We start from the raw sequence: 90,458 nt of genomic DNA, 5'->3' as shown, positions 1-90,458 counted from the left end.
TAACCCCCGGGCAGGAGGGGTAAGAAAGAAGGGAGCAGAAGATCAAATCTCCTCAGCCCAGGTGCCGGAGGGGCTCCCCTTCGTGCCCGGGTCCCCCCCCTTCCGTCTCCCGGCCCGGTGTGTCAGCCCGGTGTCACTTCCGGCCCCGCTCGGGGCCGGTCAGACCCGCGCGGCGCAGGGCGTCGGCCATGGCGCTGTTCGCGGGCGCCGGGGCCTGCCGGGAGCCGCCCCCGGCGCCACCGCCGCCGCCCGCACCGCCGCCGCCCGCACCGCCGCCGCCCGCACCGCCGCGGCCCTGCCGCTGCTGGCCGCGCTGCTGCTGGCCGCGCTGCTGGGGCGGCCGCCCGCCCCGCTGGGACCGGCCGCCGCCGCCCTCGGCGTCCGGCGCGGCCGCCTCGTCGTCCAGCCGGAGCGTCAGCGAGATCCGCTTGCGCGGGATGTCGATGTCCAGGACCTTGACCCTGACGATGTCGCCGGGCTTCACGACGTCCCGCGGGTCCTTCACGAAGGTCTTCGACAGCGCGGAGACGTGTGCCAGGCCGTCCTGGTGGACGCCGATGTCGATGAACGCCCCGAAGGCCGCGACGTTCGTGACAACCCCCTCCAGGACCATCCCGGAGGACAGGTCGGAGATCTTCTCCACGCCCTCCTTGAAGGTGGCCGTCTTGAAGGCGGGACGCGGGTCGCGACCCGGCTTCTCCAGCTCCCGGAGGATGTCCGTGACGGTCGGCAGACCGAAGCTCTCGTCGACGAAGTCGGCCGGCTTCAGCGAGCGCAGCACGCCCGTGTTGCCGATCAGCGACGCGACCTCGCTGCCCGCCGTCTTCACCATCCGCCGCACCACGGGGTACGCCTCGGGGTGGACGCTGGAGGCGTCCAGCGGGTCGCTGCCGCCCCGGATCCGCAGGAAGCCCGCGCACTGCTCGTACGCCTTCGGACCGAGCCGCGCCACGCCCTTGAGGGCCGTGCGGGAGGTGAAGGGGCCGTTGGCGTCGCGGTGCGCGACGATGTTCTCCGCGAGGCCGGAGGTGATGCCGGAGACCCGCGCAAGGAGCGGTGCGGAGGCGGTGTTCACGTCCACGCCCACGCCGTTCACACAGTCCTCGACCACCGCGTCGAGCGAGCGCGACAGCTTCACCTCGGACAGGTCGTGCTGGTACTGACCGACGCCGATCGACTTCGGGTCGATCTTCACCAGCTCGGCGAGCGGGTCCTGGAGCCGGCGCGCGATGGAGACGGCGCCGCGCAGCGACACGTCCATGTCGGGCAGCTCCTGCGAGGCGAACGCGGACGCGGAGTACACCGACGCGCCCGCCTCCGACACCATCACCTTCGTGAGCTTCAGCTCCGGGTGCTTCGTGATCAGCTCACCGGCGAGCTTGTCCGTCTCGCGGGAGGCCGTGCCGTTGCCGATCGCGACCAGCTCGACGGCGTGCTCCTTGGCGAGCCGGGCGAGCTTGGCGATGGCCTCGTCCCACCGGTTGGCCGGGACGTGCGGGTGGATGACGTCCGTGGCGACGACCTTGCCGGTCGCGTCGACGACGGCGACCTTCACGCCCGTGCGGAAGCCGGGGTCCAGGCCCAGCGTCGCGCGCGTGCCCGCCGGGGCCGCCAGCAGCAGGTCCCGCAGGTTCGCGGCGAAGACGTTCACCGCCTCGTCCTCGGCGGCGGTGCGCAGCCTCAGGCGCATGTCGATGCCGAGGTGCACGAGGATGCGGGTGCGCCAGGCCCAGCGGGCGGTGTCCGTGAGCCACTTGTCGCCGGGACGGCCGCGGTCGGCGATCCCGAAGCGGTGGGCGACGATCCCCTCGTACGAGGACGGTCCCTCGGTGGGCTCCTCCGGCTCCAGGACGAGGTCGAGGACGTCCTCCTTCTCGCCGCGCAGCATGGCGAGGATCCGGTGCGAGGGCAGCGCCTTGAAGGGCTCGGCGAAGTCGAAGTAGTCGGCGAACTTGGCGCCCGCCTCCTCCTTGCCCTCGCGCACCTTGGCGGCGAGCCGTCCGCGCACCCACATGCGCTCGCGCAGCTCGCCGATCAGGTCGGCGTCCTCGGAGAACCGCTCGGTGAGGATCGCCCGGGCGCCGTCCAGGGCGGCCTGCGGGTCGGCGACGCCCTTGTCGGCGTCGACGAAGGCCGCCGCCGCGGCGAGCGGTTCCACGGACGGGTCGCCGAGCAGGCCCTCGGCCAGCGGCTCCAGACCCGCCTCGCGCGCGATCTGCGCCTTGGTGCGCCGCTTGGGCTTGAACGGCAGATAGATGTCCTCGAGACGCGCCTTGGTCTCGGCGGCCCTGATCTGCGCCTCCAGCTCGGCGCTGAGCTTGCCCTGCTCGCGTACCGAGTCGAGGATCGCCGACCGCCGGTCCTCCAGCTCCCGCAGATAGCGCAGCCGCTCCTCGAGGGTGCGCAGTTGCGCATCGTCGAGCATCTCGGTCGCTTCCTTGCGGTAGCGGGCGATGAAGGGCACCGTCGAACCGCCGTCGAGCAAGTCGACGGCCGCCTTGACCTGCCGCTCCCGTACGCCGAGTTCTTCGGCGATCCTGCCTTCGATGGACCCTACGAGGGGTGTCGTCACGATCCCGTACCGCCTTCTCCACTGAGGTTGCGCGGCAATTGTGGCAGGTGACGCCGACATCGGGGGCTCAGGGCGGTACTCGGGGGGACCGCGCGCCGCGCACGGGCCCGGTCCACGCCCGGCCCATCCGCTCCGGCCGGGCCCCTCAGCCCTTGCCGATCATTCCCTCCGGGAACGCGCCGGCGGCGAAGGCGGTCATCAGCAGGCCCTTCGCGATCTCGGTGAGCCGTTCGACCCCGGCGGCGCCCAGGTGCTCGTAGGGAGCCCGGTCGAGGCGGTCCGTCCTGGTCTCGATGTCCCGGCGCAGTTCCGTACCGGCCGGCGTCAGCTCGCCCTCCGCGTCGATCAGCCCGCGCCCGCGCAGCCGCTCCGACGCCGCCTCCCAGTCCCGCCGGGACCAGCCGCGGGTGCCGAGGACCCAGCGGGGTGCCATGCCCTTGCCGGTCGCGGTGTGGCTCACCAGGGCCTCCACCGGGTCGAGCTCGGCGTCGAGCAGCACCGCGAGGTGACCGTCGCCCCGGTACTCGCGCAGCAGGGTGGCCGCGTGCCACAGCGCCAGGTGCGGCGCCTCGGGGACGGGCAGGTCGGCGTGAGCGGCGTACAGCGGGCGGAAGGCGGGGGTGCAGGCCTCGGCCGCGCGCAGGGCGAGCTTCGCCGCCTCGGCCACCTCCCCGGACGCGAGGACGTCCTCGCCGAGCAGCCGCCTGAGCGTGGCGTCCACGGCACGCAGGCGCGCCGCGAGCACCGTCTCCGGAGAGGCGGCCCGCCACACCGCGGGCACGTGTCCGGCGACGAGTTCGTGCCGGAAGTTGAAGAACGTCGCCGTCACCGTGCCCGCGCCGACCGCGCCCATCGCGGCGGCCCGCACCGCGAAGTACGCGCCGCGCTCGTCCTCGATGCCGACCGCGGCCAGCTCACGGCCCAGATCGGGCGAGAAGTAGTGCGTCGAGTGCAGCGGGTTGAGGACGTTGTGGCAGCGCCGGCCGGCGCGCTCCGGCAGTGAAGGGGTCATACCCCGCACATTACCGACTGGTTGGTATGCCGTGAACTCCCGGACGTCCGATGGCAGGAAAGGTGGGATGCCCGTCATTGCGGCCATCCGCCCACCGGTCGAGAATCGACCCATGCGAACGGTCCTGATCGTCCTGTTCGACGGTGTGCAGAGCCTCGACGTCACCGGCCCCCTGGAGGTGTTCGCGGGCGCCGAGACCTACCGCGGCGGCTCGTACGCCATCCGCACGGCCTCGCCGGACGGCGCCCCGGTCCGTACCTCCAGCGGTCTCGTCCTGGTCCCGGACCAGGCGCTGGCCGACGTGCCGGACCCGCACACGCTGCTGGTGCCCGGCGGCAGCGGCACCCGGCGTCCGGATCCCTGCCTGATCGACTGGCTGCGCGCCCACGGGCCGCGCGCCCAGCGCCTGGTCTCGGTGTGCACCGGCGCCGGCCTGCTCGCGGCGGCCGGCCTGCTCGACGGCCGCCGCGTGACCACCCACTGGGCCCACTGCGACCGGCTCGCCCGCGACCACCCGGCGGTCACGGTCGATCCCGACCCCATCTACGTGCGCGACGGCAACGTCGCCACGTCGGCGGGCGTCACCTCCGGCATCGACCTGGCCCTCGCCCTCGTGGAGGACGACCTGGGCCGGGACGCCGCCCTCACCATCGCCCGCCATCTCGTCGTCTTCCTCCGCAGGCCCGGCAACCAGGCCCAGTTCAGCGCCCAGCTCGCCGCCCAGACCGCGCGACGCGAACCGCTGCGCGAGGTCCAGCACTGGATCTCCGAGCATCCGGGCGACGACCTGAGCGTCGAGTCGCTCGCGGTCCGTGCCCGTCTCTCGCCCCGGCACTTCGCGCGGGCCTTCCGGTCGGAGACGGGCACGACGCCCGGACGGTACGTCGAGCGCGTACGCCTCGAACACGCCCGCCGCCTCCTGGAGGACACCGCGGACGGCATCGAGCAGGTCTCCCGGGCGTCCGGCTACGGCACGCCCGAGGCCATGCGCCGCGCCTTCCTGAAATTCCTCGGCGCGGCCCCCGCGGAGTACCGCCGCCGCTTCCACCCGGCCCCCACGCCCTGACACCCCGGAGGAATCCCGTGCAGATCGCCATCGTCCTCTACGACCGCTTCACCGCCCTGGACGCCGTGGGCCCCTACGAGACGCTCGGCCGGCTGCCCGACGCGGACACCGTGTTCGTCGCGGAACGCACCGGCCCGGTCCGCTCCGACACCGGCCGGCTCGCGCTGACCGCGGACAAGAGCCTCGTGGAGGTGCCGCACCCCGGCATCGTGGTCGTACCGGGAGGGCCGGGCCAGAGCGACCAGATGGACAACCCGGTCCTGCTCGACTGGCTGCGCGCCGCCGACGCCACCAGCCTCTGGACGACCTCGGTGTGCACCGGGTCCCTGCTGCTCGCGGCGGCGGGGCTCCTGGAGGGACGCCGGGCCACCTCCCACTGGCTGGCGCTCGACCAGCTCGAGCGCTTCGGCGCGACGCCCACGGGGGAGCGGGTCGTGTTCGACGGCACGTACGTGACCTCGGCCGGCGTCTCCTCCGGCATCGACATGGGCCTGACCCTGCTCGGCCGGATCGCCGGGGACGAACACGCCCAGGCCGTCCAGCTCCTGACCGAGTACGACCCGCAGCCGCCCTACGACGCCGGGTCCCCGGAGAAGGCGCCCGCGCACCTCGTCGAGGAGTTCCGCGGCAAGAGCCGTTTCCTCCTGACGTAGGGCTCTCGGCTCTCGCCTTCAGGTACCGCGCCCCGCGCCCAGTGCCCCGTGTGCCGCGCGGGCGGACCCCCGAACCCTCAGGGTGCCCAGGTGAACCGCGGCTGCCTGCGTTCGAGGAAGGCGGCGACCCCCTCCGCGGTGTCGCCGCCGGCGCGTGCCTGCCGCGTCCAGTGCTCGTCCCGGTCGGTGCGCCCGTTCACGAACTCCTTCGCCGCCGCCTGCGTCAGCAGCGAGCGCGCGGCCAGGACCCGGGTGAACTCCGCGACCCGCTTGTCGAGTTCGCCCTCGGGCAGCACCTCGTCCACGAGGCCGGTGCGCAGCGCGCGCTCGGTGTCGATCAACTCGCCCGAGAAGAGCAGGTACTTGGCGGCGGACGGCCCCACCAGTGCCGCGAGCCTGCGGGTGGAGGAGGCCGGATAGACGATGCCGAGCTTCGCCGGTGTCACCCCGAACAGCGAGCCCTCCTGAGCGAAGCGCAGATCGCAGGCGGCCGCGAGCTGGGAGCCGCCGCCCACGCAGTAGCCGCGGATCGCGGCCAGCGTCGGCTTGGGGAACGCGGCCAGGGCCTCCTCGGCGAGCACGGCGAGGCCCTGGGCCTCGTCCGACGACTCCCGCAGCGTCGAGATGTCCGCTCCGGCGCAGAACGTGCCGCCCTCGCCGGTGAGCACGAGCGCGTGCACGTCGGCGCGCGCGCCCAGCGTCTCCAGCAGCGGCGGCAGCGCTCGCCACATGGGTGTCGTCATGGCGTTCCGCTTGGCGGGGTGATGGATGACGACGGTGGCGACCCCGTCGCCGACGTGGTGCAACAGTTGCGGCTCCATACGGCGGATGCTATCCGGAGCGTCCGGCCGGACTTCGATCATGGTTCCGGACGCTGGAGCGGGCGGTGGAGCGGCCCGGAACGAACCGGGTCAGCCGGGGGTCAAACCCGTACAACCCGAAGAGTCTCGGAAGTCGACACGAAAGTGACAAGCCCTGTCGTAGAGATGGCTTTGTCTGACATTTGCGGTCAGAAATCGGCGATAATTGCTGACTTCTGTTCAGTCAACCGGTACGGACCGGCGCATTACCAACACTCGACGTGTGGTGACAATCGAGCGCAAGGGTGGCGACCGGACGATGGAGAACCTCGGGCGCGGGTCCGACCCGAGCCCCGAAGGCGGAGTCGCGACTCCCGACGTCAGATCGCCCGGACCGCTGCCGTACGAGGGGGTGTGGCGGTTCACCGCCGCCGCCGTCGACGCCTCGGTGCCGCAGGCGCGGCACGCCGTCCGGGATCTGCTGGTCCGCCAGGGGGTTCCGGTCTCGGACGATGTCGTTCAGGGACTGCTGTTGATCGTCTCCGAACTGGTCACGAACGCCGTCAAGCACGCGGCACTTCTGTCGCCGATGCTCGCGGTGGAGGTCGCCGTCGGTGCCGACTGGGTGCGGGTGTCCGTCGAGGACGACCACCCCTACCGTCCGACCGCCCTGGAAGCCGACTACGGCCAGACCGGAGGCCGGGGGCTGCTCCTGGTGCGCGAGGTGACCCGGGAGTTCGGCGGCGGGTGCGACGTCGAGTACACCGCGGGCGGCGGCAAGGTGATCTGGGCCGCCCTGCCGCTGGGATCCGTCTGACCGTCCCCGCCCGCCGCGCGGCGACGGGAACGGTCGGACAGACCCTGGCCGCGAGCGTCTGTGCGTCCGAGCGTCCGGCGGAGCGGCTACCAGCCCGCGGACGGACCCGTCAGCTCCCGCATCGCCGGACGGGCCGCGTCCAGCACCGTCATGAACCACGCCGAGAAGGGCTCCTTCGCGTGCCGCTCCGCCAGCTCGGCGGCGGTCACGAAGTCCGTCGAGCCGACCTCCTCCGGGTCGGGCCGCGGCGCCGACTGCACCATCCCGACGAACAGGTGGTTGTACTCCTGCTCCACCAGGCCCGAGTCCGGGTCCGGGTGGTTGTAACGGACCGTGCCCGCCTCGGCGAGCAGCGTCGGCGACACGCCGAGCTCCTCGTAGGTCCGCCGGGCCGCCGCCGCGAAGGGTGCCTCGCCCGGGTAGGGGTGGCCGCAGCAGGTGTTCGACCAGACGCCGGGGGAGTGGTACTTGCCGAGCGCGCGCTGCTGGAGCAGCAGCCGGCCCTGCTCGTCGAAGAGGAACACCGAGAACGCCCGGTGGAGCTGTCCCGGGGGCTGATGGGCCGCGAGCTTCTCCGCCGTACCGATCGTGTTGCCGTCCTCGTCGACCAGTTCCAGCAAGATCGCTTCAGCGGTGCCGTTCGACGAACTGTGCGTCGCGGTGGCAGGTGTGATCGGCATACCCATCCTTCGCATCGGTTTTCCAGGGCCAAGTCTGCCGTACGAATCCGGCACTCCCGGCACTTCGCGACTCTCCGCATGTCCCGCCCCGGGGTCCCCGGGGCGGGACACGCGGCCCACGTGGGTCAGACGCCGAACGCGGCCGGATACCTGATCGTGCCCGGTGCCACCGGCACGGAATCGTCGAGGACGAGGGCCATCAGGTGTTCGGACGGCACGTCGAAACCCGGCCGGATGCCGTGGCCGGCGGCGGGCCCGAAGCCGAACCTCGGGTAGTACCCGGGATGCCCGAGCACGAGGACGAGCCGCTCGCCCCGTGCCCGTGCCGCCTCCAGCACCGCCCGTACGACGGCGCTCCCGGCGCCCCGGCGGTGCAGGTCGGGACGGACGGCGACCGGCGCCAGGGCGGCCGCCGGGACCTCGTCGACGTGACAGCGGGTGATCAGGGCGTACGCCGCGATCGTGCCGTCCGGGGCCTCGGCGACGTACGACAGGCCGGGCAGCCACGCTCCGGGATCGGCGCGCAGCGCGTCCACCAGATCGGCCTCCTCCGCCCGGCCGAAGGCGGCGGCGGTCACGGCGTGCACCTCGGCGGCGTCCGCGGAGGTCTCCCGGCGGGTACGCCAGACGGTGCCGCCGCGGGCTGCGGGGCCGGTCGGGGGAACGGTCAGGGGATCGGCCGACGGCTCAGTCGGGGGAGTCGACGGTTCAGTCAGGGGATCGGTCATGGGGAACCCTTGGATGAGGGGCCCGGCCGACGCGTCGCTGGACGGCGGGTCAGCCCCGGGCCCGGAGGACGGGGACGACGAGGTCGCTGCGCGTGGCAGCGCCGGACACGGCCGTCATCAACCCACCTCCTGGGATCCCGGTCACGCTAGCAGCGCCCGCCCGGTGCCGCCTCCGGATTTCCCGGCGCGATCTCCCGGTGCCGGATCCGCCCGTCCGGGGGCGCGGGCGAGCGGCGCGACCGTCAGTGGCAGAGCTTCGCCTCGTGCTCCGCGTGTCCGCTCGGTTCGAGCTGGAACGTGCAGTGCTCGACGTCGAAGTGGACGCCCAGACAGCCCTGGAGCTCGTGCAGCATCTTCTCGTGGCCGATCGCGTTCAGGACGTCGGAGCTGACGACCACGTGCGCGGAGAGCACCGGCATCCCGGAGGTGATGGTCCAGGCGTGCAGGTCGTGGATGTCCTCGACCCCGTCCAGGGCCAGGATGTGGGATCGCACCTCCGCCATGTCGACCCCCTTGGGCGCCGCCTCCAGGAGCACGTCGAGCGTCTCCTGGAGCAGCTTCCAGGTGCGCGGGACGATCATCAGCGCGATGGCGATCGAGGCGATGGGGTCCGCCGCCTGCCAGCCGGTGGTCATGATCACGACGGCGGCGACGATGACGGCCACCGAGCCCAGCGCGTCCGCCGCGACCTCCAGGAAGGCGCCCCGCACGTTCAGGCTGTCCTTCTGTCCGCGCATCAGCAGCGTCAGCGAGACCGTGTTGGCGATCAGGCCGAACACGCCGAACGCGATCGTCAGTCCGCCGTGGGTGTCCGCGGGGGTGATGAAGCGCTGGATCGCCTCGACGAGCACGTAACCGCCGACGACGAGCAGCAGCAGGCAGTTGGCGAGCGCGGCGAGGATCTCGGCCCGCGCGTAGCCGAAGGTGCGCTTCTCGCTCGGCGGGCGGGCCGCGAAGTGGATCGCGAGCAGGGCCATGCCGAGCCCCAGCGCGTCCGTCGCCATGTGCGCCGCGTCCGCGACGAGCGCGAGCGAATCGGCGAGCAGACCGCCGAAGATCTCGACGACCATGACGGTGAGCGTGATCGCCAGCGCGACGCGCAGCCTCCCCCGGTACGCGGCCGTCGCCGTGCCGGTCGGGGGAGCGCCGTGCGCGTGCCCGTGGTCGTGCCCAGCCCCCATGAAGCCGCCTCCTGTTTTCCGCTCGGTCCTTCCGCACGGATTCCCGGACGGATTCCCGCTCGGACTTCCGCCCGGTCGTGCCAGTCAACTACGGGCGGGGGGTATCGGGCAACGCGGCACTGAACACCGTTGTCATATGCTCTGACCTGCGGAAATGATCAGCAGGTCAGAGCATCGGAGTGATCATGCGCCGGTGGTCCCGGGGTGGTGCAGCAGCCAGCCCCGCCAGGCCGACTCCACCATCTCGCGGACCCCTCGGCGCGCGCTCCAGTCCAGCTCGGCGGCGGCCAGAGCGGCCGAGGCGACCGCGCGGGGGGCGTCGCCGGGGCGGCGCGGCTCCACGAGGGGCTCCAGCGGGTTCCCGGTGACCTCGGCGATGAGCGTGACGAGCTCCCGTACGGAGACACCCTCGCCCCGGCCGATGTTCACCGTCAGATCGCCGCTCGCCCCGCCCGTCAGCCGCCGGGCCGCGGCGAGGTGCGCCTCGGCCAGGTCGGCGACGTGGATGTAGTCGCGTACGCAGGTGCCGTCCGGCGTCGGGTAGTCGTCGCCGAAGATCCGCGGGGCCTCGCCGCGGGTGAGGCGGTCGAACACCATCGGCACGATGTTGAAGATCCCGGTGTCGGCGAGCTCCGGCGAGGCCGCGCCCGCCACGTTGAAGTAGCGCAGGCACACCGTGGCGATGCCGTGCGCCCGGCCCGCCGCCCGCACCAGCCACTCCCCGGCGAGCTTGGTCTCGCCGTAGGGGCTCATCGGCGCGCAGGGGGTGCCCTCCGTGATGAGGTCCACATCGGGGTTGCCGTAGACGGCGGCCGACGAGGAGAACACGAACCGCTCGACGCCCGCCCCGGCCGCCGCCTCCAGCAGCGTCGCGAGGCCGCCCACGTTCTCCTGGTAGTAGCGCGTCGGCTGGGCCACGGACTCGCCGACCTGCTTGCGGGCGGCCAGGTGCACCACACCCGTGATCCGGTGCTCCGTCAGGACCCGCTTGAGCAGATCACCGTCCAGCGACGACCCCTGGACGAGGGGGATGCTCTCCGGAAGCCGGTTCGGGATCCCCGACGACAGGTCGTCGAGGGCGACGACGCGCTCCCCGGCCTCCGCCATCGCCCGCGCCACGTGTGCCCCGATGTATCCGGCTCCGCCTGTGATCAGCCATGTCATGGACGACCACCCTATGCGGGTCCCGCGCCCGGTCCGCTCCGCCCGGCTTCGAGGGACGCGGGGGTGCCGTACGGCATGCCGGGAATGTTCCGGTCCGCGCCGCCGAGCTTGTGACCCCGGCCCGGGATCACCGATGATGATCTCGCCGCCCGCGGGACAAAATCGGTTGATCGGGCCGTGAACGGGCGGTGAACGCCCGCTTCCCTTCATCCGATAGCCTCTGCCGACATGCCGCCGGGGCCGCCGCCGTGGACCGGGGCCCATCCCATCACGCACACGCCGGACGCCAGGTCGCGCCGGCACCCAGGGAGTGAGTTCGCTGCCGACCGCCATCCTCACCGGCCAGCCGGTCCCCGGATCGTCGCTCGAAGGCGATCTGCGGTCCCTCGGCTTCGACGTGCGTCCCGCGTCCGACGCGGCCGAGACCGAGACCCTGCTCGCCGCCGTGCCGGCGACCGAGCGGGTCGCCGTCGTGGACGCCCGCTTCGTCGGGCACGTGCACGCCCTGCGTCTCGGGCTGACCGACCCCCGCTTCGCGGCCTCCGCCATCCCCGGCGCCGTGTCCGTGCAGCCCGAGGCCCGGCGGGCCCTGACCCGCGCCGTGACCCGCGAGACCGTGGCGGCCGGCAACGGCGCCGCGGCCCCGGACGACCTCGTCGGGCGCCTCGGCGAGGCACTCGAGGCCGACGAGCTCTCCGTGTACCGCCCGGAGCTCGGCACCCTCGTCGCCGCGGTCCCCGCCGATCCGCAGGAGCGCAACGGCGTCCGGCAGGCGGTCCTGGCCGTCGACGACGAGGCCGTACGGCTGCGCAGTGCCGTCAAGGCCCGCGACGGCTTCTTCACCACGTACTGCATCAGCCCGTACTCGCGTTACATCGCCCGCTGGTGCGCCCGCCGCGGCCTGACCCCGAACCAGGTCACCACCGCGTCGCTGATCACCGCGCTGATCGCCGCTGGCTGCGCCGCCACCGGCACCCGCGTCGGCTTCGTGGCCGCCGGTCTGCTGCTGCTGTTCTCCTTCGTCCTCGACTGCACGGACGGACAGCTCGCCCGCTACTCCCTGCAGTACTCGACCCTCGGCGCCTGGCTGGACGCGACCTTCGACCGCGCCAAGGAGTACGCCTACTACGCGGGACTCGCGCTCGGCGCGGCCCGCGGCGGCGACGACGTGTGGGCGCTCGCGCTCGGCGCGATGATCCTCCAGACCTGCCGGCACGTCGTGGACTTCTCCTTCAACGAGGCGAACCACGACGCCACCGCCAACACCAGCCCCACCGCCGCCCTCTCGGACAAGCTCGACAGCGTCGGCTGGACGGTCTGGGTGCGCCGGATGATAGTCCTGCCCATCGGCGAACGATGGGCCATGATCGCCGTCCTGACGGCGCTGACGACCCCCCGCATCACCTTCTACGCGCTCCTCGCCGGCTGCGCCTTCGCGGCCACCTACACCACGGCGGGCCGGGTCCTGCGCTCGCTCACCCGCAAGGCGAGCCGCACGGACCGCGCCGCCCGGGCTCTGGTGGACCTCACCGACTCCGGCGCGCTCGCCGAGTACCTGACCCGTCACGCGGGCCGGCTCCCGCGCATCCCCCCGGCCGTCGTCGCCCTCTTCGCCGGAGCGGTCGTCGTGACATGCGCCGCACTGGCCCCGTACGGGAGCTGGCTCCCCGTCCTGGGTGCCGTCGTGTACGTGCTGCTGTCGCCCGCCGCCCTGCTCAGGCCCCTCAAGGGCGCCCTGGACTGGCTGGTCCCGCCGTTCTACCGAGCGGCCGAATACCTCACCGTTCTGGCACTGGCGGTCGACGCCGACGTGAACGGAGCGCTTCCGGCGGCTTTCGGCCTGGTGGCCGCGGTCGCCTACCATCACTACGACACGGTGTACCGCATTCGCGGAAACGCCGGAGCCCCCCCGCACTGGCTGGTGCGGGCGATCGGCGGGCACGAAGGCAGGACGCTGCTGGTCACCGTCCTGGCCGCGCTGCTCACCGCCGCACAGTTCAAGGTCGCGCTCACGGCACTCGCCGTGGCCGTGGCGCTGCTGGTGCTCGTCGAGAGCATCCGCTTCTGGGTGTCCTCCGGGGCGCCCGCCGTACACGATGAAGGAGAACCCGCATGATCGGCCTCGTGCTGGCGGCCGGCGCCGGACGGCGTCTGCGCCCCTACACCGACAGCCTCCCGAAGGCTCTCGTGCCGGTTGGCCCCGCGGGCATAGAGGACTCCATCACGGTCCTGGACCTGACCCTCGGCAACTTCGCCGAGATCGGCCTGACCGAGGTCGGCATCATCGTCGGCTACCGCAAGGAAGCCGTCTACGACCGCAAGGCCGCCCTCGAGGAGAAGTACGGCCTCAAGATCGCCCTCATCGACAACGACAAGGCCGAGGAGTGGAACAACGCCTACTCCCTGTGGTGCGGACGTGACGCCCTCAAGGACGGCGTGATCCTCGCCAACGGCGACACCGTGCACCCGGTCTCCGTCGAGCGCACGCTGCTCGCCGCCCGCGGCGACGGCAAGAAGATCATCCTCGCCCTCGACACGGTGAAGAAGCTCGCCGACGAGGAGATGAAGGTCGTCGTGGACCCCGACAAGGGCGTCCAGAAGATCACCAAGCTGATGGAGCCGTCCGAGGCCACCGGCGAGTACATCGGGGTCACCCTCATCGAGGGCGCCGCCGCCGCGGAACTCGCCGACGCCCTGAAGACGGTGTGGGAGACCGACCCGCAGCAGTTCTACGAGCACGGCTACCAGGAGCTCGTCAACCGCGGCTTCCGGATCGACGTCGCGCCGATCGGCGAGGTCAAGTGGGTCGAGATCGACAACCACGACGACCTCGCCAAGGGACGTGAGATCGCGTGCCAGTACTGACGAGGCTCATCCCCTCGCCGGTCGTCGTCGACATCCGTCCCGGTGCCCTGGACGACCTGGCGAGCGTGCTCAGCGACGAGCGCATCTCGCACTCGGGCAAGCTGGCCATCGCGGTCAGCAACGGCTCGGGCGCCCGGCTGCGCGACCGCATCGCCCCGGCCCTGCCCGGCGCCACCTGGTACGAGGTCGGCGGCGGCACCCTCGACGACGCCATCCGGCTGGCCGGCGACATGCGGGCCGGCCACTACGACGCGGTCGTGGGCCTGGGCGGCGGCAAGATCATCGACTGTGCCAAGTTCGCCGCGGCGCGGGTCGGGCTGCCGCTCGTCGCCGTGCCCACGAACCTGGCGCACGACGGACTGTGCTCGCCGGTCGCCACCCTCGACAACGACGCGGGCCGCGGCTCCTACGGTGTGCCGAACCCGATCGCCGTGGTCATCGACCTCGACGTGATCCGTGAGGCGCCGGTCCGGTTCGTCCGGGCGGGCATCGGGGACGCCGTCTCCAACATCAACGCGATCGCGGACTGGGAGCTGTCCAACCGCGTCACGGGCGAGAAGATCGACGGACTGGCCGCCGCCATGGCGCGCCAGGCGGGCGAGGCCGTGCTCAGGCACCCCGGGGGTGTCGGCGACAACGGCTTCCTCCAGGTACTGGCCGAGGCGCTCGTCCTCACCGGCATCGCGATGTCGATCTCGGGCGACTCCCGGCCGGCCTCCGGCTCCTGCCACGAGATCAACCACGCCTTCGACCTCCTCTTCCCCAGGAGGGCGGCCAGCCACGGCGAGCAGTGCGGCCTGGGCGCGGCCTTCGCGATGTACCTGCGCGGCGCCCACGAGGACGCGGCGTTCATGGCCGAGGTGCTGCGCCGGCACGGACTGCCGGTGCTGCCCGAGGAGATCGGCTTCACCGTGGACGAGTTCGTCGAGGTCGTGGAGTTCGCTCCGCAGACCCGGCCCGGCCGCTACACGATCCTCGAACATCTCGACCTGAAAACCCACCAGATCAAGGACATCTACTCCGACTATGCCAAGGCCATCGGTAGCTGAACTCCGCCCCGTCGTTCATCCCCCCGGGGTGAAGGACCGGCGCAGCGGTGAGCACTGGGCGGGACGCCTGTACATGCGAGAGGTCTCGCTGCGCTGCGACCGGTACCTGGTGGACACCAGGATCACGCCCAACCAGCTCACGTACCTGATGACCCTCTGCGGCGTGCTCGCGGCCCCGGCCCTGCTGGTGCCGGGGATCGCGGGCGCGGTGCTGGGCGTGGTGATGGTCCAGCTCTATCTGCTGCTCGACTGCGTCGACGGCGAGATCGCGCGCTGGAAGAAGCAGTACTCGCTCGGCGGGGTCTACCTCGACCGCGTCGGCGCCTATCTCACGGACGCGGCCGTCCTCGTCGGCCTCGGCCTGCGTGCCGCCGACCTGTGGGGGACCGGACGCGTCGACTGGCTGTGGGCCTTCCTCGGCACCCTGGCCGCCCTCGGCGCGATCCTGATCAAGGCGGAGACCGACCTCGTCGGCGTCGCCCGGCACCAGGGCGGGCTGCCGCCGGTCAAGGAGTCCGCCGCCGAGCCCCGCTCCTCGGGCGTGGCGCTGGCCCGCAGGGCCGCCGCGGCGCTCAAGTTCCACCGGCTGATCCTCGGCATCGAGGCGACCCTGCTGATCCTGGTCCTCGCGATCGCGGACCAGATCAGGGGCGACCTGTTCTTCACCCGCCTCGGCACCGCCGTGCTCGCCGGCATCGCGCTCCTGCAGACCGTGCTGCACCTGGTGTCCATCCTCGCGTCGAGCAGGCTCAAGTGAGTACCGCGACGAAGGTCGGCGCGGTGATCATCACCATGGGCAACCGCCCCGACGAGCTCAGGGCGCTGCTCGACTCCGTCGCCAAGCAGGACGGCGACCGCGTCGAGGTGGTCGTGGTCGGCAACGGCTCACCCGTCCCGGACGTCCCCGCGGGAGTGCGGACGGTCGAGCTGCCCGAGAACCTCGGCATCCCCGGCGGCCGCAACGTGGGCATCGAGGCCTTCGGCCCCGGCGGCACCGACGTGGACGTCCTGCTCTTCCTGGACGACGACGGCCTGCTGGCCCGGCACGACACGGCCGAGCTGTGCCGCCGGGCCTTCGCCGCCGACCCCGAGCTCGGGATCATCAGCTTCCGCATCGCCGACCCCGACACCGGTGAGACCCAGCGCCGCCACGTGCCGCGGCTGCGCGCCGCCGACCCGATGCGCTCCTCGCGCGTCACCACGTTCCTCGGCGGCGCCAACGCGGTCCGGACGAAGGTCCTCGCCGAGGTCGGCGGACTCCCGGACGCCTTCTTCTACGCCCACGAGGAGACCGACCTGGCCTGGCGGGCCCTCGACGCCGGCTGGATGATCGACTACCGCTCCGACATGGTGCTCTTCCACCCGACGACCGCCCCCTCGCGGCACGCCGTGTACCACCGGATGGTGGCACGCAACCGCGTCTGGCTGGCGCGCCGAAACCTTCCCGCACCACTCGTCCCGGTCTACCTCGGCGTCTGGATGCTCCTGACGCTGCTGCGCCGCCCCTCGCGGGCCGCTCTGCGGGCCTGGTTCGGCGGATTCCGGGAAGGCTGGAGGAGTCCCTGCGGACCGAGGCGTCCCATGAGGTGGCGCACGGTGTGGCGGCTGACCCGACTGGGCCGGCCTCCGGTCATCTGACAAGCTCGACCCTGAGAGCACCCGGGCCCTACCCGGTTCCCCGGCACATGCCCACGCCCGAACCGGCTGTGCGCATCTTGAAGACGAAAGTTCCCCTTGTGAGTGAGACCACGCATGACGGCGGAGTCGCGGTGAGCGACCGGCCGTCGCCCGACGACGGGCTTTCCGCGGCCGAGCTGGCCGCCAAGTACGGCCTCGCGGTCAGCGGTGCCCGGCCCGGGCTGGCCCAGTACGTCCGCCAGCTCTGGGGCCGGCGGCACTTCATCCTCGCGTTCTCGCAGGCGAAGCTCACCGCCCAGTACAGCCAGGCCAAGCTGGGCCAGCTCTGGCAGGTGGCGACGCCGCTGCTCAACGCGGCCGTCTATTACTTCATCTTCGGCCTGATCCTCAAGGCCGACCGCGGGATGTCGCACGACGTGTACATCCCGTTCCTGGTGACCGGCGTCTTCGTCTTCACCTTCACCCAGAGCTCGATCATGGCCGGTGTCCGGGCGATCTCGGGCAACCTCGGACTGGTGCGCGCGCTGCACTTCCCGCGCGCCTCGCTGCCCGTGTCGTTCGCCCTCCAGCAGCTCCAGCAACTGCTCTTCTCGATGATCGTGCTGTTCGTCGTGGCGATCGGCTTCGGCAGCTACCCGGGCCTGTCCTGGCTGCTGATCGTCCCGGTGCTGTTCCTCCAGTTCCTCTTCAACACCGGCCTCGCCCTGATCGTGGCGCGGATGGGCGCCAAGACGCCCGACCTCGCCCAGCTCATGCCGTTCCTCCTGCGCACCTGGATGTACGCGTCCGGTGTCATGTTCTCCATCAGCACCATGCTCGCCGGCCGCCCCGAGTGGATCGCCCGGGTGCTCCAGGCGAACCCGGCCGCCGTCTACATGGACCTGATGCGCTTCGCGCTCATCGACGGCTACGGCGCCTCCAACCTGCCCCCGCACGTATGGGCCATCGCCGTCTTCTGGGCCGTGGCGACGGCCGTCGGCGGTTTCGTCTACTTCTGGAAGGCTGAAGAGAGGTACGGCCGTGGCTGAGCTCGACAAGAGGTCGCACATTCCGACCGTCATCGCGGACGAGCTGCACATCGTCTACCGCGTGAACGGCGCCAAGACGGGCAAGGGCAGCGCCACCGCCGCCCTCAGCCGCATCCTCAAGCGCGGCGAGGAACGCGGTGTGCGCAAGGTGCACGCCGTCAAGGGTGTCTCCTTCACCGCCTACCGCGGCGAGGCCATCGGCCTGATCGGCTCGAACGGCTCCGGCAAGTCCACCCTGCTGCGGGCCATCGCCGGCCTGCTGCCCGCCGAGAAGGGCAAGGTCTACACCGACGGCCAGCCCTCGCTGCTCGGCGTGAACGCGGCCCTCATGAACGACCTGACCGGCGAGCGGAACGTCATCCTGGGCGGTCTCGCCATGGGCATGTCCCGCGAGCAGATCAAGGAGCGCTACGAGGAGATCGTCGACTTCTCCGGGATCAACGAGAAGGGCGACTTCATCACCCTGCCGATGCGGACGTACTCCTCCGGTATGGCGGCGCGGCTGCGCTTCTCCATCGCGGCGGCCAAGGACCACGACGTCCTGATGATCGACGAGGCCCTCGCGACCGGAGACCGCTCCTTCCAGAAGCGCTCCGAGGCCCGCATCCGCGAGCTGCGCAAGAGCGCCGGCACGGTGTTTCTGGTCAGTCACAACAACAAGTCGATCCGCGACACCTGCGACCGCGTGCTGTGGCTGGAGCGGGGCGAGCTGCGCATGGACGGGGCGACCGAGGACGTGCTCAAGGAGTACGAGAAGTTCACGGGCAAGTAGCCCGATTCGCCCAGGGCCCCGCCGGAACTCTCCGGCGGGGCCCTGCGTCTGCAAGGGAAACGCCAACTCCCGTCGGCATGAGGAATCTTGACGCCAATCGGTGTGTTGTTGTGATGTGCAGGACACCCCGGCGGAGTGTGCCGCGTTGTACAACGTAAGCTGTACCGGTGCTGAAACGCGTCAAGTAGGGCGATAATACGCGACACCCGGCACCGTCACGCCGAGCGGATCTCCGGGCGGCGTGTCCGAAATGGGCAGTGTTGGGTCGGCAGTGTAGAACGGGAGATGTGACGGCAATGGCTACGGTGACTCTCCAGCTCCGCGATGCGTGTGCCGTCCTCGCGTCGGGCGGCGAGCGGTGACCCAAGCCGGGACGGCCCGCACCGGCGATCCGGAGCGCGGCACCCTCGACAAAGCCGCGGACGAGAACTTCCCCGTGGCCCCGTTCTTCCTGCCCAGGGCCTGGCGCGACGACCTCATGGCCGTGTACGGCTTCGCCCGTCTCGTGGACGACATCGGCGACGGCGATCTCGCCCCCGGCGGCGCCGACGCCCGCCTCCTCGGCGTGCCGGCCGGGGACGCCGAGGACCGCCTGGTCATGCTCGACGCCCTCGAAGCCGATCTTCACCGTGTGTTCGACTCGGCCCCGCGTCACCCGCTGATGCGCCGGCTGCTGCCCACGGTCCGCCGCGCGGGTCTGACCCCCGAGCCGTTCCTCGGCCTGATCGCCGCCAACCGCCAGGACCAGCTCGTCAAGCGGTACGAGACCTACGACGATCTGCTCGCCTACTGCGAGCTGTCCGCGAACCCCGTCGGCCGCCTGGTCCTCTCCGTCACCGGAACCTCCACGCCCGAGCGCGTCCGCCGCTCCGACGCGGTGTGCACGGGGCTCCAGATCGTCGAGCACCTCCAGGACGTGACCGAGGACCTCGGCCGCGACCGCGTCTACCTGCCCGCCGAGGACATGAAGCGCTTCCACGTCGTCGAATCCGATCTCGCGGCCCCCACAGCAGGCGCATCGGTGCGAGCACTGGTTGCATACGAAGCAGAACGCGCCTTGAACCTCCTGAATGAAGGCACCCCCCTCGTGGGTAGCGTCCACGGCAGGCTGAAACTGCTGCTCGCGGGGTTCGTCGCGGGGGGGAAGGCGGCGGTCCGTGCGATCGCCGCCGCCGAATACGACGTACTTCCCGGCCCGCCCAAGCCCGGCAAGCTCCAGTTGCTGCGCGAGGTGGGAGTGACTCTGCGAGGAGAGGGGTGATCCGGACCGTGGAGTCGGACCAGCACGTGTCCGCACCGGTACTCGCCGCGTACAGCTACTGCGAGGCGGTGACCGGTCAGCAGGCGCGTAATTTCGCGTACGGCATCAGGCTTCTGCCGACGTCCAAGCGCCGTGCCATGTCGGCGCTCTACGCGTTCTCGCGGCGCGTGGACGACATCGGCGACGGCACGCTGGCGCCGGACGTGAAGGCGGCGCGCCTGGAGGAGACCCGGGCGCTGCTCGCCCGTGTGCGCGCGGGCGCCGTCGACGAGGACGACACCGACCCGGTCGCGGTCGCCCTCAGTCACACCGCCGCGTACTTCCCGGTCCCCCTCGGGGGCCTGGACGAGCTCATCGACGGCGTGCTCATGGACGTACGCGGGGAGACGTACGAGACCTGGGACGACCTGAAGGTCTACTGCCGCTGCGTCGCCGGGGCCATCGGGCGGCTCTCGCTCGGTGTCTTCGGCACCGAACCCGGGGCGCGTGGCGCCGAGCGCGCGCCGGAGTACGCCGACACGCTCGGGCTCGCGCTCCAGCTCACCAACATCCTGCGGGACGTCCGCGAGGACGCCGAAGGCGGGCGCACCTACCTGCCCGCCGACGACCTGGCCAAGTTCGGCTGCTCGGCCGGGTTCGACGGGCCGACCCCACCGCAGGGCTCCGACTTCGCTGGCCTCGTGCACTTCGAGGTGCGGCGGGCGCGTGCCCTGTTCGCCGAGGGCTACCGGCTGCTGCCCATGCTGGACCGGCGCAGCGGCGCCTGCGTCGCGGCCATGGCGGGCATCTACCGGCGGCTCCTCGACCGCATCGAGCGCGAGCCGGAGGCCGTGCTGCGCGGCCGGGTCTCGCTGCCGGGACGGGAGAAGGCGTACGTCGCCGTGCGCGGCCTCTCCGGCCTCGACGCCCGGCACGTCTCCCGCCGCACGGTCCGGAGGCGCGTCTGATGGACACCAGGGGTCTGGGCGGACACGCCCCGGGCGACACGGCCGGTGCCAAGCGGCAGGCAACCCTCCGGAGCCGGGCGGCGTCCCTGACTGCGACGGCCCGCCGTGGAGCGTTCGACGACCACGGCCCGGCCGCGGGGGAGGGTGAACGATGAGCGAGGTCGAGTCCACGGACGACTCCGGCCGGTCCACCGCCGTGGTGATCGGCGGCGGGCTCGCCGGCATCACCGCCGCGCTCGCGCTGGCCGACGCCGGGCTCCGGGTGACGCTGCTGGAGGGCCGGCCGCGCCTCGGCGGTCTCGCGTTCTCCTTCCAGCGCGGCGAACTCACCGTGGACAACGGACAGCACGTCTTCCTGCGCTGCTGCACCGCCTACCGCTGGTTCCTCGACCGCGTCGACGCGACCGCGCTCGCGCCCCTGCAGGATCGTCTCGACGTGCCCGTTCTCGACCTGGAGGCACCCGAGGGACGACGGCTCGGCAGGATCGGCCGCTCCGCGCTGCCCGTACCGCTCCACCTGGCGCGCAGCCTCGCGACCTACCAGCACCTCTCGCTCGCCGAACGCGCCAAGGTCGGCCGGGCCGCGCTCGCGCTCAAGGGCCTGGATCTCACCGATCCGGCACTCGACGAGCAGAACTTCGGCGACTGGCTCGCCGGGCATGGTCAGTCTCGACGTGCCGTCGAAGCACTGTGGGACCTCGTGGGGGTCGCCACCCTCAACGCGGTGGCCCAGGACTCCTCGCTGGGGCTCGCCGCGATGGTGTTCAAGACGGGTCTGCTGTCCGACCCGGGCGCGGCCGACATCGGCTGGGCTCGCGTCCCGCTGGGCGAACTGCACGACACCCTGGCCCGCAAGGCTCTCGACTCCGCGGGCGTACGTACCGAGATCCGTACACGCGTCACCTCCGTCTCCCCTTACGAGAACGGCCGCTGGAGCGTTCAGGTTCCCGGCGAGCGCATCGACGCCGACGCCGTCGTGCTCGCCGTACCCCAGCGCGAGGCGTACGACCTGCTGCCCGAGGGGGCGCTCGACGCCCCCGAGCGGCTTCTGGACATCGGCACCGCGCCGATCCTCAACATCCACGTCGTCTACGACCGCGAGGTCCTCACCGCGCCGTTCTTCGCGGCCCTCGGCTCCCCGGTGCAGTGGGTCTTCGACCGCACCGAGGCATCGGGGCTCCGGGAGGGCCAGTACCTCGCGCTGTCGCAGTCGGCCGCGCAGGACGAGATCGACGAGCCCGTCGCCGTGCTCCGGGAGCGGTACCTGCCGGAGCTGGAGCGGCTGCTGCCCGGTGCGCGCGGCGCCGGGATCAAGGACTTCTTCGTGACCCGGGAGCGCACAGCGACGTTCGCTCCCGCACCGGGCGTCGGGCGGCTGCGGCCCGGTGTCCGGACCAAGGCCCCCGGCCTGTACCTGGCCGGAGCGTGGACCGCCACGGGGTGGCCCGCGACCATGGAGAGTGCGGTTCGCAGTGGAGTCGGCGCGGCGGACGCCGCGCTGGGCGCCCTGGGCCGGCCCCGCGACCACCTCCTCGGACTCTTCGAGGAGGCGGCATGACGCTCGACCGGAGCATGGCAGGTCCCCGCACCCCCGGTTCCGTAACAAGAGGAGAGATTGTGCCCACTGTGCCCCCGGCCGAAACGGCTGCCGACGCGGTGGACGTGACCGCGCTCCTGGAGCGCGGCCGGACCCTGGCCACACCGGTGCTCAAGGCGGCCGTCGACCGTCTCGCGCCTCCCATGGACACCGTCGCCGCCTACCACTTCGGCTGGATCGACGCGGCGGGCAACCCCGCGGACGGCGACGGCGGCAAGGCGGTGCGCCCCGCGCTCGCCGTGCTCTCCGCGCAGGCCGCCGGCGCGGACCCCGAGGTGGGCGTCCCGGGCGCGGTCGCCGTCGAGCTGGTGCACAACTTCTCGCTGCTGCACGACGACCTGATGGACGGCGACGAACAGCGCCGCCACCGCGACACCGTCTGGAAGGTGCACGGCCCCGCCCAGGCGATCCTGGTCGGCGACGCCCTGTTCGCGCTGGCCAACGAGGTCCTGCTGGAGCTCGGCACCGTCGAGGCGGGCCGGGCCACCCGACGCCTGACCACCGCCACCCGGGCCCTGATCGACGGCCAGGCCCAGGACATCTCCTACGAGCACCGCGACCGCGTCAGCGTCGAGGAGTGCCTGGAGATGGAGGGCAACAAGACCGGCGCCCTGCTCGCCTGCGCCTGTTCCATCGGCGCGGTCCTCGGCGGCGCCGACGACCTCACCGCCGACACGCTGGAGCGTTACGGCTACCACCTCGGCCTGGCCTTCCAGGCCGTCGACGACCTCCTCGGCATCTGGGGCGACCCGGAGGCCACCGGAAAGCAGACCTGGAGCGATCTGCGCCAGCGCAAGAAGTCCCTGCCGGTCGTGGCCGCGCTCGCCGCGGGCGGACCCGCCTCCGAGCGGCTCGGCGAGCTGCTCGCCGAGGACGCCAAGGCGAGCGACTTCGAGAACTTCTCCGAGGAGGAGTTCGCGGCGCGCGCCGCGCTCATCGAGGAGGCGGGCGGTCGCGAGTGGACCGCCGACGAGGCGCGCCGTCAGCACGCGATCGCCATCGAGGCGCTGGACGCCGTACCGATGCCCGAGCAGGTCCGCGCCCAGCTCGTGGCGCTGGCCGACTTCGTCGTCGTGCGGAAGAGATGATCGTTATCGGTCGAATAAACCTCGCGTAGTCGCCGGCCGGTGCCTTCCCCAAGCTTCGAACCTCGTTCGAGCGGAGGGATATCCATCCGAACGAACGCACCGGCCGACGGCGGACCCACAGCAGAGACACACCACTGCACGAAGGGGAAGCCATGACAGCGACGACCGACGGAAGCACCGGGGCCCTGCCGCCCCGCGCTGCCTCGGCCAGCGAACGCCAGGAACAGACGACTCCCGAGGCGGCCGGGACAGTCGAGACCCGAGACGCCGCCACGCGCGCCATGGAGCGTGCCACGGACTACCTGCTCGCGCGGCAGGACGCCGAGGGCTGGTGGAAGGGCGACCTCGAGACGAACGTCACCATGGACGCCGAGGACCTCCTGCTCCGCCAGTTCCTGGGCATCCGTGACGAGGCGACCACCCAGGGCGCGGCGCTGTTCATCCGCGGTGAGCAGCGCGAGGACGGCACCTGGGCCTCGTTCTACGGCGGTCCGGGCGAGCTCTCCACCACCATCGAGGCGTACGTCGCCCTGCGGCTGGCCGGGGACGCCCCGGAGGCCGCGCACATGGCGAAGGCCGCCGCGTGGATCCGCGAGCGGGGCGGCATCGCCGCGGCCCGGGTGTTCACCCGGATCTGGCTCGCCCTCTTCGGCTGGTGGAAGTGGGACGACCTCCCCGAACTCCCGCCGGAACTTATCTACTTCCCCAAGTGGATGCCGCTGAACATCTACGACTTCGGGTGCTGGGCGCGGCAGACCATCGTGCCGCTGACCGTCGTCTCGGCGAAGCGTCCGGTGCGGCCCGCGCCGTTCCCCCTCGACGAGCTGCACACCGACGCCGACCGCCCCAACCCGGCCAGGCCCCTTGCCCCGGTGACCAGTTGGGACGGCGTCTTCCAGCGCCTGGACAAGGCGCTGCACCAGTACCGCAGGGTCGCCCCGCGCGCGCTGCGCAGGGCGGCGATGAACACGGCCGGCCGCTGGATCATCGAGCGTCAGGAGAACGACGGCTGCTGGGGAGGCATCCAGCCGCCCGCCGTCTACTCGGTGATCGCGCTGCATCTGCTCGGCTACGACCTCCAACACCCGGTGATGCGCGAGGGGCTGGCCTCGCTAAACCGTTTCGCCGTGTGGCGTGAGGACGGTGCCCGGATGATCGAGGCCTGTCAGTCGCCGGTGTGGGACACCTGCCTCGCCACGATCGCGCTGGCCGACGCCGGAGTGCCCGCCGACCATCCGCAGCTCGTCAAGGCCGTGGACTGGATGCTCGGCGAGGAGATCGTCAGGCCCGGTGACTGGTCGGTGAAGCGGCCCCAACTGCCTCCGGGCGGCTGGGCGTTCGAGTTCCACAACGACAACTACCCGGACATCGACGACACGGCGGAGGTCGTCCTCGCCCTGCGCCGCGTCCGGCACCACGACCCGGACCGCGTCGAGAACGCCATCGGACGCGGGGTCCGCTGGAATCTCGGCATGCAGTCCAAGGACGGCGGCTGGGGCGCGTTCGACGTCGACAACACCAGCGCCTTCCCCAACCGGCTGCCGTTCTGCGACTTCGGGGAGGTCATCGACCCGCCCTCCGCGGACGTGACGGCACACGTGGTGGAGATGCTGGCCGTCGAAGGACTCACCCGCGACCCGCGCACCCGACGCGGCATCCAGTGGCTGCTCTCCCACCAGGAGCCGAACGGCTCCTGGTTCGGGCGCTGGGGCGTCAACTACATCTACGGAACGGGGTCCGTGGTCCCGGCGCTCGTGGCGGCGGGGCTGCCCGGCTCGCACCCGGCGATCCGCCGGGCCGTGGCCTGGCTGGAGTCCGTGCAGAACGACGACGGCGGCTGGGGCGAGGACCTGCGCTCCTACGACGACGACGCCGGATGGAGCGGACGCGGCGCCTCGACCGCCTCGCAGACCGGCTGGGCGCTGCTCGCCCTGCTCGCCGCGGGGGAGGGCGAGTCCAAGGCCGCCGAGCGCGGGGTGGTCTGGCTCGCCGAGACACAGCTTCCCGACGGCACCTGGGACGAGCCGTATTTCACGGGGACCGGCTTCCCGTGGGACTTCTCGATCAACTACCACCTCTACCGCCACGTCTTCCCCCTCACCGCGCTCGGCCGCTACGTCAACGGGGAGCCCTTCTCCGCCGCCGAGGGGGGCTGATGGTCACGACGTCCGCCCCGGCCCCGCTGCTGATCGCCTGCGCGCTCGGCATCGAGCACCTGGCCCTGCGCAGCGGCGACCGGAGCGGCGCCGGCGGGCCGGTCACCGTGCTGCGCACCGGCATGGGGCCCCGGGCCGCCGACCGGTCGGTCACCCGGGTGCTGGCCGACCCGGCGCTGACCGGGGCGGCCGTGCTCGCGACCGGCTTCTGCGCGGGGCTCGCCCCGGGCATGCACCCCGGCGACATGGTCGTCGCCGAGGAGACCCGGGACCCGGACGGCACCACGCCGTGCGTGGGCACGGATCTGCTGGTCAAGGAACTGGCCCGCGCCGTGCCGGGCCGCACCGTCCACACCGGGCCGCTCACCGGCTCGGATCACGTGGTCCGGGGTCACGAGCGGGCCGATCTGCTCGCGACCGGCGCCATCGCCGTCGACATGGAGTCGGCGGCCACCCTGCTCGGCGCGGTCCGCTCGGGAATCCGTCCCGTTGCGGCCGTCCGGGTGGTCGTGGATGCTCCAGAGCATGAACTCGTCCGAATCGGCACGTTCCGCGGTGGAATATCAGCCTTCCGCGTTCTTCGTACCGTGCTTCCCGCTTTTTTCGAATGGCACCGTTCTTTGTCGCTCCCTCGGAGGTGAGCCGTATGGCCATGCCGCTTCGGCAGTCCATGAAGGTCGCTGCATACCTGTTTGAACAGAAGCTCCGGAAGCGGGACAAGTTCGCCCTGCTCGTCGAACTGGAGCCGCTCTTCGCGTGCAACCTCGCGTGCGAGGGGTGCGGCAAGATCCAGCACCCCGCCGGTGTGCTCAAGCAGCGCATGCCGGTCGCCCAGGCGGTGGGCGCAGTCCTCGAATCCGGTGCGCCGATGGTGTCCATCGCCGGTGGCGAACCCCTGATGCACCCTCAGATCGACGAGATCGTACGGCAGTTGGTGGCGAAGAAGAAGTTCGTCTTCCTCTGCACCAACGCGATGCTCATGCGCAAGAAGATGGACAAGTTCAAGCCCTCGCCGTACTTCGCCTGGGCCGTCCACATCGACGGGCTGCGGGAGCGGCACGACGAGTCCGTCGCGAAGGAAGGCGTCTTCGACGAGGCCGTCGAGGCCATCAAGGAGGCCAAGCGCCGCGGCTTCCGCGTCACCACCAACTCGACCTTCTTCAACACCGACACCCCGCAGACCGTCATCGAGGTGCTGAACTACCTGAACGACGACCTCAAGGTCGACGAGATGATGCTCTCGCCCGCCTACGCCTACGAGAAGGCGCCCGACCAGGAGCACTTCCTGGGGGTCCAGCAGACCCGGGAGCTGTTCAAGAAGGCCTTCGCGGGCGGCAACCGGCGCCGCTGGAGGCTCAACCAGAGCCCGCTCTTCCTGGACTTCCTGGAGGGCAAGGTCGACTTCCCGTGCACCGCGTGGGCGATCCCCAGCTACTCGCTCTTCGGCTGGCAGCGGCCCTGCTACCTGATGAGCGACGGCTACGTGCAGACGTACAAGCAGCTCCTGGAGGAGACCGACTGGGACTCCTACGGCCGCGGCAAGGACGACAGGTGCGCCAACTGCATGGCCCACTGCGGCTACGAGCCGACCGCCGTCCTCGCCACCATGGGCTCCCTCAAGGAATCCATCCGGGCCGCCCGCGAGACCTTCACGGAAAGCCGCGGGTGACCCCATGACCGCCGTTTCCCTGGGCCTCCCCGAGGTACCGGTCCGGCCGATCGCGGAGCGCCGTGTCTCGCGGCGCATCCAGGTCGGACCGGTGGCGGTCGGCGGCGGCGCGCCCGTGTCCGTCCAGTCCATGACCACGACCCGGACGTCGGACGTCGGCGCCACCCTTCAGCAGATCGCGGAGCTGACCGCGTCCGGCTGCCAGATCGTGCGGGTGGCCTGTCCCACGCAGGACGACGCCGACGCGCTCGCGACCATCGCCAAGAAGTCGCAGATCCCGGTGATCGCGGACATCCACTTCCAGCCGAAGTACGTGTTCGCCGCGATCGACGCCGGCTGCGCGGCCGTCCGTGTCAATCCCGGCAACATCAAGCAGTTCGACGACCAGGTCAAGGAGATCGCGCGGGCCGCCAAGGACGCCGGCACCCCGATCCGGATCGGTGTCAACGCGGGCTCGCTCGACAAGCGGCTGCTCCAGAAGTACGGCAAGGCGACGCCCGAGGCGCTCGTCGAGTCGGCGCTGTGGGAGGCGTCCCTCTTCGAGGAGCACGACTTCCGTGACATCAAGATCTCGGTCAAGCACAACGACCCGGTCGTCATGGTCAACGCCTACCGGCAGCTCGCCGCCGCCTGCGACTACCCGCTGCACCTCGGCGTGACCGAGGCGGGGCCGGCGTTCCAGGGCACCATCAAGTCGGCCGTCGCGTTCGGCGCGCTGCTCTCCGAGGGCATCGGCGACACCATCCGGGTCTCGCTGAGCGCACCGCCCGCCGAGGAGTGCAAGGTCGGCATCCAGATCCTGGAGTCGCTCGGACTGCGGCAGCGGCGCCTGGAGATCGTCTCCTGCCCGTCCTGCGGGCGCGCCCAGGTCGACGTGTACAAGCTGGCCGACGAGGTCACCGCAGGCCTGGAGGGCATGGAGGTCCCGTTGCGCGTCGCGGTCATGGGCTGCGTCGTCAACGGCCCCGGCGAGGCGCGGGAGGCGGATCTGGGGGTCGCCTCCGGCAACGGCAAGGGGCAGATCTTCGTGAAGGGCGAGGTCATCAAGACCGTCCCCGAGTCGAAGATCGTCGAGACCCTCATCGACGAGGCGATGAAGATCGCCGAGCAGATGGAGAACGACGGCGTCGCGTCCGGGGAACCGGCCGTCACCGTGAGCTGATCAGCACGGACCGAGAGGGGGCCCGACGTGACGATTCTGGAGAACATCCGGGGACCACGCGACCTGAAGGCGCTGTCCGAGGCGGAAGTCGGTGAACTGGCCGAAGAGGTGAGGGAGTTCCTGGTGCACGCGGTCGCCAGGACCGGCGGTCACCTCGGACCCAACCTGGGAGTGGTGGAGCTGTCCATCGCCCTCCACCGGGTCTTCGAGTCGCCCTTCGACCGCATCCTGTGGGACACCGGACATCAGAGCTACGTACACAAATTGCTGACGGGACGTCAGGACTTCTCCAAGCTGCGCGGCAAGGGCGGCCTCTCCGGCTATCCCTCCCGCGAGGAGTCCGAGCACGACGTCATCGAGAACAGCCACGCCTCCACGGCGCTCGGCTGGGCGGACGGGCTCGCCAAGGCCCGCCAGGTGCAGGGCGGGAAGGGCCACGTCGTCGCGGTCATCGGCGACGGGGCGCTCACCGGCGGCATGGCGTGGGAGGCGCTGAACAACATCGCCGCGGCCAAGGACCGGCCCCTGATCATCGTCGTCAACGACAACGAACGCTCCTACGCGCCCACCATCGGCGGCCTCGCGAACCATCTGGCGACCCTGCGCACCACCGACAGCTACGAGCAGGTCCTCGCCTGGGGCAAGAAGGTCCTGCTGCACACCCCCCTCGTCGGCAACACCATCTACGAGTCCCTGCACGGCGCGAAGAAGGGCTTCAAGGACGCGTTCGCGCCGCAGGGCATGTTCGAGGACCTCGGGCTCAAGTACGTCGGACCCATCGACGGTCACGACGTGGGAGCCGTGGAGTCCGCGCTGCGCCGCGCCAAACGCTTCCACGGGCCCGTGCTCATCCACTGTCTGACGGAGAAGGGGCGCGGCTACGAACCCGCGCTCGCGCACGAGGAGGACCACTTCCACACCGTCGGGGTGATGAACCCCCTCACCTGCGAGCCCCTCGCCCCGTCCAACGGCCCTTCCTGGACCTCCGTGTTCGGCGACGAGATCGTCAGGATCGGTGAGGAGCGCGCGGACGTCGTGGCCATCACGGCGGCCATGCTGCATCCGGTCGGGCTCGGCAAGTTCGCCGAGAGATTCCCCGACCGGGTGTGGGACGTCGGCATCGCCGAGCAGCACGCCGCGGTGTCCGCGGCCGGACTCGCGACCGGCGGCCTGCATCCCGTCGTCGCCGTGTACGCCACCTTCCTCAACCGGGCCTTCGACCAGCTCCTCATGGACGTCGCGCTGCACCGCTGCGGGGTGACCTTCGTCCTCGACCGGGCGGGGATCACCGGCGTCGACGGCGCCTCGCACAACGGCATGTGGGACATGTCGATCCTCCAGGTCGTCCCCGGGCTCAGGATCGCCGCGCCGCGCGACGCCGACCAGCTCAAGGCCCAGCTCAGGGAGGCGGTCGCGGTGGACGACGCGCCGACCCTGATCCGCTTCCCGAAGGAGTCCGTCGGTCCGGTGATCCCCGCCGTGGACCGAGTGGGCGGGCTCGACGTCCTGCACCGGGGCGAGCGCCCCGAGGTCCTGCTCGTCGCGGTCGGCGTCATGGCCCCGGTCTGCCTCCAGACCGCCGACCTGCTTCAGGCCCGCGGCATCGGCTGCACCGTCGTCGACCCGCGCTGGGTCAAGCCCGTCGACCCGGAGCTGCCCCGCCTCGCCGCCGCCCATCGGCTCGTCGCGGTCGTCGAGGACAACAGCCGGGCCTCGGGCGTCGGCGCCGCCGTCGCGCTGGCCCTCGGAGACGCCGAAGTCGACGTGCCCGTAAGGCGGTTCGGTATCCCCGAGCAGTTCCTCGCGCACGCCAAACGGTCCGAGGTGCTCGCCGACATCGGACTCACGCCGGTCGAGATCGCCGGACGGATCAGCGCCGGGCTGGCCGTCAGGGACGAGCGGGCCAAGGCCGCGTACGAGGTGACGGAGGCCGCCGACCGGCCGGCCGAGGAAGAGTCGTCCAAGGAGAAACAGGAATGACCGACCCTGCCCAGAAGGGGGAGTTCGACCTCGGCGCACTCCTCGCCGAGCGCGGAGCCGAGCGCTACGAACTGCACACGAAGTACCTGAACCACCAGCTCCCGCGCATGCTGCACACCATCGGCTTCGACAAGGTCTACGAACGGGCCGAGGGCGCGCACTTCTGGGACGCGGACGGCGACGACTACCTGGACATGCTCGCCGGGTTCGGTGTGATGGGCCTCGGCCGCCATCACCCCGTCGTCCGGCGGGCGCTGCACGACGTCCTCGACGCCTCGCTCGCCGACCTCACCCGCTTCGACTGCCAGCCGCTGCCGGGCCTGCTCGCGGAACGGCTGCTCACCCACAGCCCGCATCTGGACCGGGTGTTCTTCGGAAACAGCGGCACGGAGGCCGTCGAGACCGCCCTGAAGTTCGCCCGGTACGCGACCGGCAGGCCGAGGATCCTGTACTGCGCGCACGCCTTCCACGGGCTGACCACCGGTTCCCTGTCGGTCAACGGCGAGGACGGATTCCGCGACGGCTTCGCGCCGCTGCTGCCCGACACGGCCGTACCGCTCGGCGATCTCGACGCCCTGGCCAGGGAGCTGAAGAAGGGCGACGTCGCCGCGCTCATCGTGGAGCCGATCCAGGGCAAGGGGGTCCACGAGTCCCCGCCCGGCTATCTGCGCGCCGCCCAGGAACTGCTGCACCGGCACAAGGCGCTGCTCATCGCGGACGAGGTGCAGACCGGCCTCGGCCGGACCGGGGACTTCTACGCCTACCAGCACGAGGAGGGTGTCGAACCGGACCTGGTGTGCGTCGCCAAGGCGCTGTCCGGCGGCTACGTCCCGGTGGGCGCGACCCTCGGAAAGGACTGGATCTTCAAGAAGGTCTACTCCTCCATGGACCGGGTCCTCGTGCACTCCGCGAGCTTCGGCTCCAACGCCCAGGCCATGGCGGCGGGTCTCGCGGTGCTCTCCGTGATGGAGAACGAACAGATCGTCGCGAACGCCCGCGTCACCGGTGAGCTGCTGAAGTCCCGGCTCGCGGCCCTGGTCGACCGCTACGAACTGCTCAGCGAGGTGCGCGGGCGGGGTCTGATGATCGGCATCGAGTTCGGCCGGCCCGCCTCGCTCAAGCTGCGCAGCCGCTGGACCATGCTCCAGGCCGCGCGCAAGGGGCTGTTCGCGCAGATGGTCGTCGTGCCGCTGCTCCAGCGCCACCGCATCCTCACCCAGGTCTCCGGCGACCACCTGGAGGTGATCAAACTGATCCCGCCGCTGGTCATCGACGAGGGGGATGTGGACCGGTTCGTGGAGGCCTTCACCGCGGTGATGGAGGACGCGCACAACGGCGGCGGGCTGATGTGGGACTTCGGGAAGACGCTGGTGAAGCAGGCGGTGGCGAACCGCTGAGAGGTCTTTTGCCTCTGGGGCAAGAAAATTGCCCCAGAGGTAATTGTTTGGCTCAATGGTTCCATGAGCCCTGCCGAACCAGGGACGGTCGACGAGCCGTCCGCCGAGCTGCACGCCGTGGCGCCCCGGCTCCGCGCCCTGCGCCGCAGCGCCTCCCTCACCCTGGAGGCCGCCGCCCGCGCCGCCGGACTCTCGCCCGCCCATCTCTCCCGGCTGGAGACCGGGCAGCGCCAGCCCTCGCTGCCGATGCTGCTCACGCTGGCCCGTGTCTACGGTACGACGGTCTCCGAACTGCTCGGCGAGGCGGTCCCCGACCGTGACGCGATCGTACGCGCCGGCGACATGGAGCCGGCCCCGGCGGGCGGCTGGACCTACTGGCAGGCGGGCTCCGCGGGCCGCGGCATGCAGGCCCTGCGCGTGCACGTCCCCTACGGCTCCCAGGGTGACATCGTGCGTGTCCACCCCGGCGAGGAGTGGCTGTACGTCCTCGACGGGCGGCTCAGTCTGCGCCTCGGGGACACCGCGCACGTCCTCGCGCCGGGAGACAGCGCCCACTTCGACTCGCTGACCCCGCACCGCATCGCCGCCGCCGAGCGCGACGGAGCCGATCTCCTCTTCGTACACACCCTGCTGCAGAGCCCCGTCGCCGCGCTGTGCCTCGGCCCGGCGACCGGCCACCCCACCCCGGGAGAGACGTCATGACCGAACCCACAGAACGTCGCCGGTCCATGGAGGACAGGTTCCCGCGCGCCCTGTGGGTGCGTCTGATCATCTACGTCGCCGTCGGCCACCTGTTCGCGGCCTTCATCTACCTGCTCTTTACGCTGGGCGCGCAGAACCAGTAGAGCCGCGGTCGCGGAGCGCGGCTCCGGCTCAGTCCAGGAGCCGCGCGCGCAGGCGCTCCCTGAGCTCCGGCGTGAGCCCCAGTCCCTGTTCGAGATAGGCCTCGACGCCGCCCCACTTCTCCTCGATCGTCTCGAAGGCGGCCGTCAGGTACTCGGCGCGCGCGTCGAACAGCGGGCTGAGCAGTTCCATGACCTCGGGGGAGTAGGCGCCGGCCGAGGAGCCGTTGCGGTGGACCTTGTAACGGCGGTGCGCGGCGTTCGACTCCAGGTAGTCGGTCACGATCGCCTCGCGCTCGACGCCGAGGGCGAGCAGGGTGACCGCGATGGACAGCCCGGCGCGGTCCTTGCCCGCCGCGCAGTGCATCAGCGCGGGCACGCTGTCGTCCGCCAGGGCGTGCAGCACCTGGGAGTGCTCGGCGGTGCGCTCGCTGATGATCGTGCGGTAGGAGTTGATCATCCGGTTCGCGGCCTTGCCGTCACCGAGGAGTCCGCGGAGCTGGTCGATGTCGCCGTCGCGGACCATCTTCCAGAACTCGCTGCCGTCCGCGGGGTCGCTCAGCGGGAGGTTCACGTTCCGTACGCCGGGCAGCTCGACGTCCGGGCCCTCCAGCTTCTGGTCCGCCGCGTTGCGGAAGTCGAAGATCGTGTGGAGGCCCAGGGAGGTGAGGAACGCGGCGTCCTCCTCCGTGGCGTGCGCGAGGTGGCCGCTGCGGAACAGACGCCCGTAGCGCACTCGCCGGCCGTCCGCGGTGGGCAGTCCGCCCACGTCACGGAAGTTCCGCACTCCGCCGAGCTCGGGCTCGGTCGACGGGACCTGCTGCGTCACGGGGGCTCCTCCCATTCGGCCGCCGGCGTCGCCGGGCTGGACTCGGCGCCGCTCGTCGGCAGTTGTACCGGCTCGCGCTCTCGACGATACGACATGGGTGTCTCGGGCAATGAGTTGTCCACAGGCGGCCGCCCTCTGGGCGGAAGGCTGACAGAAAGCCCAGGAAGAGGGTTCCGTGGCCGCCTCATATCGAACGTGCACACGATTAGTGCTCGGGATCGGTCGCGGGTCCGGCCGCACCCTTCTCGTGCCGCCGGAACGGCGGGGCGATTGCGATGAAATGCCGCATTAATGGGGTGCCGTTTTGTGCACCCTCTCGCTCGGGGATCCGAATGTGTCGGATATCCACGCGCGTCGCATCTGACCCTTCTGTCCGAATAGGCGCCTTCGTAACAACTGGCCCTGGAATAAGGCAACCTGGGGCGAGTCGCGTGAGGAGCGTCATATTCGTGACGATGCGTTGCCGTCCTCATTTGTCAACACACCGGGATTCACGGGCGGGTTGAGCGGCCCGGAAGATCGTCACTCCACGGAGGGTGACGGCGATTTCCCCATGGATCAAGAAAGGCGAGCGCACAGAAACCGCCCATAGTTGTCGACGCGCTCTCATCTCGCTTACGTTCTGCCTCAATCCGGACGGACGCCCAATCCTGCCGCCGCCCGGAATCCGCACACTCACCCGTACACGGCAGGAGCGGGGGACCCACAGGTTCCGTGCCTGGTCCGGTTTCCGGAACAGGCTAGGGGTACAGCCGCGCAGCAGCGCGGCCGGGCATCTCCAGCCCGCACCCGACAGCTCACCCCGCAGGCGCCGGAGAGGAAATCGTCATGCCCGCGAAGGGTAAGCACCGCCGTCCCAAGTCCCTGCGTTTCACCCGCTCGATCGCCGTGGCCGGAACCGGTGGCGCCGCACTCGCGCTGCCCCTGATGGGAGCCACGGGCGCCCACGCCGCGACCCCGGCCGCCGCCGTCGCGCAGCATGTCGAGAAGGCCGCGACCGCCGCCCCCGCCGCGAAGACCGCCAAGGCCGCCACGGCCAAGACGTACGCGGTGAAGCGCGGTGACTACCTGTCGAAGATCGCCGACGAGCAGAACGTCGGCGGCGGCTGGAAGAAGATCTACGCCGACAACCGCTCCGCGATCGGCAGCGACCCCTCGCTGATCCACCCCGGTCTGAAGCTGTCGCTCGGCAAGAAGGCCGCCTCGGCCGCCCACTCGGCGACGCACACGTCCACCCGGACGGCCACCCCGGCGAAGTCCGCCCAGGCGGCCCCGGCCGCCGCCACGGCAGCGCCCGACACCGCCTCCGCCGACAGCTCCTCCGGCTACAACCTGCCGGTCGACAGCAGCAGCGTCGGCACCGGCTACAAGGTGGCGGGCAGCATGTGGTCCAGCGGCTACCACACGGGCGTGGACTTCGTGGTCCCGACCGGCACCACCATCAAGTCCATCGCCGCGGGTACCGTCGTGTCCGCGGGCTGGGGCGGCGCGTACGGCAACCAGGTCGTCATCCAGCACGCCGACGGCAAGTACTCCCAGTACGCCCACATGTCGTCCCTGTCCGTCTCGGCGGGCCAGACCGTGACCCCGGGACAGCAGATCGGTCTCTCCGGCGCGACCGGCAACGTGACCGGACCGCACCTGCACTTCGAGATCCGCACCACTCCGGACTACGGCTCCGACGTCGACCCGGTCGCGTACCTGCGCTCGCACGGTGTCGCGGTGGGCTGACCCCCTCCTCCTCCTGCTCCTGACGGCAGGAAGATCTCCGAAGGCCGGACCCCATGATCCCCGGGGTTCCGGCCTTCGGTGTTCCCGCGGCGCGGCCTCGGGCCGATCGCTGCTTCAACAGCCTTGACGCGGGCCTTATTCCAGAGTTGACCAATGCTTGGCGAGTGGCTTATCTCACCGCCCGTCAACCCTTCCCTACGGTCGCGTAGCTCACATCAAAAGGTGAATCATGCTCGATGTGGCAGACGATTCGAAGAGTGACAACAGATCAGTGATCGGGTCGTACGTGGCGGTGGGGGACAGCTTCACCGAGGGCGTCGGCGACCCTGGGCCCGACGGAGCGTTCGTCGGCTGGGCCGACCGGTTCGCGGTACTTCTCGCGGACCGCAGGCCCGAAGGCGACTTCGACTACACCAACCTCGCCGTGCGCGGCAAACTGCTCGACCAGATCGTCGAGACCCAGCTCCAGAGGGCCAAGGAACTCGGCCCGGACCTGGTCTCGTTCTGCGCCGGCGGCAATGACATCATCCGCCCCGGCACCGACCCCGACGAGGTCGCGGAGCGCTTCGAGCGCGCGATCGCCGACCTCACCTCCGCCGTCGGCACCGTCATGGTGACGACCGGCTTCGACACCCGTGGCGTTCCCGTGCTCAAGCATCTGCGCGGAAAGATCGCCACCTACAACGGACACGTGCGGGCCATCGCGGACCGCTACGGCTGTCCCGTCCTCGACCTCTGGTCCCTGAAGACGATCCAGGACCGGCGGGCCTGGGACGGCGACCGGCTGCACCTCTCGCCCGAGGGGCACACCCGGGTGGCGCTCCGTGCCGGACAGGTCCTCGGCCTCGAGGTCCCGGCCGACCCGGACCAGCCCTGGCCGCCCCTCCCGCCGCGCGGCACGCTGGAGGTGCGCCGCGACAACATCCAGTGGGCGCGCGAGTACCTGGTCCCCTGGATCGGACGGCGCCTGCGCGGGGAGTCCTCGGGCGACCACGTCTCGGCCAAGGGAGCCCTGTCCCCGGACGACATCAAGCTGCGCATCGAGTCGGTGGCCTGAACGGCGACCGGCCCTGCCGACGGAACCGGTTCGGCGCACCGAACCGGTTCGGCCGGCAGGGCCGACCGGCCGACGGGCATGACCCGGCCCGGCCGGTGGATTCGGTTGACCCGCATCGCGCGGGCGCAGCGCTCCGGGTGTGCGGCGGGCGCCGCTCGCCATCGGCGGGTCAGGGACGATCATCGGTGCCACGGTCCGAACCGTGGTGCCGGGTGACACGCGGTCCGGGGGAGGCGCCGGGTCGGGCCCGAGGCGGGCCGGGGACCCCGCTCACCGTGTCCCGGACCGGGGCGGCTACGCGAGCGTCAGCGCACCGCTGCCATCAACGCCTCGCGCTCCAGGCCCAGTTCGCGGGCGAGGGCCTCGTCGGCCCATTCCTGGGTGCGTGCCCGTGACACCGCTCCGGAGTACGCGGTCATCTGGACCGCCAGGCCGTCCAGCAGGGCCGTGAGCCTGAGGACCGCGCTCGCGGGGTCCGGGCAGCGGAACTCGCCGGCGGCCACACCCTCCGCGATCACCTCGGTCATGGCGGCCTTCCACTGCCGGTCGAGGTCGCGGGTGACCTCGCACAGCGCGGGCTCCCGCAGCGCGACCGCCCAGCCCTCGATCCACAGGCGCCAGCCCTTGGCCTGCCCCGTCGGGGCGTACCAGCGCACGGCGGCGCGAAGGCGGCGCAGGGCCGTCGTGCGGCGGCCGAGCAGCTTGCGCAGATGGGCGAGGTCGTCCTCGGCGGCGTGGGTGAACGCGGCGGCGACCAGCTTCTCCTTCGTGGAGAAGTGGTACAGCACCAGCGCGTTGCTCACGCCGAGGGCCGAGGCCACGTCGGCGATCCGTACCGCCGCGACACCTCGCGCCTCGATCTGCTCGACGGCGGCGCGCAGCAACTCCCCACGCCGCTCCGCCACACTCAACCGGACTCTCGCCACGCGGCAACCCTACACAGCCCTCTCGCCGGAAGCCCCGTGGGAGCGGGCCCGGCCCGGAGCGCCTTTCGCCCTCCCGCGAGGCCCCTCCGGCGGACGCGGCCTCGTGTCAGTCGACGAACTGGTAGTCGGCCTTGATGCGCCCCTCCTCGTCCAGGAGGAGGAACTCCAGTCCGCCGCCGGTGACCCGTCCCTCGCCGGTGTGGAACGACTCCCAGCGGAACGTGACCGCGTCGTGCAGCCGGCGGGCGGACTCCCCGATCCGGAACACGTACGTCCCGGGGGCCACGAACTCCTCGTAGGCACGCGTCACGCGCGCGTGCAGCTCGTCGTGACCCCGGGCCTCCAGCACGGCGGTGCCGAAGCCGAGGGACACGGCGCTGTCGTGCATCTCCGCGGGGGGACGCAGTACGTGCACACCGTCCTCGGCCCACAGTTCGCGTACGGTCTCGCGGCGGATCCGGGGGTCGGCCTCGTTCCAGACGCCGATGTAGCGCTCGATCAGGTCCTGCGCGTCGATGGCGGACATGATGCTCCTCGTGCGGGTCGGTGCGCGTCACTCGCGCGGTTCCTCTGACGGCACCGACTCTGCTGCGGTCCGGTCCACGGCTCAATTCCCGCCAGGGAATCGCCGCCCCCGGCTCCGGGGCCTCAGCGGTACCAGCCGAACCGCTCCGCGATGACCGGGAGCCGGTCGGTGACGATGGCGTGGGCGGCGGCCCGCGGGGTCGTCCCGTCGGCCTCGGCGCGCGCGAGCGTCCGGTCGATCAGGGCGCGCATGGAACGCCGGGTGTGGGCGAAGGCCTCGTCCGCGTCGGCGCCGATGTCGCCGAACAGGGTCCACCACCACCAGGCATTTGTACCGGAGTTGACGACGACGTCCGGCAGGACGGTGATCCCGCGCGCGGCGAGCAGCTCCTCCGCGTCCGCGAGGACGGGCATGTTGGCCGCCTCGACGATCCAACGGGCCTTGATGTCGCGCTGGTTGGACGTGTCGATCGCGTACGAGACCGCGGCCGGCACCAGGACCTCGGCGTCGGCGGACAGCCAGGCGTCGCCGGGGAGTTCGCGGTCGGCCGGCCGCAGCACCCCGCGGTCGACCGTCCCGTACGCGTCCCGCGCCCCGAGGAGCGCCTCGACGTCGAGGCCGTCCGGGTTCGCGATGGTTCCCTTGACGTCGGCGACGGCCACGATCCTGAGTCCCGCGCGCGCGAGGAAGCGCGCGGTGGCCCCGCCCATGGTGCCGAGCCCCTGGACGGCGACACGCGTTCCCGCGTACGGAGTCCCGGCCCGGTCCAGCGCGGCGAGCGCCGACTCGGCGACCCCGCAGCCGCCGACCAGTTCGTCGAGGCCGATGCCGTCCACCTCGACCGCGAAGGCGTCCGCGAGCCGCCGCCGGGCCGCCGCCTCGTCGTCGAGCAGCGGGTACACGGCCTGGATGGACGAGACGAGGCCCGCCTCCTCGGCGGCCCGGTCGACCAGGTCCTGGCTGAGCCCGAGATCCTCGCCGGTGGTCCAGAAGTTCTCGATGTAGGGGCGCATGGCGCGCAGATAGCGCACCAGCAGTCCGTACGCGGCCGGGTCCTGGGGATCGCAGTCGATCCCGCCCTTGGCGCCGCCGAGCGGGACGTACCGGCCCTCGGGGTTGTAGTGCAGAGCCTCTTTCATGGTCATGCCGCGGGCGAGTCCGGTGACCTCCTCCAGCGTGCAGCCGGGGCGCATCCGCAGACCGCCGCTGGAGACGCCCCGTACGAGCCGGTCGACGACGAGGAACCCCGGACGGCCGGTGACGTGGTCCGTCCAGGTGAGCGTCATCAGGGGGGCGGCGGTCATCGGGTCTCCTCGGGAACGACGATCAGGGTGGGGCCGGGGGTGCGCAGCGCCCGGGTGAGCGCGGTGCCCAGCTCGTCCGGGCTGTACGCGTGCGTGCCCTGTCCTCCGTAGGCGCGGGCCAGGGCGGGCAGGTCGACCGGAGCGAGGTCGACGGCCGTGGGCGTGTCGCCCCGGGCCGCCATCTCGTCGCGGATCTCCCCGTAGCCGCCGTTGTCGAAGACCACGACGGGCAGCGGGAGGCGGAGCTGTACCGCGGTCGCCAGTTCCTGCACGGTGAACTGGAGCCCGCCGTCCCCGCTGAGCGCCACGACCTCGCGGCCGGGGCACGCCGCCTTGGCTCCGATCGCCGCGGGCAGAGCGTAGCCGAGCGTGCCGTAGCCGGTCGGGTGAAGATAGCGGCCCGCCGGGCCGAGCGGGAGGTGGGGGAGCGCTCCGTAGTAGCAGCACTGGGCGCTGTCCGAGGTGATCACGGCGTCCTCGGGCAGGACGGACCGGATCACCCGCAGGTAGGGGATCCATCGGGCGTCGCGCGCGGCGGTCTCGGCGTTCCGGGCAGCCCGCAGTGCCGCCGCCCGCCGGACGGGGTCCTCGTCGGGCACGCGCGCGTGCGGGCGTCCGCCACGCGGTCCCTCGACGGCGCCGGGCACGCGCGCGTGCCCGGCCGTGACGCCCGGCTCCCCGACGGCGGCGAGCAGCGCCGTCAGGGACAGCAGCGCGTCGCCCACGACCGGGACGTCCACGGCCGGACCCGCGTACATCTGGTCCGGGTCGACGTCCACGCGGATCAGGGTGCCGTTCAGGGCGGGCGGCGCGGACCAGAAGTCGGACTCGGCGAGTTCGGTGCCCACGGCGAGGACGGCGTCGCGTTCCGCGAGCCAGTCCCGGACCGCGGGGCTGTGCAGCGACACGCCGACGGCCAGCGGATGGCTCTCCGCGACGACGCCCTTGCCGTTGGCGGTGGTGAGGACGGGAGCCCCGAGCCGCTCGGCGAGCGCCAGGAGCGGGGCGGCCGCACCGCGTGCTCCGCCGCCGAGGACGAGCGCCGGACGGCGGGCCTCGCGCAGCGCCTCGGCGGCCCGCTCCACGGCGAGGGGTGCCGGGGCGAGGGGGAGGAGGGGAGGGGTGACGCGCGCGGGAGCCGTCTCCTCGGCGGCCTCCAGCAGATCGAGGGGGATCTCGATGTGCGCGGGGCGCGGCCGGCCGGTGCGGAACAGGGTGAAGGCGCGGGCCACCGCCGCGTCGATCTCGGCGACCGAGGACACGCGGTGGCTGAACGCGGCGACGCCCCGCAGAGCCTCCGTCTGACTGCGCGTCTCGTGCAGCAGTCCGGTCGCGAGCCGGGGGTGGCGCAGAGGCATGCCGGGGGAGACCACGAGCAGCGGCACACTGTCGGAGTAGGCCTGGCCGACGGCGGCCGCGGCGTTCAGCAGGGCGGGTCCGGTCGTGGTGATCACGACACCGGGACGCCCGGTCACGCGCGCGTAGCCGTCGGCGGCGTATCCGGCGCCCTGTTCGTGGCGCGTCAGAACGTGCCGGACGACGTACGCGGACAGGTGGCGGTAGATCTCCAGGTTGTGCGTGCCGGGGATGCCGAAGGCGCGGGTCACGCCGTGTCCGGACAGCGCGCGGACGACGGCCTCGCCGCCGGTGAGCATCTCGCCCATCACAGGCTCCGCGCGACGGCGTCGGCACGCCCGGCGGCGCACGCGGCGCCCTCGGCCGGGGCCGGTTCGGCGGGAAGGCGGTACACGGTGTCTCCAGACGTGGACGGGCCGGCGCGGCTCCCGGGCTGCCGGGGCGCCTGCTCTCTACTGAACCATGAGTCAGTATCGGAACGCTCGCCGGGTCGTGTCAACGCACCCGGCCGGTGTCGCCGCGGGCACGGCGGCGCCCAGAACGCTTCGCCGGAGCGGAAGAAGCGGGGGTGCGGCGGGGTTGGCATCTACGGAACGAAGGCCACGGACATCGCGTTGTGACCGGGTGACCCGGCGCTGTCAGAGGCGACGACCATAATGAAAGTCTGACCGACTCCATCTGGAGGTATCCGTGACCGGTTTCCGTACCCTGAGCTCCGGGCTCCGCGCGCTGCGGCCCGCCGCCTTCGGCGCGGATCCGGCTGGTGCGCGCCTGCGCCGCATCCGCAATTCGCCGAACTTCGCGGACGGAGTCTTCCAGAACCCGGAGACCGCCCGTACCCGCCCCGACGGCTCGATGGTGGAGTTCGCGAAGGTCTACTTCCGCAGTGAGGAGCGCGCCCACCGCTCCCCGGCCGGGACCGTGCCCGTGCACGCGACGACCCTCGCCGACCTGGCCAGGCCCGCCGCGACCGGGCTGCGGCTGACCTGGATGGGGCACTCCAGCGTCCTCGCCGAGATCGACGGCCACCGCGTGCTGTTCGACCCGGTCTGGGGCGAGCGCTGTTCCCCCTTCGCCTTCGCCGGCCCCAAGCGGCTGCACCCGGTTCCGCTGCCGCTCGCCGCGCTCGGCCCGGTCGACGTCGTGGTGATCTCGCACGACCACTACGACCACCTGGACATGCCCACGATCAAGGAGCTGGGCGGCACGGACACCGTGTTCGCCGTACCGCTGGGCGTCGGAGCCCACCTGGAGCACTGGGGCATCGCCGCCGAGCGGATCCGCGAGCTGGACTGGAACGAGTCGACCAAGGTCGGCGGGATCACCCTGACCGCGACACCGGCGCGCCACTTCTGCGGGCGCGGCCTGCGCAACACCCAGCACACCCTGTGGGCCTCCTGGGTCGCCGAGGGCGACGCGCACCGGATCTACCACAGCGGCGACACCGGCTACTTCCAGGGCTTCAAGGACATCGGCGCCGCCCACGGCCCGTTCGACGCCACGATGATCCAGATCGGCGCCTACAGCGACTTCTGGCCCGACATCCACATGACGCCCCAGGAGGGGATGCGCTCCCACCTGGACCTCCAGGGCGGGAAGCCCTCCGGAGTGATGCTGCCGATCCACTGGGGGACGTTCAACCTGGCCACCCACGCCTGGGCCGACCCGGGCGAGGGCACGCTGGCCGCCGGCCGCGCGGTCGGCGCGCGCGTCGCGCTGCCCCGTCCCGGAGAGCCCTTCGAGCCCACCGCCGAGACCGTCCCCTCCGAGCCGTGGTGGCGCGGTGTGGCGCGTGCGCCGAAGGGCGGCTGGCCGGTCGTCGAGGAGCCCGTGACCGATACGCCGGGTGACGTCGCCGACGGCTCGACGGAAGGCACCGGCGAGCCCGAGACGGTGCCCGCGGGCTGATCCACCGATCGGATGCGAGGGCCGGGGAGCGCCATGCTCCCCGGCCCTCGCTGTTTCCTTGCGACCGCTTGTGACCAGCTCTGATCGGATCCGGAGCCTGGTGCGAACGCCTGTCCGACGGGGTTATCGGTCAGCCGTGCGACACCTCATACCAGAGCGGGACGCCACCCGGTGGACTTTGTCAACAGCCCACCGCACATGATGCGTTGGCGACTACTGTCAGTTGCCGACGGGCGACGCAGGGCCGATTTCTTCGGCTCTCTCGACCGGCACCGCGACGGCGCACACCCGAGTCGCGGAACCACGGGAGCTCCACGCCCCCGACGCATCCAGTACGAGGACGCCGATGTCTCACCTCCGCGCACCGGCCGCCCGCGCAGACCGCCGCGAGGGCGGGCGGCACGGCCGACCGGCCGCCCGCGCCACCCCCGCGCCGCCCGAGACCCACCTGCGGCACCAGCTCCTGCGCCTCGCGGTCCTGCCGCCGACCGCCGTGGCCCTCAGCGCGTGCGCCGCCGTCCTGTTCACCGTCCGCTCCACCGGCGCCCGGCCCGGCCCCGTCCTGTGGGCCGTCCTCGCCGGAGCGGTGGGCGTGGCCCTGGCCGGCATCCTGATCGCCGCCGTCGCCGCCGACCGCGCCGCCGCGTCCGTACGCGAACGCATAGGAGCCCTGCGCCGCACGAGCGCCCGCACCGAGACCGACCTGCGCGCCGTCGTCGAGGGGCTGCGCCGCGGCGAGGACCCGCCCGCGCGCAAGAAGCGCCGCCGCCCGCCCGCCGACGCCGACGACTTCGAACTGCTCGCCGCCGACCTCTCGCGCGCCCACGACGGCGCCGTGGCCGCCGTCGTGCAGGCCGCGCAGCTCTCCAGCCGTGCGGGCAGCGACCAGAAGGTCGAGGTCTTCGTCAATCTGGCCCGGCGCCTGCAGTCCCTCGTGCACCGCGAGATCTCCATCCTCGACGAGCTGGAGAACGAGATCGAGGACCCGGACCTCCTCAAGGGCCTCTTCCACGTCGACCACCTGGCCACCCGCATCCGGCGCCACGCCGAGAACCTGGCCGTGCTCGGCGGCGCCGTGTCCCGCCGTCAGTGGAGCAACCCCGTCTCCATGACCGAGGTGCTGCGCTCCGCGATCGCCGAGGTCGAGCAGTACTCGCGGGTCAAGCTCGTGCCCCCGATCGACGGCACCCTGCGCGGCCACGCCGTCGCCGACGTCATCCACCTGCTCGCCGAACTCGTCGAGAACGCCACCGTGTTCTCCGCCCCGCACACCCAGGTGCTGCTGCGGGTCGACCTCGTCACCTCGGGCCTGGCCATCGAGGTGGAGGACCGCGGCCTCGGCATGCAGGCCGCCGAACAGGACCGGATGAACGCCCTGCTCGCCGACCCCGACCAGGTCAATGTCGCCGGCCTGCTCCAGGACGGGCGCATCGGCCTGTTCGTCGTCTCGCAGCTCGCCCGCCGGCACGGCATCCACGTACGGCTCCAGAACAACATCTACGGCGGCGTCCAGGCCGTCCTCGTGGTCCCGCAGGACCTGCTGGGTGCGGCCCCGGACGCCGTCGAGGACGCGGGCCTGGCCCAGGCGCCGCCGAACGGGACGAACGGCGGGCACCGGCCGGCCCTCGGACCCGGTCCCGCCCACCCGCCGCCGGCGCAGGTCCCGGCGCTTCCCGGCGGCCGCCCGCCGGCCCCCGTCGTGCCCCGGCAGTCGGCGCGCGAGCTGTCCCGGGAAGCCCTGCCCGAGCCCGTACGACGGGAACGGCCACCCGGGCGGGGCGCGGACGCGCCGGCCGGGACGCGCGGGGCCGGACCGCTCCCGGTGCGCGGCTCCCGTGCCGAACGGCCCAACCCCGCCGAGGCCCTGCCCGGCATCCGCCCCGAGGATCGCCTCACCGCCGCCGAGAACGCGGCCCTGCCGCCCACCCCGCGCGCCGGGGTCGTCCGCGGCACCATGGGCAAGCCCAGCCTCCCCAAGCGGCGCGCCCAGGAGCACCTCGTGCCGCAACTGCGCGAAGGACAGGCGCCCCGCCCGGACACCGACCACCACGTCGGGCACGACCCGGGACTCATGGCGGCCTTCCAGCGCGGGATCGGACTCGCGGAGACCGCCCACGCGGATCCGGCGGACCGGCGGCTGCCGGAGCCGTCCCGGGTCCCGTCGCCCGCGGCCCCACCGGGCGCACCGGCCTCCTTCCCCGAGCGGACCCGCCCGGAGACCGCGCGCGGCGACGGCGCCGCCCGGGCCCGGGGACACCTGACCACCGGCACCCCCGCCGACGGCCCCGACGCGCTGGACGCACCCCCGGAGCACGGCGCACCGACGGTCCGCCCGGGCGGGGAGCGCACGACCCACGCACCGGCACCGCGAGGAGCCCACGACCTCGCCTCCGGCCACGACCGCACCAGCCGGCACGACGGGAGCACACCGGCCGGATGACGACCCCCGCACCCACCCCCACCGCTCCCGCAGACCTTCGTACCTCAAGGAGTCGATCCCCCATGGCGAGCGATGCGCCCACCGGCCACGTGTCCGACCTCGACTGGCTGATGAGCGGCCTTGTCCAGCGCGTACCCCACACCACCAGCGCGGTGCTGCTCTCCAGCGACGGACTCGTGAAGTCGGTCCACGGCCTGGACCCGGACAGCGCCGACCACATGGCGGCCCTCGCCTGCGGCCTCTACGCCCTCGGACGCAGCGCGGGCGTGCGGTTCGGCGACGGCGGCGAGGTGCGCCAGGTCGTGGTCGAACTCGACTCGACCCTGCTGTTCGTCTCCACGGCGGGCTCCGGAACCTGCCTCGCCGTGCTCGCGGGCCGGGAGGCCGACGCGGCCGTCCTCGGCTACGAGATGGCGATGCTGGTCAAGAGCGTCCGCCCCTATCTGGTCACCGCGCCCCGGCAGCCCGCCGTCGAACCGTCGGCGATGCGGTCTTGAACGCGGCCGCGGCCGGTGACGGGCCCTGGCTCGACGACGCGGCGGGACGCCTCGTGCGCCCCTACACCGTCAGCAACGGCCGGACCCGGCCGAGCACCGCGCTCGACCTCCTCTCCCAGGTCATGGCCACCGGAGCCACCCCCCTCGGCCACCTCGGCCCCGAACACCGCCAGGCGCTCGAACGCTGCCGGGCGCCCGTCTCGGTCGCGGAGGTCGCCGCCCATCTGAAGCTGCCGGCGGCGGTCACCAAAGTGCTGCTGTCGGACCTCGTCGACTGCGGGGCGCTGACCACCAAGCCCCCTCGGTTCCACCCCAACCCCACTGACCGGTCCCTTCTGGAGGCAGTGCTCGATGGACTACGACGACAGCTCTGACCCGTTCCCCACCGCGCTGAAGATCCTGGTGGCGGGAGGCTTCGGGGTCGGCAAGACGACGTTCGTCGGCGCGGTGAGCGAGATCGCGCCGCTCAGCACGGAGGAACTGCTGACCACCGTCAGCGCCTCGACCGACCGGCTCGACGGGATCGAGAACAAGGTCGAGACGACCGTCGCGATGGACTTCGGCCGCATAACCCTGGATCCGGAACACGTGCTCTATCTGTTCGGCACACCCGGACAGGAGCGGTTCTGGTTCATGTGGGACGAGCTCTCCGACGGCGCGCTCGGGGCGGTCATCCTCGCCGACACCCGGCGCCTGGAGGACTGCTTCGCCGCCGTCGACTTCTTCGAACAGCGCGGTCTCGCGTTCATCGTCGCGGTCAACGAGTTCGACGGCTCGTACCGCTACGACCCGGCCGAGGTGCGCGCGGCCATCGACCTCGACCCGGAGATCCCCGTCGTGTGCTGCGACGCCCGTATCTCCAGCTCGGGCGTGCAGACGCTGCTCACCCTGGTCCGGCACCTCCTCGCCCACGCGCCCGCCCATCTCCCGAGCCATGGAGCCCGTACATGAGGTACGACTCGCCGGGGCCGGGCGGCCGTCTGCTCCTGACGCCGCAGGACAAGGACGCCCCCGCCCGGGTGCGCAGGCTGCGCCGGCTGGGCCTCGGGGAGCGCTCCGAGCCCGCCCTCGACGCCTTCGCGGACCGCCTCGCGCACGTCGCCGCCGCGCCCTACTCGATGGTCAACTTCATCGACGAGCGACAGCAGTTCTTCGCGGGTCTGCACACCCCGGACGGCGGAGCCCGGGGCGGCAGGCTCCCGGCCGCCCTGGACGGCGGCGAACTCGAACTGGGCCGCTACATGGCCCGGGACCACGGCTTCTGCCCCCATGTCGTGGTGCGCCGCAAGGCGCTCGTCCTGGAGGACGTCTGCGACTACCCGCGCTTCGCCGGGAACCCGGTCGTCGACGAGTTCGGCGTCCGCTCCTACCTCGGCGCCCCGCTGCTCGACCGCAGCGGCATCGCCCTCGGCACGATCTGTGTCGTGGACGTCGAGCCGCGCCCCTGGGGAAGGACGGGCCTGGAGACCATCAAGGCGATGGCGGCCGAGCTGACCGGGCAGCTCGAACGGCGGGAAGAGGACCACGGGATCTGACGACGCGCCGGGGCGAGGGTCCGGCCCTGCCGGCCGCCCGGGACCCATCCTGGGACGTATGCCGGGACCCCTCCCTGACATCCGTGACGCACCCCCGTGGAACGGGGGTGCCGCATGTCCCCGTAGCCGTGCCTGACACCACCGTCCCCCACATCGTCTCCTCGCCCCGCGCCGCCCCGGCGGCCCGGCGACCGGCCCATGGACGGGCCGGGAGAACGCGGGCGTGAAGGAAAGCTGGGGCCGCGCTTAAGAAATCCTCGATGGACCCAGGGCACCGTCGTACGGCAGATTCCTGGGTGAATTCACCCCTCTCCCCGGTGCGGGCCGCTTCGGCGTGCCCCTTCCCGGGACCTCACGCACAGGAGCCGCACGAGTGAAGGCGCTGGTCAAGGAGAAGGCGGAGCCCGGACTCTGGCTCACGGACGTCCCCGAGCCGCAGGCCGGCCCCGGTGACGTGCTGATCAAGGTTCTCAGGACCGGGATCTGCGGCACCGACCTGCACATCCGCAACTGGGACGGCTGGGCGCAGCAGACCATCACGACGCCCCTCGTGCTCGGCCACGAGTTCGTCGGCGAGGTCGTCGAGACCGGCCGCGACGTCACCGACATCAACATCGGCGACCGCGTCAGCGGCGAGGGCCACCTGGTCTGCGGCAAGTGCCGCAACTGTCTCGCCGGACGCCGCCACCTCTGCCGTGCCACCGTCGGCCTCGGCGTCGGCCGCGACGGCGCCTTCGCCGAGTACGTCGTGCTGCCCGCCACCAACGTGTGGGTGCACCGCGTTCCGGTCGACCTCGACGTCGCCGCGATCTTCGACCCGTTCGGCAACGCCGTGCACACCGCGCTGTCCTTCCCGCTCGTCGGCGAGGACGTCCTGATCACCGGCGCCGGACCGATCGGTCTGATGGCCGCCGCCGTGGCCCGCCACGCCGGCGCCCGCAACGTCGTCATCACCGACGTCAGCGAGGAGCGCCTGGAACTGGCCCGCAAGATCGGCGTCAGCCTCGCCCTCAACGTCGCGGGCTCGACGATCGCCGACGGACAGCGCACCCTCGGCCTGCGCGAGGGCTTCGACATCGGCCTGGAGATGTCCGGCCGCCCCGAGGCCATGCGCGACATGATCGCCAACATGACCCACGGCGGACGGATCGCCATGCTGGGTCTGCCGTCCGCGGAGTTCCCCGTCGACTGGGCCCGGATCGTCACCTCCATGATCACGATCAAGGGCATCTACGGCCGCGAGATGTTCGAGACCTGGTACGCGATGTCGGTCCTCCTGGAGAGCGGCCTCGACCTCACTCCCGTGATCACCGGCCGGTACGGATTCCGGGACTACGAGGCGGCGTTCGACGACGCGGCCGGCGGCCGTGGCGGCAAGGTCATTCTCGACTGGACCCTCTGAGGACTTAAGGAACTGATGATGTTCGACTCCGTCCGCGACGACCTGCGCACCACCCTCGACGAGATCCGCGCCGCCGGGCTGCACAAGCCCGAGCGGGTCATCGGCACCCCGCAGTCCGCGACCGTGAACGTCACCGCGGGCGGCCGCCCCGGTGAGGTCCTCAACTTCTGCGCGAACAACTACCTCGGTCTCGCCGACCACCCCGAGGTCGTCGCCGCCGCCCACGCGGCGCTCGACCGCTGGGGCTACGGCATGGCCTCCGTCCGCTTCATCTGCGGTACGCAGGAGGTGCACAAGGAGCTGGAGGCGCGGCTGTCCGCGTTCCTCGGCCAGGAGGACACGATCCTCTACTCCTCCTGCTTCGACGCCAACGGCGGTGTCTTCGAGACCCTCCTCGGCGCCGAGGACGCGGTCATCTCCGACGCCCTCAACCACGCCTCGATCATCGACGGCATCCGGCTGTCCAAGGCGCGCCGCTTCCGGTACGCCAACCGCGACATGGCCGACCTGGAGGCGCAGCTCAAGGAGGCCTCCGGCGCGCGCCGCCGGCTGATCGTCACCGACGGCGTCTTCTCCATGGACGGCTACGTCGCCCCGCTCCAGGAGATCTGCGACCTCGCCGACCGCTACGACGCGATGGTCATGGTCGACGACTCGCACGCGGTGGGCTTCGTCGGCCCCGGCGGCCGGGGCACCCCCGAGCTGCACGGGGTCATGGACCGCGTCGACATCATCACCGGCACGCTAGGCAAGGCCCTGGGCGGCGCCTCCGGCGGTTACGTCGCCGCCCGCGCCGAGATCGTCGCCCTGCTGCGCCAGCGTTCGCGCCCGTACCTCTTCTCGAACACGCTCGCCCCGGTCATCGCCGCGGCCTCCCTGAAGGTCCTCGACCTGCTGGAGTCCGCCGACGACCTGCGGGTGCGACTGCGGGAGAACACGGCGCTGTTCCGTTCGCGGATGACCGAGGAGGGCTTCGACATCCTCCCCGGCGACCACGCGATCGCCCCCGTCATGATCGGTGACGCGTCCGTCGCCGGCCGCATGGCGGAGCTGCTCCTGGAGCGTGGTGTGTACGTGATCGGCTTCTCGTACCCGGTCGTCCCGCAGGGGAAGGCCCGTATCCGGGTGCAGCTCTCCGCGGGGCACTCCACCGAGGACGTGAACCGGGCCGTGGACGCCTTCGTGGCGGCGCGCGCGGAACTCGACGCCTGAGGGCGGACGCGCCCCCGTGCCGGGGGCGCTCACCGGTCCGATGGCCGGAAAAGGCGTGTGACCTGAGAGAATCGGTCGCATGATCGAAGCGCGGCGGCTCCACATCCTCCGTGCGGTGGCCGACCACCGCACGGTGACGGCGGCGGCCGCCGCGCTGTATCTCACGCCCTCGGCGGTCTCGCAGCAGCTCACCGCCCTGGAGCAGGAGACGGGCCACCGGCTCGTCGAGCGCGGCGCCAAGGGCGTACGGCTCACACCCGCCGGCGAGATCCTGCTCAGCCACACCAACGCCGTGCTGGCCCAACTGGAGCGGGCCGAGGCCGAGTTGGCGGCCTACAGTGCCGGCTCCGCGGGGACGGTCACCGTGGCCTCCTTCGCGACCGGCATCGGCCTGGTCGTGGCCCCCGCGCTGGCCCGCCTCGCCGTCACCTCGCCGGGCATCCTCGTGCGCGTCCAGGACGCCGAGGGCGACGCGAGTCTGCCGATGGTGCTGGACCGGCAGGTCGACATCGCGGTGGCCGTCGAGTACCGCGGCGCCCCGGACGCGGACGATCCGCGCCTGACCCACGTCCCGCTCTACGCCGAGCCCTTCGACGCCGTCGTGCCGGTGACCCACCGCCTGGCCGACTCCGCGGAAGTGCCGCTCGCCGAGCTGGCCAAGGACCCCTGGATCGGCCCGTACCCCGGCAACCCCTGCCATGACGTGGTCGTCCTGGCCTGCGAGAACGCCGGATTCCAGCCGCGCCTCGAACATTCCTCGGACGACTTCCGCGCCGTCGTCGCCCTCGCCTCCGCCGACGCGGGTGTCGCCCTGGTGCCGCGTTCGGCGCTGCGGGGCATGGACCTCACGGGTGTGGTGGTGCGCCCCGTCGACGGAGTCGCCCCCACCCGCCGCGTCTTCGCCGCCGTGCGCCGCGGCGCCGAGGGGCATCCGCTGATCCGGCCCGTCCTGGAGGCGCTGACGCGGGCGGCCACGGACGACTGAGTCCGTCGAGCGCGTCACGTGCGTCGAGCGCGCCGGCCGCGTCGAGTCGATCGAGTCCGTCGAGCGGGCCGTCGACTCCGGCGGCCCGCTCGCGCCTTCCCTGTGTTCCCGAATATGGGATAGCATCCCGGATATGGGAATCGAGGAGGATGGTGAGGTCGACGTCCGGCTCGGGGCGCGACTGGCCGAGCTGAGGGCCGAACGGGGCTGGACCCTGGGCGAGTTGGCCGAGCGCAGCGGGATCAGCAGATCGACCCTCTCGCGCGCGGAACGCGCCGAGATCAGCCCCACGGCCTCCCTCCTCAACCGCCTCTGCCATGTGTACGGGCGGACGATGTCGCACCTGCTCAGCGAGGTCGAGCGGGAATCCGCGCTGCTGGTCCGCGCCGCCGACCAGACGGTCTGGACGGACCGGGCCTCCGGATTCGTCCGGCGATCGGTCTCGCCGCCGCACGCCGGACTGCGCGGCGAACTGGTCGAGGGGCGCCTCGCGGCCGGCGCGGACATCGCGTACGACAGGCCTCCCGTGCCCGGCCTCGAACAGCACATCTGGGTCCTCGACGGAAGGCTCGACGTGACCGCGCAGGACGTCGAGCACCGCCTCGACGCCGGTGACTGCCTCCGCTTGAGGGTGTGGGGGCCGACGCGATTCCACTGCCCGGGCCCCGCGGACGTGCGGTACGCGCTGGCGGTGGTGCTGCCGTGATCACCGTCACCCGCCTGACCGCTGCCGAACTCCACGCCGGAGCCGATGAGTTGGCGGATCTGCTCACCGACACCGTGGACGGCGGCGCCTCGATCGGATTCCTCGCCCCGCTCGGCCACGCGACGGCGCTCGCCTGGTGGCGCGAGCGAGCGGACGCCGTCTCGGCCGGCCGGCACGCGGTCTGGGTGGCCCGCGCCGACGGCCGGCTGCTCGGCACCGTCGCCCTCTCCTTCCCGGACAAGCCCAACAGCCGCCACCGCGCCGAACTCGTCAAGCTGATGGTCCACCGCGACGGCCGCGGCCAGGGCGTGGGCCGCATGCTCCTCGCCACCGCGGAGAGCGCGGCCGCCGCCACCGGAATCACCCTCCTCCATCTGGACACCGAGACCGGCAGCCCCGCCGAGTCGCTGTACGTGTCGGCGGGCTGGACCCGGGTCGGCGCGATCCCGGACTACGCGGCGGCACCCTCGGGCGAGCTGCGCCCGACGACGCTCTTCTACAAGCGGCCCGGAGCGCACGCCGACGGCACCTGACGTCGTGTCTTCCCCGGGCCTTCGCCGTGTCGATGTCAGTGGTGTTGGCTAGCGTGCGTCTCATGCCGGATGCAGAAGACGTACGCCGTATCGCCCTTTCCCTGCCGGACACGACGGAGAAGATCGCCTGGAGCATGCCCACCTTCAGGGTCGCGGGAAAGATGTTCGCCACACTGCCCGAGGCGGAGACCTCCATCGCCGTGCGCTGTCCGAAGGAGGAGCGCGACGAACTGGTCCTGGCCGAGCCGGAGAAGTTCTGGATCGCCGACCACGAGGCCGGCTTCGCCTGGGTCCGTGCCCGGCTCGCCGCCCTGGAGGACGACGACGAACTCCGCGCCATCCTCGCCGACTCCTGGCGCCAGGCCGCCCCGCCCCGACTCGTCGACGCCCACCCCGGGTTGGGCCTGCCGTCCGCCGACTGAAACGGCCTCTGCACCACCCGTGCCCCGTGGCATGATCCGCATCGGGAGCGATCCGGGGACGGAGCGATCCGGGGACGGAGTGGTCCGCGACGGGCGCGATCCGGAAGCGGGAACGAAGCGTGGACGGGCGGCTTCGTGGGGGAGCCGCCGGGTGCAGGGGGAGGGCGCGAGCGGGATGACCAGGACGTCATCGGGCCAGGAGCCGCAGGACGGGACGCCGTGCGAGGGGCCGTGCGAGGCATCGCGCGGGAGTGAGGAACCGGACCCGGGCCCGGGCCCGGCCCGGGGCGGTCCGCTCGACGGACGGCGGAGCCGGTCCGTCTGGTCACGGGACTTCGCCCTGTTCTTCGTCGCGCGGGCCCTCGCCCGGCTCGGCGAGACCATGCTGCCGGTGGCGCTCGCCGCGGGACTGCTGCGGTACGGCTACGGGGTCGGCGCCGTCGGCCTCGCCATGGCCGCCTCCGCCGGGCCCTTCGCCGCCCTGGTCGTGTTCGGCGGAGTGATCGCCGACCGGTTCAGCACCCGCAGACTGATGATCGGCGCCGACCTCGTGCGGCTCGTGGCCCAGTCGATCGCCGCCGCCCTCTTCTTCGCCGGCCACGTGGTCCTCTGGCAGGTCTGCGTGATCGGCGCGGTCAACGGCGTGGCCGGCGCGGTCTTCCAGCCCGGCGTCGCCAGCACCGTGCCGCGTCTGGCCGCCGACATCCAGGGAGCCAACGGCGCCATCCGGATCGCCGAGTCCGCCGCCCAGCTCGCCGGCCCCGCGCTCGCGGGCCTGATGGTCGCGTTCGCCTCCGCCGGAGGGGTCTTCGTGGCCCACGCCGGCACCTACGCGCTGAGCGCCCTGTGCCTGCTTCTGCTCCGCCTGCCCCCGGCCGCTCCCGGGAGCCGCCCCCACAGCGCCGGCTTCCGGGCCGATCTCGTCGAGGGCTGGCGGGAGTTCAGATCCCGTACGTGGCTGTGGGGCGTCATCGTCGTCTGGTGCGTCTACATGATCTCCGTCTGGGGCCCGACCGTCCCCCTGGTGGCGACCGAGGTGGTGCGGGCGCACGGCCCGCGCGCCTACGGCCTCATCAACTCCGCCCTCGGCGCGGGCACGGTCGTCGGCGGGCTCGTCGCCCTGCGGCTGCGCCCGCGCCGCATGCTGCGCGCCGGATCCCTCGCCCTCCTGGCCTTCGCCTGCTTCCCCGCGTCGGTGGGGGCGGGGTTCGGTGTGGCGGCCGTCGCCGGGTGCGCCGTGATCGCCGGCGCGGGCATCTCGTTCTGGGGCGTGATGTGGGCGACGAGCGTGCAGACGCAGGTCGCCCCCGACGTCCTCAACCGCATCCACGCCTACGACGTCGCGGGTTCCCTGGCGATGATGCCCGTCGGCCAGGCACTCGCGGGGCCCGCCGCCGGTGCCCTCGGCGCCGACAACGTCCTGCTCGTGGCAGGCGTCATGTCCCTCGTCGTCTGCGCGGCCCTGCTCTCGGTGCCCGCGATCCGGGACCTCGTACGGGTCGACGGTCCCGTGTCCAGGTCGCCGGGCGGCACCCCCGTACCGCCCGGAGACGCCGTTCGGCCGTCCCGCCCGCGAGAAACGGGTGCGCGACCACCGGCGTGAGTGCGGTATTGTTTCCGTGCGCGTCCAGCCAGGGGAAACCCCAGGTCAGACGGGCATCGGGACGTGGCGCAGCTTGGTAGCGCACTTGACTGGGGGTCAAGGGGTCGCAGGTTCAAATCCTGTCGTCCCGACTGGAGTCTTCTCCGTAGTCGCAGGTCCGAGGCCGTTCTCTCGTACGACGAGAGGGCGGCCTTCGGCGTGTTCCGGGCCCGCCCTCGGACGCGGCTCCCGCCGGCCTCGGATCCGCCTCGGACGCGGCTCCGGCCGGTCTCGAATTCGCCTCGGGCCCGCCTCGGGTCCCCGCCTCGGGCCCGCGCCTCTCACGGTGTCCCCGCTCCGACCGGCGCGTGGGTCGCCGGCGTCGACGGCGGAGGCGAGGGGACGAGATCCTGTTCGGCCCAGATCGCCTTGCCCCGGCTGACGCCCCGGACGCCCCAGCGGCGGGTGAGCTGTGCGGTGATGAACAGCCCGCGCCCGTGCTCGTCGGTGTCCAGGGCCCGGCGCAGATGCGGAGCCGTATTGCTGTCGTCGGCGACCTCACAGGTGAGGGTGTCCCCGAGGATCAGCCGCAGCCGGATCGGGCCCTTGGCGTACCGGACGGCGTTGGTCACCAGCTCGCTGACGATGAGCGCGGTGTTGTCGACGATGTCGCTGTCGATGTCCCAGTCGGCCAGTTGGGTGGTCGCGGCCTTGCGCGCCATGGAGACGATCGCGGGGTTGTTGGGAAAGGTCCAGACGCGCGTCCGGTCGGGGCCGAGCGTGCGGGTGCGGGCCAGGAGCAGGAAGGCGTCGTGGTCGAGCCGGTCGGGAACCAGATCGAGGGCGAGCGAGTCGCACAGCTCCTGCAGGGAGGGGCCGGGTGCCGCCCCGCCGATCCGGCTCGGCAGGGACCGCTCCATGACCGGGGCGTCGGCCAGGAGCGCGGTGTTGTACAGGACCAGGGTGCTGCCCGCGGGCAGGGCGCGTTCGGTCGACCGGTACTGGGCGATGCCCTGGCCCAGCGGGGGGCCGGGGTCCACGTCGAGGGCTTCGACGTCGCCGCCCGGGTGGACCAGGACGGGCGCCGGGTGCCCCGCGCTCGCCGCCGTACAGAGCCGGGTGACCGGGTCGTAGACGACGTAGAGACAGCTCGCCGGGGCGCCGTCGGCCGGGAGGCCGGGCGTGCCGGGCGGGACCTGCTGGGGGCGGCTGGCGAGGTCGTGCAGGCGTTCCAGGATCTCGTCGGGAGGCAGGTCGAGGTCGGACAGCGCCTCGATCGCTGCCCGCAGCTCGCCCATGGCCGCGGGGTCGGCGGCGTCCGCCTCCGCGGTGGTGTCCCCGGCGACGAGCGCGATCCTGGCGCCGGACAGGGGGATGACGTCGAACCAGGCGCCGCCCGTCCCCGCGGGCAGGTAGGTGTGGGCCACGTCGACCGCGGCGGCTCCGGGCGTCGCCGGATGGGTGAGGCGGCCGGTGACGATGCGGGCCGTGGAGCGTTCGCGTCCGTACTGCCGGGCGTTGTCCAGACACAGGGCGGCGTGGGTGGTGAGCTGCTCCGCCAGGGCCAGGTCCTTGTCGTCGAACGGGGTCGGATTGCGCCATCGGTAGAAGCAGGCGAGCCCGAGCACCAGGCCCCGGGCGCGGATGGGGACCAGCAGCATCGAGTGCACCCCGGCCGTCAGGATCCGGGCGTCGCGCCGGCGATCCGGGTCGAGCCAGGAGGCATCCGGGTTCAGCCGCCGGATCAGCCGGGGCGCCAGGGTGTCCAGGGCGGCCCGGTAGGGCGTGGCGGGCGGATAGGTGGTGATCTCGCCCATTCTGGGCACGCCCTGGAAGTCGGGGCCGGCCGCGGAGCGGAAGCCCGCACGCCGCAGGGCCGCCCCCTGGTCGCGGGACTCCGGGGTGGGCGCGTGCCCGCGTATGACGGTGTCGTAGACGTCGACGGTCACGGTGTCGGCCAGACGGGGGACGGCGAGGTCGCTGAACTCCGCGGCGGTGCGGAACACGTCCAGCGTGGTACCGACCCGGGTGGCCGCTTCGTTCAGCAGACGCAGCCCCGCCTCGGCCCGGACACGGGCGGTCACGTCGGTCAGCGCGGCGGCGACCCCGAGCACGGTTCCGTCGGCGTGCTGGAGCCGCAGGACGTCGACCGAGGCGACGGCCTCGACGGCGGGCCCGCTCCGGCTGCGGAGCCGGACGAGCAGGTCGAACACGGGGCCGCCGGACTCCAGCACCTGCCGGGCGGTCCGCTCGACGACCCCGCGGTCGGGGATGTCGAAGGCCTGGAGAATCTCGGACAGCGAGCGCCCGACCATGTGGTGGATGGGGAAGTCGCGCATCATGCGCGCGGCCGGGTTCACCCGTACGAGTCGCAGGTGCCGGTCGTAGATGTGCAGACCGGCCGGAGACCGGGAGAACAGCGCGTCCAGGAGCGCGTCCCCCAGTTCCTCGCCCGCCGGGTCGGCTTTCGGGCGGTATCCATCGGTCACGACGGAACACCTCGATGGGTCGGCAACGATCCGTCGGACCGATCCAACCCCCGTCGGCGGCCTCCTGCCACCGGAGCGGAGCCGCCGCCACCGGGAGCAGGCCTCCGATGGCCGAGAAAAACGCTTGGACCGTGCGGCCACCGCCGGGGGACGATGTAACTTCTTGCCTTCCCATGTCCGGACATCGACGCTTTGGGGAGCCGAGGCGAGGTGAACCCGGACGACGCGGCGGGCAGCCGTACGACGACACAGGGTTGTGATGGCATCTCCTGAATCGCGCAAGGCCTTACCGGGCAAGGGCCCGGTCCTCCTCGCACTTCGCTACTACGGAAGGGAGCTGCGCAGGCTCCGCCGGCTGACCGTGCCGGGCATGCTGCTGCCCGCGCTGGGCAACATCGGCATCAGCTACGTCGCACCGCTCGTCGTGGCGAAGCTCGTCGGCCGTATCGCGGCCGGCGGCAGCGGTGTCTCCGCCGGTGACGCCCTGCCGTACGTCCTCGCCTTCGGCGGTGTCCTGCTCCTCTCGGAGGCGTTCTGGCGCCTGGGCCTGCACTGCCTCAACCGCCTGGACGCCCTCGGCATCGAGCGGCTGTACGTGATCGGCATGGACGAGCTGTTCGCCAAGGACGCCTCGTTCTTCCACGACAACTTCGCCGGCTCGCTGACCAAGCGGGTGCTGAGCTTCGCCTCCCGCTACGAGGAATTCGTCGACACGATGACGTTCCAGGTCGTCGGCAGCCTCGTACCGCTCGTCTTCGGGTCCGTGGTCCTGTGGCGCTACGAACCGCTGCTCGTCGTCGGACTCCTGGCGATGATCGCCGTGACGGCGGTGTGCGTGGTGCCGCTCATCCGCCGCAGGCAGGCCCTCGTCGACGAACGCGAGGAGGCGATCGCCCGTGTCTCGGGTCATGTCGCCGACAGCCTGATGAACATGGACACCGTGCGGGCCTTCGCCGCCGAGGAGCGCGAGGCGGCGGAGCACCGCTCCCGGGTCGCGGTGTCGCGGCGGCTCACCCTCCAGTCCTGGGACTACGGCAACCTGCGCATCGACACGTTCGTCGCGCCGATGTCCGTCCTGACCAACGCGCTCGGCCTGCTGCTCGCGATCACGCTCGGCGGGGGCGAGCACGGCGTGGAGGCGGTGGTGGTCGCCTTCACCTACTACGCCAACGCGACCCGGATCATGTTCGAGTTCAACCAGATCTACCGGCGCCTGGAGAGCTCGATGACGGAGGCCGCCCAGTTCACCGAGCTGCTGATGTCACCGCCGACCGTGCTCGACCCGGCCGCCCCCGAGCCGCTGCGGGCCCGTGACGCCGATGTCCGCTTCGAACAGGTGACCTTCGCCCACGGCGGGGCCGATCCGCTCTTCACCGGGCTCGAACTGGCCGTACCGAGCGGCGCGAAGGTCGGTCTGGTCGGCCGGTCGGGCGGCGGCAAGACCACGCTCACCCGGCTGCTGCTGCGGATGACCGACATCGAGGGCGGCCGCATCCTGATCGGAGGCCAGGACATCAGCAAGCTGCGGCAGGCCGATCTGCGCAGCATGATCGCGTACGTGCCGCAGGACCCGGCGATGTTCCACCGCTCGCTGCGGGACAACATCGCCTTCGCCCGCCCTGACGCCACCGAGGAGGAGATCCGCCGCGCGGCCGAGGCGGCCCACGTCACGGAGTTCGCCGACGCGCTGCCGGACGGTTTCGCGACCATGGTCGGCGAGCGTGGCATCAAGCTGTCCGGCGGCCAGCGCCAGCGGGTCGCCCTGGCCCGCGCGATCCTGCGCGACGCGCCGATCCTGCTGCTCGACGAGGCGACCAGCGCGCTGGACTCCGAGAGCGAGATCCTCGTCCAGTCGGCGCTGTGGCGGCTCATGGAGCGGCGCACGGCGCTCGTGGTGGCGCACCGGCTGAGCACGGTCGCCGGCATGGACCGGCTCGTCGTCCTCGACCGCGGCAAGATCGTCGAACAGGGCACGCATCATGAGCTGCTCGCCTCGGAGGGCGCCTACGCGAAGCTGTGGCGTCACCAGTCGGGCGGCTTCATCGACGACAGGCCCGACGCGGCCGGCCGGCGCTGAACACGAGGGCCGCGGGACGGCGCCGATCAGGCGGGCTCGTCGTCCCGGTGCAGCGGCACCGTCCACTCCAGGACGGTGCCGCTCGGCTCGGCGGGCGTCAGGGCGCAGGTGCCGCCGAGCTGTTCGGCGCGGGCGCCGATGTTGCCGAGACCGCTGCGGCGGGTGACGTCGGGGCCGATGCCGCGGCCGTTGTCCGCCACGCGCAGGCGCAGCGCGGTGGCGGTCGCCTCGGCGGTGACCTCCACGGCGGTGGCGTCGGCGTGCCGGGCGGTGTTGGACAGGGCCTCGCGCAGGACCGCGACCACGTGCTCCCGCTGCTCGTCGGACACCTCGGTGTCCAGCAGACCGCTCATGCGCAGGGAGGGGGCGAAGCCGAGCGTCTCGGCCGCGCGGCCGACCTCGGTGACGAGCCGGGTGCGCAGACCGGCGGTGGCGTCGGACCGGTCGCTCTCCCGCAGGGCGTAGATCGTCGAACGTACGACCTTGATCGTGTCGTCGAGATCGTCCACCACCCGCTGGACGCGTTCGGCCACGTCGGGCCGGTCGGCGAGGCGGTTGAGCACCGACTGCAGGCTGAGCCCGCCGGCGAAGAGCCGCTGGATGGCCAGGTCGTGCAGGTCGCGAGCGATGCGGTCGCGGTCGTTGAGGACGAGGAGCTGTTCCGCGTCGCGGCGGTGCTCGGCGATCTCCAGGGCCAGCGCGGCGTGGCCGGCGAACCCCTCGATCATGTCGATCGTGGCGTCGGGGAACGCGGTGCCGCCCTGGCGGTTCGCGACCTGGAGGACGCCCCGCACCCGCTCCTGGGTGCCGAGCGGGATCACGAACGCCGGGCCGAGGTCGAGGACCGACGCGCTGCCCGTCCCGGTGCGCGGGTCCTGGCTGAGCGAGGTGCTGACGATGCGCTCGCCCGAGGCGTACACCTTGGCCGCGAGGCTCGTCCCGTCCGGGAGGGTCAGCCCCCGCACCTGATCGGCGTCGCGGCCCTCGGCGGACTCGATGACGAGGTCCGTGGTCCCGGTCAGCGGCAGCGCCAAGGTGACCAGATCCGCGTCGGACAGCTCCCGGACGGTCGCCGTGAACGCGTGCAGGACGTCGACCGGGTCGGCGCCGGACAGCAGGGTCCGGGTCAGCTCGCTGCTCGCGGCCAGCCAGCGCTCGCGCCGCCGCGCGTCGTCGTACAGCCGGGCGTTGTCGATGGCCACGCCGGCCGCCGCGCCCAGCGTGCGCAGGACGGCCTCGTCCTCGGCGTCGAACTCGGCCCCGCCGTGCTTCTCCGTGAGGTACAGGTTGCCGAAGATCTTGTCGCGGACCTGCACGGGGGTGCCGAGGAACGTCGTCATCGGGGGGTGGCCGGGAGGGAAGCCGACCGAGTCCGGGTGGTCGCTCAGCACGGGCAGCCGCAGCGCGTGCGGCTCGCGGATGAGCAGGCCGAGGATGCCTTCTCCCCGGGGGTAGTGACCGATGCGGGCGATGGTCTCCTCGTCGATGCCCACGGTGATGAACTGCTTGATGCCGCCCTCGTCGCCGAGGACGCCGAGCGCGCCGTAGCGGCAGTCGACGAGCTGCACCGCGGATTCCACGATCTGGCGCAGGACCACGTCGAGGTCCAGGTCGCTGCCGATCGCGAGGACCGCCTCGAGAAGGGTGTGCACCCGGTTCTGGGTGCCGCGCACACGCTCCACCTGCTCCTGGAGGTCCTCCAGCAGGGCGTCCAGCCGGAACTGCGGAACCGGGGGCTCCTCCGGAAGGTGTGCGCTCTGGTCCATTCGAGATCCCCTCACTCACCACCCGACGAAGCCATGATGCCCGACGGCCAGGGCCCGCGGTCGGGCACCTGTACGGATCGCGGCGACGTTTTCGGGGGCGGAAGGGAGGAACGTACGCGAATGGTTCAGGCGGGGGCGGTGACGCCCGCTGCGGTCCCGTCGACGGTGCCGTCGACGGTGTCGTCGACACGGAAGGACAGGCTGTTCATGACGCCGACGACACCGTCGACCCGCCACGTCAGCCGGATGGCCTCCGGGATCTCGCTGCGGTGTTCGAGCCGCCCCTCCAGCGTCACCACTCCGTCGCCAACCGAGACGCCCACGGCGTGCGGCGGCAGCGACAGCGCGCGCCCCAGCACGGCGTCGGCGACCTCCCGCCGGATCTCCTCGTCCGTCCGCAGGAAGACCCGCAGCAGGTCGCTGCGGGTGGCGATCCCGATCAGCCGGTCCTCCTCGTCCACCACCGGAAGCCGCTCGACACGGTGGCGCTCCATGACCCGGGCGGCATCGGCCACGCGCTGCTCCGGATGCACGGTGATCGCGGGCGTCGACATGAGCTGCTCCACCGTCGTGGCGCGGACGCGTCCGACCCCCGCGGTGGTCGTGCGGCGCACGGCCGGTCCGGGCCGGCGGGGCCACGGGAGGGCGCGGCCCGGCGACGGCGGGAGCAGACGCCGGACCCGTCCGCCGCCGGACCGGATCGCCCGCGGGCGCAGCAGGTCGGTCTCCGAGATCACGCCCACGACCTTGTCGTCGTCGTCCACGACCGGCAGCCCGCTGATCCCGTACCGGTCCAGCAGCCGGACCACGTCCTTGAAGGACATCCGCCGATGCGCCTCGACGACCTCGCTGGTCATGACCTGCCCGACGATGAGGGTCATCTCGCCATCTCGCTTCCTGCTCGGACGGCTTCCCAGCGTGCCGTCCGGGCGCCCGCGGAGGCAGGGGCCGACGGTCCTCCGGCGGGGGCCGGACCGCCCGCGAAGACAGGTCCAAAGACCCGGCCTCGGGCCCGGACCGGGCACTCCGGCGCTTCGGGCGCTAGCGCTTCAGGCCGACCCCGCCGTACAGGGACACCGGCTCGTCGCCGATCGGGGTCTCGCCCTCCGCGAGCCCGGGACGCCAGTCCTTCACCGAGACGACACCGGGGTCGATCAGCTCCAGCCCCGCGAAGAAGCGGCTCACCTCGGCGTGCGAGCGGCCCACGAGGGTGACACCGCCGCGCGCGTACGCCTCGATGCCCCTTCGGACCTCCTCGGGCTCGAAGTCGGCGGTCATCGCGGACAGCGACAGGAAGCTGCCGGGCGCCAGCGCGTCGACCAGGGTTCCCACCAGTTCGTACGCGCCGCCGTCGTCGGCGACGAAATGCATCAGCGCGATCAGCGACAGGGCCACGGGACGGTCGAGGTCGAGCACGCGCGCGGCCTCGTCGAGGATCTTCCGCGGCTCGCGCACGTCCGCGTGGACGTACTCCGTGACGCCCTCGTCGGTGCCGCGCAGCAGGGCCTCGGCGTGGGCGAGGACGATGGGGTCGTTGTCGACGTAGACCACCCGTGCGTCCGGAGCGGTGCTCTGCGCGATCTGGTGGAGGTTGGGCTCGGTGGGGATGCCGGTGCCGATGTCCAGGAACTGGCGGATTCCCGCCGTACGGACGAGGTGCCGGGTGGCCCGCTGCATGAACCAGCGGTTGCTGCGCGCGGCCCGCTTGGCTCCGGGATCACGCGCCGTGATCTGCTGCCCGAGCCGTTCGTCGACCGGGTAGTTGTCCTTGCCGCCCAGATACCAGTCGTACACCCGTGCCGGATGCGGCCTGGTGGTGTCGATCCCGCCCGCGGCGGACTCCGGCCCCGTCATACGACAACTCCCCGTTCCGTCGGCCCTGTTGCCCCGACGGCCAGGGTTCGGCGGGGGCGCGCGAGCAGTCTGCCATTCACGCCGGGTGCGGGGCGGGCGGCCGTCGATCCTCGGCCACCGCCCGGACACCCCGATCCGGGGACGATCTTGCACGGGGTGGGGTGTTCGGGCCGGAGAGGCGTATACCGGGGACGCGAAGGGGCGTATACCGGGACGCTAAGGGGCGTATACCGGGGGCGGAGGGATCCGTCCCGGCCGAGGGAGAGATCTTCCCAAGGGTCCGGTGCGGGGCTATAGTCCGAAACTAGCAGTGCTAATTAAGGTGCGTGTTCACCCATGCCCGGTGTCCGTTCGCCGGCGTCCCCCAGGAGTCCTGTCGTGCGTCCCGTCCACTTCGCGGCCGCCCGCCGCACGCCCATCGGCAAGCTGCGCGGTGCCCTCTCCTCCGTGCGGCCCGACGATCTCGCCGCGGGCGTCATCCGCGCTCTGGTCGCCGAGGTGCCCACCCTGGACCCGGCCCGCGTCGACGACGTCTACTGGGGCGCCGCCAACCAGGCCGGCGAGGACAACCGCAACGTCGCCCGCATGGCCGCGCTGCTCGCCGGACTGCCGGACAGCGTGCCCGGCGCCACCGTCAACCGGCTCTGCGCCTCCGGGCTCGAGGCCGTCACGACGGCCGCCCGCGCCATCGCCTCGGGCGAGGCCGACATCGTGCTCGCCGGAGGCTCCGAGTCGATGAGCCGGGCCCCCTTCGTGCTGCCCCGCCCGGACGAGGCGCTGCCGCACCGCATCGAGACCGTCGACACCCGGCTCGGCTGGCGGCTGGTCAACCCGGCGATGAAGGACCTGCACGGCGTGCTGTCGATGGGGGAGACCGCCGAGGAGGTCGCCGCACGGTACGGCGTCACGCGCGAGCGGCAGGACGCGTTCGCGCTGCGCAGCCACCAGCGGGCGGCGGACGCCCGCAAGAACGGGTACTTCGACGCCGAGGTGCTTCCCGTCGAGCGTCCCGACGGGGTGGTCGTCGACAGCGACGAGTGCGTGCGCGAGGACACCTCGCTCGACAAACTGGCCCGCCTCAAGCCGGTGTTCCGCGCCGACGGCACGGTCACCGCGGGCAACGCCTCGCCGATGAACGACGGCGCCGCGGGGGTGCTGCTCGTCAGCGAGGAGGCACTGAACGATCTGGGGCTGGAGTCGCTCGGACGCTATGTCGCCGGGGCCTCGGCCGGTGTCGATCCCGACGTCATGGGCATCGGCCCGGTGCCCGCGACCCGGAAGGCGCTCGCGCGCGTCGGCTGGACCGTCGCCGACGTCCAGGAGGCCGAGTTCAACGAGGCGTTCGCCGCCCAGGCCCTCGCCTGCGTGGACGCCCTCGGCATCGACCCCGACCTCGTCAACCCGACCGGCGGCGCGATCGCGCTCGGCCATCCGCTCGGTGCGTCGGGAGCCCGCATCCTCACCACCCTGCTGCACCGCATGCGCCGCACCGGCGCCGAGCGCGGCCTGGCCACGATGTGCGTCGGCGTGGGCCAGGGCAGCGCGGTCCTGGTGGAACGCCACTGACACCGGGGCCTGGCGAAGCATCTCTTCCGGCGTTCGAGGCAACCCGGCGCACCGGCCGACCCCGGTGCGCCGTCGGCCCGGTGGGCACCCGGAGGGACCCTCGGCGGTCGGGTGGGCAGCGTGGGCATAGCATCGACCCCCGCATGAACACGATGACGCTCTGGCACATATCCCCGGGGGAGTTCGCCGCTCTCGCCGCCGCGGCTCTGCTCGTCGGCTTCTCCAAGACCGCCGTCAGCGGCGCCAACACGGTCAGTCTGGCGGTCTTCGCCGCCGTACTGCCCGCCCGCGCCTCGACCGGCGTCCTGCTGCCCCTCCTGATCGTCGGCGACGTACTCGCCGTCGCCACCTACCGGCGCCACGCCCACTGGCCCACGCTGTGGCGGCTGTTCCCGGCGGTCGCCGCCGGCGTCGTGCTCGGCACGCTGTTCCTGGTGTGGGCCGACGACGAGGTCGTACGCGCCTCGATCGGCGCGACCCTGCTGCTGATGACCGGGATCACGCTGTGGCGCCGCCGGGCCGCGGCCCAGGACGAGGAACCCGACGCGGTCGTGACCCGCGCGGGCCGGGCCAAGGCCCGCTCCTACGGTGTCCTCGGCGGCTTCACCACCATGGTCGCGAACGCGGGCGGCCCGGTCATGTCGATGTACCTCCTCTCGGCGGGCTTCCGCAAACTCGGCTTCCTCGGCACCTCCGCCTTCTTCTTCCTGATCGTCAACGTCTCCAAGCTGCCCTTCAGCGCGGGCCTCGGCCTGATCGACGGCCGTTCGCTGCTGCTGGACGCGGCCCTGGCCGTGTTCGTCGTGCCGGGGGCCTTCATCGGCAAGTGGGCGGTGAAGCGCATCAACCAGCTCCTCTTCGAACGGCTGGTGATCGTGGCGACGGTGGTCGGCGGCGTACAGCTCCTGCTCCACTGACCCGGCGCGGTCAGCCCGGCGAGGCCGCGGACAGTTCCTGGGGCCGGTCCGGCAGACCCTGCGTCAGGTCCTCGACCAGCAGACGCTTGGCGATGGTGTCGACGGCGGCGCGCAGTTCCGCCCCGGACGGCCGGCCGATGTCCTGTTCCACGCGCCCGGCGAGCCAGCGGCCCCAGGCCTCGCCGATCACCCGCGCCTCGCGCTCGCCCGCCGCGGTGTGCGAGAACAGCGTGCCGTGCCGGGTCAGATAGCCCTCGTCGACCATGCGCTGGAAGACCGGGACGAGCACCTCGGGAGGCAGATGGCGCCGGGCGGCGATCAGCGCGAGGTTGGCGTGGCCGACCATGCGGGTGAACAGCTCCACCTGCATCACGGCCCAGGCGCCCGCCACGTCCAGCCGGGTGTCGGACTCGAAGACGATGCGGCGCGCGGTGTCCATCTCCGTGCTGCCGATGATCTTCGCGACCGAGAACTCCAGCAGCCGCTGGGAGTCCGCGGTGGACGGCGACGCGAATCCCTCGCCCATGTCCGTCGACCCCATACGCGCGCTGTCCCGCAGCTCCACCTGCTTCAGGAACAGCGCCACGACGAAGCCGAGAAGCGCGACCGGGACCGTCCACAGGAACACCGTGTGGAGGGTGTCGGCGTACGCGTCGACGATGGGAGCGGCCGCCCGCGGCGGCAGCTTGTGCAGCCCCTCGGGGCTCTGCGCCGCCTTGGCGATGACGGCCGGCGGGGCCGCGCCCGTCTCGGCCGCCGCCCTGACCCCGTCGGCCAGGTTCGGCTTGAGCGCGTTGGTGTAGATCGTGCCGAAGACGGCCGTACCGAACGAACTGCCCAGCGTACGGAAGAAGGTGACCCCGGACGTCGCCGTGCCGAGGTCGGTGTACTCGACGGTGTTCTGCACGGCGATCGTCAGCACCTGCATGCACAGGCCGATCCCGGTACCGAGCACGAACATGTACAGGGACTCCAGCCACGCCCCGGTGTCCGGCCCCATGCGCGACATCAGATAGAGGCCGACCGCCATCACGAGGGAGCCGACGATGGGGAAGAGGCGGTACTGCCCGGTCTTGCTCACCACGTTGCCGCTGAAGACGGACGCGATGAGCAGCCCGAGGACCATCGGCAGCGTGCGCACACCCGAGATCGTGGCCGACTCCCCGTCGACGTACTGCAGATACGTCGGGAGGTAGGTCAGCGCGCCGAGCATCGCGAAGCCCACGATGAAGCTGAGGATCGAGCAGACCGTGAAGACCGGGTTGCCGAACAGCCGCATCGGCAGCATCGGTTCGGCCGCGCGGGTCTCGACCCGGCAGAACAGCGCGAGCGCGATCAGACCGCCGACGAACAGGCCGATGATGGTGGGCGAGCCCCAGGCGTACTCGTTGCCGCCCCAACTCGTCGCCAGGATCAGCGCGCTGGCCCCGACCGCGACCAGCGCGATGCCCAGGTAGTCGATGACCGGCCGGGTCACCGATTTGACCACGGGGATGGTGCGGGCCGCCGCGATCACCACGACGATCGCGAGGGGCACGTTGATGTAGAACGCCCACCGCCACGACAGATGGTCCGTGAACAGGCCGCCGAGCAGCGGTCCGATGACCGTGGCCACACCGAAGACGGCACCGATCGCGCCCTGGTACTTGCCCCGCTCGCGCAGCGGGATGACGTCCGCGATCAGCGCCATGGAGGTCACCATCAGACCGCCCGCGCCGACGCCCTGGACCCCCCGCCAGGCGATCAGCAGCGTCATGTTGGTGGCGAGCCCGCACAGGAACGAACCCGTGATGAAGATGATCGCCGACGCCTGGAAGACCAGCTTGCGGCCGAACAGGTCGCCGAACTTGCCGACGAGTACCGTCGCCACGGTCTCGGCCAGCAGATAGGCGGTCACCACCCACGACATGTGCGCGGCGCCGCCGAGGTCCGACACGATCGTCGGCAGCGCGGTGCCCACGATCGTCTGGTCGAGCGCGGCGAGCAGCATGCCCAGCACGATCGTCGCGAAGACGATGTTGCGGCGGCGATTGTCCAGCACCGGTGGTCCGGGCGCGCCCGCCGGCGCGGGCGCGGTGTCCTCCGTGATCGTCACAATCGCCACCCTCACACCGGTGGGCTCCCCGTGCATGCGGGGCGACCCGCCCGGCGTACGGGGCGGCCGGGCCTCCTACTCGCCCGGATTCCTGCGCAGCAGATAGGTGTCCATGATCCAGCCCTTGCGTTCGCGGGCCTCGGCGCGCAACCGCTCGATACGGGGGGCCGCCTCGGCGATCGGACCCGAGACGAGGATCTCGTCGGGCGTGCCGATGTAGGCGCCCCAGTAGATGTCGATGTCCTCGTCCGCGTACCGCCGGAACGTCTGATGGGCGTCGAGCATCACGACCACGTCGTCCACCCCCTCGGGGAAGCCCTCCGCGAGGCGCCGCCCGGTGGTGATCTGCACGGGCCGTGCCACCCGGTTCAGCCCCGTGCGGTGCCGGGCGACGAGCGCCGAGACACTGCTGATCCCGGGCACCACGTCGTACGAGAACGCCACCGCGCCCCGGTCCAGGATCTCCTCCAGGATGCCGAGCGTGCTGTCGTACAGAGCGGGGTCGCCCCACACCAGGAACGCGCCGGTCTCGTCCTCGCCCAGCTCCTCGGCGATCAGCCGTTCGTAGATGGCCGCGCGGGCGCTGCGCCAGTCCCCGACGGCCGGGGAGTACGCGGAGCCGCCGGCGGTCCGGTCCCGGTCCGGGTCGCGGGCCTCGACCAGGCGGTACGCCCCTTCGGGTATGTGCGCGTCCAGGATGTCGCGGCGCAGTTGGACGAGGTCCGACTTCACCTCGCCCTTGTCCAGGATGAAGAACACGTCCGTGTCCCTCAGCGCCTTGACCGCCTGCAGCGTGAGCTGATCGGGGTCGCCCGCTCCGATGCCGATGACATGAATCTTTCGCACACCGAGAGTCTGCCCCACGCCACCGACAGTGGACGCACCGGCCGCACCCCGGGAACGTGCACCCGGCCCGCGCCCTGGTCGGACGGCCGGTCCGGGTGGCCCCGTCGACGCCCGGGCCCTGGTCAGGCGTCCCTCGCGTGCGGCCCCGTCGATGCCCGCGTCCCGGTCGGGCGTCCCCCTCGTGCGGCCAGGTCCAGGCCGGCGCCCTGGTCAGGAGGCCCGGCCGCACGACCCCGGCGACGCGGGTGCTGCCGGTGCTGTCGTCAGGCGGCCCGCACGCGCAGCCGCGGGGCTTCCCCCGCCGCGTCGGTCGGCCGGCCGTCGCGCTCCACCACGGCCGCCAACTCCCGTGCCCAGCGGGCGACCTCCGCGAGGTCCAGGTCGTAGGGCCGCGGCCGGCCGGTCGCCGCCGTCCACTCCTCGACCGCTCCGGCCCCGCGCCGCAGCAGCCGCGCGCCGCCCGTCACGTTCCCCCGGGCCGCGTGGGTGAGCCCCACGGCGAGCTGGGCCAGTCCACGCCACAGCCCGCGCTCGTCCGCGGGACCGGACTTCCAGGCGTCCTCGAAGACCTCGTGCGCGTGGAACGGCCGACCCGCGTCCAGCAGCGCCTGCGCCTCGGCGACCGTCTGCTCGGGACGGCGCACGACGCCCTCCGGCGCCCGCTCCACCCCGGGGGTGCCGTACGGCAGCGGGCGCCCCAGTCCGTCCCGGGGCCGGGCGTTCCGGGCCCGCCCCTCGGCGTCCCGATCGCGTCCGCCGGCCCGCCCCGTCTCAGATGTCCCGGTCATACGCCGATTGTCGCGCGCCCCCGTCCCCCTGCGGAGCAGCCCCCGGCGTGGGGTAAAGTTCTGTTCGCACGATCACGCGGGTCACCGCGGGTGAAGGCACCGGGACGTGGCGCAGCTTGGTAGCGCACTTGACTGGGGGTCAAGGGGTCGCAGGTTCAAATCCTGTCGTCCCGACTTGCTGGACAGCAGGTCGCAGGCCGTTTCCGCCGAGGCGGGAGCGGCCTTTTCCGTTCCCCGGGGACGGGTGTGCGCCGCTTTATTCCGTTCCCCGGGGGCCGGGGCGGGCGCCATGATGACGCGATGGACGCTCGTTTCCTCGGCATCGCCGAGCTCACCGAAACCCCGTCCGTGGCGGTCGTGGTCGACGTCATGCGGGCCTTCACGGTGGCCGCCTGGGCCTTCGACCGGGGCGCGGAGAAGATCGTCCTCGCGGAATCCCTGGACGAGGCTCTGGCGCTGAAGGCCGGCCACCCGGACTGGGTGGCGCTCAAGGACGGCCCGCCCGCCCCCGGGTTCGACCTCGTCAATTCGCCGGGCCTGCTGCGGTCCGCCGACCTCGGCGGCCGGACCGTCGTGCAGAAGACCACGGCGGGCACGGTCGGCGCGCTCGCGGTCAAGGACGCCTCGCTCGTCCTGTGCGCCGGCTTCGTGGTGGCCGGGGCGACGGCCCGGCTCCTGCGGGCCCGCCCCGCCGACGGCGTCACCTTCGTCGTCACCGGCGAGGACGGCCGCGCCGAGGAGGATCTGGCGTGCGCCCACTACATCGCCGGGCGGGCCGCCGGGGCCGCGACGGACGCGGATGGGTTCCTCCGCCGGGCCGCCGCGTCCCGCGCCGCCGACGAACTGGCGACCGGGGTGCGGCAGGGCGTCCATCCCGACGACGTCGCGCTCTGCCTCGAGCTCGACCGCTTCTCCTTCGCCATGGTGGCGGCCCCGGAGGGCCCGCTCATGGTCCTGCGCCCGCGCGCCACCGGCACGGGCCGCGCCGAGAACGCCGGGCCCCCGCGTCAGGCGATACGTCCGACGTAGGCCAGCGCCTGCCGCAGCAGAACGCCGTGACCGCCCGGCATGTCGTCCGTGACCACGGGGGAGGCCGCCTCCTCCGGGCTGAACCAGACCAGGTCCAGGGCGTCCTGCCGCGGGCGGCAGTCGCCGGTGACCGGGACGATGTACGCCAGGGACACGGCGTGCTGGCGCGGGTCGTGGAACGGCGTGACCCCCAGCGTCGGGAAGTACTCCGCGACGGTGAAGGGCTGCAGGGAGGCCGGGATCCGGGGGAGGGCCACCGGGCCGAGGTCCTTCTCCAGGTGGCGCAGGAGGGCGTCCCGGACCCGCTCGTGGTGCAGCACCCGGCCGGAGACGAGGGAGCGGGTGACCGTTCCGTCCGGACCGATGCCGAGCAGGAGCCCGATGTGGGTGACTTCGCCGTTGTCGTCGACGCGCACCGGTACGGCTTCGACGTACAGGATCGGCAGGCGGGCGCGGGCCGATTCCAGTTCGTCGCGGGACAGCCAGCCGGGCGTGGTTTCGGTCAAGTCAGACATTGCTTGATCATACTTTCCGTGCGTCCGGTGCGGGCGTGATGTTCCAGGTCAACGATGCCCCACGGAAAGGGTCATTGTGTGTTCTTCGGCGTCGGTGACGATGTTTCGGGCCACGGATCCGGTCTCGTAGCCTGGGCACGCTCGGCAGGACGACCGGCTGGACCTCGGGAGCGGCATGGCCAGGGAATTCACCACGGAGATCACCGACGCCGTCGTCGACAGCTTCGCGGGCACGGCCGATCCGAGGCTGCGTGAGCTGCTCGGCGCGCTCACCCGCCATCTGCACGCCTTCGTCCGCGAGACCCGGCCGACGACCGCGGAGTGGGAGCGCGCCATAGCCTTCCTCACCGCGACCGGGCAGACGTGCACGGACACCCGGCAGGAGTTCATCCTCCTTTCGGACGTCCTCGGCGTCTCCATGCTGGTGGAATCGCTGAACGGCCACGACGACCCGGGCGCGACGGAGTCGACCGTCCTCGGGCCGTTCCACCTGACGCGGTCACCCGTACGGGAACTCGGCGCGACCATCGACCTGGTGGGCACCGGCGAACCGTGCGTCGTCAGCGGCCGGGTGCGCTCCCGCGACGGCGGTCCGCTGCCGGGTGCCGTCCTCGACGTGTGGCAGGCGGACGGACGGGGCTTCTACGACGTCCAGCAGCCGGACGTCCAGCCGCCCGGCAACGGCCGCGGGCTCTTCACCACCGACGCCGAGGGCCGCTTCCGGTTCCGCACCTGTGTGCCGAGCCCCTACCCGATCCCCACCGACGGTCCGGTGGGTGCCCTGCTCGGGGCCACCGGCCGCCACTCCTGGCGCCCCGCCCACATCCACTTCATCGCCTCGGCCGAGGGGCACGCCCCCGTCACCACGCACATCTTCGTGGCGGGCAGCCCCTACCTGGACTCCGACGCCGTCTTCGCCGTGAAGCGGAGTCTCGTACAGGACTTCACCGAGACCGACGACCCCTCGCTGGCACGGGAGTTCGGTGTCGCGAACCCCTTCCGACACGCCCGCTTCGACCTCGTCCTGGAGCCGGAATGACCACCCCGCCGAGCACCCCGCTCGACTTCACCTACGAGACCCGGCCCGCCCGGGTCGTCTTCCGGCCCGGAGCCTCCGTGACCGCGACACCCGGGGAGGTCGCGCGGCTCGCGCTGCACCGCGTCCTCGTGGTGTGCGGCGGCCGGGGCGTGGACGCCGCCCGCGCGGTGGCGGACGCGCTCGGCGACAGTTGCGCGGGAATCCACTCCGGTGCCCGGATGCACGTCCCCGTGGAGGTCGCCGACCGGGCCGTCGAGGTGGCGCGGGAGACGGGCGCCGACGGGTGTGTCGCCGTCGGCGGCGGATCCGCGATCGGCCTCGGCAAGGCGATCGCGCTGCGCACCGGCCTGCCGCTGATCGCCGTGCCCTCCACCTACTCGGGCTCCGAGATGACGTCCGTGTGGGGCCTGACCGAACAGGGGGTCAAACGCACCGGCCGCGACTCCTCCGTACAGCCGCGCAGTGTCGTCTACGACCCCGACCTCACCCTCGGCCTCCCGGTCCCGCTCTCCGTGACCAGCGGCGTCAACGCCCTCGCGCACGCGGCCGAGGCGCTGTACGCCCCCGACGCCTCCCCGCTCGTCTCCCTGATGGCGGAGGAGGGCGTACGGGCGATGGCCGGCGCCCTTCCCGGCGTGGCCGCGGACCCCGCCGATCCACGGGCCCGCGCCAGGGCCCTGTACGGCGCCTGGCTCTGCGGTTCCTGCCTCGGCGCGACGACCATGGGCCTGCACCACAAGCTGTGCCATGTCCTCGGCGGCACCTTCGGTCTGCCGCACGCCGAGACCCACACCGTGGTCCTCCCCTACGTCCTCGCCTACAACGCGTCCGCCGCGCCGCACGCGCTCGCCGTCCTGGCGCGGGCCCTGGACGCCGACGACGCCCCCCGCGCCCTCCGGGACCTCGCGGGAGGCCTCGGCGCTCCTCGCTCTCTGGCCGAACTCGGTTTGAAGGAGGCCGACTTGGCGCGCGCGGCGACGATGGTCGCCGCTGAGTCCTATCCCAACCCCCGGGAGGTCACGGGGAACGGAGTACTCGGGTTGCTGACGGCCGCGTACGAGGGCTGGGAGCCGCGGAGCGAGGTCCTTCGGTAACGGCAGAGCTGATTCCGCGGAGTCGGCGGGCAGCGGGCGGCAGGGGTGACTCCGCGGCAGGCGGCAGGCGGCAGGCGGGAGACGGGAGGCGGGAGGCGGGAGGCAGTGGGCGGCGGACGCCTTGCGCGGGCGGAAGGCGAAGGCGTCGGGCGGCACGGCCGTGGCCGGTCGGTCCGCCCTTTTCGACGACCACTGACGCCTCGTCATGTCCGTTGACGGTCAGGTTGGTTGAGCGGTCGACGACTCTTCGGGGCGTTCCGGGCGGGCGTGGCACACGTCACCCCGGCGGGTGCCGAAACGCGGGGCGGGGCTTCACGGGTTCATGACACCCTCACCTCTGGTTACCCGTCGGTAATCCCGAGTCACCCCCCACCCCCCTCAAGGACTGAACTTGCGTATCCGCAAGCGGGCCTCGCGGGCCGTCGTGCCCGCGCTCGCCGCATCCGCCCTCTTCCTCGCCGCCGGCTGCTCCGCCAGTCCCGCGGAGCCGTCCTCCCGTGCCGACCCCGCACGTCCCGTCGCGGCCTCGGCGTCCGCCGTCGAGGACGCCGGGCGGCCGCTCGCCGTCGCCGCGGCCCCCGAGGCGGCGGCCACCTCGACCGCCGTCGCCCGTCCGGGTGAGCCGGGCGGCCGGGCGCACCGGGCCGCCCTCAAGGTGGCGTCGTACGACAGCAAGACCCGAAGAGCCGTCATATCCCGTGTGGGCAAGGGTGGTTCGGGCGGAGCGGGGACGCAGTCCCCGTCCCCGTCCGCCGGGGCCTCGGCCGAGCCGCACGCCACCGCCGTCGGCGACGTCATCGCCAGCGCCCCGGCGCCCGGCGCACCCGACGGCCTCCTGGCCCAGGTGACCGACGTGATCGGCGAGAGCGCCGAGGGTACCGAGGTGCAGACCGCGCCGACGACCCTGGACGCGCTGCTCGGTGACGACGACGCCAAGGGCTCCGTCGCCGTCGACCCGGCGTCCTTCGACATCGAGAAACTGCTGCCGGACGTGCGGGTCTCGTGGGCGAAGGCCGGAGACGTCCACGTCGGCCCCGAGGGGGCGAAGGTTCCGCTCGGCAGCCTGCGGATCGACGTCGGCGCGAAGGTGGCCACGGCGCCCGGGGCGCCGGCCTCGGCGTCGGCGTCCGTCTCCGGATTCGTGCAGGTCGCGCCGGATGTCGACTTCTCCTACGGCGGTGACGCGGCCGGCTCCGGACCCGGCACGGCCTACCTCGGTGTCTCCGGCGACTGGGACGCGCAGTGGGCGGTGAGGGGGCGCGCCGCCGCCTCCGCGCAGCCCCGGCGGGTGCCGTTCGCGAAGCTGCACGCCGACCCCGTCCTCCAGGTCGGCCCGATCCCCGTCGTGGTGAACCTCGATCTGACCTGCTACTTCCAGATCGACGCCGACGGGGTCGTCACGCTCGACGTGGAACAGCATCTCAAGGGTGACTTCAAGGCCGGAGGCGCCTTCGGTCCCGCCCGGGGGTGGACGCCGGTCGACGAGTCGCACATGACGAGCAGTCCGGTGCGTACCTCCGTCAGCGCGGCGGGACGGGTGAAGGCGGCCCTCGGCGCGGAGGCCAGTGTCGGCCTCTACGGCGCCGTCGGTGTCACCGCCGACCTGGCCCCGTACCTGCGGGGCGAGGCCGCGGGCTCGGCCGGCACCACGACCACGACGGGATCCGCGGTGAAGACGGAGGCCACCGCCACGGGCGCCTGGGCTCTCTACGGCGGTGTCGATCTGACCGGCACCCTGCGGGTGCAGCTGTCCGTCTTCGGCACGCCCGTGTTCCAACGCGCCATTCCGCTGGGCGCGTTGAACCGTGAGTGGAAGCTCGGCGACGGTCGCGTGTAGTTCGGGCGCCCGTGCCCGCCGGTAGCGGGCGGTCATCTCCCGTGCCCCGGCAACCTGCCGGACGGGCGCGGGAGATGACCGTTGGCGCGGGCGGATCCGTCTCCAACAGCCCATCTCTCGCTCCCAGTTGGGCAATCCTTCATCGCTCCGATATTCGCGGCCTCTGGTGTTTTTCGCGGCCGCCCGGAAGGCTGACCGGGGCATGCCAAGGCGACCGCGTTGGCATGCCCCGCCCCCACGCCGCGGTCGATCTGGAGGAAGCAGTGACAAGAAGCTCGCGGATCCGCAAGGTCTCGCTCATCCTCGGCAGCGCCGTCGCGCTGGTCGTCGCCTTCCCGGGCAGCGCCCTCGCCGACCCGCCCACGGCCTTGCCCGGGAACGCGGACGCGCTGGAGTCGACGTACCAGCCCGCCTTCGACTACGACACCGACGGCTGCTACCCGACCCCCGCCATCGGCCCCGACGGGACCGTCAACCCCGGTCTCAACCCCTCCGGAGCCCTGAACGGCCACTGCCGCGACTCCTGGGACCTGGACAACACCAACGGGTACTCCCGCGAGAAGTGCAACAACGGCTGGTGCGCGATCATCTACGGCCTCTACATGGAGAAGGACCAGGCCGTCGTCGGCAGCGGTCTCGGCGGACACCGCAACGACTGGGAGCACGTCGTCGTGTGGGTCCAGGACAACCAGGCCAAGTACGTCTCCACGTCGGCCCACGGCAACTTCAACATCTACACCCGGGACCAGATCCGCTGGGACGGAACGCACCCCAAGGTCGTCTACCACAAGGACGGCATCGGCACCCACTGCTTCCGCCCCGCCAACACCAACGACGAGCCGCCGGAGAACCACTACCACACCTGGCAGTTCCCGACCCTGGTCGGCTGGAACGGCTACCCTGCCGGGCTGCGCGACAAGCTGAGCGCCTACAACTTCGGCAGTGCCGTGTTCGGCCTCAAGGACGGCAACTTCAACTCCCACCTGTCGAAGGCCAAGCCCGCCGGCATCGCGTTCGACCCCAACGCCTGACCGGTGCTCCGGTGGTGGGTGGAGCGCGCGGTTCGGCGACACCCGCCACCGGCCCGTTCCCGTACGGCGCCTATGAGTCGAGAAGGTGCTCCTGGTGACGTGGCGGGCTGCCCGCGTGCCATGGCAACACCTCCCCGAACCGCACAAGTTCGCCGTACCGTGCCGGATCGCTCTTCTCGCTCAGCAGCAGATCGAGGATCGCGACGGCGGCCCGCGCCGGTGTCTGTGCCTGGCTGAAGTCGGCGAACCACGGGCGTGACAGCGGGGTGTCCACGAGACCCGGGCAGACGGCCGCCACCAGGGTGCCCTGGGCCAGGTCGGCCTCCCGGCGCTCGGCCGCGACCGCCCGTACGGCGGCGACCTGGGCCACCTTGGAGGGCACGTTGATCCACTGGGGCCAGCCGAGCTCCCGTTCGGTGCCCGCGTGCACGGCGGCCCGCCAGGACTCGACCGCCGCCTCCACCTCGTCGAGCGAGACGCCGTCGAACAGCGCGTGCAGCCGGGCGTCGAGATGCCCCAGCGTGCCCAGGGAGCTGGCCACGACGATCAGCCGCCCGCCGGGCCGCAGGACGGGGCCGAAGGAGCGCAGCACCGCGTGTGCGCCTCCGTTGGCGACATCGATGAATGCGTCGGCCTGCTCGGACTGGGGCCGCTCCGGTGTCAGCATGGCGCTCGCGTTGGACACGACGATGTCCACCCCGCCGTGGCGCACGCCGAGTTCGGCCGCCAGTTCTCGGACGGCCCGCGCGTCGGTGACGTCGAGGACGCGGCCCTCGACCCGGCTCACGGTGGCCGCGGAAGCGTCGACCCGCGCGACGGCGTCGGCGACACGGTGGGCGTCGCGCCCGGTGAGCAGAACCAGATCGTCGCGGCCCATCCGGGCGGCGAGCCCTTCGACGAGCGCGAGGCCGAGTCCCTGATTGGCTCCGGTGACGAGAGCGATGCGTGCGTTGGTCATGACCACCACGCTAGGAACAGCTCGGGTATGCGTCCAACGAAACCTGCTCAGGTCTGGTATGCGTCATCGTCATGGACTTCACCGACGTCTCGCTGGTCGCCCTGCGTGTCTTCCGCGAGGTGGCCGAACGGGGCACGCTCACCGCGGCGGCCGGCGCACTCGGCTACACCCAGTCCGCGGTGTCCCGGCAGATCGCCTCGCTCGAACGGGCCGCGCGGACAACGCTGTTGGAGCGCCGCAGGGACGGTGTGCGGCTGACCGCTGCCGGACACGTCGTCCTGCGCCGGGCGGTGACGGTTCTCGACCAGATCGACGCGACGGCACGGGAACTCGCCGGGCTGCCGGCCGAGGCCGGGACGGTCCGTCTCGGCTGGTTCGCGAGCGCGGGCGCCGTCCTGCTGCCCCGTGCCGTCGCCGCACTGCGCCGCAGCCACCCGGCCATCACCGTGACCACCCGGGAGGGCAGCACCCCCGCCCTCGTGCGTGCGCTGCGGGCCGGCACCCTGGACCTGGCCCTCCTCGCCTCGGCTCCGCCCTTCCGGCCCCTGGACGGCGAGTCGCCCGCGCTCACCGTGTGGACGCTGGGAGAACGGAGCCTGCGGCTCGCGGTGCCGGCCGCCCATCCGCTCGCCGCCGCCGACTCCGTGGACATCGCCGACCTGCGGGGACAGCGCTGGATCGCCGGTTCGTCCGTCGGCGACGAGCGCCTGATGGGCGTCTGGCCCGGACTGGACGAGCGTCCCGTGATCGCCCACACCGCCCGTGACTGGCTGGCCAAACTGCACCTGGTGGCCGCCGGCTGTGGTCTGACCACCGTTCCCGCCTCGCTGGCCTCCGCCGCGCCCCTCGGCGTACGGATCCTGTCCGTGCGGGGCGGCCCCGAGGAGCGGCGTCGCCTCGTCCTCGCCTGCCTTCCGCGCCCCCTGTCGGAGCCGGCCGCCCGGCTCGCCGACGCACTCCGGGCGGCCGTGTCCGACCTGGACGAGCGGGCCTGACGGCGGCGTTCCCATCTCGCACGGCGAGCCCGGCCGGGTCGGCGACCCGCCTGCGCTGGGACGATGACAATGCGTGCGCGGTCATCCACCGACGTGCGGTAGGGTTCGGATACGCGAACGCGCGGGCCATCCCCCGCGTGAGACGCATCGGGACGTGGCGCAGCTTGGTAGCGCACTTGACTGGGGGTCAAGGGGTCGCAGGTTCAAATCCTGTCGTCCCGACTGTTGAGGTCGTGGCCGGAGGCCGTATCGGAATTCCGATACGGCCTCCGGCTTTTCTTCTTCGTACACCGTGTCGGCCACGGACGTCGGGGCCCTCCCCGGACCCGGGGTCGGGGGAGGGGCCCGCGACGACGGCGGGTCAGGCCTGGTCCAGCAGCGCGACCAGGGCCTTGCGCAGCGTCGTCCGGGGGTCCTTGGAGGGGCCCTCGGAGCGCCAGGCGACGAAGCCGTCGGGGCGGACCAGCACCGCGCCGTCCTCGCCGACGCCGTGCACCTGCGCCCAGTCCGTGTCGCCCGCGGGGACGAGGTCCGCCTCGGGGCCGCCGCCGACCCGGTACGAGTCGAGCGGGACGGACAACTGGCGGGCCGTGTCCTTCGCCGCCGCGTGCCACCCGCCGGCGCCGTCCGCCGAGCTCAGCAGCACCATGGAACGCTCGTACAGATCGAGGGTCGAGATCCGCGCGCCCGCGCGGGTCAGCCACATGTGCGGCGCCCGGCTCCCCGGCTCGCCCGTCAGCCGTACGCCCTCGGGCACGACAGGAGCGGACTGATCGGCGCCGAGGACCGCGCCCCGCGGGTAGCGGTAGGCGAGCGCCACGTTCAGGATGCCGCCCTTCCTCCCGCCGGGGCCGCCCTGCCCTGCCGCCGCCGGCTCCGGGGTGTACCCGGGGTGGCTGTGCTCCACCGAGCGCGACGAGGCGCGGGCGCTCGTCGCCTCCGCGACCGGCCGGCGCTCGGCGTCGTAGGACTTCAGCAGCCCCGGGCCGGCCCAGCCGGCCAGCACGGCGGACAGCTTCCAGGCCAGGTTGTGGGCGTCCTGGATACCGGTGTTGGAGCCGAAGGCCCCGGTCGGGGACATCTCGTGGGCCGAGTCGCCGGCCAGGAACACCCGCCCCTGCGCGTACCGTTCGGCGACCCGCTCGGCGGCGTGCCAGGCCGCCCGGCCGGTGATCTCCACGTCGAGGTCCGGCACGCCGACGGCCCGCCGGATGTGCTCGACGCAGCGCTCGTCGGTGAACTCCTCCAGGGTTTCCCCGTGTTCGGGGTGCCAGGGGGCGTGGAAGACCCAGTGCTCCTTGTTGTCGACGGGCAGCAGCGCGCCGTCGGCCGCCGGGTCGGTCAGGTAGCAGACGATGAACCGGCGGTCGCCGACCACCTCGGCGAGACCGCGCGAGGTGAACGTGAGGCTCACGTTGTGGAACAGGTCGCCCGGCCCGGTCCGGCCGATGCGCAGCGCGTCGCGGACGGGACTGCGGGGACCGTCCGCCGCGACGAGATAGTCCGCGCGGATCGTCGTGTGCTCGCCGGTCTCCCGGCTCTTGACCTTCGCCGTCACCCCTTCGGCGTCCTGCTCGAAGGACATCATCTCCGTCGAGTACCGCAGGTCGCCGCCCAGCTCCCGGGCACTGGCCAGCAGTACCGGTTCGAGGTCGTTCTGGCTGCACAGGCACCAGGCGCCGGGGCTGAAGCGGGCGAGTCCGCCGCCGGGGTCGATCTCCTTGAACAGCCACTCCCCGGCGTCGCCCACCAGGGTCGGCGTCTGCAGGATGCCGTGGTTGTCCGCGAGGACCGACGCCGCCTCCTCGATGCGCCGCTGGACTCCGGCGACCCGGAAGATCTCCATGGTGCGGACGTTGTTGCCGCGCCCCCGCGGGTGCCGGGACGTGCCCGCGTGACGCTCGACCAGGATGTGCGGCACCCCGAGGCGCCCCAGGAACAGCGAGGTCGAGAGGCCCACGAGTGAGCCGCCGACGATGAGGACGGGCGTGCGGAGACCGTTCTCGCCGGCCCCTTCGAATCGGTTCATCGATTGCCTCCAGCGTCGCCTGCGACGCGAGTCAGGGATGGGGATGCAGTTTCCATGCCCGGTGCGGGCCCGTTCGCGCGGCAGGGGCACCCGGATGGCGCGCGGTTCACTCGCCTGACCCGCGGGGCTCGCGGAGTCCCGGGCACGCGGCAACGATCAGCTCATGGCGGCCCCGGCGTTTCGGATACCGCGGTCGTTCCGGACTTCCGTGACGAAAAGGAGAGGTGTGCCGCAATGTCCAACTCGGGACGTATCGCTCAGTCGGCCTTCGACGGCTCGAAGCTTCGGGTGATCCTGCTGCTCGACCTGTACGAAGGCGCCCAGCAGCAGTTCCTCGACGCCTACGAACTCATGCGCAACCAGGTCGCCTCGGTTCCCGGACACATCAGCGACCAGCTCTGCCAGTCGATCGAGAACCCCTCGCAGTGGCTCATCACCAGCGAGTGGGAGAGTGCCCCGCCGTTCCTGGCCTGGGTGAACAGCGAAGAGCACGTCGAGACCGTCCGGCCGATGCACAGCTGCGTCCGGGACACCCGGTCGATGCGCTACAGCATCCTGCGCGAGACCAGCCCCGCCGAGCCCCTCACCCCCGAAACGGCCCGGTCGGCGCTCCAGGTCGAGGCCCGCGAGGGCAAGGGCGTCGCACGCCACGCCCTCACCTTCACCGTCAAGCCCGGATCCGAGTCGAAGGTCGCCGAGATCCTCGCCGGGTACGAGTCACCCCAGGCCCAGGTCGACGACACCACCCGGCTGCGGCGCACCTCGCTCTTCATGCACGGCAACCGCGTCGTACGCGCCGTCGAGGTCGAGGGCGACCTCCTCGCGGCCCTGCGCCACGTGTCGCGCCAGCCCGAGGTACGGGCGGTCGAGGAGGCCATCAACCCCTACCTGGAGCAGGACCGGGACCTGAGCGACCCCGACTCGGCCCGCGTCTTCTTCACCCGTGCGGCCCTCCCCGCCGTGCACCACGTGGTCGCCGGCCGTGAGGAACCCGCGAAGGTGACCCGGCACGCGCTGTTCTACCCGGCCCGCAAGGGCCGCGGCATGGAACTGGCCCGGCTGCTCGCCCACCAGGACGAGGCCGCGGCCGACGACAGGAACAGCCCGGTCTACAGCAGCACCGTCTTCCAGCGCGACGACATCGTGGTGCGGCTCATCGACATCACCGGCGACCTCGACCTCGACCCCGTCGCCTCCCTCGGCCTCAAGGGCGCCAAGAAGGCCGCCGAGCTGGAGCGCCTCCTCGACGGCCCCGCGATCGGCGTCGAGGGCTCCCTGGAGACGGAACGCAACATCAACCGCCTCCTGTCGCACGCCGACATGCTGCCCATCACCGACCGGAGCTCGGCGGGTTCCTGACGGACCGCCGCAGCCCGCGTCCCCGGACGTCCCGTCCGACGTCCTGCCACACCCGGAGGTATCAAGCATGACCAAGCAGCATCCACAGATCGTGAACCTGAGCGAGACGGAACCCAACCGCAGACGCGGGGGAGACATCCGGGCCATGCTCACGCCCGCCACGGTCGGGTCCACCAGCGGCTTCATGGGCCTCGCCATCATCCAGCCCGGCGAGCGGATCGGCGAGCACTACCACCCGTACTCCGAGGAGTTCGTGTACGTGGTCGGCGGCGCCCTCGAAGTGGACCTCGACGGCGAGGCGCTGGCGCTCCGGCCCGAACAGGGTCTGCTGATCCCGATCGGCGTGCGGCACCGGTTCCGCAACGTCGGCGCCGAGGAGGCCCGCATGGTCTTCCACCTGGGCCCGCTCGCCCCGCATCCGAGCATGGGCCACGTCGACACCGAGGAGGCCGCCCACGCCTCCGAACCCGCCCCCGCGTTCCTGTCCGGCGGAGCCGCGCACGGCCACAACGGACAGCCGTCCGAACGAAGCGGGGCCATAAAGTGACCCGCCGGGTGGCCGTCACCGGCATCGGTGTGGTCGCTCCGGGAGGCACCGGGACGAAGGCGTTCTGGGACCTCCTCGAAGGCGGCCGCACCGCGACCCGGGGCATCACGCTCTTCGATCCGGTGGGCCTGCGCTCGCGCATAGCCGCCGAATGCGACTTCGACCCGCTCGCGCACGGCCTGGACCCCGAGCTGATCGAACACGTCGACCGGTACATCCAGTTCGCCGTCGTCGCCGCCGCGGAGGCGGTGCAGGACTCCGGCCTCGACACGGACCGCGAGGACCCCTGGCGCGTCGGAGTCTCCCTGGGCAGCGCCGTCGGTGGCACCACCCGTCTGGAACACGACTACGTCCAGGTCAGCGAGTCGGGCCGGCGGTGGGACGTGGACCACCGGGCCGCCGACCCCAAACTGCACCTCGCGTTCGCGCCCAGCACCCTCGCCTCGGTCGTCGCCGAACGGTTCGGGGCCCAGGGACCGGTGCAGACCGTCTCCACCGGATGCACCTCCGGACTCGACGCCGTCGGATACGCCTTCCACACCATCGAGGAAGGCCGCGCCGACGTCTGCATAGCCGGGGCGTCCGACTCGCCGATATCCCCGATCACGATGGCCTGCTTCGACGCCATCAAGGCCACGTCGCCCGACAACGACGACGCCGAGCACGCCTCCCGGCCCTTCGACGCCAACCGCAACGGCTTCGTCATGGGCGAGGGCGCGGCCGTACTCGTCCTGGAGGAGTACGAGCACGCACGGGCCCGCGGCGCGCACATCTACTGCGAGATCGGCGGCTACGCCACCTACGGCAACGCCTACCACATGACCGGTCTCACCAGCGAGGGCCTGGAGATGTCCCGGGCCATCGACAGCACGCTCGACCAGGCCCGCCTCGACCCCACGCGCATCGACTACGTCAACGCGCACGGCTCCGGCACCCGGCAGAACGACCGGCACGAGACCGCCGCGGTCAAACGGTCCCTCGGCGAACACGCCCACCGGACCCCGATGAGCTCCATCAAATCCATGGTGGGCCACTCGCTGGGCGCGATCGGCGCGATCGAGGTCGTCGCCTGCGTCCTCGCCCTGAAGCACCAGGTGGTGCCGCCCACGGCGAACTACGAAACCCCCGACCCCGAGTGCGACCTGGACTACGTGCCGCGCACCGCCCGCCCGCGGAAGCTCACGAACGTGCTCTCCGTCGGCAGCGGGTTCGGCGGATTCCAGTCCGCGGTCCTTCTCACCGGGCCGGCTGGGAGGACACGATGAGCACGCAGCGCCCCCGGAACGCGGCCATCACCGGCATCGGTGTCATCGCCCCCAACGGACTGCGCACCGACGCCTACTGGAAGTCCGTCAGGGAAGGCCTCACCGTCCTGGACCGGATCACCCGCGAGGGCTGCGGACACCTGCCGCTGCGCGTCGCGGGAGAGGTCCGGGCCTTCGACGCGGCGGACCTCATCGAGGAACGCTTCCTCGTCCAGACCGACCGCTTCAGCCACTTCGCGATGGCCGCGACCGTCCTCGCCCTCGACGACGCGGGCCTCGGAGCGGCCGCCCCCGACGACGCGTACGACGTCGGCGTCGTCACCGCCGCCGGATCCGGCGGCGGCGAGTTCGGCCAGCGCGAACTGCAGAAACTGTGGGGCCAGGGCTCCAAGTACGTCGGCCCCTACCAGTCCATCGCCTGGTTCTACGCCGCCAGCACCGGCCAGATCTCCATCCGCGGCGGGTTCAAGGGACCCTGCGGAGTCGTCGCGAGCGACGAGGCCGGGGGACTGGACGCCGTCGCCCACGCCGCCCGCGGCGTACGGCGCGGCACCGGCGCCATGCTCGTCGGCGCCGCCGAGGCGCCGCTCGCCCCGTACTCGATGGTCTGCCAGCTCGGCTACCCCGAACTCAGCACCGTCGAGGACCCCGCGCGCGCCTACCGCCCCTTCACCGAGGGAGCCTGCGGCTTCGTGCCCGCGGAAGGCGGCGCGATGCTCGTCGTCGAGGACGAACGGCGGGCCCGCGACCGGGGCGCGGAGATCCGGGCCCTCGTGGCCGGACACGCGGCCACGTTCACCGGCGCCTCGCAGTGGGAGAGGTCCCGCGAAGGGCTCGCCCACGCCATCCGGGGCGCCCTCGCCGAGGCGCGCTGCGCCCCGGAGGAGATCGACGTCGTCTTCGCAGACGCCCTGGGCGTCCCGGCCGCCGACCGCGCCGAGGCCCTGGCCATCGCCGACGCCCTGGGGGCCCACGGCACCCGGGTCCCCGTCACGGCCCCCAAGACGGGCATCGGACGGGCCTACTGCGGGGCACCCCTGCTGGACACCGCGGCCGCCGTCCTCGCGATGGAGCACGGCCAGATCCCTCCCACCCCCAACGTGTTCGACGTCTGCCACGACCTCGACCTGGTGACGTCGAACGCCCGACCCGCCGAACTGTGCACGGCCCTGGTCCTCAGCAGGGGCCTCATGGGGTCCAACGCGGCCCTGGTCGTGCGACACGGCGGGGACCACGCCCGGTGACCCGGGCCGTACGTGAGGAGAACCACCGCATGATCACCACCGAAGTGACCGTCGACGAACTGGCCGCGCTCATGAAGAAGGCGGCCGGGATCACCGTCGACCCCCACGAACTCGCGCAGTCCCTCGACACGCAGTTCGGCACCCTCGGACTCGACTCGCTCGGTCTGCTCGGCATCGTCGGGGAACTGGAGAACCGGTACAGCCGGCCCCTGCCCACCGACGCCGAGCGCTGCAAGACCCCGCGGGAGTTCCTCGACCTCGTCAACGACAACCTCAAGGCTGGAGCCTGAAGTGGCAGGACACACCGACAACAGCGTCGTCATCGACGCCCCGCTCGACCTCGTCTGGGACATCACCAACGACATCGAGAACTGGCCGCGGCTCTTCAGCGAGTACGCGTCCCTCGAAGTCCTGACCCGGGACGGCGACACCACCACCTTCCGCCTCACCATGCACCCGGACGACAACGGCAAGGTGTGGAGCTGGGTCTCGCAGCGCACCGTGGACCGCGCCGCGCGGACCGTCCGGGCGCGCCGCGTCGAGACGGGACCGTTCGCGCACATGAACATCCGGTGGGAGTACGAGGAGACCCCGGCCGGCACGCACATGCGCTGGGTGCAGGACTTCGCGATGAAGCCCGACGCCCCCGTCGACGACGCCTGGATGACGGACAACATCAACCGCAACTCCGTCACGCAGATGGCCCTCATCCGGGACCGGATCGAGCAGGTCGCCCGCGAGCGCCGCAGCCCCGCGGCCATGCCCCGCTGACCGCCGGAAGCGGCACAGGAAGGACACCCGATGCACCACGCCCTGATCGTCGCCCGCATGGCGCCCGACTCGGCTCCGGCGATCTCCGACGTGTTCGCCGCCTCCGACCGGGGTGAGCTCCCGCACCTCATCGGGGTCAGCCGGCGCAGCCTCTTCCAGTTCGGTGACGTGTACCTGCACCTCATCGAATCCGAACGGGACCCGGGCCCCGCCATCGCGAAGGTGGCCGGACACCCCGAGTTCCGCAGCGTCAGCGAGGAACTGTCGGCGTACGTCAGCGCGTACGACCCGCAGACCTGGCGCGGCCCCAAGGACGCCATGGCGCACTGCTTCTACCGCTGGGAGCGCGACCCCGCCTCCTGAGCGGGCACCGTGACACAACCCGAGGCCGCCGGCTCCGCGATGAAGCGGAACCGGCGGCCTCGGGTTTTCCTGACGCTCAGGAGGTCCGGCCGGATCAGCCGGGGACGGTGCACTCGAAGGCGTGCAGATAGGGGTTCACCGGGCGGATCTCACCGATCACCAGGCCCGCCGCCGTGAGCCGGTCGACCATGCTCTGCCGGGTGTGCTTCGCACCACCGACGTTCAGGAGCAGCAGCAGGTCCATCGCCGTCGTGAACCGCATCGACGGGGTGTCGTCCACCAGGTTCTCGATGACGACGACCCGGGCGCCGGGCCGGGCGGCCGCGCGGACGTTCGCGAGCGCCCTGCGGGTGCTCTCGTCGTCCCACTCCAGGATGTTCTTGATGATGTACACGTCCGCCTGGACCGGAATGCCCTCACGGCAGTCCCCGGCCACGATCCGCACCCGGTCGGCCAGCGCCCCGCCGTCCCGCAGGCGCGGGTCGGCGTTCTCCACCACACCCGGCAGGTCGAGCAGGGTGCCGTGCAGGCCGGGGTGCTTCTCCAGCAGACTGGCCACGACGTGACCCTGGCCGCCGCCGATGTCGGCGACCGACTTCACGCCCTTCAGGTCCAGGAGCTTCGCCACGTCCTGGGCGGACTGTGAACTGGACGTCGTCATGGCCCGGTTGAAGACGTGCGCGGACTCCGGGGCGTCCTCGTTGAGGTACGGGAAGAACTCCTTGTCGTACACGTCCTCGAAGACGTTGCGGCCGGAGCGCACCGCCTCGTCGAGCTTCGGCCAGACGTTCCACGTCCACGGCTCGGTGCACCACAGGGCGATGTAGCGCAGGCTGTTCGGGTCGTCCTCGCGCAGGAGCCGGGACATCTCGGTGTGCGCGAACGTGCCGTCGGGGCGCTCCATGAACACGCCCTGGCAGGACAGGGCGCGCAGCAGCCGGCGCAGGGTCCCCGGCTGGGTCTTCACCGCGGCGGCCAGGTCCTCGGCGCTCATGGGCGTGTCGTCGAGGGCGTCGGCCACCCCCAGCCGGGCCGCGGCACGTACGGCGGCGGCACGGGCCGCCCCGAAGACGAGTTCCCGCAACTGCATGGACGGCGGGGGACTCTGATCGACAGTGGTCATTCAATGCCTCGTTTCTGGTGTCGTGCCGTACGTGCTCAGCACATGCCCGAGGGCTCGGAGACCTTGCAGGTGTTGCCCCGGAAGGTGTTGCCCTTGCCGGTGGTGTCGCGGTTCGCGAGATCGGACGGACCGTTGCGCAGGACCACGTTGTCGCGCACCTCGTTGCGCTCGCTGAGCGCGCCCACGAAGCTCTTGAACAGCACGATGCCGCCCGACAGCGGGGAGGTGCCCACGTTGTCCTCGACCCGGTTGTGGGTCACGCGCGTGTCCTCCGCGCCGGTGAGGACGATGCCGGAACCCTGGAGGGCGGGCAGCCGGGGAGTCTTGGGGCAGGACTTGTTGTTGGCGTGGATGTAGTTCCCGGTGACGCTCAGGTCGCCGACGCGCGGCTTGTTCTCGTCGCCCACGACGAACACCGCGGTGCAGTTGCCGGTGGCCTCGTTGCGGGCGACGGTCAGGTTCCGCACCCGCCGGACCGTGATGCCGATCCGGTTGCCGCTCATCAGGTTGTGGGCGACCACCGTTCCCTTGGTGTCGCGGGCGCCCTCCTCGGTGGTCACCGTGTTGGAGACGAAGAGACCGGCGTCGCCGTTGTCCCTGGCGATGTTGCGGACGAACCTGGTCCGCACGGACCGTTCCTCGGCGATGCCCCACTGGCCGTTCTTCTCGGAGGTCACCCTGCGCACGGTCAGCCCGTCGGTCCCCGTCGCCCACAGGCCCTGCTTCGAGAAGCCCCTGATGGTCAGTGAGGCGACGGTGACCCCGCGCACGCGCTTGGCGTCGGTCCCGGTCACACAGATGCCGTTGCCCGCCTTGGCGCAGGCGTCGGTGGCGGCGGTGTTCGGCACGATGACGGTGGACCTGGCGCTCGCGCCCCGCAGGGTCACGTCCCGCGCGGTGATGGTGACGCTCTCGTGATAGGTGCCGGGTGCGACGACGACGGTGTCGCCCGCCCGCGCCGAGTTCACGGCCTTCTGGATGGATTCACCCGGGCGTACCAGGTGCACTGACGGGTGGTCGGCGGGCAGGGCTGCGCCCACTCCCGATGCCACGACCACAGCCGTGCACGCGAGGTAGGCCATCTGTTGTCTGGTCATAGGCCGAAGCTATGAACGGGTGTTGCGGCCCGCCACCGCTGATCGCCCAGGTGGGCCGCAGCCGTCACCGTGACGCGCCGGGAGACGCCGGAACGACGCCGCCCCGGCCGGAGGATCCGGCCGGGGCGGCGTGCGCGGGGCTGTGCCCGCGAGGTGGTGCGGTGGTGCGGTGGATCAGGCGAAGGTCGCCAGCGTCTCGTTCCAGGTGGCGGACGGGCGCATGACCTTCGCGGCCTTGGCCGGGTCGGGCTGGTAGTAGCCGCCGATGTCGGCCGGGTTGCCCTGGACCGCGTTCAGCTCGTCGACGATCGTCCGCTCCTGCGCGGTCAGCGTCTCGGCGAGCTGCGCGAACGCCTTGGCGAGGTCCGCGTCGTCGGTCTGCCGCGCCAGCTCCTGCGCCCAGAACAGGGACAGGTAGAAGTGGCTGCCGCGGTTGTCGATGCCGCCGACGCGACGGGTCGGGGACTTGTCCTCGTTGAGGAAGGTCGCCGTCGCGCGGTCGAGGGTGTCGGCGAGCACCTGGGCGCGCGCGTTGCCGGTGGTCTTCGCGAACTGCTCGAGCGAGGGCACGAGCGCGAAGAACTCGCCCAGCGAGTCCCAGCGCAGGTAGTCCTCCTTGACGAGCTGCTGGACGTGCTTCGGCGCGGAGCCGCCGGCGCCCGTCTCGAACAGGCCGCCGCCCGCCATCAGCGGGACGACCGACAGCATCTTGGCGCTGGTGCCCAGCTCCAGGATCGGGAACAGGTCGGTCAGGTAGTCACGCAGCACGTTGCCGGTCACCGAGATGGTGTTCTCGCCGCGGCGGATGCGCTCGACCGACAGCTTGGTCGCCTCGACGGGGGCGAGGATCCGGATGTCCAGGCCCTCGGTGTCGTGCTCCGGGAGGTACTGGTTGACCTTGGCGATCAGGTTGGCGTCGTGCGCGCGGGTCTCGTCCAGCCAGAACACGGCCGGGTCGCCGGAGGCGCGGGCGCGGGTGACCGCGAGCTTCACCCAGTCCTTGATGGGCGCGTCCTTGGTCTGGCAGGCGCGGAAGATGTCGCCGGCGGAGACCGCCTGCTCCAGCACCACGTCGCCGGCCGCGTCGACCAGGCGGACCGTGCCGGTGACCGCGATCTCGAAGGTCTTGTCGTGGCTGCCGTACTCCTCGGCCTTCTGCGCCATGAGGCCGACGTTCGGGACGGAGCCCATGGTCGACGGGTCGTAGGCGCCGTTGGCGCGGCAGTCCTCGATCACGGCCTGGTAGACGCCGGAGTAGGAGGAGTCCGGCAGGACCGCGAGGGTGTCGGCCTCCTGGCCGTCCGGGCCCCACATGTGGCCGGAGGTGCGGATCATGGCCGGCATCGAGGCGTCGACGATGACGTCGGACGGCACGTGCAGGTTGGTGATGCCCTTGTCGGAGTCGACCATCGCGAGGGCCGGGCCCTCGGCGAGCTCGGCGTCGAAGGACGCCTTGATCGCGGCACCCTCCGGGAGCGTCTCCAGGCCCTTGAAGATGCCGCCGAGGCCGTCGTTCGGGGTCAGACCCGCGGCGGCGAGCGTCTCACCGTGCGCCGCGAAGGTCTTCGGGAAGAAGGCGCGCACGACGTGACCGAAGACGATCGGGTCGGAGACCTTCATCATCGTGGCCTTGAGGTGCACCGAGAACAGGACGTCCTCGGCCTTGGCGCGGGCGATCTGCGCGGTGAGGAACTCACGCAGCGGCGCGACGTGCATGACGGACGCGTCCACGACCTCGCCGGCCTGCACGGGTACCGACTCGCGCAGCACGGTGGTGGAGCCGTCGTCGCCGACCAGCTCGATGCGCAGCGTGCCGGCCTCGGAGATCACCGCGGACTTCTCGGTGGAGCGGAAGTCGTCGACACCCATCGTGGCGACGTTCGTCTTCGACTCGGAGGACCACGCGCCCATGCGGTGCGGGTGGGTCTTGGCGTAGTTCTTGACCGACGCGGGGGCGCGGCGGTCGGAGTTGCCCTCGCGCAGGACCGGGTTCACGGCGCTGCCCTTGACCTTGTCGTAACGGGCGCGGATGTCGCGCTCCTCGTCCGACTTCGGGTCGTCCGGGTAGTCCGGAAGCGCGTAACCCTGCGCCTGAAGCTCGGCGACCGCGGCCTTGAGCTGGGGGATCGACGCCGAGATGTTCGGCAGCTTGATGATGTTCGCGCCGGGCGTCTTGGCCAGCTCACCGAGCTCGGACAGGGCGTCCGCGATGCGCTGGTCCTCCCGGAGGAACTCCGGGAACAGGGCGATGATGCGCCCGGCCAGCGAGATGTCACGGGTCTCCACAGTGACACCCGCCTGAGAGGCGTACGCCTGGACCACCGGCAGGAACGAATACGTCGCCAGGGCCGGGGCCTCGTCAGTGTGCGTGTAGATGATGGTCGAGTCAGTCACCGGGTGCTCCGCTCCACGTCTGCAACATTGCTCGACATCAAGATATCTCGTGGGAGCCCCCGTCTCGACAGGGGTCCGTTCCGCGTCGGACGCGGAGGGGCGGGAAACGGCCGTACGGGCCGAACCGGGTCCGCCGGAGCGAATCGCCCTGATCGGACACCTCCGGCATCCCCCCGACGCCCCTCCGGCCCCGGAAAGTGAACGCGCCGGCCGGAGTGAAAACCGGTTCCGCCCGCCGGAGGCAACCGGACGGCCCGCTCAGCCGTACATGAGAGTGACCGCGCAACTGATCTTGCGGCGGATCTCCCTGCCCTCTGTCGCCCGAACGAAAGCGAAACATGAGATATCGCACCAGAGTGACGGCCCCCGCGGCCGCGCTGCTCGGAACGGCGGCGGCGCTCGCCGCCGCCCCCACCGCCTCGGCGCGGCCCCTGGCCTTAAGGCCGGATCAGGGCACCCCCGGTGCGGAGACCCTCGGCGACTCCGTCTTCCCGGCGCTCGGCAACGACGGCTACCGCGTCGAGGCGTACCACCTCGACTTCGCGTACGACGCCACGACCCGCCTGGTCGACGCCAAGGCGATCCTGCGGATCAAGGCGACCCAGGACCTCTCGCGCTTCTCGCTCGACGCGCTCGGCCTCGACGTGCGGACGGTGAAGGTCGGCGGCGTGGCCGCGGCCTTCGAGCAGGTCGGCGAGAAGCTGCGGGTCACCCCGGCGCGCACCCTGCCGAAGTCCTGCGCCGTCGTGGTCTGCGTCGAGTACGGGGCCGACCCGGCCAGGACGCTGGCGTACACCGCCTGGGTGCCGACCCCCGACGGGTTCGCCATCTGTCCCCAGCCCAACGCCGCGCACACCGTCTTCCCGTGCAACGACCACCCGTTGGACAAGGCCGACTTCAGCTTCCGCATCACCGTGCCGAACACCCTGCGCGGTGTCGCGAACGGCTCGCTGACCGGCACGGAGCAGCTCGACGGCGACCGCACCGCGTACTCGTACCGCTCGGCCTCGCCGATAGCCACCGAGCTGGTGCAGATCACCGTCGGCGACTACGTCGTCAAGGAGCGGCAGGGGCCGAACGGGCTGGGGCTGCGGGACGTCGTCCCGGTCGCACGGGCCGCCGCGCTGGAGCCGGCGCTCGCGCTCACCCCCGGCCTCGTCGACTGGCTGGAGCAGCGCCTCGGCGCCTACCCGTTCGAGACGTACGGGCTGCTGCCCTGCAACTCGGACGCGGCCAACGCGTTCGACTTCACGGGCCTGGAGACCCAGACCCTGACGCTCTACAAGCCGAACTTCCTGCTCCAGGCGGAGAACAAGATCGGCTCGCACATGATGCACGAGCTGGTCCACTCCTACTTCGGCAACAGTGTCAGCCCCGCCAACTGGGCCGACCTGTGGCTGAACGAGGGCCACGCCGACTTCTACGGGCTGCTCTACCGCTACGAGCGCGGCTGGCCCGACTCGCTCGGTCTGACCACCATGGAAGCCCGGATGAAGGACACGTACGCCCGGGGCGACCAGTGGCGTCAGTCCTCCGGCCCCGTCGCCGCGCCGAACGCCGCCAACCTCTTCGACAGCCAGCGCTACCTGGGCGGCGTCCTCGTCCTGTACGCGCTGCGCGAGCTGGTCGGCGAGGACGTCTTCAACCGCATCGAGCGCACGTTCCTGGAGCGGTACCGCAACCGCGCGGCGACCACCGCCGACTACATCGCGGTCGCCACCGAGATCTCCGGCGCGGACCAGTCCGGCTTCCTGAACGACTGGCTGTACGGGACGAAGACACCGCGCATGCCGAACCACCCGGACTGGACGGTCACCCCGGTCGTGTCGAGCCTGGTCGCGCCGCGCAACCGCGCGCCCGGCCACTACCCGGACTCGACCGCCACGCTCTGACCGCCACACGCCGGCCGCCACGTTCCGGCCGGGCGGCGTGAAGAGGGGGCCGGGCGTGAAGAAGGGGGCCGGGCGGATCACTCCGCCCGGCCCCCGACCCGTTGGCCGTCGCCCTGCCGGCCGTCGCGGTTCCGGTCCGGTGGGGGGTCGGGGCCGCGCCGGTACATCCGCCCGTCGCCGTCGGACGAGAGGTGAACGTCGGTGGCGACGGGCATCTGATGTACCGGCGCGGCCCCTCCCGCCGGATCCCGGCTGCGGGTGCGGGGTGGTGACCCGTACCCGATCCTCCGTGCCGTGTCCGGCCTCACGCGATGTCAGGGACGCTGCGCGGCCTCGCGCTGATGGGGGATGGCGGTCTCCAGGAAGCCCGCCCCGCCGGGCTGGAGCGCGACCGTCCGGGCGG

Annotated in this window: 81 protein-coding genes, 3 tRNA genes and 1 riboswitch (1 of these 85 running past the window's edge); of the genes, 58 read left to right on the top strand and 26 right to left on the bottom strand. The window is 72.0% G+C overall.

Annotated elements, in window-relative coordinates:
- Positions 1–133: 133 nt before the first annotated feature.
- Both ACZ4TO_RS04710 and ACZ4TO_RS04705 read right to left on the bottom strand, forming a co-directional pair.
- A complete protein-coding gene (locus ACZ4TO_RS04710; RefSeq protein ID WP_468023412.1) occupies positions 134–2,572 on the bottom strand; it encodes a Tex family protein in 2,439 nt (812 codons plus the stop codon).
- A 145-nt stretch (positions 2,573–2,717) separates the two neighbouring features.
- Entirely contained in the window at positions 2,718–3,584 is an 867-nt protein-coding gene (locus ACZ4TO_RS04705; RefSeq protein ID WP_468023411.1) for an SCO6745 family protein, read from the bottom strand.
- 112 nt (positions 3,585–3,696) lie between these two features.
- On the opposite strand from ACZ4TO_RS04705, the gene ACZ4TO_RS04700 reads away from it, so the two are divergent.
- Together ACZ4TO_RS04700 and ACZ4TO_RS04695 are read left to right on the top strand one after the other, a co-directional pair.
- Positions 3,697–4,650: a GlxA family transcriptional regulator gene (locus ACZ4TO_RS04700; RefSeq protein ID WP_468023410.1), complete on the top strand. Its 954-nt coding sequence runs from the start codon at positions 3,697–3,699 to the stop codon at positions 4,648–4,650.
- A 17-nt stretch (positions 4,651–4,667) separates the two neighbouring features.
- Positions 4,668–5,303: a DJ-1/PfpI family protein gene (locus tag ACZ4TO_RS04695; protein ID WP_468023409.1), complete on the top strand. Its 636-nt coding sequence runs from the start codon at positions 4,668–4,670 to the stop codon at positions 5,301–5,303.
- Positions 5,304–5,380: 77 nt separating this feature from the next.
- Here ACZ4TO_RS04695 and ACZ4TO_RS04690 read toward each other — a convergent pair whose 3' ends face one another.
- On the bottom strand, positions 5,381–6,124 hold the full coding sequence (locus tag ACZ4TO_RS04690) for an enoyl-CoA hydratase/isomerase family protein (RefSeq protein WP_385039212.1): 744 nt from the start codon (positions 6,122–6,124) through the stop codon (positions 5,381–5,383).
- Between the two features lie 298 nt (positions 6,125–6,422).
- Between ACZ4TO_RS04690 and ACZ4TO_RS04685 the strand changes: the two genes are divergently transcribed.
- The gene (locus ACZ4TO_RS04685) at positions 6,423–6,920 is read left to right on the top strand and encodes an ATP-binding protein (protein WP_382780757.1); all 498 of its coding nucleotides are present in this window, start codon (positions 6,423–6,425) and stop codon (positions 6,918–6,920) included.
- Positions 6,921–7,006: 86 nt separating this feature from the next.
- Here ACZ4TO_RS04685 and idi read toward each other — a convergent pair whose 3' ends face one another.
- The 4 genes from idi to galE all read right to left on the bottom strand — a co-directional run bounded on the left by idi (position 7,007) and on the right by galE (position 10,673).
- Complete coding sequence (gene idi, locus ACZ4TO_RS04680; RefSeq protein ID WP_382778934.1) at positions 7,007–7,600, bottom strand: isopentenyl-diphosphate Delta-isomerase; 594 nt, start codon at positions 7,598–7,600, stop codon at positions 7,007–7,009.
- A 125-nt stretch (positions 7,601–7,725) separates the two neighbouring features.
- On the bottom strand, positions 7,726–8,328 hold the full coding sequence (locus ACZ4TO_RS04675; RefSeq protein ID WP_385039208.1) for a GNAT family N-acetyltransferase: 603 nt from the start codon (positions 8,326–8,328) through the stop codon (positions 7,726–7,728).
- Between the two features lie 242 nt (positions 8,329–8,570).
- On the bottom strand, positions 8,571–9,509 hold the full coding sequence (locus tag ACZ4TO_RS04670; RefSeq protein WP_468023408.1) for a cation diffusion facilitator family transporter: 939 nt from the start codon (positions 9,507–9,509) through the stop codon (positions 8,571–8,573).
- Positions 9,510–9,692: 183 nt separating this feature from the next.
- Positions 9,693–10,673 (bottom strand): UDP-glucose 4-epimerase GalE, encoded by a 981-nt coding sequence (gene galE, locus ACZ4TO_RS04665; RefSeq protein WP_382778940.1) that lies wholly within the window; start codon positions 10,671–10,673, stop codon positions 9,693–9,695.
- Between the two features lie 319 nt (positions 10,674–10,992).
- Here galE and ACZ4TO_RS04660 point away from each other — a divergent pair, with 319 nt between their 5' ends.
- From ACZ4TO_RS04660 to ACZ4TO_RS04565, 20 genes are all read left to right on the top strand, one after another.
- The gene (locus ACZ4TO_RS04660) at positions 10,993–12,789 is read left to right on the top strand and encodes a DUF5941 domain-containing protein (protein ID WP_468023785.1); all 1,797 of its coding nucleotides are present in this window, start codon (positions 10,993–10,995) and stop codon (positions 12,787–12,789) included.
- Positions 12,786–13,538, top strand: a complete 753-nt coding sequence (locus ACZ4TO_RS04655) for a phosphocholine cytidylyltransferase family protein (protein ID WP_468023407.1) — start codon at positions 12,786–12,788, stop codon at positions 13,536–13,538. Before ACZ4TO_RS04660 ends, ACZ4TO_RS04655 begins: the two co-directional genes overlap by 4 nt.
- Positions 13,526–14,587, top strand: coding sequence for an iron-containing alcohol dehydrogenase family protein (locus ACZ4TO_RS04650; protein WP_382778944.1), 1,062 nt, complete (start codon positions 13,526–13,528; stop codon positions 14,585–14,587). Before ACZ4TO_RS04655 ends, ACZ4TO_RS04650 begins: the two co-directional genes overlap by 13 nt.
- Positions 14,565–15,344 carry a CDP-alcohol phosphatidyltransferase family protein gene (locus ACZ4TO_RS04645; protein ID WP_468023406.1) on the top strand — a complete coding sequence of 260 codons (780 nt, stop codon included), beginning with the start codon at positions 14,565–14,567 and terminating at the stop codon, positions 15,342–15,344. Before ACZ4TO_RS04650 ends, ACZ4TO_RS04645 begins: the two co-directional genes overlap by 23 nt.
- A 35-nt stretch (positions 15,345–15,379) precedes the next feature.
- Positions 15,380–16,225 (top strand): glycosyltransferase family 2 protein, encoded by an 846-nt coding sequence (locus ACZ4TO_RS04640; protein WP_468023784.1) that lies wholly within the window; start codon positions 15,380–15,382, stop codon positions 16,223–16,225.
- 98 nt (positions 16,226–16,323) lie between these two features.
- Positions 16,324–17,253 carry an ABC transporter permease gene (locus ACZ4TO_RS04635; RefSeq protein ID WP_382778948.1) on the top strand — a complete coding sequence of 310 codons (930 nt, stop codon included), beginning with the start codon at positions 16,324–16,326 and terminating at the stop codon, positions 17,251–17,253.
- Positions 17,246–18,025 carry an ABC transporter ATP-binding protein gene (locus ACZ4TO_RS04630; protein WP_385039198.1) on the top strand — a complete coding sequence of 260 codons (780 nt, stop codon included), beginning with the start codon at positions 17,246–17,248 and terminating at the stop codon, positions 18,023–18,025. Before ACZ4TO_RS04635 ends, ACZ4TO_RS04630 begins: the two co-directional genes overlap by 8 nt.
- 358 nt (positions 18,026–18,383) lie before the next feature.
- Positions 18,384–19,286 carry a squalene synthase HpnC gene (gene hpnC / locus ACZ4TO_RS04625; RefSeq protein WP_468023405.1) on the top strand — a complete coding sequence of 301 codons (903 nt, stop codon included), beginning with the start codon at positions 18,384–18,386 and terminating at the stop codon, positions 19,284–19,286.
- Complete coding sequence (hpnD, locus tag ACZ4TO_RS04620) at positions 19,283–20,233, top strand: presqualene diphosphate synthase HpnD (RefSeq protein WP_382778954.1); 951 nt, start codon at positions 19,283–19,285, stop codon at positions 20,231–20,233. Before hpnC ends, hpnD begins: the two co-directional genes overlap by 4 nt.
- Positions 20,233–20,388 carry a DUF6380 family protein gene (locus ACZ4TO_RS04615; protein WP_382778956.1) on the top strand — a complete coding sequence of 52 codons (156 nt, stop codon included), beginning with the start codon at positions 20,233–20,235 and terminating at the stop codon, positions 20,386–20,388. Before hpnD ends, ACZ4TO_RS04615 begins: the two co-directional genes overlap by 1 nt.
- Positions 20,385–21,791, top strand: coding sequence for a hydroxysqualene dehydroxylase HpnE (gene hpnE, locus ACZ4TO_RS04610; protein ID WP_467840403.1), 1,407 nt, complete (start codon positions 20,385–20,387; stop codon positions 21,789–21,791). Before ACZ4TO_RS04615 ends, hpnE begins: the two co-directional genes overlap by 4 nt.
- 59 nt (positions 21,792–21,850) lie before the next feature.
- Positions 21,851–22,918: a polyprenyl synthetase family protein gene (locus ACZ4TO_RS04605; protein ID WP_382778960.1), complete on the top strand. Its 1,068-nt coding sequence runs from the start codon at positions 21,851–21,853 to the stop codon at positions 22,916–22,918.
- 152 nt (positions 22,919–23,070) lie between these two features.
- Positions 23,071–25,074, top strand: coding sequence for a squalene--hopene cyclase (gene shc, locus ACZ4TO_RS04600; protein ID WP_468023404.1), 2,004 nt, complete (start codon positions 23,071–23,073; stop codon positions 25,072–25,074).
- Positions 25,074–25,715, top strand: a complete 642-nt coding sequence (locus ACZ4TO_RS04595; protein WP_468023403.1) for a phosphorylase family protein — start codon at positions 25,074–25,076, stop codon at positions 25,713–25,715. The genes shc and ACZ4TO_RS04595 overlap by 1 nt, the downstream gene beginning before the upstream one ends.
- A gap of 5 nt (positions 25,716–25,720) precedes the next feature.
- A complete protein-coding gene (hpnH, locus tag ACZ4TO_RS04590) occupies positions 25,721–26,743 on the top strand; it encodes an adenosyl-hopene transferase HpnH (protein WP_103549050.1) in 1,023 nt (340 codons plus the stop codon).
- A gap of 4 nt (positions 26,744–26,747) precedes the next feature.
- Positions 26,748–27,905, top strand: coding sequence for a flavodoxin-dependent (E)-4-hydroxy-3-methylbut-2-enyl-diphosphate synthase (gene ispG, locus ACZ4TO_RS04585; protein WP_385039185.1), 1,158 nt, complete (start codon positions 26,748–26,750; stop codon positions 27,903–27,905).
- 27 nt (positions 27,906–27,932) lie between these two features.
- On the top strand, positions 27,933–29,885 hold the full coding sequence (gene dxs / locus ACZ4TO_RS04580; protein WP_468023402.1) for a 1-deoxy-D-xylulose-5-phosphate synthase: 1,953 nt from the start codon (positions 27,933–27,935) through the stop codon (positions 29,883–29,885).
- On the top strand, positions 29,882–31,282 hold the full coding sequence (locus tag ACZ4TO_RS04575) for an aspartate aminotransferase family protein (RefSeq protein ID WP_468023401.1): 1,401 nt from the start codon (positions 29,882–29,884) through the stop codon (positions 31,280–31,282). Before dxs ends, ACZ4TO_RS04575 begins: the two co-directional genes overlap by 4 nt.
- A 63-nt stretch (positions 31,283–31,345) precedes the next feature.
- Positions 31,346–31,984 carry a helix-turn-helix domain-containing protein gene (locus ACZ4TO_RS04570; RefSeq protein ID WP_382778973.1) on the top strand — a complete coding sequence of 213 codons (639 nt, stop codon included), beginning with the start codon at positions 31,346–31,348 and terminating at the stop codon, positions 31,982–31,984.
- Positions 31,981–32,127: a DUF6126 family protein gene (locus ACZ4TO_RS04565; protein WP_326784303.1), complete on the top strand. Its 147-nt coding sequence runs from the start codon at positions 31,981–31,983 to the stop codon at positions 32,125–32,127. Before ACZ4TO_RS04570 ends, ACZ4TO_RS04565 begins: the two co-directional genes overlap by 4 nt.
- A gap of 28 nt (positions 32,128–32,155) precedes the next feature.
- On the opposite strand, the gene ACZ4TO_RS04560 is transcribed toward ACZ4TO_RS04565, so the two are convergent.
- A complete protein-coding gene (locus ACZ4TO_RS04560; RefSeq protein WP_382778976.1) occupies positions 32,156–32,953 on the bottom strand; it encodes a tyrosine-protein phosphatase in 798 nt (265 codons plus the stop codon).
- A 666-nt stretch (positions 32,954–33,619) separates the two neighbouring features.
- Positions 33,620–33,779, top strand: a riboswitch (cyclic di-AMP (ydaO/yuaA leader).
- A 2-nt stretch (positions 33,780–33,781) separates the two neighbouring features.
- Between ACZ4TO_RS04560 and ACZ4TO_RS04555 the strand changes: the two genes are divergently transcribed.
- A complete protein-coding gene (locus ACZ4TO_RS04555) occupies positions 33,782–34,684 on the top strand; it encodes a M23 family metallopeptidase (RefSeq protein WP_382778978.1) in 903 nt (300 codons plus the stop codon).
- A 271-nt stretch (positions 34,685–34,955) separates the two neighbouring features.
- The gene (locus ACZ4TO_RS04550; protein WP_382780765.1) at positions 34,956–35,741 is read left to right on the top strand and encodes an SGNH/GDSL hydrolase family protein; all 786 of its coding nucleotides are present in this window, start codon (positions 34,956–34,958) and stop codon (positions 35,739–35,741) included.
- Positions 35,742–36,046: 305 nt separating this feature from the next.
- Here the strand turns inward: ACZ4TO_RS04550 and ACZ4TO_RS04545 are convergent, their stop codons facing one another.
- From ACZ4TO_RS04545 to ACZ4TO_RS04530, 4 genes are all read right to left on the bottom strand, one after another.
- The gene (locus ACZ4TO_RS04545) at positions 36,047–36,667 is read right to left on the bottom strand and encodes a TetR/AcrR family transcriptional regulator (RefSeq protein WP_382778980.1); all 621 of its coding nucleotides are present in this window, start codon (positions 36,665–36,667) and stop codon (positions 36,047–36,049) included.
- A gap of 106 nt (positions 36,668–36,773) precedes the next feature.
- Positions 36,774–37,193 carry a hypothetical protein gene (locus ACZ4TO_RS04540; protein WP_382778982.1) on the bottom strand — a complete coding sequence of 140 codons (420 nt, stop codon included), beginning with the start codon at positions 37,191–37,193 and terminating at the stop codon, positions 36,774–36,776.
- Between the two features lie 122 nt (positions 37,194–37,315).
- Positions 37,316–38,497, bottom strand: a complete 1,182-nt coding sequence (locus ACZ4TO_RS04535) for a glutamate dehydrogenase (RefSeq protein ID WP_382778984.1) — start codon at positions 38,495–38,497, stop codon at positions 37,316–37,318.
- Complete coding sequence (locus ACZ4TO_RS04530) at positions 38,494–40,161, bottom strand: 5-guanidino-2-oxopentanoate decarboxylase (protein WP_468023400.1); 1,668 nt, start codon at positions 40,159–40,161, stop codon at positions 38,494–38,496. The genes ACZ4TO_RS04535 and ACZ4TO_RS04530 overlap by 4 nt, the downstream gene beginning before the upstream one ends.
- 382 nt (positions 40,162–40,543) lie before the next feature.
- Between ACZ4TO_RS04530 and ACZ4TO_RS04525 the strand changes: the two genes are divergently transcribed.
- From ACZ4TO_RS04525 to ACZ4TO_RS04460, 14 genes are all read left to right on the top strand, one after another.
- The gene (locus ACZ4TO_RS04525; protein ID WP_468023399.1) at positions 40,544–41,761 is read left to right on the top strand and encodes an MBL fold metallo-hydrolase; all 1,218 of its coding nucleotides are present in this window, start codon (positions 40,544–40,546) and stop codon (positions 41,759–41,761) included.
- Between the two features lie 346 nt (positions 41,762–42,107).
- Complete coding sequence (locus tag ACZ4TO_RS04520) at positions 42,108–44,201, top strand: sensor histidine kinase (protein ID WP_468023398.1); 2,094 nt, start codon at positions 42,108–42,110, stop codon at positions 44,199–44,201.
- A 62-nt stretch (positions 44,202–44,263) separates the two neighbouring features.
- Positions 44,264–44,698, top strand: coding sequence for a roadblock/LC7 domain-containing protein (locus ACZ4TO_RS04515; protein ID WP_382778992.1), 435 nt, complete (start codon positions 44,264–44,266; stop codon positions 44,696–44,698).
- Positions 44,695–45,072: a DUF742 domain-containing protein gene (locus tag ACZ4TO_RS04510; RefSeq protein ID WP_382778994.1), complete on the top strand. Its 378-nt coding sequence runs from the start codon at positions 44,695–44,697 to the stop codon at positions 45,070–45,072. Before ACZ4TO_RS04515 ends, ACZ4TO_RS04510 begins: the two co-directional genes overlap by 4 nt.
- The gene (locus ACZ4TO_RS04505) at positions 45,050–45,649 is read left to right on the top strand and encodes a GTP-binding protein (RefSeq protein ID WP_382778996.1); all 600 of its coding nucleotides are present in this window, start codon (positions 45,050–45,052) and stop codon (positions 45,647–45,649) included. The genes ACZ4TO_RS04510 and ACZ4TO_RS04505 overlap by 23 nt, the downstream gene beginning before the upstream one ends.
- The gene (locus ACZ4TO_RS04500; RefSeq protein WP_382778998.1) at positions 45,646–46,233 is read left to right on the top strand and encodes a GAF domain-containing protein; all 588 of its coding nucleotides are present in this window, start codon (positions 45,646–45,648) and stop codon (positions 46,231–46,233) included. The genes ACZ4TO_RS04505 and ACZ4TO_RS04500 overlap by 4 nt, the downstream gene beginning before the upstream one ends.
- 373 nt (positions 46,234–46,606) lie before the next feature.
- Positions 46,607–47,635: an L-threonine 3-dehydrogenase gene (gene tdh, locus ACZ4TO_RS04495; protein ID WP_382779000.1), complete on the top strand. Its 1,029-nt coding sequence runs from the start codon at positions 46,607–46,609 to the stop codon at positions 47,633–47,635.
- Between the two features lie 18 nt (positions 47,636–47,653).
- Positions 47,654–48,847, top strand: coding sequence for a glycine C-acetyltransferase (locus ACZ4TO_RS04490; RefSeq protein ID WP_382780768.1), 1,194 nt, complete (start codon positions 47,654–47,656; stop codon positions 48,845–48,847).
- Positions 48,848–48,926: 79 nt separating this feature from the next.
- Positions 48,927–49,832 carry a LysR family transcriptional regulator gene (locus ACZ4TO_RS04485; RefSeq protein ID WP_385039151.1) on the top strand — a complete coding sequence of 302 codons (906 nt, stop codon included), beginning with the start codon at positions 48,927–48,929 and terminating at the stop codon, positions 49,830–49,832.
- Between the two features lie 133 nt (positions 49,833–49,965).
- Positions 49,966–50,538 (top strand): helix-turn-helix domain-containing protein, encoded by a 573-nt coding sequence (locus ACZ4TO_RS04480; RefSeq protein ID WP_382779004.1) that lies wholly within the window; start codon positions 49,966–49,968, stop codon positions 50,536–50,538.
- The gene (locus ACZ4TO_RS04475; RefSeq protein WP_468023783.1) at positions 50,538–51,071 is read left to right on the top strand and encodes a GNAT family N-acetyltransferase; all 534 of its coding nucleotides are present in this window, start codon (positions 50,538–50,540) and stop codon (positions 51,069–51,071) included. Before ACZ4TO_RS04480 ends, ACZ4TO_RS04475 begins: the two co-directional genes overlap by 1 nt.
- 62 nt (positions 51,072–51,133) lie before the next feature.
- Positions 51,134–51,493, top strand: coding sequence for an MmcQ/YjbR family DNA-binding protein (locus ACZ4TO_RS04470; protein ID WP_382779006.1), 360 nt, complete (start codon positions 51,134–51,136; stop codon positions 51,491–51,493).
- Positions 51,494–51,668: 175 nt separating this feature from the next.
- Positions 51,669–53,096 carry an MFS transporter gene (locus ACZ4TO_RS04465; RefSeq protein WP_468023397.1) on the top strand — a complete coding sequence of 476 codons (1,428 nt, stop codon included), beginning with the start codon at positions 51,669–51,671 and terminating at the stop codon, positions 53,094–53,096.
- Between the two features lie 57 nt (positions 53,097–53,153).
- Positions 53,154–53,227 (top strand) — tRNA-Pro (locus ACZ4TO_RS04460).
- A gap of 189 nt (positions 53,228–53,416) precedes the next feature.
- On the opposite strand, the gene ACZ4TO_RS04455 is transcribed toward ACZ4TO_RS04460, so the two are convergent.
- Positions 53,417–55,564, bottom strand: a complete 2,148-nt coding sequence (locus ACZ4TO_RS04455; protein WP_468023396.1) for an ATP-binding SpoIIE family protein phosphatase — start codon at positions 55,562–55,564, stop codon at positions 53,417–53,419.
- Positions 55,565–55,823: 259 nt separating this feature from the next.
- Between ACZ4TO_RS04455 and ACZ4TO_RS04450 the strand changes: the two genes are divergently transcribed.
- Positions 55,824–57,641, top strand: a complete 1,818-nt coding sequence (locus tag ACZ4TO_RS04450) for an ABC transporter ATP-binding protein (protein ID WP_382779013.1) — start codon at positions 55,824–55,826, stop codon at positions 57,639–57,641.
- A 26-nt stretch (positions 57,642–57,667) separates the two neighbouring features.
- Here the strand turns inward: ACZ4TO_RS04450 and ACZ4TO_RS04445 are convergent, their stop codons facing one another.
- From ACZ4TO_RS04445 to ACZ4TO_RS04435, 3 genes are all read right to left on the bottom strand, one after another.
- Entirely contained in the window at positions 57,668–59,407 is a 1,740-nt protein-coding gene (locus ACZ4TO_RS04445; RefSeq protein WP_468023395.1) for a GAF domain-containing sensor histidine kinase, read from the bottom strand.
- 125 nt (positions 59,408–59,532) lie between these two features.
- Positions 59,533–60,288, bottom strand: a complete 756-nt coding sequence (locus ACZ4TO_RS04440; protein WP_468023394.1) for a CBS domain-containing protein — start codon at positions 60,286–60,288, stop codon at positions 59,533–59,535.
- A 160-nt stretch (positions 60,289–60,448) separates the two neighbouring features.
- Positions 60,449–61,261: an SAM-dependent methyltransferase gene (locus ACZ4TO_RS04435; RefSeq protein WP_467840468.1), complete on the bottom strand. Its 813-nt coding sequence runs from the start codon at positions 61,259–61,261 to the stop codon at positions 60,449–60,451.
- Between the two features lie 378 nt (positions 61,262–61,639).
- On the opposite strand from ACZ4TO_RS04435, the gene ACZ4TO_RS04430 reads away from it, so the two are divergent.
- Positions 61,640–62,827, top strand: coding sequence for a thiolase family protein (locus ACZ4TO_RS04430; protein WP_382779023.1), 1,188 nt, complete (start codon positions 61,640–61,642; stop codon positions 62,825–62,827).
- Between the two features lie 143 nt (positions 62,828–62,970).
- Positions 62,971–63,744 (top strand): sulfite exporter TauE/SafE family protein, encoded by a 774-nt coding sequence (locus ACZ4TO_RS04425; protein ID WP_468023393.1) that lies wholly within the window; start codon positions 62,971–62,973, stop codon positions 63,742–63,744.
- A 10-nt stretch (positions 63,745–63,754) separates the two neighbouring features.
- On the opposite strand, the gene ACZ4TO_RS04420 is transcribed toward ACZ4TO_RS04425, so the two are convergent.
- The 3 genes from ACZ4TO_RS04420 to ACZ4TO_RS04410 form a co-directional block, all read right to left on the bottom strand.
- Positions 63,755–65,875 carry an MDR family MFS transporter gene (locus ACZ4TO_RS04420; protein ID WP_468023392.1) on the bottom strand — a complete coding sequence of 707 codons (2,121 nt, stop codon included), beginning with the start codon at positions 65,873–65,875 and terminating at the stop codon, positions 63,755–63,757.
- A 39-nt stretch (positions 65,876–65,914) separates the two neighbouring features.
- On the bottom strand, positions 65,915–66,685 hold the full coding sequence (gene cobF, locus ACZ4TO_RS04415) for a precorrin-6A synthase (deacetylating) (RefSeq protein ID WP_468023391.1): 771 nt from the start codon (positions 66,683–66,685) through the stop codon (positions 65,915–65,917).
- Between the two features lie 263 nt (positions 66,686–66,948).
- On the bottom strand, positions 66,949–67,473 hold the full coding sequence (locus ACZ4TO_RS04410) for a DUF309 domain-containing protein (protein WP_468023390.1): 525 nt from the start codon (positions 67,471–67,473) through the stop codon (positions 66,949–66,951).
- A gap of 100 nt (positions 67,474–67,573) precedes the next feature.
- Here ACZ4TO_RS04410 and ACZ4TO_RS04405 point away from each other — a divergent pair.
- Both ACZ4TO_RS04405 and ACZ4TO_RS04400 read left to right on the top strand, forming a co-directional pair.
- A tRNA-Pro gene (locus ACZ4TO_RS04405) sits at positions 67,574–67,647 on the top strand.
- A gap of 126 nt (positions 67,648–67,773) precedes the next feature.
- Positions 67,774–68,502 (top strand): 2-phosphosulfolactate phosphatase, encoded by a 729-nt coding sequence (locus tag ACZ4TO_RS04400; protein WP_468023389.1) that lies wholly within the window; start codon positions 67,774–67,776, stop codon positions 68,500–68,502.
- Here the strand turns inward: ACZ4TO_RS04400 and ACZ4TO_RS04395 are convergent.
- Entirely contained in the window at positions 68,481–69,017 is a 537-nt protein-coding gene (locus ACZ4TO_RS04395) for an NUDIX hydrolase family protein (protein ID WP_382779035.1), read from the bottom strand. The genes ACZ4TO_RS04400 and ACZ4TO_RS04395 overlap by 22 nt on opposite strands.
- Positions 69,018–69,192: 175 nt before the next feature.
- Here ACZ4TO_RS04395 and ACZ4TO_RS04390 point away from each other — a divergent pair, with 175 nt between their 5' ends.
- The 4 genes from ACZ4TO_RS04390 (at position 69,193) to ACZ4TO_RS04375 (ending at position 74,018) form a co-directional block, all read left to right on the top strand.
- Positions 69,193–70,056, top strand: coding sequence for an intradiol ring-cleavage dioxygenase (locus ACZ4TO_RS04390; protein ID WP_468023388.1), 864 nt, complete (start codon positions 69,193–69,195; stop codon positions 70,054–70,056).
- Positions 70,053–71,150 carry a maleylacetate reductase gene (locus ACZ4TO_RS04385; RefSeq protein WP_468023387.1) on the top strand — a complete coding sequence of 366 codons (1,098 nt, stop codon included), beginning with the start codon at positions 70,053–70,055 and terminating at the stop codon, positions 71,148–71,150. The genes ACZ4TO_RS04390 and ACZ4TO_RS04385 overlap by 4 nt, the downstream gene beginning before the upstream one ends.
- Before the next feature lie 397 nt (positions 71,151–71,547).
- Complete coding sequence (locus tag ACZ4TO_RS04380; RefSeq protein ID WP_468023782.1) at positions 71,548–72,987, top strand: hypothetical protein; 1,440 nt, start codon at positions 71,548–71,550, stop codon at positions 72,985–72,987.
- Between the two features lie 263 nt (positions 72,988–73,250).
- The gene (locus ACZ4TO_RS04375; protein ID WP_382779041.1) at positions 73,251–74,018 is read left to right on the top strand and encodes an NPP1 family protein; all 768 of its coding nucleotides are present in this window, start codon (positions 73,251–73,253) and stop codon (positions 74,016–74,018) included.
- Between the two features lie 70 nt (positions 74,019–74,088).
- Here ACZ4TO_RS04375 and ACZ4TO_RS04370 read toward each other — a convergent pair whose 3' ends face one another.
- Positions 74,089–74,976, bottom strand: coding sequence for an SDR family NAD(P)-dependent oxidoreductase (locus ACZ4TO_RS04370; RefSeq protein WP_468023386.1), 888 nt, complete (start codon positions 74,974–74,976; stop codon positions 74,089–74,091).
- 71 nt (positions 74,977–75,047) lie between these two features.
- Here ACZ4TO_RS04370 and ACZ4TO_RS04365 point away from each other — a divergent pair, with 71 nt between their 5' ends.
- A complete protein-coding gene (locus ACZ4TO_RS04365; RefSeq protein ID WP_468023385.1) occupies positions 75,048–75,971 on the top strand; it encodes a LysR family transcriptional regulator in 924 nt (307 codons plus the stop codon).
- A 148-nt stretch (positions 75,972–76,119) separates the two neighbouring features.
- Positions 76,120–76,193 (top strand) — tRNA-Pro (locus tag ACZ4TO_RS04360).
- A gap of 139 nt (positions 76,194–76,332) precedes the next feature.
- Here the strand turns inward: ACZ4TO_RS04360 and ACZ4TO_RS04355 are convergent.
- Positions 76,333–78,000 (bottom strand): FAD-dependent oxidoreductase, encoded by a 1,668-nt coding sequence (locus tag ACZ4TO_RS04355; protein WP_468023384.1) that lies wholly within the window; start codon positions 77,998–78,000, stop codon positions 76,333–76,335.
- 234 nt (positions 78,001–78,234) lie between these two features.
- Between ACZ4TO_RS04355 and ACZ4TO_RS04350 the strand changes: the two genes are divergently transcribed.
- The 7 genes from ACZ4TO_RS04350 to ACZ4TO_RS04320 all read left to right on the top strand — a co-directional run bounded on the left by ACZ4TO_RS04350 (position 78,235) and on the right by ACZ4TO_RS04320 (position 83,549).
- Positions 78,235–79,359 carry a SchA/CurD-like domain-containing protein gene (locus tag ACZ4TO_RS04350; protein ID WP_382779052.1) on the top strand — a complete coding sequence of 375 codons (1,125 nt, stop codon included), beginning with the start codon at positions 78,235–78,237 and terminating at the stop codon, positions 79,357–79,359.
- Between the two features lie 67 nt (positions 79,360–79,426).
- Positions 79,427–79,906 (top strand): cupin domain-containing protein, encoded by a 480-nt coding sequence (locus ACZ4TO_RS04345; protein ID WP_382779055.1) that lies wholly within the window; start codon positions 79,427–79,429, stop codon positions 79,904–79,906.
- Positions 79,903–81,171 carry a beta-ketoacyl-[acyl-carrier-protein] synthase family protein gene (locus ACZ4TO_RS04340; RefSeq protein ID WP_382779058.1) on the top strand — a complete coding sequence of 423 codons (1,269 nt, stop codon included), beginning with the start codon at positions 79,903–79,905 and terminating at the stop codon, positions 81,169–81,171. Before ACZ4TO_RS04345 ends, ACZ4TO_RS04340 begins: the two co-directional genes overlap by 4 nt.
- Complete coding sequence (locus tag ACZ4TO_RS04335; protein ID WP_468023383.1) at positions 81,168–82,415, top strand: ketosynthase chain-length factor; 1,248 nt, start codon at positions 81,168–81,170, stop codon at positions 82,413–82,415. Before ACZ4TO_RS04340 ends, ACZ4TO_RS04335 begins: the two co-directional genes overlap by 4 nt.
- Before the next feature lie 29 nt (positions 82,416–82,444).
- Positions 82,445–82,705, top strand: a complete 261-nt coding sequence (locus ACZ4TO_RS04330) for a phosphopantetheine-binding protein (protein ID WP_382779063.1) — start codon at positions 82,445–82,447, stop codon at positions 82,703–82,705.
- A 1-nt stretch (position 82,706) separates the two neighbouring features.
- Positions 82,707–83,186 (top strand): SRPBCC family protein, encoded by a 480-nt coding sequence (locus tag ACZ4TO_RS04325; protein ID WP_382779066.1) that lies wholly within the window; start codon positions 82,707–82,709, stop codon positions 83,184–83,186.
- 30 nt (positions 83,187–83,216) lie between these two features.
- Positions 83,217–83,549: a TcmI family type II polyketide cyclase gene (locus ACZ4TO_RS04320; RefSeq protein ID WP_382779068.1), complete on the top strand. Its 333-nt coding sequence runs from the start codon at positions 83,217–83,219 to the stop codon at positions 83,547–83,549.
- Positions 83,550–83,643: 94 nt separating this feature from the next.
- Here ACZ4TO_RS04320 and ACZ4TO_RS04315 read toward each other — a convergent pair whose 3' ends face one another.
- The 3 genes from ACZ4TO_RS04315 to ACZ4TO_RS04305 all read right to left on the bottom strand — a co-directional run bounded on the left by ACZ4TO_RS04315 (position 83,644) and on the right by ACZ4TO_RS04305 (position 88,163).
- Positions 83,644–84,672 carry a methyltransferase gene (locus ACZ4TO_RS04315; RefSeq protein ID WP_382779071.1) on the bottom strand — a complete coding sequence of 343 codons (1,029 nt, stop codon included), beginning with the start codon at positions 84,670–84,672 and terminating at the stop codon, positions 83,644–83,646.
- Between the two features lie 35 nt (positions 84,673–84,707).
- Positions 84,708–85,769, bottom strand: coding sequence for a right-handed parallel beta-helix repeat-containing protein (locus tag ACZ4TO_RS04310; RefSeq protein ID WP_385039096.1), 1,062 nt, complete (start codon positions 85,767–85,769; stop codon positions 84,708–84,710).
- Between the two features lie 174 nt (positions 85,770–85,943).
- Entirely contained in the window at positions 85,944–88,163 is a 2,220-nt protein-coding gene (locus ACZ4TO_RS04305; RefSeq protein WP_385039093.1) for an NADP-dependent isocitrate dehydrogenase, read from the bottom strand.
- A gap of 338 nt (positions 88,164–88,501) precedes the next feature.
- Here ACZ4TO_RS04305 and ACZ4TO_RS04300 point away from each other — a divergent pair, with 338 nt between their 5' ends.
- Positions 88,502–90,055, top strand: a complete 1,554-nt coding sequence (locus tag ACZ4TO_RS04300) for a M1 family metallopeptidase (RefSeq protein WP_468023382.1) — start codon at positions 88,502–88,504, stop codon at positions 90,053–90,055.
- Between the two features lie 314 nt (positions 90,056–90,369).
- Here ACZ4TO_RS04300 and ACZ4TO_RS04295 read toward each other — a convergent pair whose 3' ends face one another.
- On the bottom strand, positions 90,370–90,458 hold the 3' end of the coding sequence (locus ACZ4TO_RS04295; protein WP_382779082.1) for a mechanosensitive ion channel family protein. The gene runs 997 nt beyond the window's last position; only the last 89 of its 1,086 coding nucleotides appear in the window; its start codon lies beyond the right edge, outside the window; it ends in the stop codon at positions 90,370–90,372.

This window comes from Streptomyces sp. NPDC028298 (assembly GCF_055565895.1).
Note: the sequence above shows the minus strand (reverse complement) of the source record. Positions and strands in the feature narration are given on the sequence as shown.

Coding starts and splice junctions, on each gene's coding strand:
- ACZ4TO_RS04490 (WP_382780768.1), top strand. CDS start 47,654: ATGTTCGACTCCGTCCGCGACGACCTGCGCACCACCCTCGACGAGATC.
- ACZ4TO_RS04565 (WP_326784303.1), top strand. CDS start 31,981: ATGACCGAACCCACAGAACGTCGCCGGTCCATGGAGGACAGGTTCCCG.
- ACZ4TO_RS04440 (WP_468023394.1), bottom strand. CDS start 60,288: ATGACCCTCATCGTCGGGCAGGTCATGACCAGCGAGGTCGTCGAGGCG.
- ACZ4TO_RS04300 (WP_468023382.1), top strand. CDS start 88,502: ATGAGATATCGCACCAGAGTGACGGCCCCCGCGGCCGCGCTGCTCGGA.
- ACZ4TO_RS04570 (WP_382778973.1), top strand. CDS start 31,346: ATGAGCCCTGCCGAACCAGGGACGGTCGACGAGCCGTCCGCCGAGCTG.
- ACZ4TO_RS04400 (WP_468023389.1), top strand. CDS start 67,774: ATGGACGCTCGTTTCCTCGGCATCGCCGAGCTCACCGAAACCCCGTCC.
- idi (WP_382778934.1), bottom strand. CDS start 7,600: ATGCCGATCACACCTGCCACCGCGACGCACAGTTCGTCGAACGGCACC.
- ACZ4TO_RS04350 (WP_382779052.1), top strand. CDS start 78,235: ATGTCCAACTCGGGACGTATCGCTCAGTCGGCCTTCGACGGCTCGAAG.
- ACZ4TO_RS04685 (WP_382780757.1), top strand. CDS start 6,423: ATGGAGAACCTCGGGCGCGGGTCCGACCCGAGCCCCGAAGGCGGAGTC.
- ACZ4TO_RS04555 (WP_382778978.1), top strand. CDS start 33,782: ATGCCCGCGAAGGGTAAGCACCGCCGTCCCAAGTCCCTGCGTTTCACC.
- ACZ4TO_RS04485 (WP_385039151.1), top strand. CDS start 48,927: ATGATCGAAGCGCGGCGGCTCCACATCCTCCGTGCGGTGGCCGACCAC.
- ACZ4TO_RS04435 (WP_467840468.1), bottom strand. CDS start 61,261: ATGACGGGGCCGGAGTCCGCCGCGGGCGGGATCGACACCACCAGGCCG.
- ACZ4TO_RS04670 (WP_468023408.1), bottom strand. CDS start 9,509: ATGGGGGCTGGGCACGACCACGGGCACGCGCACGGCGCTCCCCCGACC.
- ACZ4TO_RS04425 (WP_468023393.1), top strand. CDS start 62,971: ATGAACACGATGACGCTCTGGCACATATCCCCGGGGGAGTTCGCCGCT.
- ACZ4TO_RS04385 (WP_468023387.1), top strand. CDS start 70,053: ATGACCACCCCGCCGAGCACCCCGCTCGACTTCACCTACGAGACCCGG.
- galE (WP_382778940.1), bottom strand. CDS start 10,673: ATGACATGGCTGATCACAGGCGGAGCCGGATACATCGGGGCACACGTG.
- ACZ4TO_RS04465 (WP_468023397.1), top strand. CDS start 51,669: ATGACCAGGACGTCATCGGGCCAGGAGCCGCAGGACGGGACGCCGTGC.
- ACZ4TO_RS04655 (WP_468023407.1), top strand. CDS start 12,786: ATGATCGGCCTCGTGCTGGCGGCCGGCGCCGGACGGCGTCTGCGCCCC.
- hpnE (WP_467840403.1), top strand. CDS start 20,385: ATGAGCGAGGTCGAGTCCACGGACGACTCCGGCCGGTCCACCGCCGTG.
- ACZ4TO_RS04705 (WP_468023411.1), bottom strand. CDS start 3,584: ATGACCCCTTCACTGCCGGAGCGCGCCGGCCGGCGCTGCCACAACGTC.
- ACZ4TO_RS04700 (WP_468023410.1), top strand. CDS start 3,697: ATGCGAACGGTCCTGATCGTCCTGTTCGACGGTGTGCAGAGCCTCGAC.
- ACZ4TO_RS04390 (WP_468023388.1), top strand. CDS start 69,193: ATGGCCAGGGAATTCACCACGGAGATCACCGACGCCGTCGTCGACAGC.
- ACZ4TO_RS04330 (WP_382779063.1), top strand. CDS start 82,445: ATGATCACCACCGAAGTGACCGTCGACGAACTGGCCGCGCTCATGAAG.
- ACZ4TO_RS04540 (WP_382778982.1), bottom strand. CDS start 37,193: ATGTCCGCCATCGACGCGCAGGACCTGATCGAGCGCTACATCGGCGTC.
- ACZ4TO_RS04370 (WP_468023386.1), bottom strand. CDS start 74,976: ATGACCAACGCACGCATCGCTCTCGTCACCGGAGCCAATCAGGGACTC.
- ACZ4TO_RS04520 (WP_468023398.1), top strand. CDS start 42,108: ATGTCTCACCTCCGCGCACCGGCCGCCCGCGCAGACCGCCGCGAGGGC.
- ACZ4TO_RS04595 (WP_468023403.1), top strand. CDS start 25,074: ATGGTCACGACGTCCGCCCCGGCCCCGCTGCTGATCGCCTGCGCGCTC.
- ACZ4TO_RS04505 (WP_382778996.1), top strand. CDS start 45,050: ATGGACTACGACGACAGCTCTGACCCGTTCCCCACCGCGCTGAAGATC.
- ACZ4TO_RS04515 (WP_382778992.1), top strand. CDS start 44,264: ATGGCGAGCGATGCGCCCACCGGCCACGTGTCCGACCTCGACTGGCTG.
- ACZ4TO_RS04530 (WP_468023400.1), bottom strand. CDS start 40,161: ATGGGCGAGATGCTCACCGGCGGCGAGGCCGTCGTCCGCGCGCTGTCC.
- ACZ4TO_RS04535 (WP_382778984.1), bottom strand. CDS start 38,497: ATGACCGCCGCCCCCCTGATGACGCTCACCTGGACGGACCACGTCACC.
- ACZ4TO_RS04690 (WP_385039212.1), bottom strand. CDS start 6,124: ATGGAGCCGCAACTGTTGCACCACGTCGGCGACGGGGTCGCCACCGTC.
- ACZ4TO_RS04480 (WP_382779004.1), top strand. CDS start 49,966: ATGGGAATCGAGGAGGATGGTGAGGTCGACGTCCGGCTCGGGGCGCGA.
- hpnH (WP_103549050.1), top strand. CDS start 25,721: ATGGCCATGCCGCTTCGGCAGTCCATGAAGGTCGCTGCATACCTGTTT.
- ACZ4TO_RS04615 (WP_382778956.1), top strand. CDS start 20,233: ATGGACACCAGGGGTCTGGGCGGACACGCCCCGGGCGACACGGCCGGT.
- ACZ4TO_RS04355 (WP_468023384.1), bottom strand. CDS start 78,000: ATGAACCGATTCGAAGGGGCCGGCGAGAACGGTCTCCGCACGCCCGTC.
- ACZ4TO_RS04575 (WP_468023401.1), top strand. CDS start 29,882: ATGACCGACCCTGCCCAGAAGGGGGAGTTCGACCTCGGCGCACTCCTC.
- ispG (WP_385039185.1), top strand. CDS start 26,748: ATGACCGCCGTTTCCCTGGGCCTCCCCGAGGTACCGGTCCGGCCGATC.
- ACZ4TO_RS04410 (WP_468023390.1), bottom strand. CDS start 67,473: ATGACCGGGACATCTGAGACGGGGCGGGCCGGCGGACGCGATCGGGAC.
- ACZ4TO_RS04395 (WP_382779035.1), bottom strand. CDS start 69,017: ATGTCTGACTTGACCGAAACCACGCCCGGCTGGCTGTCCCGCGACGAA.
- ACZ4TO_RS04445 (WP_468023395.1), bottom strand. CDS start 59,407: ATGGACCAGAGCGCACACCTTCCGGAGGAGCCCCCGGTTCCGCAGTTC.
- ACZ4TO_RS04315 (WP_382779071.1), bottom strand. CDS start 84,672: ATGACCACTGTCGATCAGAGTCCCCCGCCGTCCATGCAGTTGCGGGAA.
- ACZ4TO_RS04365 (WP_468023385.1), top strand. CDS start 75,048: ATGGACTTCACCGACGTCTCGCTGGTCGCCCTGCGTGTCTTCCGCGAG.
- ACZ4TO_RS04675 (WP_385039208.1), bottom strand. CDS start 8,328: ATGACCGATCCCCTGACTGAACCGTCGACTCCCCCGACTGAGCCGTCG.
- ACZ4TO_RS04335 (WP_468023383.1), top strand. CDS start 81,168: ATGAGCACGCAGCGCCCCCGGAACGCGGCCATCACCGGCATCGGTGTC.
- ACZ4TO_RS04640 (WP_468023784.1), top strand. CDS start 15,380: ATGGGCAACCGCCCCGACGAGCTCAGGGCGCTGCTCGACTCCGTCGCC.
- ACZ4TO_RS04310 (WP_385039096.1), bottom strand. CDS start 85,769: ATGACCAGACAACAGATGGCCTACCTCGCGTGCACGGCTGTGGTCGTG.
- ACZ4TO_RS04345 (WP_382779055.1), top strand. CDS start 79,427: ATGACCAAGCAGCATCCACAGATCGTGAACCTGAGCGAGACGGAACCC.
- shc (WP_468023404.1), top strand. CDS start 23,071: ATGACAGCGACGACCGACGGAAGCACCGGGGCCCTGCCGCCCCGCGCT.
- ACZ4TO_RS04645 (WP_468023406.1), top strand. CDS start 14,565: ATGCCAAGGCCATCGGTAGCTGAACTCCGCCCCGTCGTTCATCCCCCC.
- ACZ4TO_RS04320 (WP_382779068.1), top strand. CDS start 83,217: ATGCACCACGCCCTGATCGTCGCCCGCATGGCGCCCGACTCGGCTCCG.
- ACZ4TO_RS04420 (WP_468023392.1), bottom strand. CDS start 65,875: ATGCACGGGGAGCCCACCGGTGTGAGGGTGGCGATTGTGACGATCACG.
- ACZ4TO_RS04470 (WP_382779006.1), top strand. CDS start 51,134: ATGCCGGATGCAGAAGACGTACGCCGTATCGCCCTTTCCCTGCCGGAC.
- ACZ4TO_RS04450 (WP_382779013.1), top strand. CDS start 55,824: ATGGCATCTCCTGAATCGCGCAAGGCCTTACCGGGCAAGGGCCCGGTC.
- ACZ4TO_RS04500 (WP_382778998.1), top strand. CDS start 45,646: ATGAGGTACGACTCGCCGGGGCCGGGCGGCCGTCTGCTCCTGACGCCG.